Consider the following 114,043-nt stretch of genomic DNA (forward strand, 5'->3'; position numbering starts at 1 on the left):
GGGCTTCAACGGTCTGGGGCATGACGCCGTCGTCCGCTGCAACCACCAGGATGGCGATGTCGGTGACCTTCGCACCACGGGCACGCATGGCGGTGAACGCCTCGTGGCCCGGGGTATCGATGAAGGTGATCTTCCGATCGGTGCCCTCGTGGTTGTGCGTGACCTGGTAGGCACCGATGTGCTGCGTGATGCCGCCGTGTTCGCCCGCCATGACGTCGGACTTGCGGATGGCATCGAGCAGGCGGGTCTTACCGTGGTCGACGTGGCCCATGACGGTGACTACCGGAGGACGTGCCTCGAGTTCCTCGTCGCCTTCGGCTTCGAGTTCGGCGTCAAAGTCGATGTCGAAGCTGGAGAGCAGCTCGCGCTCCTCGTCTTCCGGCGAGACGACCTGGAGCTTGTAGCCCAGTTCCTCGCCGAGCAGGGCGAAGGTGTCCTCGTCCAGCGACTGGGTGGCGGTGGCCATTTCACCAAGGTGGAACAGCACGGTGACCAGTGCGGCGGGGTTTGCCTCGATCTTGTCGGCAAAGTCCGTGATGGACGAGCCGCGCCGAAGCCGGATAACAGTGTTGCCGTCGCCGCGGGGTACGCTCACGCCACCCAGCGACGGGGCGCTCATCTGCTCAAGTTCCTGGCGCTTCGCGCGCTTGGACTTGCGCTGCTTGCCACGGCCTGCGCCGCCCTTGCCGAAGGCACCCTGGGTGCCGCCGCGGCCGCGCCCGCCCTTGCCGAAGCCACCGCCGGCGGGAGCACCGCCGCCGCCACCGGGACCACCGGTTCCGGGAGCGCCACCGGGGCGTCCGGGACCGCGGCCGCCGCCGGGACGGCCTGCACCTGCGGGTGCGGGACGCTCAGTGCGGTTGGGCATCATGCCGGGAGTGGGACGGGGTCCGCCGGGACGCGGTGCACCCGGACGGGGTCCACCTGCGCCTGCTGCCGGACGGGGTCCGCCCGCGCCTGCTGCCGGACGCGGACCGCCGGGACGGGGTCCACCTGCGCCTGCTGCCGGACGGGGACCGCCGGGACGGTCGCCGTCGGTGCGGCTGCCGCCGGGACGGGGCATGCCCTGGGACGTGGCGAACGGGTTGTTGCCCGGACGCGGAGCGCGCTCGCCGTCTCCGCCACGGCCACGGGGCATGCCCTGTGAGGTGGCGAAGGGGTTGTTGCCCGGACGGGGACCGCCGGGGCGGGGGCCGGCGGACGGCGTGGAACCACCAGGACGGGCGGAAGGAGCCGGGGTCTCAGCCTTGGGGGCCGGACGGGCACCGGGCTTGGCGCCGGTGGACGGAGCACCCGAAGTTGGAGCACCTGCAGATGGAGCCGCGGGGGCGGCAGGCGCTGCCGCGGCGGGGGCTGCCGGGGCTGCTGCCTGGGCGGGGGCTGCCGGGGCCGGTGCCTGTGCCTTGGGGGCCGGAGCCTTGGGGGCAGCGGGGCCGGGGGCCGGCGCTGACGGACGTGATTCTGCTGCGGGTGCCGGCGCCTTGGGTGCGGTGGCGGGCGCTGCTGCCTTGGCAGCGGCGTCGGGGAAGGCGTTACGCAGCTTCCGCACGACGGGGGCCTCAATGGTGGAAGAGGCGGAGCGAACGAATTCGCCCAGTTCCTGCAGTTTTGTCACTGCATCTTTGGAAGTTATACCGAGCTCTTTGGCGAGCTCATGTACGCGGACCTTGGCCACATTTCTCCTGTCTCGGTCCGCACCGAGCCAGGCACGAACCGTCTACTTCTTACTGCGGACCCCGGCCGCTGTTGATGCGAAGGGGCCCATTGCAGAGCGCAACAAAGTTGTCATCGTTACGCACTCATCGCTGGGAACTCATCGGGTTTCCATCAGATTTCTGACCCGCTTTCAGGTTGGACGGTTGGTGTTGTGGCGGCTTGCGCCTCCGCAACGTTCGGACCTGACGTGATCCAGTGTTCGACGGCGGCTGTCCCGGTCGTGCCCGGAAGGGCGCGTCCGAAGGCCCGCCGCTTTGTCGCCAGAGCCAGGCACGATTCGGTGGGGTGCAGCCAGGCACCCCGGCCAGCCATCCGGCGTCGTTCATCCACCACAACAGCGGTTGAACCGCTGCCGGCGGCAACGAGCCGGAGCAACTGCGACCGCGGGCCTTTCTTGCGGCATCCGATGCAGGTGCGTTCAGGCTGATTTCCGGGGGAAAGCACTTCTGCCACGGTCATCGTCCTGACGTTCACTCTGCTGGCCACGGGCAACCCGGCTCCGCGGTGACGGAAACGAGCATGCCCAAGGCACACGACTGCCGGCCGTTAGGCGCGGTCTTATCTATTCTAGCCCCTCCGGGGCGTTCTGCCCCAACGTGCGGCTACGGCGCGGCTGTCGCTGCGCCGCAGGCCGTTACTTGTCCCGGCTGCCCGCGGCGTCCGACACAATGTCGATGCGCCAGCCGGTCAGCTTGGCGGCCAGGCGGGCGTTCTGGCCCTCCTTGCCGATGGCCAGCGACAGCTGGTAGTCCGGGACCACCACGCGGGCGGACCGGGTGGCTTCGTCGGTGATGGTGACGGAATTCACGCGCGACGGCGAGAGGGCGCTGGCGATGAAGGTTGCCGGGTCCTCGTTGAAGTCGACGATGTCGATCTTCTCGTCGTTGAGCTCGGTCATGACAGCGCGGACCCGGGAGCCCATTTCGCCGATGCAGGCACCCTTGGCATTGATGCCGGGAGCCTTGGCCTTGACCGCGATCTTGGTGCGGTGGCCGGCTTCACGCGCCAGCGCCACGATCTCCACGGAGCGGTCGGCGATTTCCGGCACTTCGAGTTCGAAGAGCTTCCGGACCAGTCCGGGGTGGGACCTGGACAGCGTGACTGACGGGCCCTTGGTGCCGCGGTGGACATCGATCACCAGGGCGCGCAGACGGTTGCCGTGGATGTACTTTTCACCCGGGACCTGCTCGGGCGGCGGCAGCAGCGCCTCCACCGAGCCGAGGTTGACCTGGACCATGTGGGGATTGTTGCCCTGCTGGATGGTGCCGGAGACCAGTTCACCTTCGCGTCCCTTGAACTCGCCCAGGACGTTGTCGTCCTCGACGTCGCGCAGGCGCTGCAGGATGATCTGGCGCGCGGTGCTGGCGGCGATGCGGCCGAACCCCTCAGGAGTGTGCTCGAATTCACCGATCGGGGCCCCGTCGTCGTCCAGCTCCACAGCCCAAATGGTGACGTGGCCGCTCTTGCGGTCCAGCTCGGCGCGCGCTTTTTCGAAGGCGCCGGGCGACTTGTGGTAGGCCACCAGGAGCGCCTGCTCGATGGTGGGGATCAGGAGGTCCAGCGGGATTTCACGCTCACGCTCCAAAAGCCTCAGTGCGCTCATGTCAATATCCATCAGGCCTCCTCAGAAGGTCCATTGTGTTCAGGTTCCAGACCGTCCTCCGAGAGGTGGCTGAATTCGATCTCGACTTTTCCGTTGCGGATCCTGTCGAAAGGAAGCTTGATGGGATCGCCCTGCCTGGGCTTCATTCCCTTTTTGACGGCAATCTCGGGGACGAGGGTCACGCCGTCGCCGTCCACCGACTGGATGCGGCCGGTGACGTTTTCGCCCTGGACGACGTTGACCTTGACCAACCGGCCCTTGGCCCGGTGCCAGTGGCGCGGCTCGGTCAGCGGGCGGGCAACGCCGGGCGAGGACACTTCGAGGTCGTATGGCCGGCTGTCGGTGCCCGGGTCGCTGTCCAGGACGTCGGAGAGCACCTTTGAGATGTCGGCGATGACGTCGAGGCTGACGCCGCCGGTCTCTTCCTGGGGCAGGTCCACCACGACGTGGACCACGCGGTGCGAGCCGGCAATGTTGATGGCGACGTCTTCGAGGTACAGGCGGTTGGCCTGGACCGCTGGTTCCAGGAGGGCCCGGAGCCGGGCGGCTTCGGGATTGTGGGCCGGCGCGGTTCCGCTCCCCGTTCCGGTGTGGTCTGGTGAAGCCGTGGCTTCTGCATTGCTCACGATGCCGGCCGCCTCCCTATAGATGATGTGGTGTTACTAGCGTAGCTATTTTACCGGGCCCGTGGTGCACCGGGTTGCCGCCGCCGTGGCACCATGGTCTGTTGTGAAAGACGACAGCCAGGCCAGCAGCCCCCGCATGCGCAGCGTCCGCTACGCCGTTGTTTCGCTGGCAGCCCTGGTTGTCCTGAGCCTCGGTTTCGCCCTTGTTCCCGCGGAAAATCCCGCCCCTGCGCAGCCGCCGTTCACCGAAGTGGCCCGCGCGGCCGCCCTGGAGGACGCCATGGACCTGCGGGCAGCGGGGATGGAACTTGCGGCCGCAGGTACCGTGGATGCCGCATCGGTGGACCCTGTTGTGACCTTGCTGACCATCCAGGCCAGGGCCCTGCTGGCCCCTGCTGCCGCGGGAGGGCAGGCGGGCATAGGGACAACCGCCCCCGCTTCGGCATCTCCTGCCGCCACCCCTGCGTCCGGGCTGCCCAAACCCACACCGACATCCGCACAGGAGGGGATGTCGGGCCTTGCCAGCGCACTCGTGGCCAGCGGCACCAAACGCATCAAGGACGCGCAGGAGGCCGACGGCGGGATGGCCAGGCTCCTCGCCGGCACGGGCACCGCGCAACTCCTGGCCGCAGCCCGGCTTGCCGCCGCGGCAGGAGCACCGGTGGCACCGGCTGATCCGGGACCAGTGGCGGCAGTTCCTGTTCCGGCGGAAACAGGTCCTTCCTGCCCGGCCGTTCCCGCAGCCGAAAGCACCGGGCCGGGAGGCACCGGGCCGGAAGGCACCGGGCAGGGAGGCACCGGGCCGGGTGCGGCGTTGGCTGCCGCCTTGGCCGCGGAGCAGCAGGCAGTCTATGGCTACCAGGCGGCCCTCCCCCGCCTCGGTGCCGCCGATGCCGGGACTGCCCTGACCTATCTGGGGCAGCACGATGACCTCCTGCAGGCAGCGGAAGCCCGGCTCCCCCTGGTCTGTGCAACAGCCGCGCCGCAGCAGCCCGGGTACGCCCTGGACGCCCGGTTCCTCGCCGCGCCGGCAGCCGGACTGGGCAGGCTTGAGGCGGCAACAATGGCGGCCTACGGCGATCTGGTGGCACTTTCGCAAGGGACAGTCCGGGCATGGGCGCTGGCGGCACTGCAGTCGGCAGCCGGGCGCGCCGCCCGCTGGGGCGCCGATCCGGGCCCTGTTCCCGGCCTTCCGCTGGATGTTGACCGGTTGCCCGGCCTTCCCTCCGGACCGGCCCAGGCTCCCTCCCCGACGGCGACGTAAGCAGCGGCCACACCGGAATAATCTTTCGGAACCCGCTGCCCGGGAGAGTGGCGACGGCCATGCTGTGATGGTTTGCTGGAGGCATGGACCCATACGAACCGGCCGGGCCTGCCGGAACCCCTGATGCCGGCAGCGGGCTGAACCGCCATCTGGACACCGAACCGCACGGGAACGACATCGCGCACCGGTTGAACTGGCTGCGTGCGGGCGTCCTGGGCGCAAATGACGGCATCGTCTCGGTCGCGGCCATTGTGGTGGGCGTGGCCGGCGCCACGGCCGACACCGGTCCCATCCTGGCCGCCGGCGTGGCAGGCGTAGTGGGCGGCGCGGTGTCCATGGCCCTGGGCGAATACGTTTCGGTCAGCAGCCAAAGCGACAGCCAGCGCGCCCTGATCGACAAGGAACGCCGGGAGCTGGCGGAGGAACCGGAAGAAGAACTGGCCGAGCTCACATCCATTTACCAGGCGAAGGGGCTGACCCCGGAGACGGCAGCCAAGGTTGCCGAAGAACTGACCGCGCACGACGCCCTGGCGGCGCATTTGTCCGCCGAACTCAATATCGATGAGACAGACATCGTCAGCCCGTGGCATGCTGCCTTCGCCTCCGCCATCGCCTTCACCATCGGCGCGGTCCTGCCGATGCTGGCGATCCTTCTTCCCCCGCCGGAGATCCGGGTTCCACTGACATTCGCCGCCGTCCTGGTGGCGCTGGCGCTGACCGGGGCGCTGGGCGCCTGGATCGGCGGCGGCTCAAGAACCAAGGCTGCGGTCCGGGTGGTGGTGGGCGGTGCCCTGGCGCTGGCGGCGACGTTCATCATCGGCAACCTGCTGGGCGCCTCGGGCGTGGTCTAAGGCGTGTTGCCCCACCCGCTGATCCCCATTCCCGCAGGCCTGGCGGCGCGGTACTCCGGCAGCAGCGCCGGACGGTCCTGGCTCTCCTTGCTTCCGGACTTGGTAGAGCGATGCCTGGACCAGTGGCGGCTCACGCCTGACCTCGCGCCCGGCAGTGTTCCGTGGCACGGCCACGGCGCCATCGTCATCCCGGTCCGGCGGGAGAACGGAAGCGCCGCGGTGCTCAAGGTTGCATTTCCCCACGACGAGGCCAAACTGGAACGCCACGCGCTGGCACTGTGGGGCGGACGGGGTGCGGTGTCACTCTTGGCAGCGGATGCCGAGGCCTGCTCCATGCTGCTGGAGCGCCTGGACGCCGGCCGGTCCGCGGCGGAGCTGCCCCTGGACGAAGCTGCGCACGTCTGGGGCGGGACGGTACGGCAACTGGGACTGGTCCCGGACCACCGGTCCGAGTGGCGGAAGTTTGGCCACATCGCCGCCCGGGCCGAGCAGTGGAGTGATGACTTTCCAGCCGAGTGGGAACAGCTGGGCCGGCCCTTCCCGCGCTGGCTGCTGGAAGCGGCGCTGGAGGTCTGCCAGACCCGCGGTGCCGTGGGACGGCGCTCAGCCCATGATGTCCTGGTGCATACCGACCTGCATTTCCTGAATATCCTGGCGCGGCCCGCGGCGCCGGTTGAGGGTGCGGCGGCAGCCGAAGCTGGGGGCGGCACGGCCGGCGGGTACGCCGCCATCGACCCGCAACCCATGATTGGCGAGCCCGAGTTCGCCGTGGCACCGCTGCTGTGGAACCGCCTCCGGGACCTGCCGGCGGACCAGCCCGACAAGGGCCTGCTGCGCCGCTGCCGCAGCTTCAGCACCGCCGCGGGCCTCGATCCGGAGGTGTCCCGGCAGTGGGCCATTGCCAGGGAGGTGGACAACGCCCTCTGGTCGGCCGCGCACGGCAAATCCGGGGACCTGGCCCGCTCGCTCTGGGTGGCCAGCACCCTCGCCGGCCGGACGTTGGAAGGCCTGCCGCACGCCCACGCGCTGCCGGAGCCCGGGGAGTAATCAGGTTCCCCGCACCGCGGCCAGCGCCGACCGGACGGCGTCCACGGCGGCGCCGACTTCCTCGCCTGCCGTGTGCCAGTTGCTCACCGAAACGCGGAGGATGTCGCGGTCCCGCCAGCGCGAGCCCGACATCCAGACCCGCCCCTCCCCGATGATCCGCTCGGTGACCGCGCGGGTGGTTGCGTCATCGCCGAAGGCGACGCACACCTGGGTGTAGCCGACGTCGTTGAGCACCTCCACACCGTCCAGGGCTGCCAGCCCTTCGGCGATCGCGGAGGCAGCGGCTGCCAGTCCCGCCACCTGGGCAGCCACCCCGTCCCTGCCGAGGCTCTTGAGGGCGGCCCACACGGGTATGCCCCGCGCCCTGCGGGACAGCTCGGGGACCTTCTCGAACGGGTCGCCGGGGCCTTCCGCCTCGTGCACCAGGTAGCTCGCGTGCAGGCTCATGGCGGCGCGCAGGGCCGACGGGTCCCGGACGACGGCGATCCCGCAGTCGTAGGGCACGTTCAGGGTCTTGTGGGCGTCGGTCCCCCACGAGTCGGCCTCCTCATACCCCTCCGTGAGGCGGCGCAGTTCGGGTGCAGCGGCGGCCCACAGCCCGAACGCCCCGTCGATATGGACCCACGCGCCGTGTTTGCGTGCGACGGCGATCGCCGCGGCAAAGGGGTCGAAGGCGCCGGAGTGCAGGTTGCCGGCCTGGAGGCACACCAGGGCGGGGCCGGAGCCGGCAGCGAGGGCGGCGTCCAGCGCGGCCGGAAGCAGGCGGCCCTGCGCGTCGGCGTCGACCTGGGTTGGCCTGCCGAGTCCCAGGTACCGGAGGCCAAGGTCGACTGTGTCGTGCCGTTCCCGGCCCACGAAGCAGCGGATTCGCGGTGCGCCGGACAGCCCGTCCCGGTCCAGGTCCCACCCGGCGTCGGCCAGGAGCCGCCAGCGGGCGGCCGCCATCCCGGTGAAGTTGGCCATGGTGGCCCCGGTGACGAAGCCGACGTCGGACCCGCCGGGCAGCCCCAGCAGTTCCAGCAGCCACTTTCCGGCGCTGTCCTCGATGGCGGCCGTGGCGGGCGTGGCATAGCGCATGGCCGCGTTCTGGTCCCAGGCGCTGACCAGCCAGTCCGAGGCGAGGGCCGCCGGCAGGGTGCCCCCGATGACCCAGCCGAAGAAGCGCCCGGAGGGCATGGCCATCAGTCCCGGTTCCGCTTCCCGGGCCAGGAAGTCGATGACGTCCGCGGCCGGCATCCCCGAGTCAGGAAGCGGGCCGCCGAACACCGCGGCGAGTTCCGATGCGTTGCTGCGGGGTCCCACTGGGCGGTCCGGAAGGCTGTGCAGCCAGGCTTCCGAATGGCGTGCCGCGGCCGCCAGGGCCCGGGCGTACTCGTCGTCGCCGTGTGACATACCTGCATGCTACGCCCGGCCGGCACATGCCACGAGGACCACCTTCCCCGGACCACGGTGGCCGGGAGGGTCAGGAGAAGTTTTCCTGCCAGACGTCGTAGCCGAGCTTGACGATCAGGGCCGCAACGACCACCAGGAAGACCACCCGGACGAACTTGCTGCCCTGCTTCACGGCGGTGCGGGCGCCGAGGTAGCCGCCGGCCATATTTGCCCCGCCAAGCAGCAGCCCGATGCCCCACAGGATGGAACCGTGCGGCAGGAAGAACATCAGGGCCCCCGCGTTGGTTGCCATGTTCACGATCTTGGCTTTGGCGCTGGCCTCCAGGAAGGCATAGCCCATGGCGGACACCAGGGCGATGACCAGGAACGAACCGGTCCCGGGGCCGATCAGGCCGTCGTAGAAGCCGATCACGGCACCGATCAGGCAGGCAACAACGTAGTGCTTGTGGCCGTCGTGCCGGAGCTCCGTCAGCTCTCCGACGCTCGGCCGGAGCGCGGTGAAAAGCGCGACGGCGACCAGGGCCACCACGATGATGGGCTTGAACACCCCGGCGGGAAGGATGGCCGCCAGGCTGGCACCGCCGAAACTTCCCGCAAGCGCTATGACCGCCATCGGAACGGCCGTGCGAAGGTCGGGGCCCACCCGCCGATAGTACGTTGCGGCGCTGGTGGCGGTCCCGAAGATGGAGCCCATCTTGTTGGTTGCCAAGGCCTGGACCGGCGCAATGCCCGGTACGAGCAGCAGGGCGGGCAGCTGGATCAATCCTCCGCCGCCCACCACGGCATCAACCCAGCCTGCAGCGAATCCGGCCACCACGATCAGGATAATGGTGGTGAGCTGGATCGATTCGAAGCCGGAGGTCACTGGTTGCGGACGGCGTTGACCACGTAGTCAACTGCCTTGTCCACCTCGATGTTCTCGGCTTGTCCGCTGCGGCGGTCCTTGATTTCCACCACGCCGTCCACCAGGCCGCGGCCGACGGCCAGGATGGTGGGCACGCCGACGAGTTCCGCGTCACCGAACTTCACGCCGGGCGAAACCTTGGGCCGGTCGTCATAGATGACGTCCAGGCCGGCCGCTTCGAGTTCCGCGGAAAGCTTTTCTGCGGCTTCGAAGATCTCCTCGCCGCGCCCGACCGCCACGACGTGCACATCGGCCGGGGCGACGGCGCGCGGCCAGACCAGGCCGCGGTCGTCGTGGTTGGCTTCGGCCAGGGCAGCGACGGCCCTGGTGACGCCGACGCCGTAGGAGCCCATGGTGACAACGACCTGCTTGCCGTTCTGGTCCAGGACCTTCAGGTCCAGCGCTTCGGCGTACTTGCGGCCAAGCTGGAAGATGTGGCCCATCTCGATGCCGCGCGCCGTTTCCAGGGGGCCGGAGCCGTCAGGTGAGGGGTCACCGGCGCGGACTTCGGTGCATTCGATCACGCCGTCCCAGCCGAAGTCGCGGCCGGCCACCAGGCCGAAGACGTGCTTTCCGGCCTCGTTGGCGCCGGTGATCCATGCGGTGCCGCGGACTACGCGGGGGTCCACCAGGTAGAGCAGGTTGGTGGCGCTTTCGGCGCCGAGGAGCGGCTCGTCCAGGGACAGGCCGGGGCCGAGGTAGCCCTTGACGATCAGCGGCTGCTTCTTGAGGTCTTCCTCGCCCGCCTGCTCCAGCCCGATTTCGCCGGCCACCGGAAGGAAAGCGCCGATGTTCGCCTCGACGCGCTTGAGGTCCACCCCGCGGTCGCCCGGCACTCCGATGACCACCAGCTGGCGCTCACCGGTGGGCAGCGTGACGGCGAGGACCACGTTCTTGAGCGTGTCCGCGGCAGTCCATGCACCGCCGTCGGCCTCTGCCCGCGGGGCAATCTGGTTGGCCGCGGCAACAAGGGTCTCGATGGTCGGCGTGTCCGGAGTGTCCAGGACCTCGGCGGCCGGGGCGTTGCTGAAGTCGATATCCGCAGGGACAACGGTGGTGACCGCTTCGACGTTGGCTGCATAGCCGCCGGCGGAGCGGACGAAGGTGTCCTCACCGATCTCGGTGGGGAAGAGGAACTCTTCGCTCTTGGAACCGCCCATGGCCCCGGCGGTGGCTGCCACGGGCACCACTTCGAGTCCGAGCCGTTCGAAAATCTTCAGGTACGCGGCGCGGTGGGCGGCGTAGCTGGCGTCCAGGCCGGCGTCGTCGACGTCGAAGGAGTAGGAATCCTTCATGATGAACTCGCGCCCGCGGAGGAGGCCGGCCCGGGGGCGCGCCTCGTCACGGTACTTGTTCTGGATCTGGTAGAGGCTCAGCGGCAGGTCCTTGTAGGACGAGTAGAGGTCCTTGACCAGGAGGGTGAACATTTCCTCATGCGTGGGGGCCAGCAGGTAATCGGCGCCCTTGCGGTCCTGGAGGCGGAAGAGTCCCTCACCGTATTCGGTCCAGCGGTTGGTGGCCTCGTAGGGTTCGCGGGGCAGCAGCGCCGGGAAGTGCACCTCCTGGGCACCGATGGCCGCCATCTCCTCGCGGATCACCTGCTCGACCTTGCGCAGGACGCTCAGACCCAGCGGGAGCCAGGTGTAGATTCCGGGGGCCGCGCGGCGGATGTAGCCGGCGCGGACGAGGAGCTTGTGGCTGGCGACCTCGGCGTCGACGGGATCTTCGCGCAGCGTGCGCAGGAAAAGCTTGGACAGGCGTAGGACCACGGGTGGTATCCGTTTCTGGGGAAGTGCTGGGTCAGCAGGGCCGGACAAAATCGTCTGGGTACTAATCTACCGGCACCGGGGCTCCGGCACGGACTGCGCGGGTGCCGCTCACGGGAGGAAGCCCGGACACAGTAGAGCCACGCCCGGAATAACAAAGCCCCTGGCCCCCCAATGAGGCTGGTCATCGCATCCGGGCGTGGCTCAACGCCGTTATCGCCTAAGTACTGGTGAGGACTGGTGAGACCGCCCACCCCACTTCCAGCGCAGCTAGATTGAACTTATGTGATCGCGCACACGTTTGACAAGTACTTTTCACAAGCCGGCCTTCAGGCGGGGACGGCGGCAGGGCAACTAGAACAGAACCGTAGCGAACGTGCCCACCTGGCGGAAGCCCACCCGCTCATAGGTGGACCGCGCCCTGGTGTTGAAGCCGTTGACGTACAGGCTCGTAATGGGGGCGATCTTTTGCGCCTGTTCCACTACGGCGGACATGTAGCCGGAGCTCAGCCCCTGGCCGCGGAAGAGCGGGTTCATCCACACGCCCTGGACCTGGGTGACGTCCGCTGTGACAGCGCCCAGCTCGGCCTTGAACACCACTTCGCGGGCGTCGTTGAGGTGGACGAGGGAGTGGCCCTGCCGGATGAGGCCTTCCACGCGGCGGCTGTAGAACTCCCTGCCGCCAAGGTACGGCGAATAGCCCACTTCCTCCTCGAACATGGCTGCGCACGCCGGGAGGATGCGGTCGAAGTCGGCCAGGTTTCCGTGGCCCAGCCCCGGGTTGGGCTGCACCCGGGGAGGTTCGTCGATGATCATCAGCGGCTGGTCGTCGCGGACCTCGTGGGCCCGGTGGCCCAGTTCCGCCAGTTCGGCGTTGATGGCGAGTACGGCCTCCGCGGGGCCGAATGCTGAGGCGTAGCGGCGGCCCGAACTGTTGGCCGCCTCCGCCACGAGGGGTGCGAGGGCCGGGTCCAGCTGGACCGGGACCAGGTTGGCCCCGGCCCAGCAGGCACCCGAAAGGATGCCGTCGTCGAAAATGCCAATGATCCCAGCGCCGCCACTGGTTGGTGCAGCGGTGCCCGTAGCCCGCAAGTGGGCAAGGATGAACACGTTGGCCACTGGGTCCTGCTGCGCCAGCAGCCTCAGCGCGCCGGTATCGTGGCCGTCGAGTGTACGGACGGAAAGGCCCGCAGGGTCCGGAACGTCCCTACGAGACGCTAACCACGGGGCTACCCTTGACAGCATCTTCGCCATCGGCCTCCCCCATCTCTTCCGCGATACGCATGGCCTCTTCGATCAGTGTCTCAACAATCGCGCTCTCAGGGACAGTCTTGATGACTTCACCCTTCACAAAGATCTGCCCCTTGCCGTTTCCGGAGGCAACACCGAGGTCGGCCTCACGGGCCTCGCCCGGCCCGTTCACGACGCAGCCCATGACCGCAACGCGCAGCGGGATCTCCATGCCTTCCAGGCCGGCGGTGACCTGCTCTGCCAGGGTGTACACGTCCACCTGGGCGCGGCCGCAGGACGGGCAGGAGACGATTTCCAGCTTGCGCGGGCGCAGGTTCAGGGACTGGAGGATCTGGTTTCCCACCTTGATCTCTTCCACCGGGGGCGCCGACAGCGAGACACGGATGGTGTCGCCGATGCCGCGGGAGAGGAGGGCGCCGAACGCAGTGGCCGACTTGATGGTGCCCTGGAACGCCGGTCCGGCCTCGGTGACGCCCAGGTGCAGCGGCCAGTCACCCTTTTCGGCCAGCATTTCGTACGCGGCCACCATGACTACGGGATCGTTGTGCTTCACCGAAATCTTGAAATCGTGGAAGCCGTGCTCCTCGAAGAGCGAGGCTTCCCACACGGCCGATTCGACCAGCGCCTCGGGTGTGGCCTTGCCGTATTTCTTGAGGATGCCCGGTTCCAGGGATCCGGCGTTAACGCCGATGCGGATGGAGGTGCCGTGGTCCTTTGCGGCGGCGGCGATCTCCTTCACCTGGTCGTCGAACTTCCGGATATTCCCCGGGTTCACACGGACGGCGGCACAGCCGGCCTCAATGGCGGCGAAAACGTACTTGGGCTGGAAGTGGATGTCAGCGATCACCGGGATCTGGGACTTCCGGGCAATGATGGGCAGCGCCTCCGCGTCATCCGCAGAGGGGCAGGCCACGCGGACAATGTCGCAGCCGGAAGCCGTCAGCTCAGCGATCTGCTGCAGGGTGGCGTTGATGTCCGTGGTGGGCGTGGTGGTCATGGACTGCACGCTGATGGGGTAATCGGACCCTACCCCCACTGAGCCGACCTTGATCTGGCGCGTCTTGCGGCGCGGGGCAAGGACGGGCGGCGGTGCTGACGGCATTCCCAGGCTGACCGAGGTCACGTGGACTCCTTGAGTTGAAGCGGTATGGAGGAGGAGGCGGCGGCTACGCGGCGAGCCCGGCGAACATGCCGATCACCGGCGACCACTCGGTGATGCGGATTCCGGCGATGACGTCTGCTGCTGCGTAGGGATCCTGCTTGAGGATCGAGTTGAGTGTGGCCTCGTCTGCCGTCTTGAAGATCAGCAGGGCGCCGGCGCCGTCACCGTAGGGGCCGCTGGCCAGGATGACGCCGTCCTGCGCCAGGTTCCCGCTCCACTCACGGTGCGCGGGGCGGATCTCGTTGCGGGTTTCGGTGGAGTTGGCGGCATAAACATACTCAACGGCAAAAACTGTCATACGGCTACCCTATCGCCATGGCTGGCTTCGCACGCAGCCGGCGGCAGGCGCCCGGCACCCGGCGGCTCAGTGCAGGAACAGGACCTTGACCGCGGCAGCCGTTCCGGCCGCCCAGAGCATCGAGGCCAGCGTCCCGATAATGAAGCGTTCAGCGGCCACAGGCGTTTCCTTGAGCTCGGCGAACCGGCCCAGGCCTTTAATGGCCACAATGTAGGCGATGGCCACGGGCTGGCCGGTGAGGATGGCCAGGCAGACTCCCAGCCGCTCCAGCACCCCGATGATGGCTCCGCCGCGCAGGATGCGCTGGCCGTGGGCAGTGGTTGCCCCGGCGGGAGTGCCCGACGCCGGCTGGCCGGCCTGCACCGTCAACTCGCTGTCCACGGACTGGTCGCCGGGGTCCTGGTGGCCTGTGTCGGCGGGGTCGCGGGAGGCGGGGCCGACGGTGACGTCCGCAGCGGGGTCTTCCGCTGCCCGGCGGGCTTCCTCGGCAGCTTTGGCGGCGTCCGCCTTGTCATCTATGGTCCTGGCCAGCTTGAACACCAGCGCGGTGACGGGCCAGCCGACAAAGCCGGCAACCACCAGGGCGGCAGCAATCCACAGTGCGTCCATTGGACTCCTCCTCCAGGGTTGTCATCCGCTCCGCCACGGAACGGCGGCCCTCATGCCCCTGCGCCGGGGATGAGGGAATCGGCATGTTCCAGCAGCATTGCGGCGGCAGGCCGTGCCGCCCATTCTTCCTGCCATCCGGAGCGGAGCACGGTACGGCTCACCGATTGCTCGGTGATTCCAAGTTCCAGTGCCACCTGCTTCTGGCTTCCGTGCCGGCCAGGGCCCTGGCGGCGCAGCGCATCGACCACCCGCCACTGGGCGTCGGTGCGTTCCTGGATGAGGCGGCCCAGCAGCCGCAGCACCGCTTCCGCGTTGGCGCATGCCTGCCCCACCTCCTCCGCCGCGGCTCCGCCCGCTCCACCGGCAATAGTGCCGGCTACCACCGACAACGGAACCTGGGACCCGGCGGCCTTGGCCAGTTCGACGGCCTTCCGGGCAGCAACGAAGGCCGTTCCCGTGCCCTCGCGGGGGCTGGCTGAAGCGGGCAGGGACACGGTGCCGACGCCGATTCCCACATACCAGCGCCCGTGCCGGAGGGCGTGCAGGGCGATGGCCACGACGGCGGCGGCATCCTGCACCACGCCCTGCACCTCATCCCCCACGGACCGTTCGAAGCGGGGCGGTTCAAAGCTGGACTGCTCGAAGCTGGACTGTTCGAAGCTGGACTGTTCCGGACGCGGCAGGTCGAGGGCGGCCAGTTCGGAGAGGAGGTGCGGAACCCTGTCCACGTCCCCGGTGCTGCCCCGCTGGTCGATGGTCATGACGAACATCCATCAACCGTATCCGGCTGATTGCGAATAATCAATCAAATTTGACTGATATCTGTAAATCAACCGTTGCGGGGTGACTATCCAAACAAATTGACGGGCTTGACGATGTCCGCGTAAATGAGCAGCACGCTCATGCCCATCAGCAGGGCTGCCACGACATAGGTGACGGGCAGGAGCTTGGCGATGTCGAAGGCCCCCGGGTCCGGCCGGCCGCGCAGCTTTGCCACCTGGCGCCGCGCGCCCTCGTAGAGTGCTCCGGCAACGTGGCCGCCGTCCAGCGGCAGCAGCGGGATCAGGTTGAACACGGCAAGCGCAAAGTTCAGGCCCGCCAGCAGGCCAACGAGGGTTGCCACCCGGGACTGCATCGGTACGGCCTCCATGGCTGCCACCTCCCCTGCCACGCGGCCCACGCCCACCACGCTGATGGGGCCGTTGGGGTCCCGCGGTTCTTCGCTGAAGGCTGCCTTCGCCACGCCCACCACGCGGGCCGGCAGGTTGAAGACAACCCCGGCCACTTGCCGGATGTTCTCCCCCGCCATGGGCAGCACGGACGACGCCGGCTGGGGTACCAGCGCGGTCTGCGCGCCGATGCCAAGGAAGCCGACCTCCTGGTACTGCAGGGTGCCGTCAGCGTTGGTGGCCTGCCGTCCGTCGGGTCCCATCACCGGCCGGGCCGAGAGCACCGGGGTCACCGTGGTGGACACCGGGTTGCCGTCCCGCTGGACCGTGATGGCCACTTCCTTGCCGGCGGAGGCGCGGATCCATTCGGTCAGCTGCGCCCAGCTGGTAACAGCCTTGTCATCGAAGGAGGTGATGGTGTCGCCGGGCTTGAGCCCTGCGGCCGCCGCGGGCGTCAGCTGGCAGTCGGCCGAATCCGGGTCGACGGTCTGGCCCGCCGCCACCTGGCACTTGGAGACGTCGGCGATGGTGGTGGTGGCCGTGGCAATGCCGAAGCCCATCAGCAGCACGGCGGTCAGGAGCAGGCCGAGGACCATGTTCATGGCCGGGCCGCCGAGCATCACGATGATCTTCTTCCAGACCGGCAGGCGGTAGAACACGCGGTTTTCGTCGCCGGGCCCCACCTCCTCGTGCGCCATGGAGCGGGCTTCGGAGGCCAGGGTCTGGAACATGCCGGTGCTGGAGGGCCGGACGGTTCCGTCGTCCTTGTTCGGCGGGTACATGCCGATCATGGAGACGTAGCCCCCCAGCGGGACGGCCTTGACGCCGTACTCCGTTTCGCCTTTCCGCCGGGACCAGAGGGTGGGCCCGAAGCCGATCATGTATTTGGTGACGCGCACCTTGAAGAGCTTGGCCGGCAACAGGTGGCCCACCTCGTGCAGCGCAATGGACACAGCGATGCCGATCGCCACGAAGACGACACCGAGGATGAAAAGTAGGACAGGGGTCATGGAGGTGCTGCTGCTTCCTAGAGACTGCTGACTGCTAAACGTTCATGGGCGCGGGCGCGTGCCCAGCTTTCGGCATCCAATACGGATTCCACCGTCAGCCCGGAGGAACCTGAATGTTCGCTGAGCACGCCCGCCACCGTATCCACGATGTCGGTGAACCTGATGCGGCCGGCGTGGAACGCCGTCACCGCTTCCTCGTTGGCCGCGTTGAAGACCGCGGGGAAGGTGCTGCCCTGCCTGGCGGCTTCCTTTGCCAGGTCCACGGCGGGGAAAGCCTTCACGTCGAGGGGCTCGAAGGTCCAGGTGGCCGCCTGGGTCCAGTCGCACGCGGGAGCGGCCTTTGCCACCCGGTGCGGCCAGCCGAGCCCGAGGGCGATGGGCAGGCGCATGTCCGGCGGGGAAGCCTGGGCTATGGTCGAGCCGTCGATGAACTGGACCATGGAGTGGACCACGGACTGGGGATGGACCACCACGTCGATCCGGTCCAGCGGAATATCGAACAGCAGGTGCGCCTCGATGACTTCCAGGCCCTTGTTCACCAGGGTGGCGGAGTTGGTGGTGACCATCACGCCCATGTCCCAGGTGGGGTGGGCCAGTGCCTCCTGCGGGGTCACTTCGTGGAGCTCGTCCCGGCTGCGGCCGCGGAAGGGGCCGCCGGACGCGGTGAGGACGAGTCTGTCCATTTCGGCGGCGGTGCCGGAGCGCAGGCACTGGGCAATCGCCGAATGCTCCGAGTCCACGGGAACGATCTGGCCGTCCCGGGCTGCGGCCTTGACCAGGCTGCCGCCCACGATCAGGGACTCCTTGTTGGCCAGGGCCAGGGTGGCCCCGGCCTGCAGGGCTGCCAGCGTGGGTGCCAGTCCGATGGAGCCGGTGATGCCGTTGAGCACCACGTCCGCCGGTACCGCGGCGATCCGGGTGGAAGCATCCGGGCCGGAAATGATCTCCGGCCGGTAGCCCCGGCGGCCTGCTTTGGTGGCCGCTTCAGCGATGAGCGATTCAAGCCGGGCTGGATCGCCACCGGCAATGCCGACGGCGGCGGCACCGGTGTGGACAGCCTGCCGGGCCAGCAGCTCCAGGTTTCCGCCGCCGGAACTGAGTGCCACCACCTCGAAAAGGTGCGGGGCGCCGTCGACGACGTCAATCGCCTGGGTGCCGATGGAACCGGTGGATCCGAGGATGACGATTCTGCGTGGCTGCATTGATTAAGTATCCCGCACCGTTCCCGGCCTGCTGCGCCGGCCCCGCTCCTTGACCACAGGGCGGCCCGGCGTAACGTGGTTTTCGTGGACTGGCTCTCCTGGTTCGACGCGCCGGAGTATGAACTGGCGCGGCAGGTGCTGCAGCGCGGGGTGGCTGCGCTGTACTTCGTCGCGTTCCTGTCCACGCTCAACCAGTTCCCCGCCCTGCTCGGCGAGCGCGGCCTTCTTCCCGTCCCGGAATTCCTGGCCGGCTTCAGCCGCTTGCGCCGTCCCACCCTGTTCCGCTGGCGGTATTCGGACGGATTGCTGCGCGCTGTCTGCGCCGTTGGCCTGGTGGTCTCGGCGCTGCTGGTGGCCGGAATCCCGCAGCTGGGGCCGCCCTGGGTCCCTTTGGCAGCGTTCCTTGCCCTGTGGCTGCTGTACATGTCCATCGTGAACGTGGGCCAGACGTTTTACGGGTTCGGCTGGGAAATGCTGCTCCTGGAAGCAGGCTTCACCGTGGGTTTCCTGGGCTCGAACCAGACTGACCCGCCGCGGACCATCCTCATCCTGGTTGTGTGGCTGGTGTTCCGGCTGGAGTTCGGGGCGGGCATGATCAAGATCCGCGGCGGCCGGGAGTGGCGGGACCTGACGGCCCTGTACTACCACCACGAGACCCAGCCCATGCCCGGGCCGCTCAGCCGCCAGGCGCACCTGCTGCCCAAGCCGCTGCACCGCATTGAAGTAGTGGGCAACCACTTCGCGCAGCTGGTGGTTCCCTTCTTCCTGTTCGCGCCCCAGCCGGTGGCCAGCGTCGCCGCCGGGGTGGTCATCGTCACCCAGTTGTGGCTGGTGGCCAGCGGCAACTTCGCCTGGCTGAACTGGATCGCGATCGTGCTGGCGTTCGCCGCGGTGAGCGATCCGGTGGCCCACGCGGTGATCCCGGCGGTTCCCGGCGACTGGCACGCGGGAACAGACCGGGACACCCCCTTGTGGTGGCTGGCCATCACGTTGGCCGCCACCCTGCTGCTGCTGGTCCTGAGCTACTGGCCGCTGCGGAACCTGTTCTCCCGCCGCCAGCTGATGAACGCCAGCTTCAACCGCTGGCAGCTGGTCAACACCTACGGCGCCTTCGGCACTGTGACGAAGCAGCGCATCGAGATCGTAGTGGAAGGCACGCTGGATGAGGATCCGGATGACTCCTCGGACTGGCGGGAGTACGGCTTCAAGGGAAAGCCCGGGGACGTGCGGCGGCTGCCACGGCAGTGGGCGCCGTACCACCTGCGGCTGGACTGGCTGATGTGGTTCCTGCCGCTGCGCAGCGTGCACGAGGAATGGTTCTACGCCTTCCTGGCCAAGCTTTTGGAAGCGGACCGGCAGGTGCTGCGGCTGCTCCGTCATGACCCGTTCGACGGCGCCGCGCCCCGTTGGGTGCGCGTGCGCAGCTTCCATTACCGCTTTGCCACGCGCAAGGAATTCCGGGAAACCGGCAACCGCTGGGTGCGCACGCTGCTGCATGAGCCGATCCCGCCGTCGTCGCTGCGCCGGTCGAAGGGGCGGTTGGGCTGAAGCGTCCTAGCCCATTCCCTGGGCCCGGCGGATGATCTCCTGGGCGTGCTTGAGGATGGGTCCGTCGATCATCTTTCCCTCGTACCGGAACACCCCTGATCCGGCCGACCCGGCAGCATCCAGGAGGGCGGCAGCAGCGGCAACCTCGGCTTCGGAGGGCGCGTAGGCCTTGCGGACCACGGCTGCCTGGCTGGGGTGGATGCATGCCTTGGAGCTGAACCCCGAGGCGACAGCGTCGGCAGCTTCCGCAGCCAGCCCGTCGAGGTCGGGGATGTTGGTGTAGACCGCGTCCACGGCCTCCTTGCCGTAGGCCCGGGCGGCAAGCAGCACGGACGAACGGGCGTGCAGCGCCACAGCCCGGTAGCCGCCGTCGTCCTTCCTGCTGGAGGTACCGCCGAGGGTTGCCAGCAGGTCCTCGGCACCCCACATCAGGCCCACCACATTGGGGGCGGCGGCGATGGCCGGGGCGTTCAGCACCCCCATTGCCGTTTCGCACAGCGCGATCACCTGGTACCCCTCCAGTGCCTTGAGTTGTTCGGCACTCTCGGCTTTGGCCAGCATCACGGTGCGGTACGGGGTGTGGGCCAGGCAGTGCAGGTCCTTCTCGAAGTCCTCGGTGCCGACCGGATTCACCCTGACGATGGTGCAGCTGGGCTCAAGCTCCGGTTCGACCCCTGTAGTCCCCAGCTGGGCGAGGATCGCGCCGCGGGCGCGCTGCTTGTCTCCGGGCGCCACCGCGTCCTCAAGGTCCAGGATCACGGCGTCCGCCCGGGCGGCGGCTTTCTGGTAGCGCTCGGGACGGTCGGCGGGGCAGAAGAGCAGGGCAGGTCCCATCACAAAAGTCATAAGGCTATTCTCCGGTGTTTTGGCCGGTGTGTGCCTCCCTGTGGGCCTCCCGGGTCCACATCAGGCAATTGCGCGTGGCCCGTGCCACCACCGTGCCGTCCTGGTTGCGCCCGGTGAGCTCCATGGTCACGATGCCCTGGCCGGGGCGGGAGGCCGATAGCCGCTTCCCGGTGACAACCGTTTCCGTGTAGAGCGTGTCGCCGTGGAAGAGGGGGTTCGGAAAGGAGACGTCGGTCAGGCCGAGCTGGGCGATGATGGTCCCCTGGGTCAGCTGGGTGACGGACTGGCCCACCATCGTGGCCAGGGTGAACATGGAGTTCATCAGCCGCTGGCCGAAGGGCTGCCCGGCGCTCCAGGCTGCGTCCAGGTGCAGGGCCTGGGTGTTCATGGTGAGGGTGGTGAACAGAACGTTGTCGGTTTCGGTCACCGTCCGGCCGGGGCGGTGCGCATAGATGACGTCCTCCTCCAGCTCGTCGAAGTACAGCCCGCGCTGCTCGATGACCCGGGGGCCGGCGTCATCCTTCCCGGCGGCCGGCCCAGCGGAAACCCCGTGCGTCATACGGTCAGTTCCTGGTCTTCCTCGAACAGATCCGCGCCGGTGGCGGCGGCGACGTCCTGCGCCGAAACATTGGGCGCCAGTTCGCGCAGGACCAGGCGCGGGCCGGACTGGTCCTGGACGACGTCGATCACGGCCAGGTCCGTGATGATCCGGTCCACGCACCCCTTGCCCGTCAGCGGCAGCGAGCATTCCCGAACGATCTTGGGGTTGCCGTTCCGGTCCACGTGCTCCATCATCACGATCACCTTCTTGGCACCGAACACCAGGTCCATGGCCCCGCCCATGCCCTTGACCATCTTGCCGGGGATCATCCAGTTGGCCAGGTCACCGTTCTGGGCCACCTCCATGGCGCCCAGGACGGCGACGTCCACATGCCCGCCGCGGATCATGCCGAAGGAGGCTGCCGAGTCGAAGAAGGCTGCGCCCTTGTTCACCGTCACCGTTTCCTTGCCCGCGTTGATCAGGTCGGGGTCGACGGCGTCATCCGCAGGGTAGGGCCCGACCCCGAGGATCCCGTTTTCGGAGTGCAGCACCACTTCGACGCCGGCGGGAATGTAATTGGGGATCAGGGTGGGCATCCCGATGCCAAGATTCACGTACTGGCCGTTGTGGAGTTCCTTGGCCACCCGGGCCGCAAGCTCGTTGCGGGTCCAGCCTTTGGTTTCCGTCGTGTCCCGCCCGTCCCCGGGGGCGTCATGCTGGGAGGCGGCGCGCCGGTATTCGGGGCGGACTGCTTCCGGCCGGGGTGCTTCAGGGCTGTTCGGATCCATGGTTACGCTCCTGCCTGGGTGAGTGCGACCGTGCGCTTTTCAATCCGCTTCTCGCCGTTCTGCGCCAGGACCACGCGCTGGACGAAGATGCCGGGGGTGTGGATGTGTTCCGGGTCCAGTTCGCCGGGTTCGACGAGTTCCTCCACCTCCGCGATGGTGATGCGTCCCGCCATGGCGCACAGCGGGTTGAAGTTCATGGCGGTGGCGTGGAAGACGAGGTTGCCGTGCCGGTCGCCTTTCCAGGCATGCACCAGCCCAAAGTCGGGAGTAAGGGATTCTTCGAGCACGTAGTCCACGCCGCCGAACGACCGGACCTCCTTCGGGGCGGAGGCAACCGCGATGCCGCCGTGCGCGTCGTACTTCTGCGGCAGGCCGCCGTCGGACACCTGGGTGCCCACCCCCGCCTTGGTGTAGAACGCCGGAATGCCGGCGCCGCCGGCCCGCAGTTTCTCCGCCAGGGTGCCCTGAGGGGTGAGCACCACCTCGAGCTCGCCGGCAAGGTACTGGCGGGCGAACTCTTTGTTTTCGCCCACGTAGGAGCTGATGGTGCGGCGGATGCGCCCGTCGCGGAGCAGGATGCCGAGGCCCCAGTCATCAACGCCGCAGTTGTTGCTGACCGTTTCCAGCCCGGAGGTGCCGGCCCGGTGCAGGGCGTCGATGAGGGCCACCGGGATTCCGCAGAGGCCAAATCCGCCCACCGCCAGGGAGGCGCCGTCCGGGATGTCCGCGACTGCCTCGTCGGCGCTGGCAACAACCTTGTCAATCATCCTTGATCCTTTCAGGCCGGCTACAGTCCTGCGTGCTGCGAACCGCTACAAGCCCAGTTCGCGGGCGATCAGCATCAGCTGGACCTCCGTGGTGCCCTCCCCCACTTCAAGGATCTTGGAGTCGCGGTAGTGGCGTGCCACGGTGAACTCGTTGATGAAGCCATAGCCGCCGAATACCTGGGTGGCATCCCGCGCGTTGTCCATGGCCGCCTCGCCTGCGACCATCTTAGCGATGGCCGCCTGCGTCTTGAACGGCTTCCCGGCGAGCATGCGCGCCGCCGCGTCGTAGTATGCCAGCCGGGCCGTGTGGGCCCTCGCTTCCATGCGCGCGATCTTGAAGGACACGGCCTGGTACTTGCCGATTTCCTGCCCGAAAGCCCGGCGCTCCCTGGCGTATTTGACGGACAGGTCCACGCAGCCCTGTGCAGCACCGGTGGCCAGGGCTGCAATGGCGATCCGGCCCTCGTCCAGGATGGACAGGAAGTTGGCATAGCCCCTTCCCCGCCCGCCCAGCAGGTTCGCCTCGGGAACGCGGACATCCTTCAGCGTCAGCGGGTGGGTGTCGGAGGCGTTCCAGCCCACCTTGTTGTACGGCTTCTCCGCCTTGAAACCGGGCGTATCGGTGGGCACGAGGATGGTGGAAATTTCCTTCTGGACAGTTCCGTCCCCGCGGTCCTTCTGCCCGGTGACGGCAGTGACGGTGACCAGCCTCGTGATGTCCGTGCCCGAGTTGGTGATGAACTCCTTGTTGCCATTGATCACCCACTGGCCGCCTTCGAGGCGCGCATGGGTCTTGGTGCCGCCGGCATCCGAGCCTGCCTCCGGTTCGGTGAGGCCGAAGCCGGCGAGCGCCTGGCCGGACGCGAGCATGGGCAGCCATTCCTGTTTCTGAGCGTCGGTGCCGAAGCGGTACACCGGCATGGCGCCCAGCGAAACCCCGGCCTCCAGCGTGATGGCCACGGACTGGTCCACGCGGCCAAGCTGCTCCAGCGCCAGCGCCAGGGCGAAGTAATCCCCGCCCATGCCGCCGTATTCCTCCGGGAACGGCAGGCCGAACAGGCCCATCTCCGCCATCTGCTTGACGACGTCGTACGGGAAGCTGTGCTCTTCGTCGTGCTTCGCGGACACCGGCGCCACCACGTTGTCCGCGAAGTCGCGGACGGTGTCGCTGAGGTCCTGGTATTCCCCGCTGAGTTCGGATCCGGTCATCGTCAGGCTCCTTCGCCGTCGTCTTCCTGTATGTCTGGTTGCGCTTCCGCGCGGGTGGGATGGATCGTGGCCAGCACCTGGTCGGCCTTCACCAGGTCCCCGGTACGTGCATTGAGGTGCACTGTCCCGGCCAGGGGTGCCACCAGGTGGTGCTCCATCTTCATGGCTTCCACGGATACCAGCACCTCCCCGGGTTCGACTGTGTCCCCGTCGCTGACCGGGACAGCCACGACTGTTCCCGGCATCGGCGAGCGCACCTCCGGGTCGGCGGAGCCTTCTTCCCGCTGGACGGCGGCGAGCACGCGTGCCAGCCTGGCCTCGCGGGTGAGGATGTCCAGCCGGCAGGACCAGCCGTCACCGCCGAGGAACAGTTGTGCGGGCATGCCGGGGCAGGCGTTGTCCCACGGTGGCGTGGCCGCTCCCGGGAGGACCGGCGCCAGCCTGTAGGTCCGCCGCCGGCCGTCGAGGTCCAGTTCGAAGCTTTGCCGGCTGGACCAGTGCAGCGACGCACTCCGCCGGGCACCGCCGTCGACGGCGACCGCGGCCTCGCCTCCCCCGTTGAAGCTGCCGCTGACCTGCACGGTGGCCACCCCGCCGTCGGGCGTTCCCAGGCTGATGCGGCGCGGCGCCGGGACTCCGAGCCGCCAGCCGTTCCTGCCCTGCCAGGGTCCGCTTTCGGGTGCCGGGTTGTTCTGCGCCTCCATGCTGAGGGCGTACAGGGCGGCGGCCACCAGCTCCGCTTCGCCCGCGCGCCGGAACTCCAGTGCCGGCAGCTTCCGCTCGATCAGGCCTGTGTCGAGGTGCCCGGCCCGGACGTCGGGGTCGTTGAGCAGCAGCCGCAGGTACTCGACGTTGGTGTCGATGCCGAGTGCCGTATAGCTGGCCAGGGCGTTGTCCAGGGCGGCGAGTGCAGCCGGGCGGTCTTCACCCCAGGCGATCACCTTGGAAATCATGGGGTCATAGTTCGCCGAAAGTTCCAGGCCTTCCACCAGGGAAGAGTCCACCCGGATGCGGCCCTCGGTACCCTGCGGCAGCTCGTCCAGCACGAGCACCGTTCCGGTGGACGGAAGGAAGTTCTTCTCCGGGACCTCGGCATAGACCCGTGCCTCCACGGCGTGGCCGGAAAGTCCGACGTCGGCCTGCCGCAGCGACAGCTCGGCACCGGCGGCGATCCGGACCTGCCATTCCACGAGGTCCAGCCCTGTGACCATCTCGGTGACCGGGTGTTCCACCTGCAGCCGGGTGTTCATCTCCATGAAAAAGAACTCGTCCGGCGCGTCATCGGAAACCAGGAACTCCACGGTTCCCGCCCCCGTGTAGTTCACGCTGCGCGCGGCATTGCAGGCCGCCTCGCCGATCCGCGTACGGACCTCGGAACCGTTCGGCAGGCTTTCCAGCAGGGGCGAGGGAGCTTCCTCGATGACCTTCTGGTGCCGGCGCTGGAGGGAGCATTCGCGCTCGCCGAGGTGGATGACGTTGCCGTGGCCGTCCGCAAGCACCTGGACTTCGATGTGCCGCGGGGTGGTGACCAGGCGTTCCAGGAAGAGGGTGTCGTCCCCGAAAGCGGCGGCCGCCACCCTGCGGGCCGTCACCAGCGCCGCCGGCAGGTCGCCCGGCCCTTCCACCACGTGCATGCCCTTTCCGCCACCACCCGCGGACGGCTTGATCAGGAGCGGAAAGCCGACGGCGGCACCCGCCTCAACCAGTTCGCTGTCCGTCATGCCGGGCCTGGCGATGCCCGGGACCACCGGGACGCCGTAGCCGGCTACGTGGTTTTTGGCGCGGATCTTGTCGCCCATGACGTTCAGGGCCTCCACGCCCGGGCCTATGAAGGTGATGCCGGCTTTTTCCAGGGCGCGGGCGAAGTCGGCGTTCTCGCTCAGGAAACCGTACCCGGGGTGCACCGCTTCGGCCCCGGTGCGCCGGCATGCCTCGAGGATCGCGTCGATGCTGAGGTAGCTGTCGGCGGCGGCGGCGGGGCCGATCCGGACGGCAGTGTCGGCTTCACGCACGTGGCGCGCGCCAGCGTCGGCATCGCTGTAGACGGCCACCGAACGTATTCCCAGATGGCGCAGGGTCCGGATGACGCGGCAGGCAATTTCGCCGCGGTTTGCCACCAGGACGGTGCTGAACAACGGCTTGCCTGAGGCGCCGGCCTGGCTGGCGGACGGGTCCGTTTGGGTCTGCGTGGTCATGGCGTGCTCACATCCGGAAGAGGCCGAAAGAGGTTTCGGGCAGGGGCGTGCGGGACACCACGTCGAGGGCAAGGCCCAGGACGGTGCGGGTGTCCGCGGGGTCGATCACGGCGTCGTCCCAGAGCCGGGCAGTGGAATAGTAGGGGCTGCCCTGGTCCTCGTACTGCTGCCGGATGGGGGCCTTGAACGCTTCCTCATCCCCGGCCGCCCATTCCTCCCCCGCGGCTTCGTACTGGTCCCGCTTCACCGTGGCCAGCACGCTGGCCGCCTGGTTCCCGCCCATCACCGAGATCCGGGCCGCCGGCCACATCCACAGGAACCGTGGCGAGTAGGCCCGCCCGCACATGGAGTAGTTGCCGGCGCCGAAGGAACCCCCGATCACCACCGTCAGCTTGGGGACGCGGGCGGTGGCAACGGCCGTCACCATCTTCGCCCCGTTCTTGGCGATGCCGCCCTGTTCGGCGTCCCTGCCCACCATGAATCCGGAGATGTTCTGCAGGAACAGCAGCGGGATGCCGCGCTGGTCGCACAATTCGATGAAGTGGGCGCCCTTGAGCGAGGACTCGCTGAAGAGCACGCCGTTGTTGGCCACGATCCCCACAGGGTGGCCGTGGATGCGGGCGAACCCGGTGACGAGGGTGCTGCCGTAGTCCTTCTTGAACTCGTGGAACCTGCTGCCGTCCACGAGCCGGGCGATGACCTCGTGCACGTCGTAGGGGGCGTTGACGTCCGTGGGCACGGCGCCATACAGCCCTTCCGGGTCCACCGCGGGTTCGACGACGGGATCCACCTGCCATGCGGGGGCGGCAAGTGGGGGCAGGGTGGCGACGATGTCCCTGATGATCTGCAGGGCGTGTTCGTCGTTTTCGGCCAGGTGGTCCGTTACTCCTGAAACCCTGGAGTGGACCTCACCGCCGCCCAGTTCCTCGGCCGTGACGATCTCCCCGATCGCTGCTTTCACCAGGGGCGGACCGCCTAGGAAAATGGTGCCCTGGTTGCGGACGATCACGGTTTCGTCGCTCATGGCGGGCACGTAGGCGCCGCCGGCGGTGCAGGAGCCCATGACGGCGGCGACCTGCGGAACCTTTGCCGCGGACAGCCGCGCCTGGTTGTAGAAGATCCGGCCGAAGTGCTCCTTGTCCGGAAACACCTCATCCTGCTTGGGCAGGAAAGCACCGCCCGAGTCCACCAGGTAGATGCAGGGCAGCCGGTTCTCCAGCGCGATCTCCTGGGCGCGGAGGTGCTTCTTGACGGTCATCGGGTAGTAGGTGCCGCCCTTGACGGTGGCGTCGTTGGAGATGACCAGGACCTGCCGGCCGTGCACCAGGCCTATCCCCGCGATGACGCCGGCGCCCGGGGCGTCATCGTTGTACATACCGTTGGCGGCCAGGGGGGCAATTTCCAGGAAGGGGCTGCCGTCATCCAGCAGCTGGTCGATCCGTTCCCGCGGGAGCAGCTTGCCGCGGGCGACGTGGCGGTCCCGCGATTTTTGCGGCCCGCCCAGGGCGGCGTCCGCCAGTTTCTTCCGCAGGTCTTCGGCCAGGGACAGCTGTGCCTCCCGGTTGGCGCGGAAGGACTCGCTTGCCGGGTCGAGCCGGCTGACCAGGGTCTCCATTGACGATCCGTTCCTGTCCGGACCGGGCTGGCTTGAAACCAACTCGGTTAGTCACTCATAACTGAAATTCAGGTTAGTCTCGATTAACTGTGATGTCCAACACCTGGCGGCCTTGCTAGAATCTGCGGGTCCGAGGAGGAGAAGTGTCCAGCAATACAGTGGAGCCGGCCCCTGCCACGCACGCCCCCACAACGCAGCGCGGCAAGGCCAAGGAGAGCCGGCGGCAGGCTTTGCTGTCTGCTGCGGCTTCCCTGTTCGCGCTCAACGGCTTCAACCGCGTGTCCCTCGAGGACCTGGGCGCGGCAGCCGGCGTGAGTGGGCCCGCCGTCTACCGCCACTTTTCCGGCAAGCAGGCAGTCCTGGCCGACCTGCTGGTGACCGTGAGCCAGGAACTGCTGGACGGCGGACGCCAGGTGGTGGCAGGCAATGCCGATCCCCTTGCCGCGCTGCGTCGCCTGGTGGAGTTCCAGGTGGACTTCGCCCTCGGCAAGCCGGACGTTATCCGGGTGCAGGACCGGGACTTCAGCAACCTCTCCGAACAGGACCAGTCCGCAGTGCGCACCCTGCAGCGCAGCTACGTGGAGGTGTGGGTGGACGTCCTGGCCAAGGTCCATCCCGGCACCGACGCCGCGGAACTCCGCATGCGGGCCCACGCCACCTTCGGCCTGATCAATTCCACCCCGCATTCGGTCCGCAGCCATGGCCGGCGGATCGCCGCAGGGGCTGCCCGCCCCCTGCTCGAGCGCATGGCGCTGGCCGCCCTGATGGTGGACAGCGCACCCACTCCCCTGGCCGGGTACACCCGGCTTGGGGAGGGTGGCGGCCGCTAGACCATGGCCAGGACCATCCCCGGCTCGGCCATGACCGCGCCGACGTCCGCCAGGAACCGCGAGCCCTGCTCCCCGTCCACCAGCCGGTGGTCGAAGGACAGGCTCATCGTGAGGACCTGGCGGAGCGCCACCTCACCGCGGTATTCCCACGGCATGGTCCGGACAGCTCCCAGTCCAAGGATGGCAGCCTCTCCCGGATTGAGGATCGGGGTGCCGGCGTCGATCCCAAACACGCCGATGTTGGTGATGGAAATGGTGCCGCCAGACAGGTCCTCGGGGGTGGTCTTGCCGGCCCGCGCCGTTTCGGCGAGTGCCGTCAGGGCCTGGGCCAGCTGCGGCAAGGACAGGGCGTCGGCATCCTTGATATTGGGGACGGTGAGCCCCCGGGGTGTAGCCGCGGCGATGCCCAGGTTCACGTAGTTGTACGTGACAATCTCCTGGTTTTCCTCGTCCCACCGCGAATTCAGGGCTGGATTGCGGCGCAGGGCGATGAGTACCGCTTTTGCCGCCAGTGTGAGCGGCGTCAGCTTGATGCCGGAGAATTCCCTGCTGCTGCGTAGCTTGTCCAACAGTTCGATGCCGGGCGTGACGTCAATGGTGAGGAATTCGGTGGCGTGGGGTGCGGTGAAGGCACTGCGCACCATGGCGGCCGCAGTGTGCTTCCGGACGCCCTTGATGGGAGTCCTGGTTTCCCGCTCCCCCGCCCGGGTTCCCCCGGGTGCTGACGTTGGCGCGGCAGCTTCCCCCGCGTGCCCGGCAAATTCATGAACGTCGTCCCGCGTGATCAGTCCGCCGGGACCCGTGCCGGTCACCTGTGCCAGGTCCAGCCCGAGGTCCTTGGCCAGCTTCCGGACCGGCGGCGTGGACCGGGGCCGTTCGGCGGGCCTGGTCTCGAGAGGTTTCGGCTCAGCCGCCGGGGCCGTCACGGTTTCCAGAGAGTCCGCCGCAGCAAAGGTCCGCGGGCGGCGCGTGGGCCGTCCGGAACTTTCGACGACGGCGCCGTAACCTACCAGGTTCGGCTCCCGCTTCGGTGTTTCCACGGCCTGCTCCCCCGCGCCGGATGAAAGGCCAGCGGACTCCGAAGGTGCAGCGCCGCCGTCGTCGGGTATTTCAAACGAGACGATCGGCTTGCCGACCTCCACGACGGAACCTGGCTGTTCGTGGAGTTCCTTGACGACCCCGGCGAACGGCGACGGAAGCTCCACCACTGCCTTGGCGGTTTCAACTTCGGCGATCACCTGGTTCAGGCTGACGGTGTCGCCCACGCCTACCTTCCAGCTGAGGATTTCGGATTCGGTGAGGCCCTCACCCAGGTCCGGGAGCCGGAATTCCTTGATCATGGTGCCGCTCATCCTTCCAGGCCGCTCAGGGAGTTGGGGCGGCCCAGGGCCCGGTCCACGCCGTCCAGGATCCGGTCAAGACCCGGAAGGTGGTGCATTTCCAGCTTGGAGTACGGGTACGGGATGTCGAATCCCGTGACCCGGACCGGCGCTGCCTCGAGGTGGTAGAAGCACCTCTCGGTGATGCTCGCCGCCACCTCCGCGCCAAGCCCGCCGGACTGCCCGGCCTCGTGCGTGACTACCAGGCGCCCGGTCTTCCGGACCGAAGCCACAACCGGTTCGTAGTCCACCGGGGCCAGCGAGCGCAGGTCGATGACCTCGATGGAGATGCCCTCATCAGCGGCGGCCGTGGCGGCGTCGAGGGCGGTCCTGACCAGGGGTCCGTAGGCCACCAGGGTGACGTCGCTGCCACTCGCCAGCACCCGGGCCTTGTCCATGGGCAGGGCGGACCCGGGGTCTGCGGCCTCGTCCACCTCGCCCTTGTCGTGGTACCGGCGCTTCGGCTCGAAGTACAGGACCGGGTCGTCGCACGCGATGGCTTGCTGGATGACCGTATAGGCGTCCTGCGGATTGGCCACCGTCACCACCCGCAGGCCGGAGGTGTGGGTGAAGTACGCTTCCGGGGATTCGGAATGATGCTCGGGCGAGCCGATGCCGCCGCCAAACGGTACCCGGATGGTGATGGGCATCTTTACTGTCCCGCGGGTGCGGTAGTGCAGCTTGGCCACCTGGCTGACAATCTGGTCGAACGCAGGGTAGATGAACCCGTCGAACTGGATTTCCACCACCGGGCGGTAGCCCCGGTAGGCCAGGCCGACGGCGGTGCCCACGATGGCGGACTCCGCCAGCGGGGTATCCACCACCCGGTGTTTGCCGAAGTCCTTCTGCAGCCCGTCCGTCACCCGGAATACGCCGCCGAGGGTGCCGATATCCTCGCCCAGGAGGACCACCTTGGAGTCATTTTCCAGGGACTTCCGCAGCCCGGCATTGATGGCTCGGGCAAAGGTCATCTGGGTCATCAGCGTGCACCTTCTTCTGAAACGGCTCCTGCGGGGTCGCCGAAGGAGGCCAGGTAACGGGCGTAGTGGTCCTGCTGGCGTTCCAGCCAGGAATTCGGGGTGCTGTAGACGTGCTTGAAGATGTCAAGCGGCTGCGGGTCCGGCATGGTGGTGCAGCCGCGGCGCAGTTCCGATGCCACGGCATCGGCCTTGTCCGCGACCTGCTGCTGCAGTGCTTCGGTCAGGAGGCCCTTCCGGTCCAGCAGTGCCTCCACACGGGTGATGGGGTCCTTCGCGGCCCAGTCCTCCAGCTCGTTGGCGTCACGGTAGCGGGTGGGGTCATCGGCGGTGGTGTGGGGGCCCATCCGGTAACTGACCGCCTCGATGAAGGTGGGCCCGCCGCCGCGGCGTGCCCTGTCCAGCGCCACCCGCGTAGCCGCCATGACGGCAAGGACGTCGTTGCCGTCCACGCGCAGGCTGGGGATGCCAAACCCGGCGGCCCGGTCCGCGAGGTGGATGTGCGACTGGAGCCGCACGGGTTCGGAGATGGCCCAATGGTTGTTCGTGCAGAAGAACACCACCGGGACCTGGAAACTCGCGGCGAACACCATGGCCTCGTTGACGTCGCCTTCACTGGTGGCACCGTCGCCGAAGTAGGTGACAGCCACGGAGTCGGCGCCGTCGTTCTGGATTCCCATGGCGTACCCCGTGGCGTGCAGGGTCTGCGCGCCGATGATGATCTGCGGCGTTGCCATGTTGACGCTGTACGGATCCCAGCCGCCGGAGGCGTTGCCGCGCCATACCCGCAGGAGGTCCGTCAGGTCCACGCCGCGGCAGTAGGCCACACCGTTCTCACGGTAGCTGGAGAAGACAAAGTCGTCCGCGCGCAGCGCCCTGCCGGAGCCGATCTGGGCTGCCTCCTGCCCCAGCAGCGGGGGCCACAGGCCCAGCTCGCCCTGGCGCTGCAGCGCCGTGGCCTCGACATCGATGCGGCGGATGACGGTCATGTCCTCGAACAGGGAACACAGCTGTTCGTCCGTGATGTCCTTGACCCAGACATCGAATTCGGGGTGGCTGATCCGTTCGCCGGCGGGAGTGATCAGCTGAAGAAGTTCATGGTCCGGTCCGGCGGATTTTCCGGAGCTGCCCGGGGCTTGTGCGCCGCCCTGGCCTGTTTGGTCTGTAGACACGATAGCCGCAACCTTCTGACGTCGTTGACCAGCGGTTTCAGGACTTTTGGTCCGTGCTTCCGCAGGCCTTCCGGGCGCCATTGCCCCGGATAATTGTGACCCTACTCACAATGTCCAGGGGGTACAACCACCGCCGCCCTTACTGAGCAAAATGCCCTACGGGCGGCTCGCGGACCGTGCTAGCGTTGCGCATTATGCAAGCTTTGGATGGCACTGACACCCGCCTGCTTTCGGCCCTGGCTGAGGACCCGCGCCGGACAGTGGTGGCGCTGGCGCAGAAGCTCGGGTTGTCCCGGAACACGGTGCAGGCGCGCATGGCCCAACTCGAGAAAAAGCACGTCTTCCTGTCTTTTGAGCGCCGCATCAACCCGGCGGCCCTGGGCTACCCGCTGATGGCGTTCATCTCCGTGCACGTCCAGCAGCAGAAACTTGCCCGGCTGGCCGGGGAACTTGCCGCCATTCCAGAGATCCTCGAGGGCTTTGGCCTGACCGGGTCCGCCGACCTGCTGCTGCGCGTGGTGGCCCGGGACGCCGAGGACCTGTTCCGCATCAACGGAAAGATCCTCGCCTGCGACGGAGTGGAAAGGGCCGACACGGCGCTGGCCATGGGTGAGCTCATTCCCTTCCGGGTGCAACCCCTGCTGGAGCGCGGGTCCGGGGGCAACTGACAACTGCACCCTCCCGGTCCGGCATGCGCACGGTCCAGCACGTGCACCGTCCACCACGCGCACCGTCCAGCACGCGGCCGGGAGCATGCAGAAGTACGACGTCGGCGGGCCGGGTTATAGGCTTGGTGCAGTTAAGTGCGGCGCCGGCAGAGCCCATGGCCGTCCCCCGGTGCCGCGCACCTTCCGAAAGGTTTCCCTTGAGCAGTTCCCAGGATTCGTACCAGCCTGGCCCGGCGGGCTCCCTGCCTCGGCAGCTGCCCCCAGTGCCGGAGCAGCCGGCACCGTTTGGTCCAGCCGTCGGCGCTGGAGGGGGATGGCCGGGCCAGGGGCAGCTGCCCGGGGAACGCACGCGCGCACGAAGCCGGCGGAAGCTGTGGATCATCCTGGGCAGCATCGGCGCGGTGCTGCTGCTGGTGGTCCTCGGCGTCGTCATCCTGGTCAACGTGGTGGGCGGCGCCGCCAGCCAGGCCAAGGGACTCGCCGACGACTTCACCAAGAAGGTGATCGCCGGCGACACCTCCGCCGCCTACGACGACTACCTGGACCCCGCGCTGCAGGAGCAGCTCTCCAAGGAGGCCTTCATGTCCGGGGTCCGAAGCCTGGGGATGGATGGTTCCTGCCGCCCCGCCTACAACGACGTCAAGGTGGCCACGAACAACGGCGTGAAATCCGCGGAAGTGGCCGGCCAGATAGCCTGCACCGGCAAGAAAGTGGACCTCGCGTACCGGTTTGAGGGCAAGGACCAGCTCCTGATGACCAGCATCAAGCTGCGGCCAGCGTCCTGACCGCCCCGCGCAATTACCAAGGGTGCTGATCTTTCACCCATCCGCCCCTTGCCTTGGGTCCGAATCGCTTCCGAGGGTCCCACCGGGGATCCGCAATCCGGCGGGAAACACCCGCCCAACCGGAAGGATTCGGGCCATGCGCACTTCACCCAACCGCCTTGTCGCCACCATCTTCGGAGCCGTCTACCTGCTGGTGGGCCTCCTGGGTTTCGCCGTCACGTCCGGCGTCGGATTTGTGGCCACGGAGGGCGCGAACCTCATCATCTTCGAAGTCAACCCGCTGCATAACGTCATCCACCTTGCCATCGGCGCCGCACTGCTCTTCGCGGGCCTCCGCGGGACGGACACGGCACGCACCGTGAACGCCTCCGTCGGCGCCGTCTACCTGCTGGTCGGCATCCTGGGGCTGTTCCTGCTGAACTCGCCGCTGAACATCATCGCGTTGAACGGTGCCGACAACGTGCTCCACCTCGCCAGCGCCGTACTCCTGCTGGGCGTGGGCCTGTCCCTGGACAAGTCTCCGGCCGCTGCACGCGCCTAGCATGGCCATGCTCCGGCCGGCACGTCCTTCAGCCCCGGCATTTCCGACAGCCAAGGCGGCACCTCCGGCCCAGGCGGAAGCCCCGGCCCCGGCAGATGCCGGCGTCCGCCTGGTCGCCGGGTTCGCGGGCTTCGGCGCGGGGTCGGTGAACCTGGCCATTTCGTCCAGCATCCTGGCCGGCGGCGCCGGATTCGGGGAACCACTGCCGTTCCTGGCCGGTGGCCTCGCCGGGATCTGGGGTGCCGTGCTGCTGGCAGCAACCGTGGCGTTCCTCGCCAGGGGCAGCCTGGCGGGGAACCGGTGGGCCCGGCCTCCGCTCGGTGCGGCAGCGGGCCTGCACGTTGCCGCCGTCGTCTTCGGAACGCCCGGCGCTCCGGGGCTTGTCCTGACCCAGCTTTCGGCACTGCTGCTGACGCTCATGGTGATCGCGTCGCTGGCGTGGCTGGGCCGTGACACTGCAAGGCGGGGAACATCGCGGACCGCGGTACCACCAGCCACACGAGGGCCGGGCCGCCTGCTCCTTGGCGCCTTCGCCGGGGCAGTCCTGGTGGCGGGAATTACGACGCCGGGACTCGCCGCATCGGCGGCCGGCCAGCATGCCGTGCCGCACGGCGGCCACGGGACCACCTTGCCAGGCAACGGGCACCACCAGCGCTAGAAAAGGCTCCGGGTGGCGCAGCGAAAGAGCCTCCGTACCGCTTCCCGCGGCACGGAGGCTCTTCCTGTTATCCTGCCGGGCGGTGCCCCTGCAGGACAGCGTCCCTAGTGGTCCACTGCCTTCTCGGCGCCGATTCCCGTCAGGGACCGGACTTCCATTTCGGCCTGCTTTGCCGGGTCCTCGCTCCTCTTGTCCAGGGTGGTGCCCAACCAGCCCAGGAAGAAGGCCAGCGGAATGGATACGATGCCGGGGTTGCTGAGCGGGAAGAGCGCAAAGTTGGCGCCGGGGATCATCGAGGTCTTCGCACCGGACACCACCGGCGAGAAGACGATCAGCAGGATCGCGGCCGCCAGCCCGCCGTACATGCTCCACACGGCGCCCTGGGTGGTGAATTTCCGCCAGAACAGCGAGTAGATGATGGTGGGCAGGTTGGCCGAAGCGGCAACGGCGAAGGCCAGCGCCACCAGGAAGGCGACGTTCTGCCCGTTGGCGAAGATGCCACCCAGGATGGCCAGCACGCCGATGACCACGACGGTGCGCCGCGCCACGCGGACCTCGGTGGCGGCGTCGGCCTTGCCCTTGGCGATGACGTTGGCGTAGATATCGTGGGCGAAGGATGCCGCCGCCGTGATGGTCAGGCCGGCAACCACCGCCAGGATGGTGGCGAAGGCGACCGCGGAGATGAAGCCGAGCAGCAGCGGCCCACCCAGGTGGAACGCCAGCAGCGGGGCGGCTGCGTTGACGCCGCCGGGTGCGGACTTGATGGTGTCCGCCCCCACCAGGGCCGCGGCGCCGTACCCCAGCACCAGGGTGAAGAGGTAGAAGAGCCCGATGAGCCAGATGGACCAGACCACGGACTTGCGCGCTTCCTTGGCCGTGGGGACGGTGTAGAAGCGCATCAGGACGTGCGGCAGTGCTGCGGTGCCAAGCACCAGCGCCAGGCCCAGGGACATGAAGTCGAGCTTGGAGGTATCGGACTTGCCGTACTGCAGGCCCGGGTTGAGCACAGCCGGGTTGTTGGCCGTCTCTACGGCGCCGCCCAGCAGGCTGGAGAGGTTGAAGCCGTAGATGGCCAGGACCCACAGGGTCATGACGGCTGCGCCGGCGATCAGGAGCATGGCCTTGATGATCTGGACCCAGGTGGTGCCCTTCATGCCGCCGATCAGGACGTACATGATCATGAGGGCGCCGACGACGATGATCACCAGCGCCTGTCCGCCCCAGTCGCTGATGCCCAGCAGCAGGGAGATCAGGCTGCCTGCGCCGGCCATCTGCGCCAGGAGGTAGAAGAAGCAGACCGCGAGGGTGGAAATGGCCGCCGCGATCCGGACGGGGCGCTGCTTCAGCCGGAAGGACAGCACGTCCGCCATGGTGAACTTGCCGGTGTTGCGCAGAAGTTCGGCAACGAGCAGCAGTGCCACCAGCCAGGCCACCAGGAAGCCGATGGAGTACATGAATCCGTCGTAGCCGTTGATGGCGATTGCACCGGTGATGCCCAGGAAGGATGCTGCCGACAGGTAGTCGCCGGCGATGGCGGTCCCGTTCTGCGAGCCGGTGAACGACCGGCCGGCGGCGTAGTAGTCGGCGGCGGTCTTGTTGTTGCGGCTCGCGCGGAACACAATCACCATGGTCACGGCCACGAACAGGCCGAAGATGCCCATGTTCAGCAGGGTGGTGTCCTTGAGCGCGGCGACGTCCACCGCTGCGGGAATTGCGATCATTTGTTGGCTCCGCCCACTCGGTTTCCGTTCTTATCGAATTCGTGCCCCTCGATCTCGTGCCGGATCTCCGAGGCGATGGGGTCCAGCTTCTTGTTGGAGTAGTGCACGTACCAGCCGGTGATGGCGAACGTGGAGACGAACTGGAGCAGGCCGAGGATCAGGCCGATGTTGATGTTGCCCCAGACCTTGGTGGACATGAATCCCACCGCGTAGTCGGCGAGCAGGACGTAGGCGAAGTACCACAGCAGGAAGGCCACTGCCATGGGGAAGACAAAGCTGCGGTGACGCTTGCGCAATTCCTGGAACTGCCCGGTCGACTGGACTTGTTCAAAGTCCACGGACGCCGCTGCGTCCGGAGTATGGGCATCGTGACCCATCGTTCCTCCTCATTGAGTTGCCGGAACACACCGGGCGGCAGGCCCTGATTCGCACAGGGGCACCGCAGATGTGACACCAATCACTTTGCCGTCCGGTTGCCATCCTGTTCCAGCACATCACCGCGGCCGTCGCTCAACGGTCGCGATGCTGCGGCAAACGGTTCCCGCGGCTACGCTGGGCACCATGCCGGACTCCCCCCTCCTGACCGCTGCGGCCGTGGCGGTGATCGCGATGTCGATTGCCGTCGTCGTCGCCGTGGGCCTGAAGGTGCTGCGCTCCTTCCGGGAGCTGGGCACCGACGCAGAACGCGCCACCTACCACACGCTCCACGCCGCGTCGCAGGCGGGGCAGCACCTGCGGCGCGGCCTCAACCCCGCAGGTGCCGCGAAGGCCAGCCGGCAACTGCGGGCCCTGCTGGGCTGCGAGGCCCTGGCCATCACGGACACCAACGGAGTCCTGGCGTGGGACGGGGCCCAGGACGACGCCGGGACGGACCTGATGGAGCTGGCCTCGAGTGTGCTGGCCTCGGGCAGGGCGGCCGTGCTCCCCGCCGGCCCGGAAGGAACGGGCGGTGCGCTGGCCGCGGTGATCTCCCCGGTGCGGGCCGGCAGCCGCGTGGCCGGCGTCGTCGCGGCGTTCGCACCCTCGGCCGGCGCGGGCCTGGTCCGGGCCACGGGAGAGGTGGCCGACTGGGTAGCCGCCCAGGTCGAACTGGCGGAACTGGACGCGTCCCGCACCCTGCTGATGGAAGCCGAGGTGCGCGCGCTCCGGGCCCAGATCAGCCCCCACTTCATCTACAACTCACTCAACGCCATCGCATCCTTCATTAATACAGACCCGGCGCGGGCTCGGGAGCTGGTGGTGGAGTTCGCGGATTTCACCCGGTACTCCTTCCGCCGGCACGGCGACTTCACCACCCTTGCCGAGGAGCTCCGCTGCATCGACCGCTACCTGCTGCTCGAACGCGCCAGGTTCGGCGAGCGCGTCCAGGTCAGCCTTCGGGTGGCCCCGGAAGTGCTGGGCACGGTCATTCCCTTCCTCAGCCTCCAGCCGCTGGTGGAGAACGCTGTCCGGCACGGGCTCGAGGCCAAGGAGGGGCCGGGGCACATCAGCATCACGGCCGAGGACGCCGGAGCCTTCGCCGAGGTGACCATCGAGGACGACGGCGTGGGCATGGACCCCGGGCACCTGCGGTCCATGCTGGCGGGCCACACCGACGGGGACCACGTGGGGCTGCGGAACGTGGATGCTCGGCTCCGCCAGGTGTACGGCAATGACCACGGACTGGTGATTGAAACCGCCCCCGGCGAAGGCACGCTGATCACCATGCGGGTGCCGAAATCCCAGCCCGGGCACGACGCGTAAAGGCAGTGCCCGCCCCTGGACGTACCCTAGGAGCATGATTAACGTCCTCGTCGTTGACGATGAGCTGCCTGCCGTGGAGGAACTGGCATTCCTGCTGGGCAGGGATGAGCGCGTTGGCAGGATCCAGCGGGCAACCTCCGGCAGCGAGGCCCTCCTTGCGCTGTCCGCGGGCGGCATCGACGCCGTCTTCCTGGACATCCACATGCCGGCGGTGTCCGGGCTGGACATAGCGGCAGCCATCGCCAGGAGCAGCAATCCGCCGGTGGTGGTTTTCGTTACCGCGGATGAGGAGCATGCCTTGGCGGCGTTTGAGCTGGCTGCCGTGGATTACCTGCTCAAGCCGGTCCGGGCCGAACGCCTGGCCCGTTCTGTGGCCCGGATCTGTGAACTGCGCGACGGCGGGGCCGCGCCGGAGATGATCACCGTGGACCAGGGCGGGACCACCAGGATGATCCGGCGGGACGACGTCACGTACGTCCAGGCGCAGGGGGACTATGCGCGGCTCCACACCGCCGACGCCAGCTACCTTATCCGCGTGCCGCTGGCAGACCTGGAGCAGCAATGGGCCGACGCGGGCTTCATCCGTACCCACCGCTCCTACCTGGTGGCCCTCAAGCATGTGTCTTCGATGAAGCTGGCCGCCGACGGGCCCCGCGTGACCGTGGCCGGCGCGGGCCTGCCGATCAGCCGTCGCCACCTGCCCACGGTGCGGGAGAGGCTGGAAGCCACCAGGATCAGGCCGCACTCATGACCCGGGTCCGGGTGACCGCCCCGCACACGGCACAGGGTATTCCGGCGCGGACACCGGGCCAGCGCATCCCGAACCAGCGCACGGCAGGGCCGCTGGAATCCCGGGAAGCCGCGCAGGACTCGGAGGTGGGCCAGGTTTTCGTCCGGTCCCTGATCAGGTCCCAGCTGCGGCTGGCCCTGGTGGTGGCCGGCGGCTTCTTGCTGATCCTCGCCGCGTTCCCGCTGGTGCTGGTCCTGGTCCCGGGCCTTGCCGAGTCGGGAATTGCCGGCATTCCCTTCGGGTGGCTGCTGCTGGGCGTCGGGACCTACCCCGTGATCGGGCTTAGTGCATGGCTGTACGTCCGGACGGCGGCGCGAAATGAGGCGCGCTACCGCGACCTGGCTGGCGAACAATGACTCGGGGAACAATCTACCGGCGTGCGGCGGGGACCGGGTGAGCGCCGGCGTCGCACTCGCCGCCATTGCCGTGGTGACCGTAGCTACCGCCGTCATCGGCTTCTACGGGCTGCGCATCTCGCGGACTACCAGCGACTTCTACGTTGCCTCACGGACGGTCCGTCCCTGGTGGAACGCCTCCGCAATCGGAGGTGAATACCTCTCCGCCGCCAGTTTCCTGGGCGTGGCAGGACTCATCCTGCTCTCGGGTACCGACGCCCTCTGGTTTCCCGTGGGATACACCGCCGGCTACCTGATGCTGCTGCTCTTCGTCGCCGCTCCGCTGCGCCGTTCCGGGGCCTACACCATCCCGGACTTCACCGAGGCCCGGCTGGCATCGCCCGCAGTCCGAAGAGTCACCAGCCTGGCCGTGGTGACTGTGGGGTGGCTGTACATCGTTCCCCAGCTGCACGGCGCGGCGCTCACCATCCGCATCGCCACCGGCCTGCCCTCATGGGTCGGCTCGGTGGCTGTCGTGGTGGTGGTCTGCCTGACGGTGGTGGCCGGCGGGATGCGGTCCATCACCTTCGTCCAGGCGTTCCAGTACTGGCTCAAGCTGACGGCCCTGGCCGTGCCCATCCTGTTCATCATCTTCGTGCTCGCCGGGAACGAGACGGAGCCGCTGGCCGCGCCCGCTGCCAACCCCACCGGTGCCCCGCCCGCCGGGCTGTACCAGAACGTGTCCCTGCTGGTGGCCCTGCTCTTCGGCACTCTCGGCCTGCCGCACGTGCTGGTCCGTTTCTATACCAATCCGGATGGGCATTCAGCGCGCCGTACCACCCTGATCGTGCTGGGACTGCTGTCCGTCTTCTACCTGTTTCCCACCGCCTACGGGCTGGTGGCCCGCGTGTTCGCGCCCGGCCTGGCCCGCGCCGGACAGCCCGACGCCATGGTGCTGCTCCTGCCGGGACAACTGTTGGGCGGGGTGGCCGGCGATCTGCTCTCCGCCCTCGTCGTGGCCGGGGCCTTCGCCGCGTTCCTGTCCACCACGTCGGGACTGGTGGTGTCCCTGGCGGGTGTCATCAGCCAGGACGTGCTGGGCGGCAGTGTCCGGGGGTTCCGGCTCGCCGCCGTCATGGCCGTCGTCGTTCCGCTGGGCTTTGCCTTCATGACCGACTCCCTGGCCCTGGCCGGAAGCGTCGGTCTGGTGTTTGCCTTCACCGCTTCCACTGTCTGCCCGGTGCTCCTCCTGGGCATCTGGTGGCGGGGCCTGACGGATGCCGGTGCCATCGCCGGCATGCTGACCGGCGGAGTGCTGTGCGGCGGGGCCATGGTCGTCGGTGCCGTCGCCGGCACCGGCCAGACACCTCCGTGGCTGGCGCAGCCCGCGGCCTGGACCGTGCCCGCGGCCTTCGCCGTCATGGTCGTTGTTTCCCGGGCCACCGCCCACCGCGTACCCGCATCGATGCCGCGGATCATGACCCGGCTGCATACCCCGGAACGGCCCCTGGCAACGGAACGGTAACCGGGAGGACAATGACGCCATGTCCATCGACGACGGCGGAACGTCACACCGGCAGGGCGAAATCCCGGCATCCGTCCGCGCGCAGCTGCTGGCCACGGAGCACTGGGGCCTGCTGGCGTCGCGGAGCACGGCGCAGGGCGAGGTGCTGACCCGGATCAGCATGTTCCTGACCTTCACCTCGGCAAGCGTGGTCAGCGTTGCCCTGGTGGGCCAGGCCACCGGGTTTTCGGATGATTTTGTCCTGCTGGCTGTGGCTGTCCTGTTCGTCGATGCCGCGGTGGGGCTCCTGACCCAGCTGCGGGTGGAAAACGTGGCGCACGAGGACCTGATGTACGTGACGGCGATGAACAGGCTGCGGGCCGCCTACGTGGAGCTGGACCCGGGCGTTGCCCCCTACCTGATGGCAGCCCACCATGACGACGAGGCCGGCTCGAAGCAAACCTACTATTTCTTCGGCAACCGGGGCACTTTCAGCCACGTGGCGGGTAGCAGCATGATCTTCATAACGACGGCGAACGCTGCCCTGCTTGCCGTCCTTGCAGGGCTGTTGCTGTCACTGGCGGGCAGTGGAACGGCGGTGTCAACTGTCGCGGGCGCCGTGTGCGGGGCTGCATTCCTGGCCGCGTCCGCCATACGCGGCTACCGGGGCTACCGGGACGTCTGGCGGCGCTTTACGCCGCTCTCCCCCACCCCGCCGGGCGCGGAGTGACAAATGTCCGGCTGGTGGCCGGTCAGTCGATGGCCGCCATCAGCTCCACAACGCGGTCCAGGAACGCGTCAACCTGCGACTCCTCGTAGCCGTCGCGGCCCACGGCCGGGCGGAAGACCGCACGGCGCACGCTGTCCACGCTCAGCGGCTTGTCCTGTTCGAGGTAGGCCACGAGTTCCCGGCACAGCCGGTCCACGTCGTCGGTGTTGTAACTGCGGGCCTTCTTCCTGGCCGGCCTGCGGAAGCGTTCGCCGTCCGGGCGGTGCAGCCGGCCCCGCAGGATGCCTGAGAGGTTTCCAATCTCCCGCAGCCAGGCGTCCTCGCCGCGGGCCGCAATCAGCTCATCCCGTTCCCGGCGGGCAAAGGCGTCCTCCAGCCGGTCCAGCGCGGCGTCGACCACGGCCGCCGAATAGCCGCCCTTGACGGGATCGAAAGAGACGGCCCTGACGTCGGAGCTGTCCACCGGTTCGGTGGCTGCCTCGGGAGTCTCGAGTGAGATGCGGGCCCGCCGCAGGAACTCATCCACCTGCTTGGCGTTGTAGCCGTACTCGCCGCGGTGTACGCGCTCAAAGGACGCAGGGATCTGCCGATGAATGTCCAATGCCACTTCGATTCCTTCAATGCTCTTCAGCCGTAGTGCTTCCGCACCAGTTTAGGGTGACGGGGCCGGCGCCGGCCGTCCGTCCCTGTTTGTGTCCCGGGCCTCCGGCGGCACCGCCTAGGGGGCCTGCAGGACGTCCGGCTGGATTACGCGCCGGCGACCAGCCCGTAGAGGACGAAGGCCACCGGCGAGCTGAACACTATCGAGTCCAGCCGGTCCATCACTCCCCCGTGCCCGGGCAGGATGCTGCTCATGTCCTTCACGCCGAGTTCCCGCTTGACCATCGACTCCGCGAGGTCACCGGCGGTGGAGGCGGCGACAGTGCCAACCGCCAGCACGACACCGACCCACCACGGCTTGTCCAGCACAAAGACCGCTGCCAGGACCCCGACCACCGTGGCACCGGCCACCGATCCGGCAAAGCCCTCCCAGGATTTCTTCGGGCTGATTTTCGGCGCCATCGGGTGCTTCCCCAAGGATGCGCCCACCAGGTAGCCGAAGGTGTCGTTCGAAACCACCAGCAGGAGCATCACGGCGATCTGCCAGGCGCCCTCGGGCACGGTCCCACCGGGCCACAGTCCCAGCGGGGTGGTGCCCCCTGCGTGCAGCGGCAGCGCGGCAAAGCTGATGAAGAAGGGTACCCACCCCAGGGTGAAGACCCCGGCGAAGATGCTGTTGGCCGACCCTGCCGCACTTTCGATGGAACGCCACAGAAGCACGGCCACGGCGCTGAGCAGCATGGCGAACAGCTGGCTTTCGATGCCGCCGAAGTACGCGGCGAAAGGCATGGCCACCGTGCCGGTCATCACCGGGATGATGGGCATCCTGGTGCCGTTGGCTTCCAAGGCCCGGTAGACCTCCCACACGCCAAAGACGGCAAACGCGGTGGTGACCGCAACAAAGCCGAGCGGCAGGAACAGCAGTCCCCCCAGCACCGCGAGCAGCATGGCCACGCCCACCACAACCGCGGCGGGCAGGTTCCGCCCGGCCTTCGGCGTCGGATTGCTCCTGGGCTGCTTCCCCCGTGTGCGCGCCCGTGCTGCCGGGGCCTGTTCTGCCTGGCCCATCAGACTTCGAGCAGCTCTGCTTCCTTGCGCTTGAGCAGCTCGTCGATGCCGTCCACGTGGGCCTTCGTCAGGCTGTCCAGTTCCTTTTCGGCCCGGCTGCCCTCGTCTTCCCCGGCTTCGCCGTCCTTGACCAGGCGGTCCAGGGTCTCCTTGGCCTTCCGGCGGATGTTGCGGATGGAGATCTTGGCCTCCTCACCCTTGGTCTTGACGATCTTGACGTACTCCTTGCGGCGTTCCTTGGTCAGTTCAGGAATGGTGATCCTGATGACGTTGCCGTCGTTGGAGGGGTTGGCGCCGACCTCGGAGTCGCTCAGGGCACGTTCGATGTCCCGCATGGCGGTTTTGTCGAACGGGGTGATGAGGATGGTGCGGGCGTCGGGGATGGCGAACGAGGCCAGCTGCTGCAGCGGGGTGGGCGAGCCGTAGTAGTCCACCAGGACCTTGTTGTACAGGCCGGGGTTGGCGCGGCCGGTGCGGATGGAAGCGAAGTCTTCCTTGGCTACCTCAACCGCCTTGTCCATCTTTTCTTCGGCCTCGAGCAAGGTTTCTTCGATCACGGTTTCTCCTGACGGTTCTGGTGCGGTCCCGGGCACCGGTCCATGCACACACGCGGTTCTCTGTTGCTGGTTCCGTCCCCGCCGGCCGGCGGGGACGGAACTGTCCTGGAATCATCCTAGCCGCAGCTAGGCGGTGACCAGTGTGCCCAGCTTCTCGCCGAGGATGGCGCGGGTGACGTTCCCCTCACCCTCCATGCCAAAGACCACCATGGACAGGTTGTTGTCCTTGCACATGGTCATGGCGGTCTGGTCCATCACCCGGATGTCGCGGCGCAGGGCGTCGTCATAGCTGAGGGTTTCGAGCCGCTCGGCGGTGGGGTCCTTCTTGGGGTCGGCGGTGTACACGGCGTCCACGCCGCTCTTGGCCATGAGGACCACGTCGGCGTGGACCTCAAGGGCGCGCTGGGCGGCCACGGTGTCCGTGGAGAAGTACGGGAGGCCGGCGCCGGCGCCGAAAATGACCACGCGGCCTTTTTCCATGTGCCGGATGGCCCGGCGCGGAATGTAGGCCTCGGCAACCTGGCCCATGGTGATGGCGCTCTGGACGCGGGTTTCCACGCCCGCCTGCTCCAGGAAGTCCTGCAGCGCCAGGCAGTTCATGACGGTGCCCAGCATGCCCATGTAGTCCGCGCGGGAGCGGTCCATGCCGCTCTGGGACAGCTCGGCGCCGCGGAAGAAGTTCCCGCCGCCCACCACGATGGCCACTTCGACTTCGGGGACGGCTGCAGCGATCTGCTTGGCGACGTCGCGGACGGTTTCGGGGTCGACACCCAGTTTCCCGCCGCCGAAGACCTCGCCGGAGAGCTTCAGGAGGACCCGGCGCCTGCTTTTGTCTGAATGGATGACAGTGTTGACGGCTTCCATGATGCCTTCCCGTTGATGAGTCTGAAAAAAGGGTATCCTGCCGGGGCCGGTGGTGGCACCGTTCCCGTTGCATGCAAAAGGGGCGGCCACCGAAGTGGCCACCCCCTCGCAGTTTCGACTAGGAGCCGACGCGGAAACGCGTGAACGCGGTTCCCTTGACACCCGCCTCTTCGAGGACCTGTGCCACGGACTTCTTGGCGTCCTTCGCGAACGCCTGGTCAACCAGGACCTCGCCCTTGTAGAAGCCCGTCACGCGGCCTTCGACAATCTTGGTGAGGGCGGCTTCGGGCTTGCCCTCGGCCTTGGCGGTCTCTTCGGCGATGCGGCGCTCGGACTCGACGAGCTCGGCCGGAACGTCCTCGCGGGTGAGGTAGTTCGGAGCCATCGCGGCGATGTGCACAGCGACGTCGTGGGCGGCGGTGGCAGCGGCTTCGCCTTCACCGTCAACAGCGAACAGCACGCCGACCTGGGCCGGGAGGTCCTTGGAGGTCTTGTGCAGGTAAGCGTCGACCGTTGCACCCTCAATGCGGGAGATGCGGCGGACAACAACCTTCTCGCCCAGGATCGCGCCCTCTTCGACGACAACCTCGGACAGCGGCTTGCCGTCAACGTCGGTGGCGAGCAGGGTCTCAAGGTCGGCAGCGCCGGACTCGACGGCGATGGCCAGGACCTTGTCCGCAAGCTGGATGAACTTGTCAGCCTTGGCGACGAAGTCGGTCTCGCAGTTGACCTCGATCATGACGCCGACGCCGTTGCTGACCTTGGCGGCCACGAGGCCTTCAGCGGTGGAGCGGCCTTCACGCTTGGTAGCGCCCTTGAGGCCCTTGATGCGGATGATTTCGATGGCCTTTTCGGCGTCACCGTTGGCTTCGTCAAGAGCCTTCTTGACGTCCATCATGCCGGCGCCGGTGCGCTCGCGCAGGGCCTTGATGTCCGCGGCAGTGTAGTTCGCCATGTGAACCCCTCTGTCTAGAAATGTGTGGTGGTGTACGGACCGACAGGACAGCAGCCCACGACGGTGGGCTGCCATCCTGTCAGCAGCTCCGGCTGCGGACAGCGCGGAGAATCCGGATTTACTTGTCTTACTTGGCGTCTTCGGCGGGAGCCTCGGCAGCCGCCGGGGCTTCAGCCTCTGCTGCCGGAGCGGCTGCAGCTTCTGCCTTGCTGCCTTCGAGGAGTTCGCGCTCCCATTCGGCCAGGGGCTCTTCCGGAGCTTCGGCTGCACCCGTGCCACGGCTGTTGCGGGCAATGAGGCCCTCGGCAACGGCGTCGGCAACAACGCGGGTCAGGAGGTTCACGGAGCGGATGGCGTCGTCGTTGCCCGGGATCGGGAAGTCGACTTCGTCGGGGTCGCAGTTGGTGTCCAGGATGGCAACCACGGGGATGTTCAGCTTCTTGGCCTCGTCAACGGCGAGGTGTTCCTTCTTGGTGTCCACGACCCAGAGCAGGGAGGGAGCCTTGGTCAGGTTGCGGATACCGCCGAGGTTGGACTCCAGCTTGGTGAGCTCGCGCTTGAGCAGCAGCAGTTCCTTCTTGGTGTAAGCGGAACCGGCGACGTCGTCGAAGTCGATCTCTTCGAGTTCCTTCATGCGCTGGATACGCTTGGCAACCGTCTGGAAGTTGGTCAGCATACCGCCGAGCCAACGCTGGTTGACGTACGGCTGGCCGACGCGGGTTGCCTGCTCGGCAATCGCTTCCTGGGCCTGCTTCTTGGTGCCGACGAACAGCACGGTGCCGCCGTGGGCAACAGTGGCCTTGACGAACTCGTAGGCGCGGTCGATGTAGGACAGCGACTGCTGAAGGTCGATGATGTAGATGCCGTTGCGCTCGGTGAAGATGAAGCGCTTCATCTTCGGGTTCCAACGGCGGGTCTGGTGTCCAAAGTGGACGCCGCTGTCAAGCAGCTGGCGCATGGTTACGACGGGCATGCCGACGCTCCTTTTCCCGGCAGGTCATTCATGAGAGAGCCCGGAGGCTTCTTACCCTGCCAAATAGTTGACGGTTGATTAGCGTGGCCCGGGTTCGGGCCGTGCTCCTGGCATCCATCGCCCTTCCCATCCGCGCCGCGTGGCACGGACCGCAGGAAGCGTGATCCTCCGTTGGACAAACGCTGGTGCGTTGGCCGCCGGAGGGCTGGATGCGCGTAGTCAGCCACTGCTCCCCCACACTCCTGAATGAGATGTGCCGACGCGATCCGGACAGGGGTAAACACCATTGGCGTTGACCACTGGTTCGGGAAGCGTAGAGGGCGCAGCAAACTGCTCCATCAAGTGTACTACAGGCACCCGCGTCCGGCGGACCGGCGGGACGGCCCGCAACCGTTGTCCACATAGCAGGAAAAAGGCCTGCCGTGGGTCCCCATTCGGGGGCATGCTGGCGGAATGAAACCCCCCATCCTCCTGGCGGCCCTCCTGTTGCTGCCCGCGTCCGTGGCCTCCGCAGGCCACCCGTCCGCAGGTTTTCCCGTCAGTGCACCTGCCAGCCTGCCTGGCAGTGCAGCTTACGTGCGGACACTGTCCGTGGGTCCGGACATAACGACGGCGGCCGGCGGGATGGTTGCGGCGCCCTCCTGGCGCTGGCCGCTGGCTCCGCGGCCGCCCGTGCTCCGCGGCTTCGATCCCCCGCCCAAACCCTGGCTCAGCGGGCACCGGGGCGTGGACCTGGGCGCCGCGGGCGCCGGAGCGCAGGTTACGTCCCCCGCCGCCGGCACGGTGGGTTTCGTGGGCGTGGTGGTGGACCGGCCCGTCATTACCATCGACCATGGCGGCGGCCTGCGGAGCAGCTTCGAGCCGGTGGACAGCGCGTTGGCGGTGGGCAGCGCGGTGGCCGCGGGCCAGGTGATCGGCACCGCCCTGCCCGGGCACTGCCCGGCCGCCAGCTGCGTCCACTGGGGTGTCCGCGACGGCGCGGAGTACGTCAATCCGCTGCAGTTCGTCATGGACCTTCGCCCGTCGGTTTTGCTGCCGCTGTCAAGTGCACCCGGGCGGCCGCATCCCGGCTAGACGATGGCAGAGATGCCCGTGATGGCCCGTCCGGTGACCAGGGTGTTGATTTCGGCCGTGCCTTCGTACGAGTAGATAGCCTCCGCGTCGGCGAAGATCTTGGCCATTTCGAAGTCGGTCACAATGCCGTTGCCACCCAGGATGCTGCGGCCGAGGGCCACGCTCTCCCGCATGCGGGCGGTGGCGAAGGCCTTGCCCAGCGCGGATTGCTCATCCTTGGCCGTCCCCTCGTCCTCCAGCTGGGAGAGCCGCACCATCATGCCCATGGAGCTGACGGCGTTGCCCAGGATCCGGACCAGCTGGTCCTGGATGAGTTGGAACGAAGCCAGGGGACGGCCGAACTGGTGGCGTTCCACGGCGTACCGCCGGGCAACGTCGAACGCCGCCAGCTGCAGGCCGACAGCCTGCCAGGCAACAGCCAGGCGCGTCACCTTCAGGACCTTGTTGACGTCGCGGAAGCTGTTGGCGTTCGCCAGCTTGAAGAAGTCCGGGACCACCACGTCTTCCAGGAGGATGTCGGCGTTCTGGACCGTCCGGAGCGAGATCTTGTTTTCGATTTTTTGCGTGCGGATGCCCGCCAGGGAAGTGTCCAGGAGGAACCCCTTGACCTGGTTGTCCGCCACGTCGCGGGCATAGACCACCACCCAGTCGGAGAAGGTGGCGTTGCCAATCCACCTCTTGGCTCCGTTGAGGACCCAGTTGCCACCGTCCTTCCGGGCTGTTGTACGGGTTCCCCCGGCGACGTCGCTGCCGCCCAGCGGCTCCGTCAGCCCGAAGGCACCGATCTTCTTCAGGGAATAGATCTCCGGCAGCCACTCGTCCTTCTGCTCTTGGGAAGCCAGCGCCTCGATGGAGCCGGTGAACAGCCCGTCATGCACGCCCAGGAAGGTGGCGATGGAGGCGTCCGCCCGCGTGACTTCCGCGTGCAGCATGCCGGCGAAGAGGTTCGAGTAGCCCTGGCGCCGGACCGGGCTTACCAGGTCCACGCCGGCAAGCTTCGGCACCAGGTCCATCGGGAATTCCGCACGGTTCCAGCAATCCACCGCAATGGGGCGGACTTCGCGTGCCAGGAAGTCCCGGACTTCGGCGAGCCGGTCCCGCTCCTTGCCGGAAAGGAGCTGCTCGAAGGCGTAGAAGTCCCCGTCGGCGTATGGAAGCTCTTGGAAGTCGGCAGCAGAGGTGGCCATGGGTACCTTCTTTGATGATCAGCGCTCACCATGCATCAGGAGCGACAGACGGTATGTTACTGACCAGTAACATACCGCAGGATGGGCCTGGCGCCAATAATTCACGGCGTTAAAGCGGAAACCGCGGCCGACGTAAGACGTCGGCCGCGGTTTTGCGACTCATTGCGTGCACGTAGGGCTACTCGGACTTGAACCGAGGACCTTAGGATTATGAGTCCCGCGCTCTAACCAGCTGAGCTATAGCCCCACTGCCCGGGGACGGCCGGCGTGGAAACGCCGCGGTCCGGCAGGGCAAAAACACTCTAGCAAACCCGGGAAAGGGTTTAGACCACTTTGTCCTCGAAGGACGCGCCGCGGTACAGGTCCTCGAAGGTCTGGAGGGTGCCCTGGATGCTGTGCGGCTCCACCATCTCGCGGCTGGCCCGGCCCATGGCGAGCTGTTCGTCCTTGGGAAGCTCCAGGACCTGGGTGATCTTCTTCGCCAGGTCGTCGCTGTCGTTCGGCGTAAAGAGGTAGCCGTTCCGGCCGTCGCGCACCAGGTGCGGCAGTGCCATGGCGTCCGCAAGCACCACCGGGGTGGAGGCGGACATGGCTTCCAGGGTGACCAGGGACTGCAGCTCCGCCGTTCCCGGCATGCAGAACAGGTCGGCCCGGATATAGGCACGGCGCAGGTCGGCATCGCTGGCGAGGCCCAGGAATTTGACCCTGTCCCCCAGGCCGAGCCGCTGCACCAGGTCCTCCAGGGACTCACGCACTTCGCCGCCGCCGACGATTTCCAGGTGCACGTTCAGCTCCCGGGGAGTCTTGCTGATGGCCCTGATCAGGACGTCCACGTGCTTTTCCTCCGCCAGCCGGCCGGCGAACAGCACGGTGGGGTGCGGGTGCGGCTCGATGTGCTCGCCGGGCAGGAGCTCGTAGGCGGTCGAGTCGATGCCGTTGGACAGGGGCAGGACCTTGCGCAGGAAGGCATGCTCATGCATGGCCTTGGCCGCCAGCGGGGTGGGCGTGGTGATCACGTCCGCCTGCCCCATCACCTTGCCCATGTCCTTCCAGGAAATCCGTCCAATGATGTCCTTGAACCACTGGGGGAATGGCAGGAACGGGTTGAGGTTTTCCGGCATGAAGTGGTTGGTGGCAACGACCCGCACGCCGCGCTTCACGGCCTCGTAGAGCACGTGCTCGCCAATCATGTAGTGGCTTTGGATGTGCACGACGTCAGGCTTCACTCGGTCGAACAGAAGGCTGATTTCCTTCTTGATTTCCCAGGGGAAGCAGATGCGGAAGGTGTCGTGGGTGGGGACGCTGTGGGAGCGGAGCCGGTGGACAGTTGCCTCGTCGCGGAATTCGGTGAAGCTCTTTCCCTTGCCGTCGCGGCAGGCGAGGACGTGGACGTTGTGCCCCCGCGCAGTCATGCCCTTGGCCAGGCGGTACCCGAACTGGGCAGCACCATTGACGTGGGGTGGGTAGGTGTCAGCGGCGATCAGGATGGTGAGGGGGCGCTGGTCGGCTGGCGTGGTCATGGAGTACTCCTGATGGTCACGGTGCGGACAGCATGGAACTGGCAGCACGGTTGGCTGCGTTGCATTGGCATGCGGCCTCGTGGGATTGCTGGGTGTTAAGCGGTTTCGGGCTAGTGGGACGGCCTGCCGGCGGCCTTCCGCGCGTCCTTCTTGCGCTTGGTGACCTCCGGGTGGTGCCGGGAAAGGGCGATAACCCCAACGATAGCAAGGCAGGCCGCCGTTCCCATTGCAATCGCCATGACCGCGTGCACATCGGGGCGCAGTTCGCCGAGGATGATGATGCCGATGGCGATACCCACCATGGGATCGATCACGGTCAGTCCGGCGATGACCAGGTCCGGCGGGCCGGTGGAGTACGCACTCTGGACAAACCATGATCCCAGGCCGCCGGCGGCGATGATGGCCAGCACCGAGTACCACTGCACGTTCAGCAGGAAGAGGCCGTTGGGGTCAAGGAGGTGCTTGCCGATGATCCGGGTCAGCACCGCCACGAAGCCGAAGAGGACGCCGGCGCCGAGGATGTAGACGAAAGAGTTCATACGGTGCCTGAACATCACCGCCAGGGTCCCGAACAGTCCCACCGCAAGGGCCAGCAGGAGCACGATGGTCAGTTCGTCCTCCGGGCTGACATGGTGGCTTTCCTGGGTGACGTTGACGGCGAGCAGCACGAAGAGCGCGGATCCCGTCACGCAGGCGGCGATCGACACTGCGGTGGCCCGGTTGATGGTGAGGTCCTGGTCCCGCGCGTTAATGATGGTGGTGATGACGAGGGCTATGGCGCCGATGGGCTGCACCACCGTGAGCGGGGCTGACACCAGCGCCACGGCATTCATGGCCATGCCGGTGCACAGCAGCAGGAGCCCGAACATCCAGCGGGGGTTGCGCAGCAGGCGGAGGAAACCGTTGGAGCTCAACGCCAGCCCGCCCGTGTCCGCTTTCACCGCACTGCCCTGGCGCTGCGCGCCAAGGGCGAGGCAGAACGCGCCCAGGACCGCCAGGCCGACGGCCACCCAAACCATCAGGCGGTCCCGCCGTCGTGCCGTTTCTGTTCCCTGCCCTTGCGCAGGATGGCCCAGAAGTAGTTGTAGGCGGCGATCCAGTGGCCCACCAGGCCCAGGCCAAGCACCACCCAGGCGGCGGCAAAGAGTTGGGCAGAGGCCCCGGTGTCCAGCCGGGAAAGGACAAGCAGCGGTGTCCCCAGCAGCAGCAGGCCGGTCCTGACCTTGCCCACTACGCTCACCGGGAGGTCGGGGTGGCCGCGGAAGAAGAAGAGCGTCAAGGCAAGCAGCACGGCGTCCGGGACCACCAGTGCGGCCAGGTACAGCCAATGCACGACGCCGGCGATCACCAGGGTGACGGCCACGGCGATCATGGCCAGGCGGTCGGCGATGGGATCCAGTACCCGGCCCAGCCTTGAAGCCTGGTCGAAGCGGCGGGCAACGTAGCCGTCAATCCAGTCGGTTCCGGCCATGACTGCCAGGACGACGACCCCGGCTCCGTATTCCCGTTGCGCAAGGACAAGCCAGATGAAGAGCGGCACGCCCATGAACCGCACGACGGTGAGCAGGTTGGGAATGGTGAACACGGCGTCGTGGTCCACCTGGGGACGGCCAGGCCGCGCGCCTGCACCGATGAACTTCACCCGTCCCCCTTTCCTTCCTGCCGCTTCCGGTCGCGCCCTGTGATGGTGCGCCTCGTCTGATGGTGCGCGCCGTGTGATGGTGCGCTGCGTGATGGCGTGCTGTGTGGTCTGTGGTGCGTGCTGCGTACCCCGGCGCTGGTGGTGGCCGGGGCTAGTAGGTGCGCAGGAGCCGCCGGAGCAGGACCACCAGGACGGTCCCGGCAGCAGCGAGGGCTGCCAGCGGCTTCCAGCGCTCCCGGAGGCTGGCGGAACCGGACAGGCCTGCCAGCTTCTGCGCGGCGGCGTCCTTGGTGCGGGCGGCGAGCACCTGGCCTTCGCGCGCCTTTTGCTGCGCGGCGGCCAGCAGGTACTGGCCCTGGGTCTTCAGGTCCAGTTCCGTACCGAGTTCATCCCGGACTTCGGTCAGGTGGTGCCGGCGCTGGTTCAGGCGGCGTGCCAGCTCGGGCTCGGAAGCGTGCGGGTACTCCTGGTCGTGCTGGGCGGCCTTGGCTTCCTTCTCGGCCTTGGCTTTGGCAGCGGCTTCGGCCTTGGCGGCCTTCGCGGCCTTGCCTTCGGGGCTTTCCGGATCCAGCACGGCGGGGTTGAACGCGGATCCTTCCTTGGCCACGCCGATGTCGTACTTGATCCCCCGGATGGTTTCCTCCGGCAGCAGGGGCATGGCTTTCTTGAACCTGCCGACGCCCACCAGGCCGCCGATGAGCGCGATCAGCAGGAAGGCCGCGGAGACCAGGAGGGCTGCCAGCCAGGCGGGCATGATGGTGGCCAGGCCCATGATGGCGGCAACGATCAGCCCTACTACCAGGAAGAGGAGGAAGACGAGGGCGACAGCGAGGAAGGCGGCGGCAACTCCGACCTGGACACCCTTGCGCTTCAGTTCGAACTTGGCGAAGGCGATCTCGTCATTGAGCTGGCGGGGCGCCAACCGGAAAAGGAGTTTTAGCGTCCCGGGCAGCGCGGTGAAGCGCAATCCCGGGCTGGTACGCCCGCTGTGACGTCCGCTCATCGGTGCCGCCTTACTGGTCTGATGGGTCGATATTGCTTCCGTTGTGCCGCGGAAATGTGCAGCCGCACAGTCCACGCCACCCAAACTACCATTCAGGTTCAGGGCGGACTTCCGGGCTTGCCGGACGGCGCGGCCTACAACGATGAAAAAACAGCCCGGCCCGGGCCTAGGATTGTTGTCCGTGACCACTCCCGCCAATCCGGGCGACCTCCTCAGCCGCCGCCGGAAGCTTCTGTACATCCTCCTTCTCGGCGCCCTTACCGCCCTTGGCCCCTTCACCATCGACCTTTACCTGCCGGCTTTCCCCGCCTTGGAGGCGAGCCTGGGGGTGACTGAGGCGCAGGTCCAGCTCACCCTGGCCGGCACCACCGTGGGGTTTGCCTTCGGCCAGCTGGTGGTGGGCCCGTTCAGCGACAAGTTCGGCCGCAGGACGCCGCTGATCCTCGCCACGGCGCTGCACATCGCGGCCTCCCTGGGTGCGGCGCTCTCCACGGACATCACCACGCTGGGGATCTTCCGGGTGCTCATGGGCGTCGGTGCTGCAGGCGGCGGCGTGGTGGCCATGGCCATGGTGCGCGACCTGTTCTCCGGATATGCGATGGTGCGGATGTTCTCGCGGATGTCCCTGGTGAACGGCCTGGCGCCCATCCTGGCCCCGGTGATCGGATCGCAGCTGCTCCTGGTGATGCCGTGGCCCGGGATTTTCGTGTTCCTGGCCACCTACGGCAGCCTGGTGATCGTGGCGGCCCTGCTGCTGGTGCGTGAAACGCTTCCGCCGGAAAAACGGGGGCACAACGGCATGACGGCGGGGCAGCGCTACAAGGCCCTCTTCAGTGACCGGATCTTCGTGGGACTGCTGATGGTTGCCGGGTTCAACTTCGGCGGCCTCTTCACCTACCTCTCCGCCTCCCCGTTCCTGTTCCAGGACGTCTTCGGGTTTTCCGCCCAGCAGTACGGGCTGCTGTTCGGGATCAATTCCCTGGGCATCGTGGCAGGCGTGCAGACCAGTTCCCGCCTGATCAGGGTTGTGCCGCCGCAATGGATCCTTGCGTTCGCCACGGCCTGGCTGTTCCTGATGGCCGTGCTGATCGTGGTGTTCGACCGCCTGGGCCTGGGGCTCTGGGGCGTGATGGTGCCCCTGTGGTTCTACATCATGGGCACCGGCTTCATGTTCCCCTGCGTCCAGGTGCTGGCCCTGGCAAGCCATGCGTCGCAGGCGGGAACGGCTGCGTCCCTGCTGGGCGCCGCAACTTTCCTGATGGCGGGCCTGATCTCCCCCGTCGTGGGCTGGCTTGGGATCACCAGCGCCCTGCCGATGGGAGCGGTGCAGGCTGCCTGCATCCTGCTCGCGATCGCCGCGTTGTGGCTGGTGGTCCGTCCCCGCACCGTCCCTTCCATCCACTAGCCGGTGCCTGCCATGAACCGCAAACCGCACCGCAATGGACGGGGACTGTTCCTCGGGGCCGTGCTCGGCGCCGTCGTCGGCTATTTTGCCGGCCGCGCCCTCGGCAACCCGGCCATCGGCTTGGTGCTGGGCCTGCTGGCGGGTGCCGCGCTGCTGTACCGGGTCAATCCGGGGCCGTGGAAACGGCGCTGATTGTTTGGCCCTGCCAGAGCCCCTTTTACCTGCCGTCCGGCTTCATCGCGCGATAAAATATGTCCGTGCCCAACTGGCAGGATAGACCGCCACTTCCGGCCACATGGCAACGGTGCGACGCCCGGATCCTGCCACTGTGGTGGGACCGGCTGTGCGCGCAGGCAGGGCAGCAGTCCGCCGCGCTGTACGCGGCAGGGCTGTTCACGGAGGACCGCCGCCGGCCCATCGCCCAATGGTTCAATCCCGCCTACGACGCCGCCCTGCTGGTGGCCCCGGAGACCTCGCCGGAATGGCCGGTGCAGCGCTTCGGCATTTTCTACGCACCGCCTGGGTCCGGCTTCGTCCGGATCCATTCGGCGGCGCATGAGTGGAACCCGCGGGAGCCGCGCAAGTCCCCCACCGAGCAGGAGGCCTTCCTGGCGGCAGTGGCCGAGGCCGAACGGTTCCTGCAGGTGGAGATGGATTTCGTCTAGAAGCCAGAAAAACCCCGTTCCTCCAGACTGGAGGAACGGGGTTTTTTCGTTGCGCTCCTCCTGCTGGACTTGAACCAGCAACCCTTCGATTAACAGTCGAATGCTCTGCCAATTGAGCTAAGGAGGAATGAAGCAGGTATGACATTAGCAAACGATTCAGGCCAAGGGAAATCGGCGGATTTCCGGGGCGGAGCGGGGACCGCCGGCCCGCGAAACGCGCTGCGGAGGCAAGAAAAAATCCCCGTTCCGGAGGCCGGAACGGGGATTGGAAGCTCCTCCTGCTGGACTTGAACCAGCAACCCTTCGATTAACAGTCGAATGCTCTGCCAATTGAGCTAAGGAGGAATGAAGCGGGTATTAGCCTAGCAAACACCTGGCGCGGAAACGAAATCGGGGCCAGCCCCTAGCTCCTCCCGCCTGCCTAGGCGTCTGCCCGCAGGGCCCGGCGTTCCATTTCCAGCATCATCAGTTCACGGTTGAGCCGCTGGTAGGTGTCCGGGTCCGCCGCCGCGTCCAGGCGCTGCAGCTGGCCCATCTTATCCGCCTTGACCCGGGTGATCTGGAGTTCAAACAGGCGGGACAGGATGTCGCGGCAGTACTTCTGCACCGCTTCCTCGGTGTGGGCCGGCAGCGGCACCACGGCAAGCTCGGACACCAGGGGCCGCAGGGGCTCGGGGACCTCGTGCATCACGTGTTCCACCCAGCGGACGGGGTCGACAGCCAGCCCGGCGCCGGTGGCCCGCATGGCGTCGTGCACGGCCTGGAAGGCGGGGGTGGCGAAGCGGGCGGCAGCGAAGCGGTCCCAGACCGCGCCGGCCAGCAGCGAGGGCTGCTGCAGTGCCACTTCCAGCGCCTGCCGTTCCATGGACGCTACCGGGTCCCGCGGGTCCGGGCGGTGGAAGGACGGCACAGCGCCCGACGGCGGCCCTTCAGCTACGCCGGGACCGCCCCCGGGTGCCCGCCCGTCGTTGCCTTGGTGCCCCCTGCCCTCGAATCCGGGGCTCCGTTGCTGCTGGCCGTGGTTGGGCGTGCCCGGCCCGGCGGAACGGCCCGTGTCCCCGCGCTTCGCTGCGTTCTTCACCTCGGCGGTGACAAGGCGGAGTACCTCGTTGGGGTCCGGCATGCCCAGCCAACCCGTCAGCGCCTGGCAGTAGCCCGTCCGGGTCGAGGCATCACGGATGGCCGCAACCACCGGCACGGACGCCTTCAGGCCCTGTACGCGGCCTTCGACGGTGTCCAGGTTGAACTGCTTCAGGGTGGTGCGGATCGCGAATTCGAACAGCGGCCGGCGGGACTGGATCAGGGCGTGCACGGCCTCGTCACCCCTGCTGAGCCTGAGGTCGCAGGGATCGGCCCCGGTGGGTTCCACCGCCACATAGGTCTGCGCGGTGAAGCGCTGGTCCTCTTCGAAGGCACGCAGGGCTGCCTTCTGCCCGGCGGCGTCGCCGTCGAAGGTGAACACAACTTCTCCCCCGGTGCCGTCATCGGACAACAGCCGCCGGGCGATCTTGATGTGCTCGGTGCCGAACGCCGTGCCGCAGGTGGCCACCGCCGTCGTGATTCCTGCGAGGTGGCAGGCCATGACGTCCGTGTACCCTTCCACCACCACCAGCTGGCGGTCCTTGGCGATGCTCTTCTTGGCCAGGTCGATGCCGTAGAGGACCTGCGACTTCTTGTAGAGGGTGGTTTCCGGGGTGTTGAGGTATTTGGGGCCCTGGTCGTCTTCATAGAGCTTGCGCGCGCCGAAGCCGATGGTGTCGCCGGCGATGTCCTTGATGGGCCAGATGAGGCGCCCGCGGAAGCGGTCGTAGATGCCCCGGTTGCCCTCGCTGAACATTCCCGTGAGCTTGAGCTCGGCGTCGGTGAAGCCGCGGCCCCGGAGGTGCTTCAGCAGGGCGTCCCATCCCTGGGGAGCGTAGCCGCAGCCGAAGTGCTCGGCAGCTGCCCTGTCGAAGCCGCGGCCGAACAGGAAGTTCCGGGCTTCGGCGGCACCGGGCGTGAGCAGCTGCGCGCGGAAGAATTCGTCGGCGATCTTGTGGGCGTCCAGCAGCCGCTGGCGGCGGCCCACTTCCTCGCGGTTGGGGCCGGTCCCCCCGTCTTCATAGCGGAGCTCGTAGCCGATGCGGGCGGCGAGCTTTTCCACTGCTTCCTGGAAGGAGCTGTGGTCCTGCTTCTGGACGAAGGCAATGACGTCGCCGTCCTCGCCGCAGCCGAAGCAGTGGTAGCGGCCCACCTGCGGGCGGACGGTGAAGGACGGCGAGCGCTCGTCGTGGAAGGGGCACAGGCCCTTGAAGGTTCCCAGCCCGGCACCCTTGAGCGTGACGTACCCGTCAACCACTTCCTTGATGTCCGTGCGCTGGCGTACTTCGTCGATATCTTCACGTTTGATCAGCCCAGCCACAGAGCAATCCTAGTCCCGCGGCATAGCAGCGACAGGCACCCTATGGCGTTCCTCACCACAGCGACGGCAGGCTCCCCACCAGCCGCTCGTACATGGCCAGGGCGGACCCGTCGGTCAATGACGCCACCTGGTCGATGACCACGCGCAGGCGGGCGGCATCGTCGTCGGCGGAACGCCAGTCCGCCGCGAACATCGGTTCCAGGTGCCGGTCGCCCGTGGCGCTCAGGGCGGTGACCAGGGCGTGCAGCACCTCGCGCTGGCGCTCGTAGATGGGCTGCCGGTGCTCGGTGGTCATCACGAAGGTGGTGGCCAGGCCCTTCATCACGGCGATCTCCATGACCGTCTCGTCCGGCACCATCAGCTGGGCGTTATACCGGGTCAGGTTCTCCGGACCGTAGACGGCCCGGGTGGTTTCGAGGGCGCTCTGGCAGAACCGGCCGATCAACTGGCTGGTCATGTTCTTCAGGGCGGCCATGGACTTGCGGCTGCCGTCCGCTTCACGGACCCAGACGTCGGTGGCCTCGAGCCGGGCGAGGGCGGCATCGATCGCGGCGGGGTCATTGTGCGGCAGGTACCACTGCTTGGCGTAGCCCACCACGCGGGCGCGGTGGTCCGGGTTGTCCATCCAACGCAGCTGGAAATGGCCGGCCACGATCGCGTCCTCCACGTCGTGCACCGAGTAGGAGATGTCATCCGCCAGGTCCATCACCTGGGCTTCCAGGCAGGACCGGCGTTCCGGGGCCCCTTCGCGGATCCAGTTGAAGATCGGCAGATCGTCCTCGTAGGCACCGAACTTGCTGGTCCGCTGGCCGTGGATCACCGGCGCTTCCAGGGCGGACCAGGGATATTTCGACGCCGCGTCAAGGCTTGCGCGGGTGAGGTTCAGACCGGCGGGCTGGCCGCCGGCCGTAAGCACCTTGGGTTCGAGCCGCGTGAGCAGGCGCAGGGTCTGGGCGTTGCCTTCGAAACCGCCGATGGCGTGCGCCACCTCGTTCAAGGCCGATTCGCCGTTGTGCCCGAAGGGCGGATGCCCCAGGTCGTGGCTCAGGCATGCCGTGTCCACCACATCCGGATCGCAGCCCAGGGCGCGGCCCAGTTCACGGCCCACCTGGGCCACCTCCAGGCTGTGGGTGAGCCGGGTCCGGACGAAGTCGTCCGTGTCCGGTGCCACCACCTGGGTCTTGGCGCCGAGCCTGCGCAGTGCGGACGAGTGGAGCACGCGGGCGCGGTCGCGCTCGAAGTCGGAGCGGTAGACGCTCTTGGGCGGCTCCTCCACCCAGCGGGCGGAGTCGTGGGCGTCGTACCCCGGGAGCACGGCCGCCGCCGTACGGGCCTCAGCCACCGGAGACGTCCAGTTCGGCAGCGGCGATGTCACGGGACTGTTCGTCGTTCAGGGCCCGGGAGTCCAGCCAGTCCTTGGGCAGCGCGGGCCTCTTGGGCGAACCCGCACGGCCCCGGGGGCCTTCGGCGTCCACTCCCGGGTAGGGCGAGTCCAGGTCCAGTTCCGCGAGGGTATCGCGCAGCACCTCAAGGCTGGTGACCAGTGCCAGCCGGGTGCGCAGCTCCCCTCCCACCACGTAGCCCTTGAAGTACCAGGCAATGTGCTTGCGGATTTCCCGCAGCGCCTTGCCCTCGTCGCCGAAGGTCTCCACCATCAGTTCGGCGTGGCGGTACACGCCCTCGGCCACCTGGCGCAGGTTGGGCCGGTGCCGGACGTCACTGCCCTCGAACGCAGCCTGCAGGTCGCCGAACAGCCAGGGCCGGCCCTGGCAGCCGCGGCCCACCACCACGCCGTCGACGCCGGTCTCCCGGACCATCCGGACGGCGTCCTCGGCAGACCAGATGTCGCCGTTGCCCAGCACCGGGATGTCCGGCAGCGCCTCGCGGAGGCGTGCGATCGCGGACCAGTCGGCCTGGCCGGAGTAGAACTGGGCGGCGGTACGGCCGTGGAGGGCGACGGCGGCGACGCCGGAATCGCGGGCGATGCGGCCGGCGTCGAGGTAGGTCAGGTGGTCGTCGTCGATCCCCTTGCGCATCTTGATGGTCAGGGGGACGTTGCCCTTGGAGGCTTCCTTGACGGCGGTCTGCACGATGGCGGTGAAGAGGTCGATCTTCCACGGCAGCGCGGACCCGCCGCCGCGCCGGGTGACCTTGGGGACGGGGCAGCCGAAATTGAGGTCGATGTGGTCGGCCCGGTCCTCCTCCACCAGCATCCGCACGGCGGCGCCCACGGTACCGGGGTCCACACCGTACAGCTGCACGGACCGGACCTTTTCGTCGTCGTCGTGGGAAATGATCCGCAGGGACTCGGGGGTCCGTTCCACCAGCGCGCGCGAGGTGACCATCTCCGCCACGTACATGCCGCCGCCGTATTCACGGCAGAGCCTGCGGAAGGCGGAATTGGTGATGCCGGCCATGGGCGCCAGGATCACCGGCGTGTCCACAGTGATGGGACCCAGCTTCAGGGGCGGGAGTTCCAGCTTGGGGGCGGGAGAAGTTGCTGCAACAGTCACCTGTCCATTGTTGCAAAGCCGGGCAAATCGGTAATTTCCGTCGAGGGCCAAAGACCCGGTGCAGGTTTGCGCCCGGCGCCGGCGTGGCGCGGGAACCGATCCCCCGGCCAGCGTCAGCCGCGGTGAGCCCGTCAGCCGCGGTCAGCCCGCCGGCCCCGCCGGGTAACCGTGTCAGCGGGAGGCTCGACGGCGGCGCGCCGGCTGCGTTCCTCAAGCGCGGCTGCGGCGAGCGCCCCGGTGTCCGCGATGTCGTCGGAATGGACGTGCCCGTCGTCGTGCCCCGCGCCGGTTGCCGCGCTCCCCGCTGGCGCTGCCCCCGTGGCCTCGATCCTCGTGGCTTTGACCACCAGCACGGCGATCAGCGTGGTGACGGGGATGGCGAGCACCAGCCCGATGGACCCCACGAGTGTCCGGATGACCTCTTCGGAGAGTTCGGCGCTGGTGAGGGTGTCCATCAGCGGCCGGTCGTACAGCATGACGATGATCAGGATGGGTAGCGCGGCCCCGGCGTAGGCGAAGGCGATGGTGTAGACGGTGGAGGCGATGTGGTCCCGGCCGATCCGCATGGCGGACGTGAACAGCTTCCGGGCGCTGCTGGCGGGAGCCAGTTCGTAGAGCTCCCACACGGCTGAGGCCTGCGTGATGGTGACGTCGTTCAGAACGCCCAGCCCGGAGATGATCAGCCCGCACAGGATCACCCCCGAAATGGAGATGTTGGCCGAGGTGTTGACCAGCGTGGCGGCGTCGTGGCTGCCCACCCCGGCCAGGTTGGCGGCGTCGGTGGCCCACGCGGCGAGCAGCGCCGTGATGCCCAGGCCAAAGATGGTGCCCAGCAGCGCGGTGGAGGTACGGGCGGAGAAACCGTGGGCGAAATACAGCACGCCGATCATGATCACGATGGAGCCCACCAAGGCCAGCAGCAGGGGCGGCTTCCCCTCGACGAGTCCGGGAAGCATGAAGCTGGCCAGCACGAAGTAGGCGCCCACCAGGCCGACCAGGGCACGCAGGCCCCGCCACCGGGCGACGGCGATGACCACCACGGCGTAGAGCACGGCGAGCAGGACGATCGGCAGGGTACGGACGAAGTCCACGAAGATGTAGGCGGGCGAGCCCTGTGAACCGGATGCGCCCTGAGCGTTCGAGAGGTTCAGATAGCGGATCTGGTCCCCGGGCTTGACGCCGTGGGAGGAGGCAACGTCCGGGTTGATGACCACCTTGACCGGGCTCCCGCCTTTGTCCGGCTCGGTAAAGGCAAAGGTGCATTCCGAGCCCTGCTGGTGCGGCTGCTGCTGGCCTGAACCCTGCTGGCCGGAACCTTGTTGGCTGGAACCCTGCTGGCTGCCCTGCATGCAGCTTTCGGTCACTACGTTCTGGATGGTTCCCGTGTCGAACGTCACCCCCGCGGCCGCGGAGTAGGGGTTCGCGAGGGAAATCCCTTCCTTGCTGCCGGACGGCCACAGCGCGGCCATCCCCGCGAGGGTGAGCAGCGCCAGCGGTATGAGTACGGCCGCCAGGATGCGGTTCGCCTTCCTGCGGGCGGCCATCGCTTGGGGGCTCGGCTCCGAATGTTCCATGGAGGCGTGGGAGTGACCGGCGCCCATCAGCAGTTGAACCTCATGTATTGAACTCTACGTGGGGCGCCATAGGGTTTGATAAATGGACCATCGGGACGGGGAGGTGACAGGCATGGGCAACCATGGAACAGGCATGCGTGGCACACAAGGCAGCGGAACACAGCGCAGTGGAACACGGGGCAGCGGTGCACAGGACCGGGGCACACAGGACAGCAGCGGAGTTGCCGCCGGGCAGGCAGCGGCAGTTCCCGCCCACCGGCCGGTGCTCAGCGTGCTCCAGGCATCGGGGCCCACCCGCGGGGTGGCGCTGGTGCTGCACGGCGGCAAGGCACACAGCCGCGAGCCGGTGGAAGCCCGCCACCTGAGCCCGGCCAGGATGGTTCCTTTTGCCAGGCGGATTCACCGGGCCGGCCGCAAGCACGGCCTGGCGGTCTGGTCGCTCCGCAACAGCGTGCGTGGCTGGAATGGCCCCGACATGTCCGCCCTGCAGGATGCGCGCTGGGCGCTGCGGCAGATCGAGGAGCAGCACCCGGGCGTGCCGGTGTTCCTGGTGGGCCACTCCATGGGCGGCCTGACCGCCGTCTGCGCCGCCGACCATCCCCAGGTAGACGCCGTGGTGGCCCTGGCTCCGTGGCTGGGCCCCGAGACCCCGGCCGCCCGCGTGGCAGGCAAGAAGGTCCTGGTGGTCCACGGCACCACTGACCATATGACCAGCCCGGCACAGTCCCTCGCCTTCGCGCGGCGCGCCTCAGCGGACGCGGCAAGCATGCAGTACGTGGCGCTCAAGGGTGTCGGCCATTTCATGCTCCGCAGGATCCGGGTGTGGGAGACGCTCACCACCGGGTTTGTCATCAAGTCCTTCGCCGAGAGTACCGGGGCGGGTGTCCGGCCGCCCCGGGCCTTCCCGCAGCTGCTGCCGGAATCGTCGGTCCACGTCACCCTGTAACCTCTATGGCCTGGCGTCCCCCGTCGAACGACCGGTTCTACCGGTCAATGGTCCGGGCTGCGGAGTTCCTGGGCTGGGCTTTCCGGGTGCGGGTGCACAGCTCGGGCACCGAACACCTTCCCCCGCCCGGAGCCCGGCAGGGCGCCTCCCGCGTGCCGATCCCCGGCTCGGGTGCCGTCTTTGCCATCACGCACTTCGGCTACGTGGACTTCGCCGTGGCGGAGCTGCTCCTGTGGAAGCACTCCGGGGCGCAGCTGCGGTTCCTGGTCCACCAGGGCGCGGCGGACCACTGGCTCGCGGGCCCGGCCATCAGCGCCAGCGGCCACATCGTTGTGGGCTATACCGACCATTCCGGCGCGTATGATGCCGCGGTGGCGAAGCTGCGGGCCGGGGAATACCTGGCGGTGTTTCCCGAGGCCGGGGTGAGCCGGAGCTTCACGGTCCGCGAGTGCCGGACCGGGGCAGTCCGGATGGCGGCGGAAGCAGGCGTCCCGCTCATCCCGGTATCCATTTGGGGCGGGCACCGGGTGCTGACGCGCGGCCACGGATTTTCGGTCCGGCGCGGCTGGCGGGCGCCAATATGCGTCCATGTGGGCGCACCCACGTTGTTCCAGCCCGACGTCGACGTGGAGGCGGCCACCGGCACACTGCGCAGGAGCCTCCAGGCAGGGATCGACAGCTGCATCGCCGGCTTCCCGCTGCATCCTGAACCGGGCGACTGGTGGATGCCGGCGCATCTCGGCGGGGGCGCACCCACGGAAGCCGAGCGGCAACTCCTGGACGCGGCGGACGCAGCCCGCATCCGCCGTCGCCATCCCCGCGAAAAGCAGCCCCCGCCCCAGGCCACATAGCTCCGGGACGGGGGCTGCTGAGGCGGTGGGCCTAGTCCGAGACCACCAGGGTTTCCGCGGCAGCAAGGCGCGCTTTACCGCTCTCCAGCAGCGGCTCGACAGCTGCACGCAGGGCCGCCATGGAGTCGTCGAGTTCCAGCATCACAGGGTGCTGATACGCGATGAGCGCCAGGATGTCGCGGACGGCCTCGGCTGCGTCGTCGGCCGGCAGCGACGGCTCGTGCCCCACGAAGACGTCAGTGGGAGCTTCCCGCCCCGAAGGCTCCGTCCCCTGGTTGTCCATATGGGGCGCGGCGTCCGGGTCCGCGGGCGCCGCATAGCTGACGGCGAACGCGCGGATCCGCCCCTTCTTGCCCGGCGCAACGCCCGCGCCGAACGCCGACTCCGGCTGGGCCCGCAGCACGATGGCACCGTGGGCTCCCGTGAGCTCGTCGAGGAACAGCTTCTGCACCTGCCCCACTGACAGCACCCCAGGCGAATCCCAGGCGTGGACTGACGTGTAGTACCGTCCCACCACGTCGGTCAGCTCGACGGAGCCGGTGGCGAGGTCCATGACGACGTCGGACCCGGCGTTTTCACCGCTGACGGGCCGGCCGCCGTAGTCCTTGTCCGGGAACACGGGAAGCTTCAGGGCGCCGGGTTCCACGACCACCAGGCGGGAGCGCTGGATGGGTTTGAGCCCAAAGGCTTCAGCGAAGGCGGCGCCGGCGGTGCCAGGCTCCACCTTGGCCCGCAGCCTGCTGACGCCCGACGGCGCGTCGGCGGCTTCGCGGCGCAGCATGGTCAGCAGCGTGGCGCCGATGCCGGTGCGGCGGTGGTCGCGCGCCACTTCGACGTAGGCCCACAGGCGTTCCGGGTGCAGGGAGGCTTCATACACGACGCCGGCGGCGACGGGAATGCCGACGCCGTCAACGACGTCCTCGGCCACGATGCAGCGGCGCCACGGGGTCCCGTTCGTCCCGTTGGAGGACGGCGCCAGGGCGCCGCGGAACTGCCGGGCCTGTGCGGTGTCCGGGTCGCCCCAGATTTCCAGGAGCGCAAGGTCGTCGCCGTCCCGCCATTCGCGGTAGTCGATGGCCATGCTCAGGCGCCGATCAGCCGTGCGGCCAGGTAGCCTTCCACCTTGTCCAGGGAGACGCGTTCCTGGCTCATGGTGTCCCGCTCGCGGATGGTCACGGCCTGGTCCTCGAGGGTGTCGAAGTCCACGGTGATGCAGAACGGCGTGCCGATTTCGTCCTGGCGGCGGTAGCGGCGGCCGATGGCGCCGGCGTCGTCGAAGTCGATGTTCCAGTTCTTCCGCAGCTGCGCGCCGAGGTCCTTGGCCTTCGGGGACAGGTCCTCGTTGCGGCTCAGCGGCAGCACGGCGGCCTTGACCGGGGCCAGGCGCGGGTCCAGCTTCAGCACGGTGCGGACGTCCACGCCGCCCTTGGCGTTGGGGGCCTCGTCCTCGGTGTACGCGTCAACCAGGAACGCCATGAAGGAGCGGGTCAGGCCGGCCGCGGGCTCGATGACGTACGGGATGTAGCGCTCGTTGGTGGCCTGGTTGAAGTAGCTCAGGTCCGTGCCGGAGGCCTTGGCGTGCGTGGAGAGGTCGAAGTCGGTGCGGTTGGCGATGCCTTCCAGCTCGCCCCACTCCGAGCCCTGGAAGCCGAAGCGGTACTCAATGTCCGTGGTGCCCTTGGAGTAGTGGCTGAGCTTTTCCTTCGGGTGCTCAAAGAAGCGCAGGTTCTCCTCGCGGATGCCCAGGCCGGTGTACCAGGCCATGCGCTCGTTCATCCAGTACTTGTGCCACTCTTCATCCGTGCCGGGCTCGACGAAGAACTCCATCTCCATCTGCTCGAACTCACGGGTGCGGAAGATGAAGTTGCCGGGCGTGATCTCGTTGCGGAAGGACTTGCCGATCTGGCCGATGCCGAACGGAGGCTTCTTCCGGGACGTGGTGAGCACGTTGTTGAAGTTCACGAAAATGCCCTGGGCGGTTTCGGGGCGCAGGTAGTGCAGGCCTTCCTCGCTGGCCACCGGGCCCAGGTAGGTCTTGAGCAGGCCGGAGAACTCCTGCGGCTCGGTCCACTGGCCGCGGGTGCCGCAGTTGGCGCAGGCAATGTCCTTCAGGCCGTTCTCCGCAGGGCGGCCCTTCTTTTCCTCGTACTCTTCCTCGAGGTGGTCCGCACGGTAGCGCTTGTGGCAGGAGAGGCACTCCACCAGGGGGTCGGAGAAGACCTCGACGTGCCCGGAGGCTTCCCATACCTGGCGCGGCAGGATCACGGAGGAGTCCAGGCCCACCACGTCCTCGCGGCCGCGGACCATGGACTGCCACCACTGGCGCTTGATGTTTTCCTTCAACTCGGCACCGAGGGGCCCGTAGTCCCAGGCAGACCGCGAACCGCCGTAGATCTCACCGGCCTGGAACACGAAGCCCCTCCGCTTGGAGAGGGAAATGACCTGGTCGAGGACGGATTTTGCTGCCATGGGGGTAACTCCAATTTCTACAGGGCCGCTGGGTGCGGTCCGCGGTTGTCAGGCCCCGGCTGCTGCCTGCCTGTGGCACAGGGGCAACGGGCGGGGCGGATCGGGGAAGATGCGTCAAAAGCTGCGTGTCCTAGCCTACCGGCCGGCGCCTCCGCAGCGCTCCCCTGGGCCAGGGCAGGGTGGCCAGGACGATGGCGCCCAGCGTCAGCAGCGTGCCGAGCACGGTGGCGGGGGCCACAACGGTGCCTGGCGCGGGCAGCGCCAGGTCCAGGGCGAGCGAGCCCAACAGCTGCCCGGCGATCATGCCCAGCCCCGTGACCAGAACACCGAGGCTGCGGACCAGCAGCGCCCCCAGGCCGATGAAGACGCAGCCCATGGGGCCCCCGAGGTAGTACCACCACTCGGCAGGCAGCGGGTTTCCGGGGCCGGCCACCGCCGTCTTCACCGCGAGCGCTGTCCAGAGCACGATGCAGCCGGCCACGAAGTTGACCAGCGTGGCGGCGATCGGAGTGCCGTAGTGCACGGTGGCTGTGCCGTTCATCGCCTGCTGGAAGCTCATGAGGAAGCCTGCCGCCACCGGCAGCAGGAGGGGAAGCAGCAGCCCGGCGGCCCCTTCCCCCGGGCCTCCACTGCTGAACCGGGGCGAGACCGCCCAGGCGACGGCGGCAATGGTCAACAGGCAGCCGATGATCCGGATGCCCGTCACGGACTTCTTCCCGGCCGGCCCGATCCCCAGCCGGTCCACCAGGAGGCCGCTCACGGTCTGCCCGGTGACCGTGGCGACGGTGAACAGGGCCACGCCGAGGATGCCCACGGTGAAGGACTGGGCAAAGACGAACAGTGCTCCGATGGCACCGGCCACCACGTAAATGCGGGGAAAGGCGCGGCTGCGCACGGCCGGGAGGATCCTTGCCAGGCCGGCCCGGCCGCGCGGCAGCACCAGGGAAATGATGATCATGACCAGCAGTCCTGTGCTGAAACTCACGGCAGCGGCGGCGATCCCGTCACCGAGCCGGGCACCAAGGGCCCCGTTAATGCGGCCCTGGACGGGGATGGCAAGGCCGGAACCCACAGCCAGGGGAAGACCTGCCAGGACCGGCAGGCGGGAAGGGGAAGTCATTGGATCCACTGTAGTTCAGGCATTATTGCTCTATGAGCAACCCCATTGACGACGTCCCCATCCGCGACAGCATGATCCGCCTGGGGCAGCTGCTGAAGCTGGCCAACCTCGTGGAGGACGGCGTGGAGGCAGCGGAGCTGATCAAGAACGGTCTGGTCAAGGTCAATGGCGGGATCGAGGACCGCCGCGGCCGCCAGCTGCACAACGGCGACACCGTCACCGTGAACGGCCAGAGCGTCCGCGTCGTCGCGCCGGAGGCTGGCTGACGTTCCCCCGAAAGCCGGCCGCCCGCCGTCGTACTTCCTACTTCTTGAGCACCTCGTGGGTGAGGAACTCCCCCACGTGCCCGATCTCCTGCTGGTTGATCCCGTGCCACATGCCGGTGTAGAGCACCTTGGTGAGCTTGACGTGCTTGCGGACCCAGCCCATGGTGTATTCGATCTTGTCCGGGGTGATGACGGGGTCCTGCTGGTCCCGGCCCCAGAACATCGGGACGGTGCCGTCCAGTTCATCGTCCCTGAATGTGGGGTCGCCCTCCGCGTCCACCACAAAGCCTGAGAGCCCGACGACGGCAGCGAAGTCCGTGGGCCGCTGGCGCAGGAGCGTGGTTGCCATGGCCATGCCCATGGAGAACCCGAGCAAAGTGACCGACGGGTGGCCGGCCCTGATGGTGTCAATCCAGTCGAGGACGTACGCGGATGCCTTCTTGACCTGCTCCAGCGAGTAGTCGATGGACGCCGTGAGCGGGAACCAGGTGAAGCCCGGCCCCATGGCGATGGGTGCGCGGACGGACGCAACGGCGAAGTCCCCCGGCAGCAGGTCCGCCAGGCTCAGGAGGTCCTGTTCGTTGGCGCCGTAGCCGTGCAGGAGCACCAGCAGCGGCTTCCCGTCGCGCTGGCCTTCCGGGTGGGACCACAGGACAACGGGGGCAGGAAATACTTGGGCTTCAGTCATGGTTTCCATTCTTACAGTTACCGGAAAGTAGCAACCTACGTTGGCGTAGCCAGCGAACCGGAAGGCAGGATAGGACCGTGACTGACGCAAGCACCCCTCCCGCCGGTTCCCACCCCTGGACCCGGTACGTGGCAATGGGCGATTCCTTTACCGAGGGCATCGGCGACCCCGAGCCCTCAAGCCCCGGCGGCTTCCGCGGCTGGGCCGACCGCGTGGCGGAGGAGCTGGGCCGGACCCAGCCGGACTTCGCGTACGCGAACCTTGCGGTGCGTGGCAGGCTGCTGCAGCAGATCGTGGACCAGCAGCTGGCCCCGGCCCTGGAACTGAAACCGGACCTGGTAACGCTGTCCGCCGGCGGCAACGACCTGATCCGGCCCGGCGGCGATCCCGACGCCCTGGCCGAGAAACTCGACTCAGTGGTGCAGATCCTGTCCATGGGCGGCGCCACCGTGGTCCTCTTCAACGGCCCCGACACGGGTTCCTCCGTGCTCGGCAGGATCCGCAGCAAGGTGGCCATCTACAACGAGAACCTGCGGACCGTCGCCGCCCGGCACGACGCCGTCATCGCCGACATGTGGTCCCTCCGGCAGCTGGGCGACCCGCAGATGTGGGACCAGGACCGGCTGCACTTCTCCCCGCTGGGCCACCACACCATAGCTGCCATGGTGCTGGATGCACTGAACATCGACCACTCCCTCGAGCCGCTCCAGCCCAAGCCCCTGCCGCCACGCACGTGGCGCGAGGCACGGAGCGGGGACCTGGTGTGGGCGCGCGAATACTTCGTCCCGTGGGTGCTGCGCCGCCTGCGCCACCAGTCCTCCGGTGACGGCATCACCGCAAAACGTCCGACGCCGGGTCCCGTCTTCGGCCCGGGTGTTCCGTTGGGTTCGGGCGAGGGTCCCGTGGGAACCTCTGAGCCCAGCCGCCGGTAGGGCCCTGCGGGGTTAGGCTGGAGGGACAACACACGAGAGGCGCGGCACCGTGAGCAGCTTGTTTTTCTGGATCATCATCCTGTCCTTCGTCGTCCCCATGGCCATGCGCATGTACCGGCGCTCCATGGCCCGGCGGGACCGGGACCAGGGCTTCCCCGGCCAGTTCCCCGGGCCGGGCGGATTCCAGGGGCCAGGCCAATTCCCGGGCTCGAACCAGTACCCGGGGCCGGAGCAGTATCCGGGCTATGGCCAGTTCCCGGGCTCGGCGGGACCGCAGAGCAAGCAGCCCCGCGACGGCTACACCCAGCAGGACTACTTCTCCGGCGGCTTCCGCCAGCCCGGCCAGTCCCGGCCGATCGATGCCCCGCAACCGCCGCCGTACCAGTACGGGCAGCCGCCAATGCCGGACCCGCAGTACGGCGTTCCCCAGGAGCCGCCGTTCCAGCAGCAGGCACCGGGCCAGCCGTCCGGACCGGCCACTCCCCCGCCGCCTGCCGCGCCGCAGGGTTTCCGGGCCCGGAAGCTCGCGGAACTTGACCAGCAGTACAGCAACGGTGAGCTGTCGATGGAGGAGTACATGAGGCGCCGCGGCGACATCATGAACGGCTAGCCACGCCGTGGACAAACGGCCAGGGGACCGGTTTCCGGTCCCCTGGCCGTTTAATCCACCTGTTCAATCAACCGGTTTCAACCAACCGGTGGCGAAGCTAGTCCACCTGCGGGAAGCCCAGGTCGATCACCGACGTGGACGGGTCGGGCCAGCGCGTGGTCACCACCTTGCCGCGGGTGTAGAACCGGATGCTGTCCGGGCCGTACATGTGGGTGTCGCCGAACAGCGAGTTCTTCCAGCCTCCGAACGAGAAGGTGCCCACCGGGACGGGGATGGGGACGTTGACGCCCACCATGCCGGCTTCGACGTCGAACTCGAACTGCCGCGCCGCCCCGCCGTCCCGGGTGAAGATGGCCGTGCCGTTGCCGAATTCGTTGTCGTTGACCAGCCGGACGGCGTCGCTGTAGGTGTCCACGCGGACCACGGACAGGACCGGGCCGAAGATCTCGTCGTCGTACACCTTCATGCCGGGCTTGACGTGGTCCACCAGGCTCACGCCAATGAAGAAGCCGTTCGAATCGAACTGCTGCGAGCGCCCGTCAACGACAACGGTGGCCCCTTCGTCCTCCGCCCCCGCGATATAGGAGGCAACGCGTTCCCGGTGCTCCGCGGTGATCAGCGGGCCCATCTGGGAGGCGGGGTCGGTTCCCGGGCCGATCGTAAGTCCGGCCATGCGGCTGGTGATCGCACTCACCAGGTCGTCCGCGATGTTGCCTACGGCCACCAGGACGCTGACGGCCATGCAGCGTTCGCCCGCCGAGCCGTAGGCGGCGGAAACCGCAGCGTCGGCTGCCATGTCCAGGTCGGCGTCGGGAAGCACCACCATGTGGTTCTTCGCGCCGCCGAGGGCCTGCACGCGCTTGCCGTGGTCCGCTGCCCGCCGGTAGATCGACTGGGCGATGGGCGTGGAGCCGACGAAGCTCACCGCCTTGACGTCGGGATGCTCCAGCAGCACGTCGACGGCTTCCTTGTCACCCTGGACCACGTTCAGCACGCCGGCGGGCAGTCCCGCATCGGCGAAAGCCTCGGCGATGAAGACGGCGGCTGACGGGTCTTTCTCGCTGGGCTTCAGCAGCACGGTGTTGCCGCAGGCCAGCGCGCTGCCGATCATCCACAGCGGCACCATGGCCGGGAAGTTGAACGGGGTGATGCAGGCCACGACGCCCACCGGCTGGCGGACCGAGTGGACGTCGATGCCGCTGGAGACCTGCTCGGAACGCTCGCCCTTGAGCATGTGGGACAGGCCGGTGGCGAAGTCGATGTTCTCCAGGCCGCGGGAGATTTCGCCTTCCGCGTCGGAGAGGACCTTGCCGTGCTCGCTGGTGAGGATCGCGGCGAGTTCGGATTTGCGCTGGGTCAGGATTTCGCGGACGCGGAAGAAGATAGTGGTGCGCTTGGCCATGCTGGTGGCCCGCCAGGCAGGGAGCGCCGCACGGGCGGCAGCGATGGCTTCCTCCGTCCGGGCGGCGGAGGCGAGGGCCACCTGCTTCTCCTGGTCGCCCGTGGCGGGGTTGTAGACGGGACCGAAGCGCTCGGCGTCGCTGACGCGTGCGCCATTGATGTAGTGGGGAATGGTTTCCAAGGGATTCTCTTTTCCTGTGGTGCTGGAGGTCTAGTTGGCGGCGGGGGTCTGCCGCGCGGGTTCGAGCGAGCCGTCCACGAGCTTGATGATCATCGAGCAGTCCTTGCCGGCCTCACCGGCGTCGATGAGTTGCTGGAACAGTTGCTGGACGTGCTTGCCGATCTCAAGGGGCGTGCCGGTGTCCTCGGCGGCGCTGATGGCCAGACCGATGTCCTTGTTGGCCAACTCAGTGGTGAAGGTGGGCGCGAAACCATTGTTTGAGGCCGCCGTGGGAACCACGCCGGGCACCGGGTACCAGGTCCGCAGCGCCCAGGAGTCACCCGAGGAGACCGAAGCGATGTCCCAGAAGACCTGCTTATCGAGGCCCAGCCGGTCGGCGAGCACGGCACCCTCGGCGGTGGAGGCAAGGTTGATGAAGAGCATCAGGTTGTTGCAGATCTTCGCCGCCTGCCCGGTGGTGGCGCCTCCGGTGGGGATGATGTTGCCGGCCATCGGTCCGATGTAGCCGCTGGCATCCGCGACGGCCCCCTCTTCACCGCCCACCATGAAGGTCAGCGTCCCGGCCTCAGCCCCGCTCATGCCGCCCGAGACCGGGGCGTCCACGAAGCGGAAGCCGGCGGCAGCAGCGGCGTCGTGCAGCGCCTGGGCCGAGGCAATATCGATGGTGGACGAGTCGATCAACAGCGTGCGGGTGTCCGCGTGGGCCAGTACGCCGTCCCCGCCGAGGTAGACCGCCCTGGCATGTTCGCCCTTTGGCAGCATGGTGAATACCGCGTCCGCACCCTGGACAACCTCGGCAATGCTGCCTGCCGGCTTGACGCCGCCCGCCTCAGCGGCCGCCAGTGCCGCCGGGTTCAGGTCGAACCCCCGGACGTCGTGCCCGGCCTTCGCCAGGTTCACGGACATGTGGCCGCCCATGTTTCCCAGGCCGATCCAACCGATGACTGCCATGCGTAAGCTCCTTTGCTTTCCATTCCGGCGTTTGCTGCCGGCAGTTCTGTGTCAACGATCACACCCTGTTAGAGTGCAATCAAGGGGAAAAATCACAGACGCCATGTGCACTGATGCACATCGAGGGAAGGGTCCCGCGTGGACACGAGACGGCTGCCAAGCCCCGACGACCTGCTGATCCTGCTCACGGTTGCCCGCCTGGGCCGGTTCAACGCCGTGGCGGAAACGCTCGGTACCACCCACACCACCATTTCGCGCCGGATCCTGGCACTGGACAGGCAGCTGGGCGGCCGGACCCTGGAACGGAGCCCGCATGGCTGGGAGCTGACCCAGCTGGGCGCTGCAGCAGTGGAGGCGGCGGAAGCGATCGAAAACACGCTGGGCTCGCTGTCCGGCATGATCAGCCAGGACCAGAGCGCTCTCGCCGGCCTGGTCCGGGTGGCCACCACGGACGGCGTCGGGGCGGTGTTCGTCACCCCTTCCCTGGTGCGGCTGCAGCAGCAGAACCCCCAGCTGAACATCGAGATGCTTAGCGCCACGCGCAAAGTCAGCCAGAACAGATCCGGCGTTGACCTGGAGATCGTGGTGGGCAGGGCCGACGTCGCTACCGCGCAGACCATCTTCCTCAGCAACTACTACCTGCGCCTCTACGCCGGCACCGGGTATGCGGCGCGGCACGGGCTGCCGGAAACGTTGGACGACGTCGGGCAGCACGGCTTTGTCTCGTACGTCGAGTCCGCGCTCCAGGTGGAGGAGCTGGGGCACCGCTGGTCCTCCCAGCTGCCCATGCCCCGGACCAGCTTCCAGGCCACAAGCGTGTTCGCGCAGGTGGAGGCGGTGCGGCAGGGCGCCGGCATCGGGCTGTTGCCGAACTTCATGGTCGCCGGCCAGTCGGACTTCGTTCCGGTGCTGGCCGGCGACTTTGAACGGCAGCTGCCTATCTGGGCCGTGGCGCGTCCGGAATCGTTGCGCTCGGCCGCGGTGCAGGCAGTGATCGCCGCCCTGAAAGAGGAAGTGAAGGACCGCGCCGCGCTGCTGGCGGGTTAGGCCTCAGGCCTGGAAAAGCCGCCGGACCACCTGCCCGGAAGCCAGCGCGTCCAGGCCCTCGTTGATCTCGGCGAGCGGCCGGGTATCAGTGTGCAGCAGCTCCACCGGCAGCCGGCCCTCCCGCCAGTAGCCGAGGTACTTCGGGATGTCGCGCGCCGGCACGGCGTCGCCCATGTAGGAGCCCAGGAGCCGCTTACCGGCACCGGCGAACTGCAGTGCCGGGACCGTCAGCTGGGCAGACGAATGGGGCAGGCCCACCGAGACCACCGCCCCGCCACGGGTCACCTGTTCCAGGCAGGAGGCGATCACCCCGGCGGAACCCACCGCTTCGACCGCAACGTCCACCCCGTCACCGGAAGCCTCCGCGATGAGGCCGGCAGCCTCCTCCGGTGTTCCCACTGCGGTGGCACCGGCGTCGCGGGCCAGCTGGTGCTTGCCGGGGTTCGGATCGATCGCGATCACGCTGGCGGCGCCGGCAATACGGGCCGCCATGACGGCGGAAAGACCCACCGCGCCCAGGCCGAAGACGGCCACCGAGTGTCCGGGACCGACGTCGGCGGTGTTCAGCACGGCACCCATCCCGGTGAGCACGGCGCATCCGAACATCGCCGCGACAGTGTCCGGGACGTCGTCGTCGATCACCACCACCGACTCCCGCGCCACCACCGCGTAGTCGGCGAAGGCCGAAACGCCGAGGTGGTGGTTGATGCGCTCCCCCGCAGGCGTCCGCAACAGTGCTTTCCCGTGCAGCAGGTCACCGGAACCGTTGACCTCCGCCGCACGGTGGCAGAGCGCGGGCCTGCCGGACCGGCATGCCCGGCAGTCACCGCAGCTGGGGACGAAAACCAGCACCACATGGTCGCCCACGGACACGTCCACCACGCCCTCGCCTACCGACACCACGCGTCCCACCGCCTCGTGGCCCAGGGCCATGGGAAGCGGGCGGACCCGGGAACCATCCACCACGGAGAGATCCGAATGGCACAGGCTGGAGTAGGTGATGGCAACGCCCAGCTCGCCGGCGCGGGGCTTGGGCGACTCCAGTTCCTCCACCACCAGCGGGCGGGCAGCCGCGTAGCCGGGCTGCCCCGTTCCTGCTCCCGGGGCGGGGGCAGGAACGGTGGAATACAGGACGGCGGCCTTCATGCGGGTCCCGCCTACTTCTTGTTGGCGGCGAGCAGGTCCGCGGTGCCCTGGGCGTCCGCCGCGTCCACGTCGCGGAGCGAGATGCCGCGGGTTTCCTTCAGGAAGAAGACGGCGACGGCGGTGACGGCACAGGCGAGGAGCAGGTAGATCGCCACGGGCAGGGAGGACTTGTAGGTGCCCAGGAGCGAGGCGGCGATGATCGGAGCCAGGGAACCGGCCACGATCGAGGTCACCTGGTAGCCCAGGGAGACCCCGGAGTAGCGCATGCGGGTGGGGAACATTTCCGCCATGATGGCCGGCTGGCCTGCGTACATGAAGGCGTGGAACACCAGCCCGATCATGATGGCGGCGAGGATGACGAAGTCGTTCTTGGTGTCCATCATGGGGAAGGCGAAGAAGCCCCAGGTGGCGGCCATGACGGCGCCGGCCAGGTAGACGGGCCTGCGGCCCAGGCGGTCAGAGAGCCTTCCGACCACCGGCACGACGGCGAAATGCAGGGCGTGCGCCAGGAGCAGCAGGAGGAGGATGCGCGTGGTGTCGGCCTGGACCACCGTCTTCAGGTACGTGATGGAGAACGTCACTACAAGGTAGTAGAGGATGTTCTCGGCGAAGCGCAGGCCCATGGCGGTGAAGACGCCCCTCGGGTAGCGCCGGAAGACTTCGGCCACGCCGTAGCCTTTGTGGCCGGCGTCGACTTCCTTGCGGGCCTCCAGGAAGATCGGGGCGTCGTTGACCTTGGTGCGGATGTAGTAGCCGATCAGGACGATAACCGCCGACAGCCAGAACGCCACGCGCCAGCCCCACCCGAGGAAGGCGTCCTGGGTCAGGGTGGAGGACAGGATGAACAGCACGGCGGTGGCGAGCAGGTTGCCCAGCGGAACGGCGGACTGCGGCCAGCTGGCCCAGAAACCGCGGGACTTGCTGGGGCTGTGCTCTGCGACGAGGAGGACGGCGCCGCCCCATTCACCACCAACGGCGAAGCCCTGGGCGAACCGGAGGATCACCAGCAGCGCGGGCGCCCAGTAGCCGATCTGCTGGAACGTGGGCAGGCAGCCCATCAGGAACGTGGAAACGCCCACCAGGATGATGCTCAGCTGCAGCAGCTGCTTCCGGCCGAACTTGTCGCCGAAATGGCCAAAGACGATGCCGCCGATGGGACGGGCCACGAAGCCCACGGCGTAGGTGAGGAAGGCGGCGATAATGCCGTCCAGTTCCGTGCCGGCATTGGGGAAGAAGGCCTTCCCGAAGACCAGCGTGGCGGCGGAGGCGTAGAGGAAGAACTCGTACCATTCCACGACCGTTCCGGCCATGGATGCCGTAACCACTTTCTTCAGGCCTGAGGCCTTGACATCGGTTTCCTCTGTGCGCCTTGCGGCGGAGCTTTCCGTACTCATGCGAACTCCTTCGGCGTCGTCGTCGACGCCACTGGGACCAGTCGATGGCAGCCGGGTGTGATGCACACCACGAATGCCGGATTTTTTGAGTATGGTCTGCCTGCGATGCAACCTCAACGCCGATTAGTGCAGAAGGCATCTGCATAATTGCACATGCGGAGCGGAAACCGGGGCTGCGCTAGACGAGGAAAGTGGTCCGCAGCTGGTGTCCGAGCTGACCGATTTCGGTCAGGAACCCGTCGTGCCCGATCGGCGCCTGGATGACGTGGACGTCAACGTCACCCGGAAGTGCCTGCGCCAGTTCCTTTGACTGGGACGGGAAGTAGAGCCGGTCCGAGTCCACGGCGGCCACGAAGAAGCGGGCGCTGGCGACGGCCAGCGTCTCGGCCAGGGTCCCGCGGCCCCGGCAGACGTCGTGGCTCATCAGCGCCTCGGTGAGCGCAATGTAGCTGTTGGCGTCAAAGCGCCGGACGAGCTTGTTGCCCTGGTGGTCCAGGTAGCTTTCCACCTGGTAGCGGCCACGCGCAGCGAGCACTTCACCCTGCAGCGGCGACTCGGGCACCTGGGCGGCACGGCCGAACCGGCCTTCCAGTTCCGCCGCTGACCGATAGGTGATGTGGGCGATGCGCCTCGCCAGCGCCAGCCCGTCTTCCGGGCAGGGACCGCCGTAGTAGTCGCCGCCGTTGAAGTTGGGGTCCTGCCGGATGGCGAGGGTCTGCGCCTGGGCGAACGCGATCTGTTCGGCCGTGCTGGCTGCGCCAACGGAGATCACTGCGCAGCGCTGCACACGCTCGGGGTAGGTCACGGCCCACTCCAGGGCGCGGGCACCGCCCATGGAACCGCCAAGGACGGCGTACCAAGTGCTGATTCCCAGCTGGTCCGCCAGCCGGGCCTCAGCCACAGTGCTGTCCCGGAGTGTCACCAGCGGGAAGCGCGAACCCCAGGGGCGCCCGTCCGGAGCAGGTGAGGACGGTCCGGTGGAGCCGTAGCAGCCGCCCACGATGTTGATGGACACCACGAAGAACTTGTCCGTATCGACCGGCGCGCCGGGTCCGGCCAGCTGCTCCCACCAGCCTTCCTCATCGGTGTCGCCGCGGGTCACGTGGGTGCTGCCGGTGAGGGCGTGTTCGATCAGGACCGCGTTGCTGCCGTCGGCGTTCAGCGTGCCCCAGGTTTCGTAGGCCAGGGTGACGTCGGGCAGGTAGCCGCCTGCTTCCAGCTCGAGCCCTCCGATGGAGGCATAGCGGACAATTCCGTGTTCGGGGATGGTGGTACGGGCGACGGTAACCGTCATGGCAGGACCTCTTCTACGCGCTTGCCCACCGTCGTCTGACCGGCAGGCCAGGTCTTCACCCGGGGCACCCCACCGCGGAAGGAGGGTTGCCGGCCAGCAAGCCGGGGCTGTCACTGGCACTCATGACCTGGTTCGAGTGTACGAAATACACCCCGCTCCGGACCAAGAGTGTGACTGGTTGTGACTTTCCCCGGCCTGCCGGCTGCACGCTTTTCACGGTGCGCGCTACACCCCTGCTGCGCCCTTGGCTGCGCGGAAGCCCGCTTCAAGGTCGGCGAGGATGTCATCGATGTGCTCCAGGCCCACGGAGAGGCGGACCAGGCCGGGGCTCACGCCGGCAACTTCCTGCTGTTCCGGCGAGAGCTGGCTGTGGGTTGTCGACGCCGGGTGGATGACGAGCGAGCGGACGTCACCGATGTTGGCCACGTGGGAGTGCAGTTCCAGGGCGTCCACGAAGCGCTTGCCGGCCTCGGCGCCGCCTGCGAGGTTGAAGGCGACGACGGCGCCGGTCCCCTTGGGACCGTACTTCCGGCCGCGCTCGTACCACGGGCTGGAGGGCAGGCCCGCGTAGGCGACGGATTCGACGTCGTCCCTTCCTTCCAGCCAGCGCGCCACTTCGGTGGCGTTGGCAACATGGCGTTCCACGCGCAGGCTCAAGGTCTCCAGTCCTTGGGAAATCAGGAAGGCGTTGAAGGGCGAAACTGCCGATCCAAGGTCGCGCAGCAGCTGGACACGGGCCTTGAGGATGTAGGAAAGGTTGGCCCCCAGCGCACCACCCTCCCCCAGGTCACGGGCGTAGACGAGGCCGTTGTAGGTGGGGTCCGGGGTGTTGAAGCCGGGGAACCGTTCCGGATCCTTGCTGAAATCGAACTTGCCCGAATCGACGATGACGCCGGCGATGGCCGCTCCGTGGCCGCCCAGGTATTTCGTGGCCGAGTGGATCACAATGTCCGCTCCCCACTCCAGGGGACGGATGAGGTACGGGGTGGACAAGGTGTTGTCCACGATCAAGGGGACGCCCGCCTGGTGCGCCACCTGCGAGATGCCTTCGATGTCCAGGACATCCTGGCGGGGGTTGGAGACCACCTCGCCGAAGAAGAGCTTGGTGTTCGGCTGGACGGCCTCGCGCCACTGGTCAAGGTTGTCCGGGTCGGCCACGAACGTCACGGAAATGCCGAACTTCTTGAGCGTGTGCGCAAACAGGTTATACGTGCCGCCGTAGAGGCTGGGGCTGGCCACGATGTGGTCACCGGCCTCGGCGATGTTCAGGACGGCGAACGTTTCGGCCGCCTGCCCGGAGCTCAGCAGCAGGGCGGCGAGGCCGCCTTCGAGGCTGGCGATCCGCTGCTCCACGGCGTCCTGGGTAGGGTTGCCGATCCTTGTGTAGATAGGCGCCAACTCGGCCAGCGCGAAACGGTTGGCAGCGCTTTCTGCCGTGGGGAAGACGAAGGACGTGGTCTGGTAGATGGGAAGCGCACGGGCGCCCGTGGCGCTGTCCGCTTCCTGCCCTGCGTGGATCTGGCGGGTTTCGAAGGACCATCCGTTGGACATTCAAGGCTCCTTTGACATGGGCCCGGCATGCTGGGAGCACCTCGGGCCGCGCTTGCTCTCCGGCCGTTGCCGGACAACCAGGTCCTCACCCGGGGCACCCCACCGCGGATGGAGGGTTGCCGGCCAGCGAGCCGGGGCTTGGTGCTGGCACTCATGACCTGGGCCCAGTGTAGGAACAGAGCCGCGGTTGGGAACAGGATTGTGACGAACATGGTCCCGCTCCGGGCCGCCGATGCGGTCTTTCCCTGCCTCCCCGGAAGTTTCGCCAAAGTTCCACAGGGAACCCGCAGGATTGACCGAGGTTCGGCTTTTGTACCCCGCCTGTCGGATAAATTCGCTGTGGGAAAGTTCCACAGCACAGTTCTCCAACGCACAAAAGGATCGGGATTCCGTTGCCCCAATTGTTCCGCCAGGCTCTCCGCACCGTCCTGCCATCTTTGGCTGTTGGCCTCGCCACCCTGGCAGGCGGGCTCGCGTCCCCGCCCACCGCGTCGGCGGCACCCGCCGCGCCCGCCCCGCCCGAAGCAAGCGACAACGGGCGCTACCTCGTACGTTTCGCGGCCGGGGCGGATGTCGCCGGCGAGGCGCGGTCCCTCCGCGCCCAGGGGATCGGCGTCGCCCGTACGTTTGAAACGGCACTGAAGGGCGCGGCCGTCCAGGCGACCGCCGCGCAGGCCGCCGCCCTGGTCCGTTCCGGGCGGGCGACCGCCGTTGAACCGGACTACGCCGTCACAGTTTCAGACACGCAGCGGAATGCGCCCTGGGGACTGGACCGCACCGACCAACTGGCCCTTCCGCTGTCCGGAACCTACACGCCCCCGGCTTCCGGGCAGGGCGTCAGCGTCTACGTGGTGGACACCGGAATCCTCGCGTCGCACGTCGACTTCGGCGGCCGGGTTGCACAAGGGTGGACCGCGAAGAATGACGGGCTGGGAACAAACGACTGCAACGGCCACGGAACGCACGTGGCAGGGACCATCGCGGGCTCTGTTTACGGTATGGCCAAATCCGCCACCCTCATTCCGGTGCGGGCACTCGCATGCGACGGCTCCGGCCTTTACTCTGATGTGATTGCGGGCCTCGACTGGGTGGCTGCCAACCACCGCGACGGAACACCGGCCGTGGTGAACCTGAGCATCGGCGGACCGGCGAGCAATACCCTCGACGCCGCGGTGCAGGCGGTCATCGGTGATGGCATTCCTGCGGTTGTTGCTGCGGGGAACAGCGCCGTCGATGCATGCACCACTTCCCCATCGCGCCTGCCGGCGGCCGTCACAGTCGCAGCGAGCGATTCCTCGGACCGGCAGGCAAGCTTCTCCAACTTCGGCAGTTGCGTGGACTTGTACGCCCCGGGCGTGGGCATAACGTCCACCTGGTACACCTCCTCAACCGCTACCGCTTCACTGAGCGGGACATCCATGGCAACCCCCCACGTGGCTGGCGCAGCAGCGCTCCTGCTGGCGAAGAACCCGTCGCTGACCCCGTCCCAGGTTGCCTCGACCCTGAACTCCTCCTCCGTCACTGGGACGATCGCCAATGCCAGTGCAGGAACACCGAACCGTTTGCTGCATGTGGTGCCGCCGGCGGCAAACAGCGCCGCCTCCGCTCCGGGCATGTTTTCGTCCCAGGCACCGTTCCGGCAACTCGACACCCGCTACGGCACCGGAGGCGTTAGCGGCCCCGTCGCACCAGGAGCAACCATCAACGTCCAGGTCACCGGCCGCGGAGGCATCCCAGCCACAGGCGTTTCCGCCATCGCTGTGAACATCACCGCCACCGAACCCACCAGCTACGGAAACATCACCATCCACGCCGGCGGCACCTCCGCCCCCGGAACCTCCAACCTGAACTTCAACCCCGGAGAAACCACACCCAACCTCGTCATCACCCCCGTCGGCAGCGACGGAACAATCGCCCTGACCAACAACTCCAGCGGCACCGTCCACCTCATCGCCGACACCTCCGGCTACTACATCGCCGGAAGCGCCATCGACCCAGGCGCCTTTTCGTCCCAGGCACCGTTCCGGCAACTCGACACCCGCTACGGCACCGGAGGCGTTAGCGGCCCCGTCGCACCAGGAGCAACCATCAAGGTCCAGGTCACCGGCCGCGGAGGCATCCCAGCCACAGGCGTTTCCGCCATCGCTGTGAACATCACCGCCACCGAACCCACCAGCTACGGAAACATCACCATCCACGCCGGCGGCACCTCCGCCCCCGGAACCTCCAACCTGAACTTCAACCCCGGAGAAACCACACCCAACCTCGTCATCACCCCCGTCGGCAGCGACGGAACAATCGCCCTGACCAACAACTCCAGCGGCACCGTCCACCTCATCGCCGACACCTCCGGCTACTACATCGCCGGAAGCGCCATCGACCCAGGCGCCTTTTCGTCCCAGGCACCGTTCCGGCAACTCGACACCCGCTACGGCACCGGAGGCGTTAGCGGCCCCGTCGCATCAGGAGCAACCATCAAGGTCCAGGTCACCGGCCGCGGAGGCATCCCAGCCACAGGCGTTTCCGCCATCGCTGTGAACATCACCGCCACCGAACCCACCAGCTACGGAAACATCACCATCCACGCCGGCGGCACCTCCGCCCCCGGAACCTCCAACCTGAACTTCAACCCCGGAGAAACCACACCCAACCTCGTCATCACCCCCGTCGGCAGCGACGGAACAATCGCCCTGACAAACAACTCCAGCGGCACCGTCGACCTCATCGCCGACACCTCCGGCTACTACATCGCCGGCTGACAACTACCAAGGGGAGCTTCCGAGTTGGATATAGCGCTTGGTCCGGGAAAGATCCCGTGGGTGGGCGGTCGGATTCCAGTAAGGGTAACCTTAGCTGAGAGCCGGATCACAAAGTGCCAAGATGTTGGCATGCGCATGGATCACGTCTCTTACGCCTGTGAACACGATGGCCTCGCGGCCACTACCGAACGAATTTCATCTGCCCTCGGCGTTGAGGCAGTGAAGGGCGGGGTCCACCCCCGGTTCGGAACCCGGAATATGATTATCCCGCTCGCCGGGCACAAGTACCTTGAAGTTGTGGAGGTCCTGGACCACCCGGCATCGGACAAAGCCCCGTTCGGACAGGCAGTGCGTGCCCGTTCGGCAGCCGGGGGCGGCTGGATGGGCTGGTGCGTCGAAGTGGACGACCTCGCCCCCTTCGAGGAGCGCCTGGGCCGCGCCGCCGTCAACGGAAACCGCAAGTTCCCTGACGGCCGCGAACTGGTCTGGAAGCAGATCGGCATTCTGGGCCTTATTGCCGATCCCCAGGTCCCCTACATGCTCAAGTGGGAGGGTGACCCGTCGCTGCACCCGTCCAACGCCTACGAGAGCAATGTCAAGATGAGCTCCCTGACCATTGCCGGTTCCGCAGAACGCGTCACCGAATGGCTGGGCGAGCCCGTGGAGCGGCCGCTGGAAGACGTCGCGGTGGACTGGGTTGCTCCGCACGGTACTCCCGGAATCCTGTCCGTGACATTCGAAACCGCCAACGGGGCAGTCACCATCTGACCCTGCCCGCCAACCCATCCCCACTTCTCTGGGTGATGGGTCACCCGGGCGTGTGCCTGGACCAGCTTCGGCCGCCATTTGGAGGTGACAACGGCGTCACCACCAAATGGCGGCCGAATTCATTTAATTCAGCGCGGTTCGTGTCCGTGTGGGCTGAACAACCCCGACACCCTTGAATGTCACACCCCCGTTGGATGATGTTCGTATGGGAATCAGCGGCGGCGCAGTGAGCGGTTCAGGGGCGGGGATGGAGGGTGTTCGTGCCTCTGTTGCTGCCCTTGACGCGCTGTTCCTGGAGGAGGCTGCGCTTTCCTCCGCTGGCGCTGCTGATGGTCACGGTGCTGGCTCCGGTGTGGATGTGTTGCAGCGGCAGTACGGGATCCGATTGGAGCGCTTGGCCGGGTATTCGAAGCTGGAGGCAATGATTGCCGCCGCTAAAGCGCAGGACGCGGCCGATTCCATCCGGATCCAGCAGGCCATGACGCCGCCGGAGGCGTCCGTGCAGGAGCGCACCTATGCGGAGATGTCCGCGGTGGAGGAGATCGCCGGGGTCCTGACCATCAGCTCGGCAGCCGCCGGTGCTTTCGTCCACCAGTCGCAGCAGGTCTGTTCGCTGCCGCCGGTCATGGACGCACTGGCCGCCGGGGCCATCTCGTGGCAGCACGCGCGCGTCGTCGTGGATGAAGCTGAGGGCCTCAGCCCTGCCGGGGCGGCCTCGTTGGTGGCGCACTTTTTCGACCCGGACGCCCCGAACCCTGCCCGCGGCGCCGTGCCCGGGAAACTTGTGCCGTCCCGGTTCCGGGCCAAGGCCCGTACCTGGCGGGAACGCCACCACCCCGAATCGATCGAGACCCGCCACACCAAAGGAGCCGCCGACCGGCGGATGGAATACCGGCCCGACCGGGACGGCATGGCCCGGGTGACGCTCTACCTCCCCGGCGACACCGCCTCCGCGATCTGGAACCGCACCACCGCCACCGCCCGCGGCCTCCAAGGCCCCGATGAACCCCGTACCCTCACCCAGCTCCGTCCCGACATCGCCGCCAGCCTGCTCCTCGGTGCCGGAACCATCAACTCCGGCGACACCGGCTCCGGCTCCGGCGATGGCAGTTCCCCGCAACCAGGAACCACGGCCCTCGGCCAGGTTCCCGTCCCGAGGGCTGATGTGCTGGTGACTGTGCCGGTGTTCTCCCTCCTCGGCCTCACCGACGAACCCGCCGAACTCGACGGCCACGGACCGATCCCCGCCTCCATAGCACGGCGGCTGGTCGCGGACGGCGCCGACTCCTTCTACCGCGTCCTCGTCGACCCCCGCGACGGCGCACCCCTGGAAATCGGCCGCAGAAGCTACCGGCTCCCCGAGACAATCAAACGCTGGATCAGGATGCGCGACGGCAAATGCACCTTCCCCGGCTGCACCAACCGATCACTGGACAACGACACAGACCACCTCACCGCCTGGCACAACGGCGGAGAAACCGGCGCCTCCAACCTGGGACAACTCTGCCCGAAACACCACCGGCTCAAACACGCCAGCGGCTGGACCCCCACCCCCGCCACCACCAACGAACCACCCGGCTGGACCTCCCCAACCGGCCGCACCTACAACCCCGAACAACACGACCCCAAACCAACCCACTGGCCTCATGGTGCACTGTCCCTTGACATCAATCCGCCACCCGAAGAACCACCCGGCGGCAACTTGCTCGACCCTGATGACCTCTGCCCCGCAGACCCGCTGTGGGAGGAGTTTTACACTCTGCCCTACGTGTTGCCACCGGACCCGCAGGCGGCCTGGTGGTCGCTCTGGGCGGAAGGGTAAAGGGCTCCGGCAGGTGGCGATTCCGGGGCTCGAATGACGCGCGACGCCCAAAGCCTTGCTTGGGTGAGGACGTACACGAGGCCGGCGGCAGGAAATTCGCAGCCGTCGACTCGCATTACCCGAGCCCCACGGCCTTGCCAAAGAGGCTGAACCCGACGAAGGCCACGATGTCCAGCAGGGCGTGGGCGATGACCAGTGGCATGACACGTTTGGTGCGGGTGTAGATCCAGGCGAAGACGACCCCCATGACTGCGTTGCCGATGAAGGGCCCGAAGCCCTGGTACAGGTGGTAGCTTCCGCGGAGCAGCGAGCTCACGGCGATGGCCAGCGGCGTGCTCCAGCCGAACTTCCCGAAACGGTCCAGGAGGTAGCCCACCACAATTACCTCCTCCACGATGCCGTGCCGGATGGCGGACAGGATCAGGACTGGGACGGTCCACCAGTAGGCATCCAGGCCGCTGGGGATGATGGCGGTGGTGATTCCCAGCGCGCGGCCGGCGGCGTACAGCCCCAAAGATGGGATGCCGATCAGCGCTGCCAGCCCCAGCCCCTGCAGAACATCCTTCCCGGGCCGTGCAAAGTTGAAACCAAGTTTCCGGAAAGCAGAGCCCGGGTTACCGGCATCGCCCGGAGCAACCTGGCGATGGTCCGTGAGGAAGTAGAGCACCAGCATGACGGGCACCAGGGCGAAAACGATGTCCAGCAGCTGGTAGGTCAGGTCGAAGTACTCCCGTGTGCTTTGCGACCGGTTCAGCGTGGACGTGCCCTGGGCCAGCGGCGCCCGGGTCATCTTGTCCAGTAACTGCACCACGGAATAAACGGCGGACTGCCCCAGGGACAGGCCCAGGACAATCCAGACTTCGAGCCGAATGCGACGGCGGGCGGGAACCAGCATGTTCCCATCTTGCCTGCAGTTTCTGGATCCGGCCTGATGGAACTGCCCACCGGTCAAACTGCCCGCCTGGTGCAACTGAGCGCCTGCAGGAACTGAGCGCCTGGTGCAACTGCGGGCAGCAGCGGACGCCGCCGGAATCAGACCGGGGCGACAATCACCTCCGTGCCATTGGCCTCGAAGGCCGCCTTGTCGCGCGGTGAAATGCCGGAGTCGGTGATCAGCCGCGTGAAGTTGTAGCCGTCCATGGTGGCGAAGGCCCGGACGCCCACTTTGGAGGAATCGGCGATGACATAGGAGATCCGGGCACGGCTTGCCAGCAGGGCGTTGACGGAGGCCTCCCCTTCCCCTGTGTTGGTGGGGCCCACCTCGGGATCGATGCCGTTCACCCCGATGAACGCGATATCCAGCACCACCTTTTGCATGATGATGTCGGTATACGGGCCTACCAGTTCATAGGACCGCGGGTTGAGGATCCCGCCAGTCACCATGACCTTGATGTTGGGCCGCACCGCCAACTGCCCGGCGATGTTGATGGCATTGGTGACCACCGTAAGGGTGGGCTGGTTGGAGGGCGCGTTGAGGTCTTCACGGGTGGCGAGGATCTGCGCGAGCGCGGTGCTGGTGGTGCCCCCACAGAGGCCGATGACAGCGCCCGGCTTGATCAGTGCCGAGGCGCACTGGGCGATCTGTTCCTTCGCTTCGGCGTGGTCATCCCTGTTGTAACGGCCAGGAAGGTCGTAGGCCAAGGCTCCGGTGGTTGCCCCGCCGCGGGTGCGGGTGAGCAGGCGGCGTTTGGCGAGGCTGTCGAGGTCGCGGCGGGCAGTGGCGGGCGAGACGTTGAGGGTGCTGACAATCTCGTCCACTTCCACCTGGCCGGTCCTGGCCAGCAGGTCGAGAATCGCCGTGAGCCGGTCGGTGCGGGTCATGCAAGGAGGCCTTTCGATAGTCCAGCCACCGCTTCCGATGACGCTTGATGATTATAACTCAATGAAAATAATCAAGAAACGTCAAAACAAGCCGCGGCTGTTATCGCGCCCTGGCTCCTGCCCGCCACACAGCGTACGTCAACGGCATCCCCGGGCGGTAAGCGAGATGGGTGGCAGAGGGCGCGTTCAGCAGGTGGAGATCGGCCCGGTGTCCCACGGCGATGGACCCCACTGCGCGTTCACCGTCGGCGTCCCGGCCGGCCTCTTTATGGAGCGCGAGTGCGCCGCCGTAGGTCGCCGCCCGGACGGCCTCGTGCACGCTCAGGTTCATTTGCAGTACCGCGGTGGTGACGCAGAAGGCCATGGAGCTGGTGTAGGACGTTCCCGGGTTGCAGTTGGAGGCCAGCGCCACCTGCACGCCCGCGTCCAGCAGGGCACGGGCGGGTGCCAGCGGCTGGCGGATGGAGAGGTCGCAGGCGGGAAGGACTGTGGCCACGGTCCCCCGCTCCCCGGCTCCGGTTGCCGGATCCCACCCCGACCAGGATCCGGCCAGGGCTTTGACATCCTGCGCGGCAAGGTAGTTGACGTGGTCAACGCTCGCGGCGCCCAGCTCCACGGCCAACTGCACGCCGGCGCCCTCCCCGAGCTGGTTGCCGTGCACCCGCAGGCCCAGCCCGGCGTCCCGGCACGCGAGGAGCACCCGACGGGACTGCTCGGCGGTGAAGGCGCCTTCCTCGCAGAAGACGTCGGCCCACTGGACGTATGGGCGGACGGCGGCGAGCATGGGTCCGCACACCAGGTCGGTGTAGTCATCGGCGTCCTGCCCGGCGGGAACCAGGTGGGCGCCGAGGAAGGTGACCTGGTCTGCAACCGTGGAGCCGATGCGGGCGCTCCGGGCCTCATGGTCCACGTCCAGGCCGTAGCCGGTTTTGGTTTCCAGATAGGTCGTACCCTGCGAGACAGCCTCGGCCACCCTGCCCAACGCCAACCGCGTGAGGTCGAAATCCGCCGTCGCCCGGGTGGCGTTCATGGTCACCGCGATACCGCCGGCCGAATAGGACTCCCCTGCCATCCGCGCCTCGAACTCCGCCGTCCGGTCACCGGCGAAAAGCAGATGGGTATGGGAGTCCACCCAACCGGGGAGCATGGCCCTCCCCCCGGCGTCGACGGCGTCATCCGCGGCGGGTGCGTCGGCTGCGGCACCGATCCACGAGATGCGTTCCCCTTCGATCACCACCGCTGCATCCTTCAGGACCCGATGCTCCAGGTCCTGCGTCATCAGCTCAGCGATATTCGTGATCAGGGTGCTCATGGAACCATTCTTCAACGCCGGATCGACCAGCGGGTGGCGGCCAGGGCCTGCGCTGTCCGGGATTCCGGACCCGCGGAGTCCGGACCAGCCATGACCGGCCCGGCGGAACCCGGGCCGCCTGAGGCTCCCTGGGCGGCCAGGATCTGCTCCGCGGCAAGCTCGGCGATGGCCGAGGACGTCTGGAACCCGTAACCGCCCTGCCCCGCGAGCCAGTAGAAGCCGGGGGCCTCGGCGTCGAACCCTGCCACCGGCACGCCGTCCGCAGCCTCCGTGCGCAAGCCGGTCCAGGCGCGGCGGATCCCGGTGATCCCCAGGCGCGTCACCGAATTCAGCCGTTCCACCAAACGCTCAACATCCCCCGGCCGGGGCCGGGCATCCTCCGGGCCGCTGGGTTCGGTTTCCGACGGTGAAATCAGCACGTCCGGTCCCTCGGGGCGGAAGTAGAAGGAGTTGTCCGCCGCGGCCACCATCGGACTGGACAGCGGGAGGGAATGCCCGACGGCGGCAATCGCCGCAGTGCGCCGGTACGGCTGCAGTCCCAGCTTCTCCACGCCGCTGAGCACCGCGAGTTCGTCCGCCCAGGCACCGGCGGCGTTAACCAGGACACCCGCCTCGAAACCCTCAGCACCCGCCCCCACCTGCCACCCGGAACCCAGCCGCTTCGCTGAGTGGACCCGGGCCCCGGTGATGATGTCCGCGCCGGCGGAGGCCGCCCGCTCCCGGTGGTCCTCCAGCAGCAAGGGCGCGTTACAGCCGAACGAGCCGGTGTCCAGCCCCGCCGCCTCGAAGGTGCCCGGCAGCAGCGCCGGGCACAACTCGACCGCCCGCTCCACGGTGATCGGCTGCATGTGGCCGCTGGCCTCCGCTGCTACATCTGCCGCTGAGCCGACGAGCATGAAGCTGCGCGGCACCAGGACAGGCCCGGGCAGCTCCTTGTCCCGGGCGGCGATCAGTTCAAGCGTCCGCATGGTGAGTTCCTGCACCACCGGCGGCCCGTAGCTGGGAATCAGCTGGCGGGCAGAACGGGAAGACGTGTGGTACGCCAGCTCCTGTTCAGCCTCCACCAACGCAACGCTGCAGCGGCCGGCAAGGGCGGACGCCAGGGACAGGCCGGCAATGCCGCCGCCCACAATCAGGACATCGTAATGAGCTGCCATCGGTCCATCCTGACAGAGTTTCGGCCTGCTGGAACCTGTCTCCTGAAAAGCCCTCTCAGCCTTCCATATCGGCACGGCTGGCGACGAAGGCACCCACGCACGCTTCGACGTCGTCCGCTGAATGCGCGGCCGAAAGCTGCACCCGGATCCGCGCGGCACCCCGCGGAACCACCGGGAAGCTGAAGGCCGTGACGAAGACGCCGTGCTGCAGCATCCGGTCGGCGATCCTGGCGGCCACGACGGCGTCGCCGAACATGACGGGAACAATGGCGTGCTCGCCGGGCAGGAGGTCGAAGCCCTCCTCCGTCATCCGGCGGCGGAACAGCGCCGCGTTCTCGAAGAGCCGGCTCCGCAGGTAGGCCGAGTTCTCCACCAGGTCCAGCGCCTTGAGGGTTGCGGCGACGATGGCGGGGGCCACCGAGTTCGAGAAGAGGTACGGCCGCGCCTTCTGCCGGAGCATGGCGACAATCTCGCTGCGGCCGGACACATACCCGCCGGACGCACCGCCCAGGGCTTTGCCGAAGGTTCCGGTGTAGATGTCCACCCGGTCCGACACGCCGGCGTGTTCCGGAGTACCCGCACCGGTGGCACCCATGAAGCCCACGGCGTGGGAGTCGTCCACCATCACCAGTGCCCCGTACTTCTCGGCGAGGTCGCAGATGGCTTCCAGCGGGGCCAGGAAGCCGTCCATGGAAAACACACCGTCGGTGACGATGATCTTCCGGCGCGCGTCCTGCGCTTCCTGCAGGCGCGCCTCCAGCTCTGCCATGTCCTGGTTGGCGTACCGGTACCGGCGGGCCTTGCACAGGCGGATGCCGTCGATGATGGACGCATGGTTGAGGGCGTCGGAAATGACGGCGTCTTCCGCGCCGAACAGGGACTCGAAGACGCCGCCGTTGGCGTCGAAGCAGCTGGAGAACAGGATGGTGTCCTCGGTGCCCAGGAACTTCGACACCCTCGCTTCCAGTTCCAGGTGCAGGTCCTGCGTGCCACAGATGAACCGGACACTGGCCATGCCGAAGCCGCGCTCATCCAGGGCGGCCTTGGCGGCGCTGATCATGTCCGGATGGTCCGCCAGGCCCAGGTAGTTGTTGGCGCAGAAGTTCAGCACGTCAGCGCCCGGGGACCCGATCCGGCCAGCTGTGATGTGGCTGGACTGCGGCGAGGTAATAGTGCGTTCGGTCTTGTAGAGCCCCGCGGTGCGGATGTCGTCCAGCTCTTCGCGCAGCTGGTCCTTGAGGGAGGTGTACATGGTGGTTCCTTACAGTCGGGTCCAGTCGAGGACAACTTTGCAGCCTCCGCCGCTGCGGGCGATATCGAAGCCCTTCTCCCACTCCGTGGCCGGAAGGGTGTCGGTGACCACGGCGGAGATTCCGGCGTGCAGCACGGGGTTGGAGGAGAGCATGGCGCTCATGGCGTACCAGGTTTCGTACATTTCCCGGCCGTAGATGCCCTTGAGCGTGAGCATGTGCGTGACCACCTTGCCCCAGTCGATGGTGATCTCCTGGCTGGGCAGCCCGAGCATGGCGATCCGCCCGCCGTGGTTCATGTTGTCGATCATTTCAGGCAGGGCCGTGGGGTGGCCGGACATTTCCATTCCGACGTCGAAGCCCTCCCGCATGCCAAGCTCACGCTGGGCGTCGCGCACCCGGGTAGTGGAGACATCGATGGCCAGGTCGGCGCCAAGCTGCCGCGCCAGTTCCAGGCGGGGCCGGGAGACATCCGTGATGGCGATCTTGCGCGCGCCTGCGTGCCGGGCCACCGCGATGGCCATCAGGCCGATGGGACCCGCGCCGGTGATCAGCACGTCCTCGCCGACAAGCGGAAAGCTCAGGGCTGTGTGGGTAGCATTGCCGAAAGGATCGAAGATCGCGCCAAGCTCGGGTGTGACGGAAGGGTCGTGGTGGACCCAGACATTGGTTTCGGGGATTACCACGTACTCGGCGAAGGCGCCGTCGCGCTGGACTCCGACGCTGACAGTGTGGATGCACATCTGCCGGCGGCCCGCGCGGCAGTTCCGGCAGATGCCGCAGACGATGTGGCCTTCGCCGGAGACCCTGTCGCCCACCTTGACGTCGCGGACCTCCCAGCCGACTTCCACCACTTCGCCGTAGAACTCATGCCCTGCGATGAGGGGAGCTTCGATCATTCCCTGCGCCCAGGAGTCCCAGGACTGGATGTGCAGGTCCGTGCCGCAGATGCCGGTGGTCATCACGCGGATCTTGACGTCCGCCGGGCCGGCCTCGGGCTCGGGCCGATCCACCATCTCGAAGCCGGCCTGCGGGCCGGGCTTGTACAGGGCCTTCATTGGCTTCCTTACTTCTTGTGCTGCGCTTTTTCTGCTTCGGCAGGGATGTTGTCCTCCTCATTAGAGCCCCACGAATCCGTTAGCACAACAGGAATCTTCTCAATCAACGATGTAGAAATTACTTACGCATAGACTGGGGTAATGGAGATTCACCAGCTCGAAATCCTGCGGGAACTGGGTGCGCTGGGCAGCGTGAAGGCCGTGGCCGATACCCTCATGGTCACGCCATCGGCGGTCTCGCAGCAACTGGCCCACCTGCAGCGCACCGTCGAGGTGCCGCTGACGCGCAAGGAGGGCCGGAACCTGGTCCTCACGGAGGCCGGCCAGGTGCTTGCGGACGCCGGCGCCGCCGTCGTCAGCGCCATGGCCGAGGCCCGCAGCGCATTGGGCACCTATCACGGGTCGCAGGCGGGGAGGGTGACGGTCAGCGGCTTCCACAGCGCGGGGCAGGCCCTGTTCGCGCCGCTGGCACGGATGCTGGACCGGCCCGGGCACCCGCGGATCGAACTGTCCGACGAGGACGTTGCCCAGCAGGACTTCCCCGCCCTGACGGCCCGGTATGACCTGGTGCTGGCCCACCGCATGGACCACAGCCCGCGCTGGCCCGCCGAACGCGTGGCCGTGATCCCCCTGGCGCACGAACCGCTGGACGTGGCTCTGCCCGCGGCGCACCAGCTGGCCGGCAAGGACACCGTAACGGCGGACGACGTCGGCGGCGAGGCGTGGGTGACCAGCCACCCCGGCTACTCCCCCGCCGATGTCCTGGCCGCCATCGCAGCCGTCTCCAGCAGGGAGCCGAACATAGTCCACCGGATCAACGACTACTCCACCGTCGCGGCCCTCGTGGCCACGGGCGGCGTGGTGGGCCTGCTGCCCCGGTACACCGCGGGGCCCGTCCTCAACCCGGACATCGTTTTGCGGCCGTTGGAAGGCATCAGCACCCGCCGCCGGATCGACCTGCTGGCCAGGCCTGAGAACCTGAAGCGGAGGTCCGTCGTCATGGTCTGTGAGGCGTTGGAGGACATCATGGCCGGGCTCGTCGACCAAGGCTGACCCAACCGAGTAGCGCCAGGTGTCGTTGTGGACGTTCACAACGACACTTGCCGCTACCTACTTGTTGTGGCCCTTGCCGAGGCCGTGTCCGTGTCCACGGCCCAGCCCAAGGCCCGGGCCGCCGCCGGAGCCCTTGACGATCCTCTTGGCCGTAGCCTTATCGCCGTCCTTGGCGCCAGCAACGCGCACGGTGTCCCCTGCGGCGATGTCGGCGATGGTTCCTTCCGTGGGCCTAAGCCGCCGGCCGTCGTCGGCGGTTGGAACCTGGAGGACTTTGGTGTCGCCGTTGACGGTGTACGTCTGGGAATATCCGTCCTCGCTCTTGACGGTGATGGCCGTGTCGCTGACGGATTCCACGGTGCCGCGCTGTTCCAGGACGGTCTGAAAGGTGCCGTCGGGGTTCTTCACCACGCCTTCGCCATGCAGGGGCTGCGGCCGCTGCGCCTTACGTTCCTGTTTGTCCTGCTGGCCCGGCGCAGTGTCCCTTCCCGGTGGGGACTGTGACGGCGACGGCGATGGAGGCGGTGTTCCGGTGGCGGACCAGGCCAGTGCAGCCCCCGTCCCGGTCAGGGCCAGGGCCACCGCCCCGGCCAGCACCGCCTTGCGCATCCCCAAAGGTTCCCTGGCCGCCATCGCTGTTCCTCCCGCCCAATACCGGGGCACCAAAGCCCGGGTGAGCTCCAGTGTAGGTCCGGCGGGGCACGCCCAGCCACGGGTACTTTTGGGCAGCCGAAGCCGAGTACCTTAAAGCCCAACTGGGTCGCAGTTGAGGTCGTTATGAGGGTTCAAAACGACATCTGCTGCGACCCAGTTGGGTGGGGTTGCTAGACGGTGACGCCGAGCTTCTCCAGGATCAGTTCGCGCACCCTGCCGGCGTCGGCCTGGCCGCGGGTGGCCTTCATGACCCCGCCCACGATCGCGCCGATGGCCTGGACCTTGCCGCCGCGGATCTTGTCCGCCACGTCGGGCTGGGCGGCGAGTGCCGCGTCGATGGCTTCCAGGAGGGGCCCGTCATCGGACACGACGGCGAGGCCGCGCTTTTCGACGATCTCCTCCGGAGTGCCTTCACCGGCGAGCACGCCGTCCAGCACCTGGGACGCCATCTTGTTGTTGATCTTGCCGGCTTCCACCATGCCGGCCAGTTCCACGATGGTGGCCGGCTGCACGCCGAGCTGGCCGGGGTCCACGTCGGCGGCCTTGGCACGGCCCACGATCTCGCCCATCCACCACTTGCGCGCTACTGAAGCTGAGGCGCCGGCAGCGATGGTTTCCTCGATCTCGTCCAGGACGCCGGCATTGACCACGTCGCGGAATTCCAGGTCGGAGTAGCCCCAGTCGGCCTTCAGTCGCTTGCGGCGCTCCGCCGGCGGCTCGGGCAGGGCGGCGCGGAGTTCCTCCACCCATTCGCGCGACGGCACCACGGGAACCAGGTCAGGTTCCGGGAAGTAGCGGTAGTCGTCGGCGTCGGACTTGGCACGGCCGGAGGTGGTGGTACGGGTGTCCTCGTGCCAGTGGCGGGTTTCCTGGACCACGGGCTCCCCTGCTTCCAGGACGGCGGCGTGGCGCTGGATCTCGTAGCGGACGGCGTGTTCAACGGCGCGCAGGGAGTTCACGTTCTTCGTCTCCGAGCGGATGCCAAAGCGTTCACGGCCGTGCGGGCGGAGCGAGACGTTGGCGTCGCAGCGGACGTTGCCGCGTTCCATCTTTGCGTCGGACACACCGAGGTTCTTCACGATCTCGCGGACGGCAGCCACGTACGCCTTGGCCAGTTCCGGAGCCCGGGAACCGGCGCCCTCGATGGGCTTGGTGACGATTTCCACCAGCGGCACACCGGCACGGTTGTAGTCCACCAGCGAGAAGTCGGCGCCCTGGATCCGGCCGGTGGCGCCACCCATGTGGGTCAGCTTGCCGGCGTCCTCCTCCATGTGGGCGCGCTCGATCTCCACCCGGAAGACGGTACCGTCGGACAGTTCGATATCCAGGTACCCGTCGTACGCGATGGGTTCGTCGTACTGGGACGTCTGGAAGTTCTTGGGGGTGTCCGGGTAGAAGTAGTTCTTCCGGGCAAAGCGGCAGGACTCGGCGATCTTGCAGTTCAGCGCCAGGCCGATCTTGATCGAGGACTCGATCGCGGCCTTGTTCACCACCGGCAGGACGCCCGGCATGCCGAGGTCCACCTCGTTGACGTTGGTGTTGGGCTCGTCGCCGAACACGTTGGGCGCGGAGGAGAACATCTTGGTCTTGGTGTTGAGCTCCACGTGGACCTCGAACCCCAGGACGGGATCGTACTTCTCCATGGCCTCTTCGAAGCTCAGGATGTGGTCAGTGCTCATTATTTTGCCTCCTGGGTTTCGAGGGGCGCCGAAGCGGCAAGGTCGGGGGCCTGGGCCAGCAGCGGCCCGCCCCACTTGGCCTCAAGCAGCGATTCAAGGACGGCGCCCACGCGGTACAGGCGGGCGTCTTCCCGGGCCGGGGCGAGCAGCTGGATGCCGACGGGCAACCCGTCCTCGTCCGCCAGCCCGCCGGGCAGGGACAGGCCGGGTACGCCGGCCAGGTTCGCGGGAATGGTCGCGACGTCGTTGAGGTACATCGCCAGGGGGTCGTCCAGCTTCTCGCCGAGCCGGAAAGCCGTGGTGGGGGCGGTCGGCGAGATCAGCACGTCGGCCACCGTGAACGCGGCGTCGAAGTCGCGCTGGACCAGGGTGCGCACCTTCTGGGCGGAGCCGTAGTAGGCGTCGTAGTAGCCGGCGGACAGGGCGTACGTGCCCAGGATGATGCGGCGCTTGACCTCGTCACCGAAGCCGGCGGCGCGGGTGGCACCCATGACGCGTTCAATCGTCATGGGCCCGTCCTCGGGGAGGACGCGCAGTCCGTACCGGACGCCGTCGAACTTGGCGAGGTTGGAGGACGCCTCGGACGGCATGATCAGGTAGTAGGCGCCCAGGGCGTACTGGAAGTTGGGGCAGGAAACCTCGACGATTTCCGCGCCGGCTTCCTTGAGCAGCTCCAGGGCGTCGTTGAACCGGTTTTCGACGCCGGCCTGGTAGCCCTCGCCGTGCAGTTCCTTGATGATGCCGATCCGCAGGCCCTCGACGTTGCCGGTCCTGGCGGCGGCCACGAGGTCGGCCAGTGGTTCGGGCAGGGAAGTGGAGTCGCGGGGATCATGCCCGCCGATGACCTGGTGCAGCAGTGCGGAGTCCAGCACGGTCCGGGTGACCGGGCCGATCTGGTCCAGCGAGGACGCCATGGCGATCGCGCCGTAGCGGGAGATGCTGCCGTAGGTGGGCTTGACGCCCACGGTCCCGGTGACCGCGCCCGGCTGGCGGATGGATCCGCCGGTGTCCGTGCCCAGGGCCAGGGGTGCCTCGAAAGCGGCAACAGCAGCGGCCGAGCCGCCGCCGGAGCCGCCGGGGATCCGGTCCAGGTCCCACGGGTTGCGGGTGGGGCCGTAGGCGGAGTGCTCGGTGGAGGAGCCCATGGCGAACTCGTCCAGGTTGGTCTTGCCGAGGATGGGCATCTTCGCCGCGCGCAGGCGCTCCACGACCGTCGCGTCGTAGGGGCTGTGCCAGCCCTCGAGGATCTTGGAGCCGGCCGTGGTGGGCTGTCCGATGGTGACAATGAGGTCCTTGACGGCGATGGGGACACCGGCCAGGACATGGAGGGCTTCGGCCTCGGCACCCCCGGCAGCGCGGATGGCGTCCACTTCGGCAGCAACGGCGAGCGCTTCCTCGGCGTTAACGTGCAGGAACGCGTTAACGCCGCGCTCACCGCCATCCACCTGGGCGATCCGGTCAAGGTAGGCCTGGGTGGCCTGGACGGAGGTGACCTCGCCGGCGGCAAGCTTCTCGGCCAGCTGCGCGGCGGACAGGCGGATCAGTTCGTCGGCCCTAAGGCCCGTGGGGTTCTGTTCAGTCATGGTTATGCCTCATCCAGGATTGCCGGGACCTTGAATCGGTTGTCATCGGAATCCGGCGCGCCGGAGAGTGCCTGTTCCGCCGTGAAGGTGTGTCCCACCACGTCCTCGCGGAAGACGTTGCTGAGCGGGATGGGGTGGGAGGTGGCCGGGACGTCGTCCCCGGCGGCCTCGCTGACGGACTTGACCGAATCGACGATGACGGCGAGTTCGCCGGCCATCCTGTCCAGCTCTTCGGCACTCATCTCGATGTGGGCGAGCCGCGCGAGATGCGCCACGTCGTCCCGGTTGATCGCAGCCATGGATCTCCCCTGCAAAGTTCGAATTGTTTTCCGATCCAGTCTAGTGGGGAAACGCAGATGCCCGTCTGACGGCCCCCAGCGGGCGTCAGACGGGCACCTTCGATGCCTGGTCCTGCCGCGGGGACAGGGAGCGCAGGCAGCTACAGACTAACCGATACCGATGGCTCCGGTCAGCATGCCGACGCCCAACATGACGAGGGAAATGACGGCGGTGCGCCACAGCACCTTCTTGTGGTGGTCGCCGAGGTCCACCTTGGCCAGCGAGACCAGCAGCAGGATGGCCGGAACCAGGGGGCTCTGCAGGTGGAACGGCTGGCCGGTGATGGAGGCGCGGGCCATGTCCGCGGCACTGACGCCGTAGTGGGCGGCGGTCTCGCTCAGGACCGGCAGGACGCCGAAGTAGAAGGCGTCGTTGCTCATGAAGAACGTCATGGGGATGCTCAGGACGCCGGTGATGACGGCCATGAACGGGCCCATGGACGACGGGATGATCTGGACCAGCCATGCGGACATTGCTTCGACCATGCCGGTGCCCTTGAGCACGCCGGTGAGGACCGCGGCGGCCATGACCATGCTGACCACGGCCACGATGGACGGTGCGTGGGCCAGCAGCTGGGTGCCCTGGTCCTTGACCTTGGGGAAGTTGACCAGCAGGGCGACGGCGGCGCCCACCATGAACACGAACGGCAGCGGGATGACGTTGGCCACGAGCACCACCATCACGGCGACGGTCAGGGCCAGGTTGAACCAGAACAGCTTGGGCCGCAGGGTGCTGCGGTTGGGGTCCAGGGCAGTGTCCGCCATGGCCGAGTCGCTCTCGTCCACCAGGATTTCGGTGCGCTCCAGTACTGCCACGCCGGCGCCGCCGGCCGGGGAGGCACCGCGTCCGGAGGCACCACCGGGCGTGCCGCCATTGCGTCCTGTTCCAGAATCCCGGATTGCGGAGGCACCTGCGGAGGTACCGCCGTCGAACTCTTCGGCAGTGTCCGGGACGCCCCAGATTTCCGGGGCGGTGCTCCGGAGCCGGTTGCGCTCCTGCAGGCCCAGCAGCCAGGCGAAGGCGAAGACGACGGCCAGGCCGGCCACCAGGGACGGGATCATGGGCACGAAGACGTCGTTGACGTCGATCTTCAGGGCGGTGGCGGCGCGGGCCGTGGGACCGCCCCAGGGCAGGATGTTCATGGTGCCGTTGGCCAGGCCGGCCACGCAGGTGAGGACCACGGGGCTCATCTTGAGCCGGAGGTAGACCGGAAGCATGGCGGCGGTGGTGAGGATGAACGTGGTGGATCCGTCACCGTCCAGCGACACGGCGGCCGCCAGGATGGCGGTACCCAGGACAACCTTGGCGGGGTCGTTGCCCAGCTTGCGGAGGATGAACTTCACCAGCGGGTCGAACAGTCCGACGTCGATCATCAGGCCGAAGTAGATGATGGCGAACATCAGCAGGGCCGCGGTGGACGTCATGGACTTCATCGAGTCCATCACCATGTCGCCGATGCCAAGGCCGGCCCCGGCGAAAAGGCCAAAAACAGTAGGGACGATGATCAACGCCAGCACTGGCGTCAACTTCTTCGTCATGATCAGCACCATGAATACCGCGATCATGGCGAATCCAAGTATTACCAGCACAGCCGGCTCCTTCTTGTGAACGGCACCACAGCGTTGTGATGCGTGCTACAGACTGTAGGGTGGCGTCCGTCACGGCAGCGCCTTTGGCTCAATTGATTGGCATACTGCTTATTGGGAGCATTTTGCTCATTGTGCTCACCGGGTTTTTCGCGCTTTTCGTACCGTAACGGCACCCTTGGAGCGCACCACAAGTGCACACCAGCCCGTCCCACACCCATCAAGGAGGATGAATGCAGCGATCCGTGTCCCGGCAGCCGCTGCGGTTCTCCACCCAGACGCTCCTGTTGCAGCTGTCGGTGGTGCTGCTGGTGGTGTTGCTCAGCGCCGCCGTGCACGCCTGGCTCACCTATGACCGGGTGGGCAGCGACGCGGAGAACCAGGCCCTGACCCTGGCCCGGACCGTGGCCTCCGACCCGGAGGTCCGGGCCAACGTGCAGGGCATCAGCGCACAGCCCGGCACTCCCCCGGCGTCCGCGCTGCTGGCCGGCCCGCTCCAGGCCTCCGCCGAGGCAGCGCGGACCAGGACCGGAGCGTTGTTCGTGGTGATCACCGATGAAACCGGGATCCGGCTGGCACACCCGGACCCCCAGCGGCTCGGCGAGAAGGTCAGCACGGACCCGTCGGAGGCGCTCTCCGGGCAGGAAGTCACCACCCGGAACACCGGCACGCTGGGCCCCTCCGCCGGGGCGAAGGTTCCGGTGTACGCGCCCGGCACCACCACGGTGGTGGGCGAGGTGAGCGTGGGCTATTCGATGGAGACGGTGGGCCAGACCGTGGCCCGCGACATTGGTCCGGTGGCCCTGACGGCCGCCGGCGCGCTGCTGGCCGGGGTGCTGGGGTCCTTCCTGCTGCGCCGCCGCCTCCAGCGGCTCACGCTTGGGTTGGAGCCGGAGGAGATCAGCACGCTGGTGCACGACCAGGTGGCCGTGCTGCAGGGCGTGGACGACGGCGTGATCGGCGTCAGTGCCGACGGCCGGGTGAGCGTCTTCAACGCAGCGGCGCAGCGGCTGCTGGGCCTGCCCGACCTGTCGGGCACGCCGTGGGAAGAGGCTCCCGTACCGGAGCAGCTGAAGGCCCTGACCCGGCCCGGCTCCGCACGTCAAGGCTCGGGGGGTCAAGAGGCCGGCACTTCTCCAGGTGCCGAAGCCCTGGAGCTTGTGGCGGGCGGCCGGGTGCTGGTGGCGAATGCCCGCAAGGCACTGCACCGCCGCGAGGACCTGGGCTGGGTGGTCATGCTCCGGGACCGCACGGAACTGCAGCAGCTCACCCGGCAGCTCGATGCGGTGGGAACCATGTCCACCGCGCTGCGCGCCCAGCGGCACGAGTTCGCCAACCAGCTGCACACCCTCGCCGGGTTCCTGGGCATAGGGCAGCACCAGGAGGCACGCGACTACCTTGCCCGGCTCGCCGCCACCGGACCGCTGAAGTTCCCGGTGGACCAGGCCGAGCTGCTCCAGGACCCGTACCTGCAGGCCTTCGTCGGCGCCAAGGGCGTGGAGGCGGACGAGCGCGGCGTGGCCCTGCGCATCGGGCCCGAAACCCTGGTCCGCGGGCACGTCACCGAAGCCCAGGACGTGACCACGGTGCTGGGCAACCTGATCGACAACGCCGTCAACGCCGCCGTCGCGGGGTCCTCGACCGACCGCTGGGTTGAGCTTGAGGTGCTGGATGAGCCCGGCGACGACGGCGGGACGCTGCACGTGGTGGTTGCGGACTCGGGTGATGGCCTGGCCGAGGGAACTGATCCGGAGGGCGTGTTTGCCGAAGGGTTCACCACTTCGTCCGGCGCGCTTTCCAGGAACACCCGTGCCGGCGGCGGGCAGGGCTTCGGACTGGCCCTGGCGCGCCAGCTGGCCCGCCGCCGCGGCGGGGATGTCAAGGTTCTGGAGCGCGGGAGCAGGGGCGGTCCGGGAGCGGTGTTCATGGCCACCCTCCCGCACACGACGGCGGGAAACCCCGCCGCCAAGATCTTGGGGGAAGGCGGAAAGGATGGGAATGGCTGAGGATTTTCGGGTCCTGATCGTGGACGACGACTTCCACGTGGCGAAACTTCACGCGGCGTATGTTGACTCGGTGGCGGGCTTCCTGGCCCTGGCCCCGGTCGGCTCGGCGTCCCTGGCACTGCAGGCCATCCATAGCCTGCGCCCGGACCTGGTGCTGCTCGACGTGTACCTGCCGGACGCGTCCGGCCTGGACCTGCTGCAGCAACTGGACGTGGACACGATCATCCTCAGCGCGGCCTCCGACGCCGCGTCGGTCCGGGCGGCTTTCCGCCGCGGCGCCCTGGGCTACCTGCTGAAGCCCTTCACCGCGGAGTCGCTGTCGCAGCAGCTGCGCTCCTACACCCGGTACCGGCGCCTCCTGGGCCAGCCGGGTGCGCTGGACCAGGAGGCGGTGGAACGGGCGAAACGTTCGCTGATCCCGGGCGATGTCACGCCGTCGTCAAAACCCCGTTCTGCAACGGAAGCGGCGGTGCTGGAGTCCCTGGCCCCCGGCGAGCAGTATTCAGCGGCCGAGGTGGCCGCCCGCGTGGGCGTCTCCCGGGCAACCGCGCAGCGCTACCTGTCTTCACTGGCGGACGACGGCGCGGTGGACATCCAGCTGCGCTACGGAACCACGGGCAGGCCGGAGCACCGCTACGGCCTGGCGGGCAAGTAGGACGAACGGGTCACAACGGGGAAAATCAGGCGCTCTTCTGGGCGACGAGCTCGATCTCGACGAGCATCTTCGGGTCCAGGAACGGCAGCACGTGCACGAGGGAGAGCGTGGGGCGGATGTCGCCGAACACTTCGCCGTGGGCCTTGCCGGCTTCCTCCCACTTGCTGATGTCCGTCAGGTACAGCTTGGACTGCACCACGTCCTCGTAGCCGAAGCCGGCGTCGGCCAGGACCTTGCCGAGCTTCTGCAGGATGTACTGCGTCTGGGTGTAGAAGTCATCACCGACGATGCCCTCATCACCGCTGGCGGCGGTGGCTGAGATGTAGAGGGTGTTGTCCACCTGGACGGCGCGGGAGTAGCCAAGGGTCTGTTCCCAGACGGAGCCGGTACCGAAGGTTTTGCGCATGGGTGGGCCTTTCAAAACTGGAATGGGTCGCCACCACTGTAGGGCTGCTACAGGTCGCGGCGGTAAACCAACAGTTTTGTGTCGGTTCCCGGTACGAACCAGTCACGGTGGGGCACCCGCTGGAAGCCCGTCTTGCGGTACAGCCCGTGTGCGCTCTCCCAGGCCTTGCCGGTGGTGAGGGACACTCCGCGGATGCCGGGAAGTGTTTTCGCGTAGCTGAGGATGGCGTCAACCATGGCCTTGCCGGCACCGCTGCGCTGGACGGCAGGGTCCACCACCAGCATGCGGAACTCGAGCTCGTCCTGCTGCGCGATGTCCGAATAGGGCTCGCCCGCAAGTGCCAGCGTTACTGAGCCGACGACGGTGCCCTGGCGTTCGGCTACCCAGATGGTGGCCTGCGCCGCGCGCTCGGCCACGTCCATGATTTTCACCATGTAGGGGTGTGCGGCGTCGTCGAAGTAGCCGGCGGAGAGGTAGGAGTCCCGGGTGATGCGGGCAATGGCTGCGAAGTCGGCCTCGGCGGCGGGACGGATCGTGATCTGCGGCTGCACCCATCAATGGTAGTGGCGGTTTCTGCCTCCACCGCGGCAAACCGCACTTTCCGTGACCGAACTATCAGAACCGGCCTGGCCCGGAGCTTCCGTTGGGCCCGTTCAGGCCGGGGTACCCGTGCACGTGCGTGACCAGATTCAGAGCGGAAACTTGCCCGAGAGTTCCAGGCTGGCGGCACACGTCCAGGCGTCCAGGCGCTCGTCGTCGGTGGGCCCTCCGTCGAGCGGACTCGTCAGGCGTGGCCGCCGCACCCAGCAGCCGGCTTCCTCGGCGATCAGCGCGCCGGCCGAGAAGTCGTGCTCGTTCAACCCCCGCTCACCGTAGGCATCGTGGGTCCCGTCAGCCACCATGCACAGGTCAAGGGCCGCCGAACCCAGCCGCCGGACATCGGCGAAACCGTCCATCAGCCCTGCCAGCACCGAGGCCTGCTCCGCCCGCACGGCCGGATCGTAACTGAACCCGGTGGCCAGGATCTGGCCCTTCCGGCCGGAAACCGGCCCTTCCAGCCGGGTCACGGTGCCGCCTTCTTCCAGCCACGCGCCCTGGCCGCGGGCAGCGTAGTACACGCGCCGCAGTGCCGGGGCGTTGACCACGCCGGCCAGCCAGACGCCGTCGGCATCCGCGACGGCCACCGACGTGGCGTAGTAGACGATGTTCCGGATGAAGTTGGTAGTGCCGTCCAAAGGGTCGATGGACCAGCGGTAGCCGGTGGGGTCCGCCGGGCGGGTGGTTCCGTGCTCCTCACCGGTGATGCTGTCCCCCGGACGGGACGCCATGATGACCTTGCGCACGGCATTTTCCGCGGCCAGGTCAAAGGCCGTGACCCAGTCCCCCGCAGCGCCCTTGTTGCTGGCGTCCAGGCCATCCGCCGTCCGGCCCGCGAGCACGTTGGCGCCCGCGGCGGCTGCCTGCTTCGCCACTTCCAGAAGTTCGGCCGGGGTGCTCATGCCGTTTCCTCAGCTGCGGCCGGGATGGCTGCCTCCTCGCTGCCGTCTTCATCCGTGTCCACATCCACCCCCTGGGCTGCCGCGTCCCCCAGGGCCGCCGGTCCGCCGTCGAGCAACTGCCGGAAGCCGTCCTCATCCAGCACGGGGATGCCCAGCTGCTCCGCCTTGTCCAGCTTGCTGCCGGCGCTTTCCCCCGCCACGACGTAGCTGGTGTTCTTCGACACCGAGCCGGCAGCCTTGCCTCCCCGGAGCAGGATGGCTTCCTTGGCCTCGTCCCGGCTGAAGTTGGGCAGCGAGCCGGTGACCACCACGGTAAGCCCTTCGAGGGTGCGCGGCATCGACTCGTCGCGTTCGTCCTCCATGCGGACTCCGGCGGCGGCCCAGCGTTCGATGATCTCCACGTGCCAGTCTTCCGCGAACCATTCCTTGAGCGCTGCGGCGATGGTGGGCCCCACCCCGTCAACGTGGGCCAGTTCCTCCTCCGACGCTGCCCGGATGCGGTCCATGCTGCCGAACGCCTGGGCCAGGGCGCGCGACGCCCGGGGCCCGACGTGCCGGATGGACAGGGCCACCAGCACACGCCAGAGCGGCTGGGTCTTGGCCTTTTCCAGTTCCTTGAACAGTTTCTGCGTGGTGGCGGTGGGCTTGGACGGCGACTTGGCGGTGCCCTTGCTGTAGAAGTAGGGCACCAGCTCGTACTCACCGGTGGGAACGCCCTTGGACTTTTTCTCGCGCCGGATGCGGACGCCGGCCAGGTCCTCCGGGGTGAGGTCGAAGAGCCCGGCTTCGGAGGTAAGCGGCGGCACCTCGGGTTCGGCCGGCTGGGTCAGGGCAATGGCCGCTTCCCACCCCAGCGCCTCGATGTCGAACGCGCCGCGGCCGGCCACATGGAACACGCGCTCCCGGAGCTGGGACGGGCAGGACCTGGAATTGGGGCAGCGGACGTCCACGTCCCCTTCCTTGGCCGGGGCAAGCGGCGTGCCGCAGGACGGACATTCGGTGGGCATCACGAAGTCCCGCACCGGCGGGTCCTGCTGGTCGCGGAGGGGAAGGACCGGGCCCACGATTTCGGGGATGACGTCCCCCGCCTTCCGCAGGATGACGATGTCGCCGATCTTGACGCCCTTGGCCTTCACTACGTCCTGGTTGTGCAGGGTGGCCATCTCCACAGTGGAACCGGCCACCTTGACCGGTTCCATGACGCCGAAGGGAGTGACCCGTCCGGTGCGGCCCACGTTGACCTGGATGTCCAGCAGCTTGGTGTGGACCTCCTCCGGCGGATACTTGTAGGCCACGGCCCAGCGAGGGACGCGGGTGGTGTAGCCCAGGGCACGCTGGGTGGCGAAATCGTCCACCTTGATGACGATGCCGTCGATCTCGTGGAGCAGCTTGTGTCGCTGGTCGCCGAACCGCTTGATAAAGCCGAGGATTTCCTCCCGGCCCTGCAGCACCTCGAAGTACGGGCTGACGGGCAGGCCCCACTCCTTGAGGAGTTCATACGTTTCGGACTGGCTGCGGGACTCGAGTCCTTCGCGGGCGCCGATTCCGTGCACGAACATCTTCAATGGCCGTTTGGCCGTCTCGGCCGGGTCCTTTTGCCGCAGCGACCCGGCCGCCGCGTTCCGGGGATTGGCCAAGGGCGCCTTGCCGGCCTCGATCAGTGCTTCGTTGAATTCCGCGAACGCCTTGGACGGGATGAAGACTTCGCCGCGCACTTCCATCTCCGCCGGAAACCCGCTGCCGCGCAGGTCCCTGGGAATCTCCTGGATGGTGAGCAGGTTGTGGGTGATGTCCTCCCCCGTGGTTCCGTCGCCGCGGGTGGCGGCGCGCACCAGTTTCCCGTCCCGGTAGAGCAGGTTGACGGCCAGGCCGTCGATCTTGAGCTCGGTCAACCATGCGGCCCTGGCGGCCCCGTCGCCCAGCTTTTCGACGCTTGCCTCGGCCCTGTTGAGCCAGGCTTCGAGCTCCTCGAGCGAGAAGACGTCCTCCAGGCTGTACATCCGCTGCAGGTGTTCCACGGGCGCGAACGCGGCGGAGGCCTCGCCGCCCACTTCCTGGGTTGGGGAATCGTTCGCCACCAGCTCGGGGTGCAGCGCCTCGATCTCTTCGAGGCGGCGGAAGAGGGTGTCGAATTCGGCATCGGACACCAGGGGCTCATCCTCCTGGTAGTACGCGAAGCGGTACTTCCGCACGAGGTCCGCAAGGTTCTCGTATTCCTCGCGGACGGACTCCGCCGGGACGGTTTCCGGCCCGTCCGGCGTTGCAGTACGGGTGTCGGTCTTTGCGGGGCCTGGTCCTGTGCTCACAAACCTATCTTGCCTTACGCCTGTGACAGTGGCCTGGCAGGCACAGCCACCTGGCCGGGCGGCCCGCCATGCACGCACAGCTCAATGCGATCGCAGCCGGTTCCGGTTGCGGTTCCACCAGGCGAAGGCGACAGCGGAAACGGCCACCAGCAGCGTTCCAAAGGCGATGGGCAGGAGCGCCGGGCCGCCGTCTTCCTGGCCACGGGCAGGGGCACCGGCGGCCATCCGGGCGGCCCCGGCGGACCGGGTCACGGGACTGTTCCAGTCCTGCCCGTTGGAGGGGCCGGTGGGCGGGCGGTAACCGGCAGCGGCTGAGGCGGTTTCCGTGGCGGAACCGTCGGGGCCTGCCGGTGCCGTGGCGCGGACTGCAGCAGGAGCGGGCTGCGGATTGTCTGCCTGCGGCTGCTGGGACTGGACAGGCTGGGCCGGAGCCTCAGCAGGTGGCGCGGGCGGCGCCGGTGGGTCCGCCGGGTCCTTGGCTTTGCGCGACCGTCCGGATTGACCGGTGTCCGGACTGCTGGCAAGGACCGGCAGGCAAAATAGCCCGCAGTCCTGCGTTGCTGTTGCCGGGGCGGGCGAGGGTGCCGGGGTGGCAGCGGGCGCCGGGCCGGCCGGGAAGAAACTGAAGGCCAGGGCCAGGGCTGCTGCTGATGCCGTCGTCGAAACAGCGCGGAGAACCGGTGCGGACGGGGTCATTGCTACCTTTCGATGCGCGCAGCCCCCCACCGCGGCTTTCTGGTGTCCCCGGTAGTCTTCTACAACGCCCTGCGGGGCCGCAAATCCCGGCAGGTTGCGGCACCGCAGGCCCGGGCTCTGGTCAGTCCCTGTTTTCGGGCGGCAGCGCCACCTGGATTTTCCGGGCTTTGCCGCGCCCCACCACGTACCCGCGGCCGGGGATGAAGTCGGGGCTGACCCGGCCCAGGGACGTGTTCAGCAGGCTGTCCCCCTCGATGTCGCCGGGGTTGAGCAGCAGGCCGCGCCGGCCGGACTTGAACGGCTGCGCAAGCTGCCATGCGGAGGACCAGGTGGAGGATTCCGACTCGCCGATGACCCACTGGTCTGCCTTCAGCGATGCCGTCACCAACTGCGCCATCCCGGACTCGGCAATGGTGTCAGTGAACTCGGTAAGCCCTTCGATGAAGAACGCCAGCGCACCGGGGTTCCCGGTGGAGTGTTCCACCAGGTCCTCCACCACCTCGGCAAAGTCGTCCGGCCCCACCACGGAGCGGCTCCAGAGGGGAAGGGATGCGACGGCGGAGCGGCGGGACCCGAGGTAGATCAGCTCCGTGCCGGGATTCGATCGGCGCAAGGCGTACGCAAGGGTCACCAGGGCCACGGTGCGTCCCGCGCCGGGCGGGCCGGCAAGGAGCAGCGGGCCCCTGGCCATGATTTCGGCAGGCTGCAGGGACTCGTCGTCCACGCCGATGACCGGCAGGTCCGGTGTGCCGGCAGGTAGGACATCCAGGTCCACCTGCTCCGGAAGGCGTTCGATTCCCGGTGCCGTGTCCAGCCCCTGGCGCCGCATCGCTTCGCTGAGCTTGTGCACTTCGCGGGCCTGCAGGGCCAGGTTCGAGTTGCCGCCCAGGACGGCCAGCTGGACCTCGAGCCCGTCGAGCAGCCCGCGGCCCGGCGGCGACGTGGCGGACAGGACGTCGCGGGGCACGTCCAGGGAGATGTAGTCGTCCTCCGAGGACAGGCGCAGGACCAGCCGGCGCTGGATCGAGGCGAGCAGCGACGCGGGGACGGCGTTGGGCCGGTCCCCGGTCACCACCAGGTGGATTCCGAGGGTGCGGCCGTCGGTGGCGAGCTGGAGGAAGATGTCCCAGAGCCCGGAGAGCTTGCTGTGCTCGTAGGCTTCCCGGAACGCGGACATGCCGTCCACCAGCACGAAGATCCGCTTCTCGTCCGGCCGGTTGGCCAGCCTGCGGTACTCCACGATGGTGGAGGCCCGTACCTCGGCGAACCGGGCGGCGCGCTGTTCAGCGACGTCGCGCAGGAGGCGCAGCAGCCGCCCGACCCGCTCGACGTCGTCGCCGTCGATGATTTCACCCACGTGCGGCAGCTCGTCCAGCATCCGCAGGCCCGCCGAGCCGCAGTCGATGCCGTACACGTGGACCGGGCCGCCGCGTGGCGTCACCGCGGCGGCAATCGCAATGCCCCGCAAGGCCGCGGACTTGCCGGAACCGCCTGTGCCGTAGATGGCCATGTTGCCGTCACGGTCCGGCTCGTAGAACACGGTGGGCTGGTCCTGGTGCACGGGGTCGTCGGCGACTCCCAGCAGCAGCTGTTCGTCCGACCGCGGGTTGGGCAGCTTGGAGAAATCGTAGGTCTTGGCCAGTTCGTCCAGCCACGGCTTCCGGGGCGGGGCGATGGCCAAAGCGTCGGCAGCCCGGACGATGTTGGTGGTCATCCTGGCGATGTCGTTGGGGCCGGCGGGTTCGGCGGCCACCGGCTTTTCCGGCGCGGGCGCTTCCCAGCTGGGTCCGGAGCCGAACGCCATTTCCACGATGTCGACCTGCGGCCGCTGCGGCTTGTCCGTGGTCCAGCCGCCGGCATAGCCGGTCTGGAAGCCCTGGATCCGGCCCGGTCCGGTCTTGGCCGCGCCGCGGCCCGGGATGGCGGGGTCGAAGTAGGCGGCGTCCGGGACGCCGAGGATGTCCGTGGCGTCGTCCTCGTCGGCCATCCGCAGCGCCACGCGCAGGTTGGTGTTGGCGCGCAGGCTGTCCTTGATGACGCCGGCGGGGCGCTGGGTTGCCAGGATGAGGTGCAGGCCCAGGGAGCGGCCGCGGGCGGCGACGTCCACCACGCCGTCCACGAATTCCGGCACCTCGTTGGCCAGGGCTGCGAACTCGTCGACGATGATGACCAGGTACGGCGGCGCGTCAGGGTCCGCCTCGCGCTGCAGCGCCAGCAGGTCCTTGGCCTTCTTCCGGTTCAGCAGCTGTTCACGGTAGTGCAGCTCTGCGCGCAGCGAGGTCAGGGCCCGGCGCACCAGGTGCGGGGAGAGGTCGGTGACCAGGCCCACGGTGTGCGGCAGGTTGATGCAGTCGGCGAAGGCCGCGCCGCCCTTGTAATCGACGAACAGGAAACTGACCCGGTCGGGACTGTAGGCGGCGGCCATGCCCATTACCCAGGACTGCAGGAACTCGGACTTGCCCGCACCGGTGGTACCGCCCACGAGGGCGTGCGGCCCTTCGTTCTTCAGGTCCAGGTACAGCGGCTCAATGCCCTTGGAGCCCACCAGGGCGCGCAGCGTGCCGTTGTCCTTGCGGTTTGCCACGGCGCTGGCGTGCACGGAGTTGTTTTCCGTCCACCGTTCGGCCACCGCCTGCGGGTTGTCCAGGAAGTCCTTGCCGATCAGGGTGGCGTAGGACACCGCGCGCGGCAGGTCGGAGTCATCATTGACCGGTTTGCCCACGTCAACCACTGGCGCCAGCATCCGGGCAAGCTGCCCGGCGAGGTCTGCGTCCACGCTTTCGCAGCTGACGGGGTAGGTGTGGCGGCCCAGGCGGACCTGGCCGGTGGTGGTGCCGTGGTCACCGTCCACCACCATGAAGTCGCGGCAGGCCGCAGGGAGGGCCTGGATGTCGGTGGCCACCCACAGGACATGCACGCCGGAATCGGGTCCGCGTTCGGCCAGCCGGGTGAGCCGGCCGCGGTCCACGGGGGCGTCGTCCTCCACGATGACCAGGACGGCCGGCAGGACCGGTTCCTCCACCTCGTGCTTGGCCGGGTCCAGGCCAGGCCGCAGCCCGGGGCCCGACCGTTTGGCAGCTGCCTCACGGGCCTCCACCAAGTCCTCGAGCCGGGCCAGCAGGGAGGAACCTCCGGCGGATCCGGCGGCGAGGTGGTCGCCGCCCAGGGGGCTGTGGCCCGAGCCGACGTGCGGCAGCCACTGCAGCCAGTTCCAGCGTCCGCGCGACTGGGCGGAGGTGATGGCAGTCAGGACCACCTCGGCCGGCGAATGCAGCCCCACCAGCTGCAGCACCACGCCGCGGGCAACGTCGTCCACCAGGCCGCGGGCCCCTGCGATGCCCAAAGCACCGGAAGTGCGCAGCTGGGAGACCACGGGGACACCTTCGATCTCGCTGAACTGCCTGAGGCAGTCCTGGATTTCGCGGCTGTACTGGACTTCGGTGTCGTTGCTGGAGGGTTCTTCGAGCGGGATCCGGGACGGCGCGGTCCCCAGCCCGAACCGCAGCCCCAGGAACGTGCTGTGCTCCGGCCGGTGGGTCCACAGCAGCGGTCCGAGCTTGTAGATGGCGTCAACGGTGTCGCTGACGGACGGCGCTTCCTGCAGCCGGACGGCCCGTTCCACCTGCTGCAGCTCGGTCAGGTCCTGCCGGAACGCCGCCATGGAGGCGCGGAACTGCTTGAGTTGTTCCTTTTGCTGGCTGCGGGTCCGCATCTTCTGGTCCACGTAGTGGCCCACGATGAACAGCGGCATCATCATCATGAACACCACCGAGAGCACGTTCTGCGTGACGGCGAAAATGACGGCACCCATCATCAGGGGCGCAATCAGCATGATGTAGGGGAAGGGGTGGTCCTCGGGGCGCTTGGGCCCGGCGGGCAGGACCCGCTTGGCCGGTTCAAACCGGGGCACCACACGCGGGGACCGGTTGAAGTTGACCAGGGGCGACGTCGGCGCTGCCGCCTGGTTGTGCCCCAGGGGAACCACGGTCACGGTCGTGTCACCCAGGGTCACCGTGTCGGAGGAGTTCAGCGTTGCCCGGGTAACGGGAAGCCCGTCCATCAGGAGCCCGTTGGCCGAGTTGGTGTCCACGATTTCGATGCCCTCGGCCACCGTGATGCGGGCGTGCCGCTTGGAGGTCAGCGGGTCCGTCAGGCGGATGTCCACGTCCCTGTCCCGGCCGATGTAGCTGGTGCCGGTGGGCAACGAAAATTCACGGCCGACGTCGGGCCCGGACAGGACCCGCAGCGTGGCGGCGGCGGGCCCCCGGCTGGCGCCCGGCTCGTGGAACTGCCCGCTGACCTGTGCCAGCGACACCACGGAACCGGGGCGCAGGCCGGACTCGAGCAGGTTGCCTTCCCGGTCCAGGACGTTGCCGCTGATGCCCGCGCCGACGAATGCCTCGTCGATGCGCAGGGAGAGGTTGTCCGGGGCCGGGGTTCCCTTGCGGTCCGGGTCCGCGGCCCACAGGATGGTGGCGATATCCGCCACGGTGGCCAGGCCGTCAACCGTGACGGCCAGGTCCTTGGCGTCGGCGGGTTCCCGGCGGAGTGTCAGCCGGATCCTCATCCTTCGTCCACGCCCCTCATCTTCTCCAGCAGGTACAGGTCATCGGCGGTCACCAGGTGGGTGGTGACGGCGTGCTCCACCAACCGGGCCCGCCGGTTGGTGGCGAGCTTGCCGCCTCCCCCGCGCAGTCCCACGACGCCCACCCGGTCCAGCTTGTCGCAGACGTTGTCCAGTTTCCGGTTGAAGCGCGTCAGCGCCCAGCCCAGGGTCTTGGCGGCCGCGGCGGAAGACGGGATGGTGCTGAAGCCGGTGCCTTCGCGGCGGAGCACCGGTTCGGCGAGCGCCACGATGAGCGCTTTCTGGGCGTCGGTGAAGACCACCGGGCCGATGGTGGTGTCACCGCTGCTGGCGCCCTCGCGCGCCTCCTGGCGGAAGGAGGGGGTCTTCAGATGCACTGCGAACTCGTACGTGGTGGGGCCGGCCGTGAAAATGATGTTGGTGTGGCTGAACACCAGGGGAATCCGGGCACCGGGCGAAAGCCAGGCCTGCATTCCGCCGGAGGCGTCGGCCACGGTGGCGGAGAGCATGCTGCCGACGTTGCTGAGCCACCAGATGCCGTCGTAGCGGGCTACCTGCAGGAACTGCCGGTGCAGGTACGGGTTGTCGTCCACTTCGAGGTCGCCCTCGCGCCCGATGTTGAAAACGTCCTCGTCTGATGGCTCGTACCATTCGCCACAGAAATCTATTGCTAGATCCCCCATGATCTGTGCCTCCTCAGGGCAGAACTGTTCCGGTAACCGGAGTGCTGGTGATGTCGTGGTGCCGGTGGACGGCTCATGGGCCGGTGCAGGCGATGGATGCCGCTTCCATCGGTGAGAACGCGCCGTCCGAGCGGACGATCATCACCTGGACGCAGGTCTGCCCGGAGGGGTTGGGTTTCACCCGCACGGGCGCCTGCGCGATGGACTGGAATTCTCCCCCGCCGCCGATGGTGTAGACCCGCCACTTGTAGCTGTCGCCGTCTTTGGGCTGCGGGTTGGTCCAGGTGAAGGTTGCGTTGCCGTCGGCGCCGATGGTGCCGGCGAGGCCTTCGACATCGGGCACCGTGCCGTTGTCCAGGGCGTCCGCCGGCGGCTTGCTCACCTGCTGCGTGGCCACTGTCTTGGGGGTGCCGGGCACGGCGTTGGCCACCACCAGGCCAACGACGGCGGCGAGCGCCAGCAGCGTGCCGCCGGCGATGGCCAGCCAGAGGTTGCGCTTGCCATGGTCCGCGCCGGGAGGAGCTTCCGCGGCAGGCTCCTCCACCCGGGCGGGACGGTGGATGGTGGTGTCCGCGGCATAGCCGTCGTTCGGCGGCTCGGTGAAGGCCGCGGCGTCCTGCTGCTTGTCCTCCTGCCCCGCGCCCTGGGGCTGCATGCCCAGGGTTCCCGGTGCGCTGCTGCGGAGCACCGTGGACTGTCCCCAGTCGCCTGGCCGGGGTGCGGGTGCCGTGGGCCCGGCGGCGGGCGGGACGGCGCGCGACGCCGGGACTTCCCGGGCGGGTCCGTTGGGGCGGGTGCGTGCCGGGAAGGTCGGGGCGCTGCCGGTGCGTTCGGGGTCGATCGCGGCGATGCTGCGGACGCGGGTTTCCTCGGTGCCGTCGTCCGGGTGGCCGTCCTCCTGCTGGGGCTCCTCCAGGACTTCGAACGGGGTGACGGAAAGGTTGAGCTCGGCCTGGATCCGCTGCAGGGCCAGGGCGAAGGCGTGCGCCGAGGAGTACCGCGACTGCGGCGACTTGGCCATGGCGGTGGCCAGCGCCAGTTCCAGGGATTCGGGCACATCGGCGCGGCCCAGGCGGGGCAGTGCCATGTTGCTGATCCTGTTGATCAGTTCACGCTGGGAGTTGTCCGCGCCCGGCATCACGAACGGCGAACGGCCGGCCAGCAGGGTGTAGAGGGTTGCGCCGAGCGCCCAGACGTCCACCATGACGCCGTCCACGCGGCCGTCCCGGAACTGTTCCGGCGGGGACCATGGAATGGACATGCCGCTGTCGTCGTCACCGTCGCCGGCCAGGGTGCCGGAGATCCCGAAGTCGGTGAGCGCCGGACGGTTGTAGTCTGTGACAAGGATGTTGGCGGGCTTGATGTCACGGTGGGCGATGCCGGCCCGGTGGGCGGTTTCGACGGCGGAGGCCACCTGGATGCCCACGGCCAGGACCTCGTCCACGCTGAAGCGCTGCCGGCGGTACCGCACGTCCAGGCTGGGCCGGGAACAGTACTCCATGGCCAGGTAGGAGTGCCCGTCGTCGGTGACTTCCGCTTCGAAGATGGTCACGATGTACGGGTGCGAGGACAGCTGGGCCATCAGGTTGGCCTCGGACTCGAAACGCCGCCGGGCGCCCTCGGTCTTCAGGTCCGAGAGCAGCACCTTGACGGCCACTTTTCGGCGCGGCCTGTCCTGCTCGTAGAGGTACACGTCGGAAAACCCGCCGGAGCCCAGCAGGCTGATGTAGGTGAACCCCGGAATGCGGGGCGGCGGAGCTACCGGCCGTTTGGAACTCAAGGAATCTCCTCAAAACGCAGTGAGATGTTGTCGCCCAGCTCGGCGATGTCGCCGTCGAGCAGGATGGCCATCTCGTTCTGGGCCAGCCGGCGCGGGGGCTGCCCTTCGCGGACCAGGACGGTGCCGTTGGTGGCCTTCAGGTCGCAGAGCATCACGTGCCAGCCTTCGAGCCGCACTTCGACATGGGACCTGGAAATATCGCCGCCGGGGCTTGCCACCTGCACCAGGCGCGGCATGACCCCGCCCTGCACCCGGGACACGGACGGTTGGCGGCCGATCACCATCGACTGGTCAAGGTCCAGCAGCTCGCCCGTGGACAGCCGCATGCGCCCCAGCCGGGGCCGGGGCACCTGCACGGCGTCAGGGAGGAGAGCGGCACCGCAGGCGCACTGGCCGGCCGTGGGCGGGTTGGGGTGGCCCTGCGCGCATACCCGTGCCAGCACGAGCGGGCCGCCGGCGGCGTCTTCGGGCACACGGGCGGCGGCCGGCCGTTGCTGTCCGGACAGGCCCGGAAGGCTGCCCTTCATGACGGTCTGGCCGTCGTGGTCGGGGTCGAAATCCAGCTCGACGCCGGACTCAACGCCTGGGCCGGGATCCGGGATCGCGGCGGAACTGCCCGTTGGCACGTCTCCGGCGGCGCCCGGTATTGGCGGCGTGCCCCGTGTTGGCGGGGCCGGGGAGGGAGACGGCGCCGGGCCGGAGCTCCCGCCGGTGCGCCAAGGAACAGAGTCGATCAGCACGCCTGCGCCAGGACGGGGAGCAGCATGGCCGGCTGCTTCCTGCGCCTCCGGACTCCCCGGGTGATCCCCATCCACCCCGGACGCGTGTGTTCCGGCGGCGGGGCCGTCAGTTCCGGCACCGGGTTCGTCCGCCTGCGGGGTTCCGTCGCCCGCCTGGTTTCCGGAGGCCGTGCCGTCCACCTGTCCCACGTCTGCCGGCTCCAGGGCAGGCAGCGGGCCGGCGGCGGGCAGCGCAACGGCCTGTCCTGACCCTGTGGCGGCATCAGCTTCGGGGTCCTCCCGGACAGCAGCATCCTCGATGTTCCGCATGACAGTGCGGTCCCAAAGGTGGTCGTAGGAGGTGGTCTGTTCGTTCACGGGAGCGGAGGTGCCGACGGTGTGGGGGCCGGACGCCGGCTCTGCAGCCGTCGGGACCCCGCCGGTTTGATGTGCGGTGGTCTCTACGGATGGTGCGGCAGCGGCTGCATGCTCCGGGGAAGTGTCCTCCTCCTCCTCTTCCCGGTCTGAGGCGGCGTCTCCTTCGCCGGGGCCGGCGTGTCCTTCCCCGCCGAAGTCCATGTCGTCGTCGAGCACGCCCACCACGGTTTCGGCGGACACTCCGTGCTCGGGCAGGAGGGTGATCTCCGGCAGGTCTTCCACCGGCTCCCTCGTGGTGGGCGCCGGCGCGCTGCCGCCGTCGGAAAATTCCGCAGTCTCCGGCCCGCCCTGAACCGCTACTGCCTCCGGAGCCGGCGACGCGGCCGGGACAGAAACTCCAGCGGGGGCGGCGCCCACGGCAGCGGGACCGGACTGCGCGTTCAGCGCCAGCGCCTGCAGCAACACCACGCCTTCGCCCAGCGGCAAGACGGGCTGGCCCGGGACCCCGGCGCCGGCGATTGCCAGGCGGCAGGCGCCCGGAACGGCAAACCGGCGCTCGTTCCAGGTAGTCACATCCCGCCCGTCGAGCTCGACCGGACCGTCGGGCGAATCGACCGTGAGCTCGAGGTCGCCACGCAGGAAGACGCGCAGCGGCCCGTCAAAGTCCAGGATCCCGAAGGGCGGGATCTTCGCGAGCGAACCGCCCGAGCTGCTGGTCACTGCGGCCAGGACCTCGTGGACCGCCGGCCGCCCGGCCAGCAGGTCCCATACCGCCCCGGCCAGTTCCGGTGGCGTGCCCGGACCCAGGAGCACAGCGGTTTGCGAACGGACGACGCCCAGCCAGGCGCCGGGAACGTAGCTAGCGGCGGTCATCGCCCAACTCCCCGTCCTCACTGGTGCTGTCGGTCCCTTCAGTGCCGGCGCCACCAGCCGTCGCCGCATGCCCGCTGGCGCCGGCGGCGTCCTGCCCGGGCAGGGGCTGCGTCACGGCGGCCTGCGGACGCGGCAGCGTGACCTCGTCTCCGTCATCGGACGCGTAGCGGGGCGCGGTGGTGCCCGATCCGTCGTCGTTCGCCACGTTCCGGGCGTCCACCACGATGGCGGTGATGTTGTCGCGGCCGCCGCTGCGGAGGGCGGCCTGGATGAGCGCATCCACCGCGTCCTGGGGCTGCGCAACAGTACTCAGGATGCCAAGGATCTCCTCGTCCCCCAGCTCCTCCGTGAGGCCGTCCGAGCAGACCAGGAGCCGGTCGCCTTCCTCGACGGGCAGGAGCCAGTAGTCCGCTTCCGTCTCATCCCCGGTCCCCAGGGCCCTGGTGACCACGTGCCGGCGGGGGTGGACCGTGGCTTCCTGGGCCGTGATCTCGCCGGCGTCCACGAGCTCCTGGACTTCGGAGTGGTCCACGCTGATCTGTTCGAACCGTCCCTG

Annotated in this window: 102 protein-coding genes, 3 tRNA genes and 2 riboswitches (2 of these 107 cut by a window edge); of the genes, 30 read left to right on the forward strand and 75 right to left on the reverse strand. The window is 67.8% G+C overall.

The window, feature by feature from the left end:
• The 4 genes from infB to rimP all read right to left on the reverse strand — a co-directional run.
• Nucleotides 1-1,675 carry the 5' portion of a translation initiation factor IF-2 gene (gene infB / locus K4G53_RS01900; RefSeq protein ID WP_221383810.1) on the reverse strand. 1,232 nt of this gene lie to the left of the window's left edge, so 1,675 of the gene's 2,907 nt are visible here — the first part of the coding sequence; it begins with the start codon at nt 1,673-1,675; its stop codon lies beyond the left edge, outside the window.
• A 152-nt stretch (nt 1,676-1,827) separates the two neighbouring features.
• A complete protein-coding gene (locus K4G53_RS01905) occupies nt 1,828-2,175 on the reverse strand; it encodes a YlxR family protein (RefSeq protein WP_221384052.1) in 348 nt (115 codons plus the stop codon).
• A gap of 175 nt (nt 2,176-2,350) precedes the next feature.
• A complete protein-coding gene (nusA, locus tag K4G53_RS01910; protein WP_221383811.1) occupies nt 2,351-3,331 on the reverse strand; it encodes a transcription termination factor NusA in 981 nt (326 codons plus the stop codon).
• A complete protein-coding gene (gene rimP, locus K4G53_RS01915) occupies nt 3,331-3,945 on the reverse strand; it encodes a ribosome maturation factor RimP (RefSeq protein ID WP_221383812.1) in 615 nt (204 codons plus the stop codon). The genes nusA and rimP overlap by 1 nt, the downstream gene beginning before the upstream one ends.
• A 103-nt stretch (nt 3,946-4,048) precedes the next feature.
• Between rimP and K4G53_RS01920 the strand changes: the two genes are divergently transcribed.
• The 3 genes from K4G53_RS01920 (at nt 4,049) to K4G53_RS01930 (ending at nt 7,107) form a co-directional block, all read left to right on the forward strand.
• The gene (locus K4G53_RS01920; RefSeq protein ID WP_308287798.1) at nt 4,049-5,209 is read left to right on the forward strand and encodes a DUF4439 domain-containing protein; all 1,161 of its coding nucleotides are present in this window, start codon (nt 4,049-4,051) and stop codon (nt 5,207-5,209) included.
• A gap of 83 nt (nt 5,210-5,292) precedes the next feature.
• Nucleotides 5,293-6,060 carry a VIT family protein gene (locus K4G53_RS01925; RefSeq protein WP_260323047.1) on the forward strand — a complete coding sequence of 256 codons (768 nt, stop codon included), beginning with the start codon at nt 5,293-5,295 and terminating at the stop codon, nt 6,058-6,060.
• A 3-nt stretch (nt 6,061-6,063) separates the two neighbouring features.
• Nucleotides 6,064-7,107, forward strand: coding sequence for an aminoglycoside phosphotransferase family protein (locus K4G53_RS01930; RefSeq protein WP_221383813.1), 1,044 nt, complete (start codon nt 6,064-6,066; stop codon nt 7,105-7,107).
• Here the strand turns inward: K4G53_RS01930 and K4G53_RS01935 are convergent, their stop codons facing one another.
• The 10 genes from K4G53_RS01935 to dxr all read right to left on the reverse strand — a co-directional run bounded on the left by K4G53_RS01935 (nt 7,108) and on the right by dxr (nt 17,870).
• On the reverse strand, nt 7,108-8,499 hold the full coding sequence (locus tag K4G53_RS01935) for a pyridoxal-dependent decarboxylase (protein ID WP_221383814.1): 1,392 nt from the start codon (nt 8,497-8,499) through the stop codon (nt 7,108-7,110). It lies immediately after the preceding gene.
• Nucleotides 8,500-8,569: 70 nt separating this feature from the next.
• The gene (locus K4G53_RS01940) at nt 8,570-9,364 is read right to left on the reverse strand and encodes a TSUP family transporter (RefSeq protein ID WP_221383815.1); all 795 of its coding nucleotides are present in this window, start codon (nt 9,362-9,364) and stop codon (nt 8,570-8,572) included.
• Entirely contained in the window at nt 9,361-11,172 is a 1,812-nt protein-coding gene (locus tag K4G53_RS01945) for a proline--tRNA ligase (RefSeq protein WP_221383816.1), read from the reverse strand. The genes K4G53_RS01940 and K4G53_RS01945 overlap by 4 nt, the downstream gene beginning before the upstream one ends.
• 351 nt (nt 11,173-11,523) lie before the next feature.
• Nucleotides 11,524-12,414 carry a GNAT family N-acetyltransferase gene (locus tag K4G53_RS01950; protein ID WP_221384055.1) on the reverse strand — a complete coding sequence of 297 codons (891 nt, stop codon included), beginning with the start codon at nt 12,412-12,414 and terminating at the stop codon, nt 11,524-11,526.
• Nucleotides 12,377-13,543, reverse strand: a complete 1,167-nt coding sequence (gene ispG, locus K4G53_RS01955; protein ID WP_142134593.1) for a flavodoxin-dependent (E)-4-hydroxy-3-methylbut-2-enyl-diphosphate synthase — start codon at nt 13,541-13,543, stop codon at nt 12,377-12,379. Before ispG ends, K4G53_RS01950 begins: the two co-directional genes overlap by 38 nt.
• A 43-nt stretch (nt 13,544-13,586) precedes the next feature.
• On the reverse strand, nt 13,587-13,880 hold the full coding sequence (locus K4G53_RS01960; RefSeq protein ID WP_221383817.1) for a YciI family protein: 294 nt from the start codon (nt 13,878-13,880) through the stop codon (nt 13,587-13,589).
• Nucleotides 13,881-13,946: 66 nt separating this feature from the next.
• A complete protein-coding gene (locus K4G53_RS01965; RefSeq protein ID WP_221383818.1) occupies nt 13,947-14,489 on the reverse strand; it encodes a hypothetical protein in 543 nt (180 codons plus the stop codon).
• A 50-nt stretch (nt 14,490-14,539) separates the two neighbouring features.
• Nucleotides 14,540-15,259, reverse strand: a complete 720-nt coding sequence (locus tag K4G53_RS01970; protein ID WP_221383819.1) for a MarR family transcriptional regulator — start codon at nt 15,257-15,259, stop codon at nt 14,540-14,542.
• A 77-nt stretch (nt 15,260-15,336) separates the two neighbouring features.
• Entirely contained in the window at nt 15,337-16,668 is a 1,332-nt protein-coding gene (locus K4G53_RS01975) for an RIP metalloprotease (RefSeq protein WP_221383820.1), read from the reverse strand.
• A gap of 17 nt (nt 16,669-16,685) precedes the next feature.
• Nucleotides 16,686-17,870: a 1-deoxy-D-xylulose-5-phosphate reductoisomerase gene (gene dxr / locus K4G53_RS01980; RefSeq protein WP_221383821.1), complete on the reverse strand. Its 1,185-nt coding sequence runs from the start codon at nt 17,868-17,870 to the stop codon at nt 16,686-16,688.
• A gap of 84 nt (nt 17,871-17,954) precedes the next feature.
• Here dxr and K4G53_RS01985 point away from each other — a divergent pair, with 84 nt between their 5' ends.
• Nucleotides 17,955-19,418 carry a lipase maturation factor family protein gene (locus tag K4G53_RS01985; RefSeq protein ID WP_221383822.1) on the forward strand — a complete coding sequence of 488 codons (1,464 nt, stop codon included), beginning with the start codon at nt 17,955-17,957 and terminating at the stop codon, nt 19,416-19,418.
• 6 nt (nt 19,419-19,424) lie between these two features.
• Here K4G53_RS01985 and K4G53_RS01990 read toward each other — a convergent pair whose 3' ends face one another.
• The 7 genes from K4G53_RS01990 to K4G53_RS02020 are packed head-to-tail and all read right to left on the reverse strand — an operon-like array spanning nt 19,425 to nt 27,379.
• Complete coding sequence (locus K4G53_RS01990) at nt 19,425-20,264, reverse strand: CoA ester lyase (protein ID WP_221383823.1); 840 nt, start codon at nt 20,262-20,264, stop codon at nt 19,425-19,427.
• A gap of 4 nt (nt 20,265-20,268) precedes the next feature.
• On the reverse strand, nt 20,269-20,823 hold the full coding sequence (locus K4G53_RS01995) for a MaoC family dehydratase (RefSeq protein WP_221383824.1): 555 nt from the start codon (nt 20,821-20,823) through the stop codon (nt 20,269-20,271).
• Nucleotides 20,820-21,593, reverse strand: a complete 774-nt coding sequence (locus K4G53_RS02000; protein ID WP_221383825.1) for a CoA transferase subunit B — start codon at nt 21,591-21,593, stop codon at nt 20,820-20,822. Before K4G53_RS02000 ends, K4G53_RS01995 begins: the two co-directional genes overlap by 4 nt.
• Before the next feature lie 2 nt (nt 21,594-21,595).
• Nucleotides 21,596-22,360 carry a CoA transferase subunit A gene (locus tag K4G53_RS02005; RefSeq protein WP_221383826.1) on the reverse strand — a complete coding sequence of 255 codons (765 nt, stop codon included), beginning with the start codon at nt 22,358-22,360 and terminating at the stop codon, nt 21,596-21,598.
• 45 nt (nt 22,361-22,405) lie between these two features.
• Nucleotides 22,406-23,569: an acyl-CoA dehydrogenase family protein gene (locus K4G53_RS02010; protein WP_221383827.1), complete on the reverse strand. Its 1,164-nt coding sequence runs from the start codon at nt 23,567-23,569 to the stop codon at nt 22,406-22,408.
• A gap of 2 nt (nt 23,570-23,571) precedes the next feature.
• Complete coding sequence (locus K4G53_RS02015; protein ID WP_221383828.1) at nt 23,572-25,764, reverse strand: biotin carboxylase N-terminal domain-containing protein; 2,193 nt, start codon at nt 25,762-25,764, stop codon at nt 23,572-23,574.
• Nucleotides 25,765-25,771: 7 nt separating this feature from the next.
• Nucleotides 25,772-27,379: a carboxyl transferase domain-containing protein gene (locus tag K4G53_RS02020; RefSeq protein WP_221383829.1), complete on the reverse strand. Its 1,608-nt coding sequence runs from the start codon at nt 27,377-27,379 to the stop codon at nt 25,772-25,774.
• Nucleotides 27,380-27,522: 143 nt separating this feature from the next.
• Between K4G53_RS02020 and K4G53_RS02025 the strand changes: the two genes are divergently transcribed.
• Entirely contained in the window at nt 27,523-28,209 is a 687-nt protein-coding gene (locus tag K4G53_RS02025) for a TetR/AcrR family transcriptional regulator (RefSeq protein ID WP_221383830.1), read from the forward strand.
• Here K4G53_RS02025 and K4G53_RS02030 read toward each other — a convergent pair.
• The 3 genes from K4G53_RS02030 to pdhA are packed head-to-tail and all read right to left on the reverse strand — an operon-like array spanning nt 28,206 to nt 31,737.
• Nucleotides 28,206-29,549, reverse strand: coding sequence for a dihydrolipoamide acetyltransferase family protein (locus K4G53_RS02030; RefSeq protein WP_221383831.1), 1,344 nt, complete (start codon nt 29,547-29,549; stop codon nt 28,206-28,208). The two genes, K4G53_RS02025 and K4G53_RS02030, sit on opposite strands and share 4 nt — an antisense overlap.
• Nucleotides 29,550-29,557: 8 nt before the next feature.
• On the reverse strand, nt 29,558-30,568 hold the full coding sequence (locus tag K4G53_RS02035; RefSeq protein ID WP_221383832.1) for an alpha-ketoacid dehydrogenase subunit beta: 1,011 nt from the start codon (nt 30,566-30,568) through the stop codon (nt 29,558-29,560).
• Complete coding sequence (pdhA, locus tag K4G53_RS02040; protein WP_221383833.1) at nt 30,568-31,737, reverse strand: pyruvate dehydrogenase (acetyl-transferring) E1 component subunit alpha; 1,170 nt, start codon at nt 31,735-31,737, stop codon at nt 30,568-30,570. The genes K4G53_RS02035 and pdhA overlap by 1 nt, the downstream gene beginning before the upstream one ends.
• Nucleotides 31,738-31,931: 194 nt before the next feature.
• Here pdhA and K4G53_RS02045 point away from each other — a divergent pair, with 194 nt between their 5' ends.
• The 4 genes from K4G53_RS02045 (at nt 31,932) to K4G53_RS02060 (ending at nt 34,389) form a co-directional block, all read left to right on the forward strand.
• Nucleotides 31,932-32,405, forward strand: a complete 474-nt coding sequence (locus K4G53_RS02045; protein WP_221383834.1) for an Lrp/AsnC family transcriptional regulator — start codon at nt 31,932-31,934, stop codon at nt 32,403-32,405.
• Nucleotides 32,406-32,602: 197 nt separating this feature from the next.
• Nucleotides 32,603-33,190 (forward strand): hypothetical protein, encoded by a 588-nt coding sequence (locus K4G53_RS02050; RefSeq protein WP_221383835.1) that lies wholly within the window; start codon nt 32,603-32,605, stop codon nt 33,188-33,190.
• A gap of 136 nt (nt 33,191-33,326) precedes the next feature.
• The gene (locus K4G53_RS02055; protein WP_221383836.1) at nt 33,327-33,731 is read left to right on the forward strand and encodes a DUF4383 domain-containing protein; all 405 of its coding nucleotides are present in this window, start codon (nt 33,327-33,329) and stop codon (nt 33,729-33,731) included.
• A 7-nt stretch (nt 33,732-33,738) separates the two neighbouring features.
• Entirely contained in the window at nt 33,739-34,389 is a 651-nt protein-coding gene (locus K4G53_RS02060) for a hypothetical protein (protein ID WP_221383837.1), read from the forward strand.
• Nucleotides 34,390-34,493: 104 nt separating this feature from the next.
• Here the strand turns inward: K4G53_RS02060 and K4G53_RS02065 are convergent, their stop codons facing one another.
• Both K4G53_RS02065 and K4G53_RS02070 read right to left on the reverse strand, forming a co-directional pair.
• Nucleotides 34,494-36,110 (reverse strand): cation acetate symporter, encoded by a 1,617-nt coding sequence (locus tag K4G53_RS02065; protein WP_221383838.1) that lies wholly within the window; start codon nt 36,108-36,110, stop codon nt 34,494-34,496.
• Nucleotides 36,107-36,487 carry a DUF485 domain-containing protein gene (locus tag K4G53_RS02070; protein ID WP_221383839.1) on the reverse strand — a complete coding sequence of 127 codons (381 nt, stop codon included), beginning with the start codon at nt 36,485-36,487 and terminating at the stop codon, nt 36,107-36,109. The genes K4G53_RS02065 and K4G53_RS02070 overlap by 4 nt, the downstream gene beginning before the upstream one ends.
• A 184-nt stretch (nt 36,488-36,671) precedes the next feature.
• On the opposite strand from K4G53_RS02070, the gene K4G53_RS02075 reads away from it, so the two are divergent.
• Genes K4G53_RS02075 through K4G53_RS02095 form a run of 5 tightly spaced genes read left to right on the forward strand, consistent with a single transcriptional unit; the run spans nt 36,672 to nt 41,212 of the window.
• Nucleotides 36,672-37,853, forward strand: a complete 1,182-nt coding sequence (locus tag K4G53_RS02075) for a sensor histidine kinase (RefSeq protein ID WP_221383840.1) — start codon at nt 36,672-36,674, stop codon at nt 37,851-37,853.
• 34 nt (nt 37,854-37,887) lie between these two features.
• Nucleotides 37,888-38,604, forward strand: coding sequence for a LytTR family DNA-binding domain-containing protein (locus K4G53_RS02080; protein ID WP_221383841.1), 717 nt, complete (start codon nt 37,888-37,890; stop codon nt 38,602-38,604).
• Complete coding sequence (locus tag K4G53_RS02085; protein WP_221383842.1) at nt 38,601-38,999, forward strand: hypothetical protein; 399 nt, start codon at nt 38,601-38,603, stop codon at nt 38,997-38,999. Before K4G53_RS02080 ends, K4G53_RS02085 begins: the two co-directional genes overlap by 4 nt.
• Before the next feature lie 37 nt (nt 39,000-39,036).
• Nucleotides 39,037-40,503 (forward strand): cation acetate symporter, encoded by a 1,467-nt coding sequence (locus K4G53_RS02090; protein WP_221384056.1) that lies wholly within the window; start codon nt 39,037-39,039, stop codon nt 40,501-40,503.
• Nucleotides 40,504-40,522: 19 nt separating this feature from the next.
• A complete protein-coding gene (locus K4G53_RS02095) occupies nt 40,523-41,212 on the forward strand; it encodes a hypothetical protein (RefSeq protein WP_221383843.1) in 690 nt (229 codons plus the stop codon).
• Nucleotides 41,213-41,234: 22 nt separating this feature from the next.
• On the opposite strand, the gene K4G53_RS02100 is transcribed toward K4G53_RS02095, so the two are convergent.
• The 6 genes from K4G53_RS02100 to rpsB form a co-directional block, all read right to left on the reverse strand.
• Nucleotides 41,235-41,819 (reverse strand): DivIVA domain-containing protein, encoded by a 585-nt coding sequence (locus tag K4G53_RS02100; RefSeq protein ID WP_221383844.1) that lies wholly within the window; start codon nt 41,817-41,819, stop codon nt 41,235-41,237.
• A gap of 140 nt (nt 41,820-41,959) precedes the next feature.
• Nucleotides 41,960-42,880, reverse strand: a complete 921-nt coding sequence (locus K4G53_RS02105; protein WP_221383845.1) for a phosphatidate cytidylyltransferase — start codon at nt 42,878-42,880, stop codon at nt 41,960-41,962.
• Nucleotides 42,880-43,437, reverse strand: a complete 558-nt coding sequence (gene frr, locus K4G53_RS02110) for a ribosome recycling factor (RefSeq protein ID WP_221383846.1) — start codon at nt 43,435-43,437, stop codon at nt 42,880-42,882. The genes K4G53_RS02105 and frr overlap by 1 nt, the downstream gene beginning before the upstream one ends.
• 126 nt (nt 43,438-43,563) lie before the next feature.
• On the reverse strand, nt 43,564-44,301 hold the full coding sequence (gene pyrH, locus K4G53_RS02115) for a UMP kinase (RefSeq protein WP_221383847.1): 738 nt from the start codon (nt 44,299-44,301) through the stop codon (nt 43,564-43,566).
• Nucleotides 44,302-44,419: 118 nt separating this feature from the next.
• Nucleotides 44,420-45,256 carry a translation elongation factor Ts gene (gene tsf / locus K4G53_RS02120; RefSeq protein WP_221383848.1) on the reverse strand — a complete coding sequence of 279 codons (837 nt, stop codon included), beginning with the start codon at nt 45,254-45,256 and terminating at the stop codon, nt 44,420-44,422.
• A gap of 127 nt (nt 45,257-45,383) precedes the next feature.
• Nucleotides 45,384-46,229 (reverse strand): 30S ribosomal protein S2, encoded by an 846-nt coding sequence (rpsB, locus tag K4G53_RS02125; RefSeq protein WP_221383849.1) that lies wholly within the window; start codon nt 46,227-46,229, stop codon nt 45,384-45,386.
• Nucleotides 46,230-46,682: 453 nt separating this feature from the next.
• Here rpsB and K4G53_RS02130 point away from each other — a divergent pair, with 453 nt between their 5' ends.
• Complete coding sequence (locus tag K4G53_RS02130) at nt 46,683-47,303, forward strand: M23 family metallopeptidase (RefSeq protein ID WP_221383850.1); 621 nt, start codon at nt 46,683-46,685, stop codon at nt 47,301-47,303.
• Here the strand turns inward: K4G53_RS02130 and K4G53_RS02135 are convergent.
• The 6 genes from K4G53_RS02135 to K4G53_RS02160 form a co-directional block, all read right to left on the reverse strand.
• Nucleotides 47,300-48,490, reverse strand: coding sequence for an acyl-CoA dehydrogenase family protein (locus K4G53_RS02135; protein WP_221383851.1), 1,191 nt, complete (start codon nt 48,488-48,490; stop codon nt 47,300-47,302). The genes K4G53_RS02130 and K4G53_RS02135 overlap by 4 nt on opposite strands.
• 173 nt (nt 48,491-48,663) lie before the next feature.
• A tRNA-Ile gene (locus tag K4G53_RS02140) sits at nt 48,664-48,737 on the reverse strand.
• 76 nt (nt 48,738-48,813) lie between these two features.
• Nucleotides 48,814-50,010, reverse strand: coding sequence for a glycosyltransferase (locus K4G53_RS02145; protein ID WP_221383852.1), 1,197 nt, complete (start codon nt 50,008-50,010; stop codon nt 48,814-48,816).
• 110 nt (nt 50,011-50,120) lie between these two features.
• A complete protein-coding gene (locus K4G53_RS02150; RefSeq protein ID WP_221383853.1) occupies nt 50,121-51,029 on the reverse strand; it encodes a DMT family transporter in 909 nt (302 codons plus the stop codon).
• On the reverse strand, nt 51,029-51,652 hold the full coding sequence (locus K4G53_RS02155) for a CDP-alcohol phosphatidyltransferase family protein (RefSeq protein WP_221383854.1): 624 nt from the start codon (nt 51,650-51,652) through the stop codon (nt 51,029-51,031). The genes K4G53_RS02150 and K4G53_RS02155 overlap by 1 nt, the downstream gene beginning before the upstream one ends.
• 151 nt (nt 51,653-51,803) lie before the next feature.
• Entirely contained in the window at nt 51,804-52,655 is an 852-nt protein-coding gene (locus K4G53_RS02160; RefSeq protein ID WP_221383855.1) for a phage holin family protein, read from the reverse strand.
• Nucleotides 52,656-52,836: 181 nt separating this feature from the next.
• On the opposite strand from K4G53_RS02160, the gene K4G53_RS02165 reads away from it, so the two are divergent.
• From K4G53_RS02165 to K4G53_RS02175, 3 genes are all read left to right on the forward strand, one after another.
• Nucleotides 52,837-54,060 carry a multidrug effflux MFS transporter gene (locus K4G53_RS02165; protein WP_308287800.1) on the forward strand — a complete coding sequence of 408 codons (1,224 nt, stop codon included), beginning with the start codon at nt 52,837-52,839 and terminating at the stop codon, nt 54,058-54,060.
• 12 nt (nt 54,061-54,072) lie between these two features.
• Nucleotides 54,073-54,252 (forward strand): hypothetical protein, encoded by a 180-nt coding sequence (locus K4G53_RS02170; RefSeq protein WP_221383857.1) that lies wholly within the window; start codon nt 54,073-54,075, stop codon nt 54,250-54,252.
• 65 nt (nt 54,253-54,317) lie between these two features.
• The gene (locus K4G53_RS02175; protein WP_221383858.1) at nt 54,318-54,725 is read left to right on the forward strand and encodes a hypothetical protein; all 408 of its coding nucleotides are present in this window, start codon (nt 54,318-54,320) and stop codon (nt 54,723-54,725) included.
• 54 nt (nt 54,726-54,779) lie between these two features.
• Here the strand turns inward: K4G53_RS02175 and K4G53_RS02180 are convergent.
• From K4G53_RS02180 to K4G53_RS02205, 6 genes are all read right to left on the reverse strand, one after another.
• Nucleotides 54,780-54,852: transfer RNA gene (locus K4G53_RS02180), tRNA-Asn, on the reverse strand.
• Between the two features lie 145 nt (nt 54,853-54,997).
• Nucleotides 54,998-55,070, reverse strand: a tRNA-Asn gene (locus K4G53_RS02185).
• Nucleotides 55,071-55,146: 76 nt separating this feature from the next.
• Nucleotides 55,147-57,126 (reverse strand): DNA primase, encoded by a 1,980-nt coding sequence (dnaG, locus tag K4G53_RS02190; RefSeq protein WP_221383859.1) that lies wholly within the window; start codon nt 57,124-57,126, stop codon nt 55,147-55,149.
• A 52-nt stretch (nt 57,127-57,178) separates the two neighbouring features.
• Nucleotides 57,179-58,468, reverse strand: a complete 1,290-nt coding sequence (locus K4G53_RS02195; RefSeq protein WP_221383860.1) for a deoxyguanosinetriphosphate triphosphohydrolase — start codon at nt 58,466-58,468, stop codon at nt 57,179-57,181.
• Nucleotides 58,461-59,639, reverse strand: a complete 1,179-nt coding sequence (gene dusB / locus K4G53_RS02200) for a tRNA dihydrouridine synthase DusB (RefSeq protein WP_221383861.1) — start codon at nt 59,637-59,639, stop codon at nt 58,461-58,463. Before dusB ends, K4G53_RS02195 begins: the two co-directional genes overlap by 8 nt.
• Nucleotides 59,640-59,770: 131 nt before the next feature.
• Nucleotides 59,771-61,240, reverse strand: coding sequence for a YibE/F family protein (locus K4G53_RS02205; protein WP_260323068.1), 1,470 nt, complete (start codon nt 61,238-61,240; stop codon nt 59,771-59,773).
• 106 nt (nt 61,241-61,346) lie between these two features.
• Between K4G53_RS02205 and K4G53_RS02210 the strand changes: the two genes are divergently transcribed.
• Nucleotides 61,347-62,159 carry an alpha/beta hydrolase gene (locus K4G53_RS02210; RefSeq protein ID WP_221383862.1) on the forward strand — a complete coding sequence of 271 codons (813 nt, stop codon included), beginning with the start codon at nt 61,347-61,349 and terminating at the stop codon, nt 62,157-62,159.
• Between the two features lie 5 nt (nt 62,160-62,164).
• A complete protein-coding gene (locus tag K4G53_RS02215) occupies nt 62,165-63,010 on the forward strand; it encodes a 1-acyl-sn-glycerol-3-phosphate acyltransferase (RefSeq protein ID WP_221383863.1) in 846 nt (281 codons plus the stop codon).
• A gap of 31 nt (nt 63,011-63,041) precedes the next feature.
• On the opposite strand, the gene K4G53_RS02220 is transcribed toward K4G53_RS02215, so the two are convergent.
• The 3 genes from K4G53_RS02220 to K4G53_RS02230 all read right to left on the reverse strand — a co-directional run bounded on the left by K4G53_RS02220 (nt 63,042) and on the right by K4G53_RS02230 (nt 66,599).
• Complete coding sequence (locus K4G53_RS02220) at nt 63,042-64,091, reverse strand: GNAT family N-acetyltransferase (protein ID WP_221383864.1); 1,050 nt, start codon at nt 64,089-64,091, stop codon at nt 63,042-63,044.
• Between the two features lie 2 nt (nt 64,092-64,093).
• Complete coding sequence (locus K4G53_RS02225) at nt 64,094-65,479, reverse strand: glycine--tRNA ligase (RefSeq protein WP_221383865.1); 1,386 nt, start codon at nt 65,477-65,479, stop codon at nt 64,094-64,096.
• A 130-nt stretch (nt 65,480-65,609) separates the two neighbouring features.
• Nucleotides 65,610-66,599, reverse strand: coding sequence for a DMT family transporter (locus K4G53_RS02230; RefSeq protein WP_221383866.1), 990 nt, complete (start codon nt 66,597-66,599; stop codon nt 65,610-65,612).
• Nucleotides 66,600-66,631: 32 nt separating this feature from the next.
• Between K4G53_RS02230 and K4G53_RS02235 the strand changes: the two genes are divergently transcribed.
• Nucleotides 66,632-66,865, forward strand: a complete 234-nt coding sequence (locus K4G53_RS02235; RefSeq protein WP_221383867.1) for an RNA-binding S4 domain-containing protein — start codon at nt 66,632-66,634, stop codon at nt 66,863-66,865.
• Between the two features lie 37 nt (nt 66,866-66,902).
• Here the strand turns inward: K4G53_RS02235 and K4G53_RS02240 are convergent, their stop codons facing one another.
• Entirely contained in the window at nt 66,903-67,553 is a 651-nt protein-coding gene (locus tag K4G53_RS02240) for an alpha/beta hydrolase (protein ID WP_221383868.1), read from the reverse strand.
• 134 nt (nt 67,554-67,687) lie between these two features.
• Here K4G53_RS02240 and K4G53_RS02245 point away from each other — a divergent pair, with 134 nt between their 5' ends.
• Together K4G53_RS02245 and K4G53_RS02250 are read left to right on the forward strand one after the other, a co-directional pair.
• Nucleotides 67,688-68,485 carry an SGNH/GDSL hydrolase family protein gene (locus tag K4G53_RS02245; RefSeq protein ID WP_260323120.1) on the forward strand — a complete coding sequence of 266 codons (798 nt, stop codon included), beginning with the start codon at nt 67,688-67,690 and terminating at the stop codon, nt 68,483-68,485.
• 49 nt (nt 68,486-68,534) lie between these two features.
• Complete coding sequence (locus K4G53_RS02250; protein ID WP_221383870.1) at nt 68,535-69,095, forward strand: hypothetical protein; 561 nt, start codon at nt 68,535-68,537, stop codon at nt 69,093-69,095.
• Nucleotides 69,096-69,192: 97 nt separating this feature from the next.
• On the opposite strand, the gene K4G53_RS02255 is transcribed toward K4G53_RS02250, so the two are convergent.
• Complete coding sequence (locus K4G53_RS02255) at nt 69,193-70,677, reverse strand: CoA-acylating methylmalonate-semialdehyde dehydrogenase (protein ID WP_221383871.1); 1,485 nt, start codon at nt 70,675-70,677, stop codon at nt 69,193-69,195.
• A gap of 30 nt (nt 70,678-70,707) precedes the next feature.
• Complete coding sequence (gene mmsB / locus K4G53_RS02260; protein ID WP_221383872.1) at nt 70,708-71,628, reverse strand: 3-hydroxyisobutyrate dehydrogenase; 921 nt, start codon at nt 71,626-71,628, stop codon at nt 70,708-70,710.
• A 138-nt stretch (nt 71,629-71,766) separates the two neighbouring features.
• Between mmsB and K4G53_RS02265 the strand changes: the two genes are divergently transcribed.
• Nucleotides 71,767-72,675, forward strand: coding sequence for a LysR family transcriptional regulator (locus tag K4G53_RS02265; RefSeq protein ID WP_308287801.1), 909 nt, complete (start codon nt 71,767-71,769; stop codon nt 72,673-72,675).
• Between the two features lie 3 nt (nt 72,676-72,678).
• Here K4G53_RS02265 and K4G53_RS02270 read toward each other — a convergent pair whose 3' ends face one another.
• The 4 genes from K4G53_RS02270 to K4G53_RS02285 all read right to left on the reverse strand — a co-directional run bounded on the left by K4G53_RS02270 (nt 72,679) and on the right by K4G53_RS02285 (nt 78,060).
• Entirely contained in the window at nt 72,679-73,821 is a 1,143-nt protein-coding gene (locus K4G53_RS02270; RefSeq protein WP_221383873.1) for a zinc-binding dehydrogenase, read from the reverse strand.
• 11 nt (nt 73,822-73,832) lie between these two features.
• Complete coding sequence (locus tag K4G53_RS02275) at nt 73,833-75,215, reverse strand: MFS transporter (protein ID WP_221383874.1); 1,383 nt, start codon at nt 75,213-75,215, stop codon at nt 73,833-73,835.
• Between the two features lie 178 nt (nt 75,216-75,393).
• Nucleotides 75,394-76,509 carry a homoserine O-acetyltransferase gene (locus K4G53_RS02280; RefSeq protein ID WP_221383875.1) on the reverse strand — a complete coding sequence of 372 codons (1,116 nt, stop codon included), beginning with the start codon at nt 76,507-76,509 and terminating at the stop codon, nt 75,394-75,396.
• A 12-nt stretch (nt 76,510-76,521) separates the two neighbouring features.
• Nucleotides 76,522-76,637, reverse strand: a riboswitch (SAM riboswitch).
• 97 nt (nt 76,638-76,734) lie between these two features.
• On the reverse strand, nt 76,735-78,060 hold the full coding sequence (locus K4G53_RS02285) for a bifunctional o-acetylhomoserine/o-acetylserine sulfhydrylase (RefSeq protein ID WP_221383876.1): 1,326 nt from the start codon (nt 78,058-78,060) through the stop codon (nt 76,735-76,737).
• 43 nt (nt 78,061-78,103) lie between these two features.
• Nucleotides 78,104-78,219: riboswitch (SAM riboswitch) on the reverse strand.
• 233 nt (nt 78,220-78,452) lie between these two features.
• Here K4G53_RS02285 and K4G53_RS02290 point away from each other — a divergent pair.
• The 3 genes from K4G53_RS02290 to K4G53_RS02300 all read left to right on the forward strand — a co-directional run bounded on the left by K4G53_RS02290 (nt 78,453) and on the right by K4G53_RS02300 (nt 83,409).
• Nucleotides 78,453-80,819 (forward strand): S8 family peptidase, encoded by a 2,367-nt coding sequence (locus K4G53_RS02290; RefSeq protein WP_260323069.1) that lies wholly within the window; start codon nt 78,453-78,455, stop codon nt 80,817-80,819.
• A gap of 129 nt (nt 80,820-80,948) precedes the next feature.
• Entirely contained in the window at nt 80,949-81,587 is a 639-nt protein-coding gene (locus K4G53_RS02295) for a VOC family protein (protein ID WP_221383877.1), read from the forward strand.
• 205 nt (nt 81,588-81,792) lie between these two features.
• Nucleotides 81,793-83,409, forward strand: a complete 1,617-nt coding sequence (locus K4G53_RS02300) for an HNH endonuclease signature motif containing protein (protein WP_260323070.1) — start codon at nt 81,793-81,795, stop codon at nt 83,407-83,409.
• 115 nt (nt 83,410-83,524) lie between these two features.
• On the opposite strand, the gene K4G53_RS02305 is transcribed toward K4G53_RS02300, so the two are convergent.
• The 6 genes from K4G53_RS02305 to tdh all read right to left on the reverse strand — a co-directional run bounded on the left by K4G53_RS02305 (nt 83,525) and on the right by tdh (nt 90,007).
• On the reverse strand, nt 83,525-84,304 hold the full coding sequence (locus K4G53_RS02305; protein ID WP_221383878.1) for a CPBP family intramembrane glutamic endopeptidase: 780 nt from the start codon (nt 84,302-84,304) through the stop codon (nt 83,525-83,527).
• A 137-nt stretch (nt 84,305-84,441) separates the two neighbouring features.
• A complete protein-coding gene (locus K4G53_RS02310; protein WP_221383879.1) occupies nt 84,442-85,230 on the reverse strand; it encodes a DeoR/GlpR family DNA-binding transcription regulator in 789 nt (262 codons plus the stop codon).
• 100 nt (nt 85,231-85,330) lie between these two features.
• Nucleotides 85,331-86,542: an imidazolonepropionase gene (gene hutI / locus K4G53_RS02315; RefSeq protein ID WP_221383880.1), complete on the reverse strand. Its 1,212-nt coding sequence runs from the start codon at nt 86,540-86,542 to the stop codon at nt 85,331-85,333.
• 11 nt (nt 86,543-86,553) lie between these two features.
• Entirely contained in the window at nt 86,554-87,699 is a 1,146-nt protein-coding gene (locus tag K4G53_RS02320; RefSeq protein WP_221383881.1) for an FAD-binding oxidoreductase, read from the reverse strand.
• Nucleotides 87,700-87,754: 55 nt separating this feature from the next.
• Entirely contained in the window at nt 87,755-88,951 is a 1,197-nt protein-coding gene (locus K4G53_RS02325; RefSeq protein WP_221383882.1) for a glycine C-acetyltransferase, read from the reverse strand.
• Nucleotides 88,952-88,960: 9 nt separating this feature from the next.
• Nucleotides 88,961-90,007 (reverse strand): L-threonine 3-dehydrogenase, encoded by a 1,047-nt coding sequence (gene tdh, locus K4G53_RS02330; RefSeq protein WP_221383883.1) that lies wholly within the window; start codon nt 90,005-90,007, stop codon nt 88,961-88,963.
• A gap of 141 nt (nt 90,008-90,148) precedes the next feature.
• Between tdh and K4G53_RS02335 the strand changes: the two genes are divergently transcribed.
• On the forward strand, nt 90,149-91,060 hold the full coding sequence (locus K4G53_RS02335; protein ID WP_221383884.1) for a LysR family transcriptional regulator: 912 nt from the start codon (nt 90,149-90,151) through the stop codon (nt 91,058-91,060).
• A gap of 57 nt (nt 91,061-91,117) precedes the next feature.
• Here K4G53_RS02335 and K4G53_RS02340 read toward each other — a convergent pair whose 3' ends face one another.
• The 5 genes from K4G53_RS02340 to K4G53_RS02360 form a co-directional block, all read right to left on the reverse strand.
• Complete coding sequence (locus K4G53_RS02340) at nt 91,118-91,693, reverse strand: DUF5666 domain-containing protein (protein ID WP_221383885.1); 576 nt, start codon at nt 91,691-91,693, stop codon at nt 91,118-91,120.
• Between the two features lie 191 nt (nt 91,694-91,884).
• The gene (gene gatB / locus K4G53_RS02345) at nt 91,885-93,393 is read right to left on the reverse strand and encodes an Asp-tRNA(Asn)/Glu-tRNA(Gln) amidotransferase subunit GatB (protein ID WP_221383886.1); all 1,509 of its coding nucleotides are present in this window, start codon (nt 93,391-93,393) and stop codon (nt 91,885-91,887) included.
• On the reverse strand, nt 93,393-94,976 hold the full coding sequence (gatA, locus tag K4G53_RS02350; RefSeq protein ID WP_221383887.1) for an Asp-tRNA(Asn)/Glu-tRNA(Gln) amidotransferase subunit GatA: 1,584 nt from the start codon (nt 94,974-94,976) through the stop codon (nt 93,393-93,395). The genes gatB and gatA overlap by 1 nt, the downstream gene beginning before the upstream one ends.
• A 2-nt stretch (nt 94,977-94,978) precedes the next feature.
• Nucleotides 94,979-95,275, reverse strand: a complete 297-nt coding sequence (gene gatC / locus K4G53_RS02355; RefSeq protein WP_108598482.1) for an Asp-tRNA(Asn)/Glu-tRNA(Gln) amidotransferase subunit GatC — start codon at nt 95,273-95,275, stop codon at nt 94,979-94,981.
• Nucleotides 95,276-95,422: 147 nt separating this feature from the next.
• Complete coding sequence (locus K4G53_RS02360; protein WP_221383888.1) at nt 95,423-96,904, reverse strand: CitMHS family transporter; 1,482 nt, start codon at nt 96,902-96,904, stop codon at nt 95,423-95,425.
• 230 nt (nt 96,905-97,134) lie between these two features.
• On the opposite strand from K4G53_RS02360, the gene K4G53_RS02365 reads away from it, so the two are divergent.
• On the forward strand, nt 97,135-98,907 hold the full coding sequence (locus K4G53_RS02365; protein ID WP_221383889.1) for a sensor histidine kinase: 1,773 nt from the start codon (nt 97,135-97,137) through the stop codon (nt 98,905-98,907).
• Nucleotides 98,900-99,562 (forward strand): response regulator, encoded by a 663-nt coding sequence (locus K4G53_RS02370; protein ID WP_221383890.1) that lies wholly within the window; start codon nt 98,900-98,902, stop codon nt 99,560-99,562. The genes K4G53_RS02365 and K4G53_RS02370 overlap by 8 nt, the downstream gene beginning before the upstream one ends.
• Before the next feature lie 25 nt (nt 99,563-99,587).
• Here K4G53_RS02370 and K4G53_RS02375 read toward each other — a convergent pair whose 3' ends face one another.
• The 10 genes from K4G53_RS02375 to K4G53_RS02420 form a co-directional block, all read right to left on the reverse strand.
• Nucleotides 99,588-99,968, reverse strand: coding sequence for a RidA family protein (locus tag K4G53_RS02375; RefSeq protein ID WP_221383891.1), 381 nt, complete (start codon nt 99,966-99,968; stop codon nt 99,588-99,590).
• A 47-nt stretch (nt 99,969-100,015) separates the two neighbouring features.
• On the reverse strand, nt 100,016-100,519 hold the full coding sequence (locus K4G53_RS02380) for a GNAT family N-acetyltransferase (protein ID WP_221383892.1): 504 nt from the start codon (nt 100,517-100,519) through the stop codon (nt 100,016-100,018).
• A 138-nt stretch (nt 100,520-100,657) separates the two neighbouring features.
• Nucleotides 100,658-101,467 carry an inositol monophosphatase family protein gene (locus K4G53_RS02385; RefSeq protein WP_221383893.1) on the reverse strand — a complete coding sequence of 270 codons (810 nt, stop codon included), beginning with the start codon at nt 101,465-101,467 and terminating at the stop codon, nt 100,658-100,660.
• Nucleotides 101,464-103,773, reverse strand: a complete 2,310-nt coding sequence (ligA, locus tag K4G53_RS02390) for an NAD-dependent DNA ligase LigA (RefSeq protein ID WP_221383894.1) — start codon at nt 103,771-103,773, stop codon at nt 101,464-101,466. The genes K4G53_RS02385 and ligA overlap by 4 nt, the downstream gene beginning before the upstream one ends.
• Nucleotides 103,774-103,854: 81 nt before the next feature.
• Nucleotides 103,855-104,469, reverse strand: a complete 615-nt coding sequence (locus K4G53_RS02395) for a hypothetical protein (protein ID WP_221383895.1) — start codon at nt 104,467-104,469, stop codon at nt 103,855-103,857.
• A gap of 121 nt (nt 104,470-104,590) precedes the next feature.
• Complete coding sequence (locus K4G53_RS02400) at nt 104,591-109,036, reverse strand: FtsK/SpoIIIE domain-containing protein (RefSeq protein ID WP_221383896.1); 4,446 nt, start codon at nt 109,034-109,036, stop codon at nt 104,591-104,593.
• The gene (locus K4G53_RS02405) at nt 109,033-109,737 is read right to left on the reverse strand and encodes a hypothetical protein (protein ID WP_221383897.1); all 705 of its coding nucleotides are present in this window, start codon (nt 109,735-109,737) and stop codon (nt 109,033-109,035) included. Before K4G53_RS02405 ends, K4G53_RS02400 begins: the two co-directional genes overlap by 4 nt.
• A gap of 73 nt (nt 109,738-109,810) precedes the next feature.
• Nucleotides 109,811-111,517: a serine/threonine-protein kinase gene (locus K4G53_RS02410; protein WP_221383898.1), complete on the reverse strand. Its 1,707-nt coding sequence runs from the start codon at nt 111,515-111,517 to the stop codon at nt 109,811-109,813.
• Nucleotides 111,514-113,487, reverse strand: a complete 1,974-nt coding sequence (locus K4G53_RS02415; RefSeq protein WP_221383899.1) for an FHA domain-containing protein — start codon at nt 113,485-113,487, stop codon at nt 111,514-111,516. Before K4G53_RS02415 ends, K4G53_RS02410 begins: the two co-directional genes overlap by 4 nt.
• Nucleotides 113,474-114,043 carry the 3' portion of a PP2C family serine/threonine-protein phosphatase gene (locus K4G53_RS02420; protein WP_260323071.1) on the reverse strand. The gene runs 414 nt beyond the window's last position, so 570 of the gene's 984 nt are visible here — the last part of the coding sequence; the start codon falls outside the window, past its right edge; its stop codon occupies nt 113,474-113,476. Before K4G53_RS02420 ends, K4G53_RS02415 begins: the two co-directional genes overlap by 14 nt.

This window comes from Arthrobacter sp. MAHUQ-56, from assembly GCF_019710585.1.
Classification (GTDB): Bacteria; Actinomycetota; Actinomycetes; order Actinomycetales; family Micrococcaceae; genus Arthrobacter.

Bases quoted from the DNA above. Each gene is read 5' to 3' on its own strand.
- K4G53_RS01905 (WP_221384052.1), bottom strand. From the start codon at position 2,175: ATGACCGTGGCAGAAGTGCTTTCCCCCGGAAATCAGCCTGAACGCACC.
- nusA (WP_221383811.1), bottom strand. From the start codon at position 3,331: ATGGATATTGACATGAGCGCACTGAGGCTTTTGGAGCGTGAGCGTGAA.
- K4G53_RS01925 (WP_260323047.1), top strand. From the start codon at position 5,293: ATGGACCCATACGAACCGGCCGGGCCTGCCGGAACCCCTGATGCCGGC.
- K4G53_RS01935 (WP_221383814.1), bottom strand. From the start codon at position 8,499: ATGTCACACGGCGACGACGAGTACGCCCGGGCCCTGGCGGCCGCGGCA.
- K4G53_RS01950 (WP_221384055.1), bottom strand. From the start codon at position 12,414: ATGCTGTCAAGGGTAGCCCCGTGGTTAGCGTCTCGTAGGGACGTTCCG.
- K4G53_RS01960 (WP_221383817.1), bottom strand. From the start codon at position 13,880: ATGACAGTTTTTGCCGTTGAGTATGTTTATGCCGCCAACTCCACCGAA.
- K4G53_RS01965 (WP_221383818.1), bottom strand. From the start codon at position 14,489: ATGGACGCACTGTGGATTGCTGCCGCCCTGGTGGTTGCCGGCTTTGTC.
- K4G53_RS01970 (WP_221383819.1), bottom strand. From the start codon at position 15,259: ATGTTCGTCATGACCATCGACCAGCGGGGCAGCACCGGGGACGTGGAC.
- K4G53_RS01975 (WP_221383820.1), bottom strand. From the start codon at position 16,668: ATGACCCCTGTCCTACTTTTCATCCTCGGTGTCGTCTTCGTGGCGATC.
- dxr (WP_221383821.1), bottom strand. From the start codon at position 17,870: ATGCAGCCACGCAGAATCGTCATCCTCGGATCCACCGGTTCCATCGGC.
- K4G53_RS01990 (WP_221383823.1), bottom strand. From the start codon at position 20,264: ATGACTTTTGTGATGGGACCTGCCCTGCTCTTCTGCCCCGCCGACCGT.
- K4G53_RS01995 (WP_221383824.1), bottom strand. From the start codon at position 20,823: ATGACGCACGGGGTTTCCGCTGGGCCGGCCGCCGGGAAGGATGACGCC.
- K4G53_RS02000 (WP_221383825.1), bottom strand. From the start codon at position 21,593: ATGGATCCGAACAGCCCTGAAGCACCCCGGCCGGAAGCAGTCCGCCCC.
- K4G53_RS02005 (WP_221383826.1), bottom strand. From the start codon at position 22,360: ATGATTGACAAGGTTGTTGCCAGCGCCGACGAGGCAGTCGCGGACATC.
- K4G53_RS02010 (WP_221383827.1), bottom strand. From the start codon at position 23,569: ATGACCGGATCCGAACTCAGCGGGGAATACCAGGACCTCAGCGACACC.
- K4G53_RS02015 (WP_221383828.1), bottom strand. From the start codon at position 25,764: ATGACCACGCAGACCCAAACGGACCCGTCCGCCAGCCAGGCCGGCGCC.
- K4G53_RS02020 (WP_221383829.1), bottom strand. From the start codon at position 27,379: ATGGAGACCCTGGTCAGCCGGCTCGACCCGGCAAGCGAGTCCTTCCGC.
- K4G53_RS02030 (WP_221383831.1), bottom strand. From the start codon at position 29,549: ATGATCAAGGAATTCCGGCTCCCGGACCTGGGTGAGGGCCTCACCGAA.
- K4G53_RS02035 (WP_221383832.1), bottom strand. From the start codon at position 30,568: ATGACCCAGATGACCTTTGCCCGAGCCATCAATGCCGGGCTGCGGAAG.
- K4G53_RS02045 (WP_221383834.1), top strand. From the start codon at position 31,932: ATGCAAGCTTTGGATGGCACTGACACCCGCCTGCTTTCGGCCCTGGCT.
- K4G53_RS02055 (WP_221383836.1), top strand. From the start codon at position 33,327: ATGCGCACTTCACCCAACCGCCTTGTCGCCACCATCTTCGGAGCCGTC.
- K4G53_RS02060 (WP_221383837.1), top strand. From the start codon at position 33,739: ATGCTCCGGCCGGCACGTCCTTCAGCCCCGGCATTTCCGACAGCCAAG.
- K4G53_RS02065 (WP_221383838.1), bottom strand. From the start codon at position 36,110: ATGATCGCAATTCCCGCAGCGGTGGACGTCGCCGCGCTCAAGGACACC.
- K4G53_RS02070 (WP_221383839.1), bottom strand. From the start codon at position 36,487: ATGGGTCACGATGCCCATACTCCGGACGCAGCGGCGTCCGTGGACTTT.
- K4G53_RS02075 (WP_221383840.1), top strand. From the start codon at position 36,672: ATGCCGGACTCCCCCCTCCTGACCGCTGCGGCCGTGGCGGTGATCGCG.
- K4G53_RS02080 (WP_221383841.1), top strand. From the start codon at position 37,888: ATGATTAACGTCCTCGTCGTTGACGATGAGCTGCCTGCCGTGGAGGAA.
- K4G53_RS02085 (WP_221383842.1), top strand. From the start codon at position 38,601: ATGACCCGGGTCCGGGTGACCGCCCCGCACACGGCACAGGGTATTCCG.
- K4G53_RS02095 (WP_221383843.1), top strand. From the start codon at position 40,523: ATGTCCATCGACGACGGCGGAACGTCACACCGGCAGGGCGAAATCCCG.
- K4G53_RS02105 (WP_221383845.1), bottom strand. From the start codon at position 42,880: ATGGGCCAGGCAGAACAGGCCCCGGCAGCACGGGCGCGCACACGGGGG.
- pyrH (WP_221383847.1), bottom strand. From the start codon at position 44,301: ATGGAAGCCGTCAACACTGTCATCCATTCAGACAAAAGCAGGCGCCGG.
- tsf (WP_221383848.1), bottom strand. From the start codon at position 45,256: ATGGCGAACTACACTGCCGCGGACATCAAGGCCCTGCGCGAGCGCACC.
- rpsB (WP_221383849.1), bottom strand. From the start codon at position 46,229: ATGCCCGTCGTAACCATGCGCCAGCTGCTTGACAGCGGCGTCCACTTT.
- K4G53_RS02130 (WP_221383850.1), top strand. From the start codon at position 46,683: ATGAAACCCCCCATCCTCCTGGCGGCCCTCCTGTTGCTGCCCGCGTCC.
- K4G53_RS02135 (WP_221383851.1), bottom strand. From the start codon at position 48,490: ATGGCCACCTCTGCTGCCGACTTCCAAGAGCTTCCATACGCCGACGGG.
- K4G53_RS02145 (WP_221383852.1), bottom strand. From the start codon at position 50,010: ATGACCACGCCAGCCGACCAGCGCCCCCTCACCATCCTGATCGCCGCT.
- K4G53_RS02150 (WP_221383853.1), bottom strand. From the start codon at position 51,029: ATGGTTTGGGTGGCCGTCGGCCTGGCGGTCCTGGGCGCGTTCTGCCTC.
- K4G53_RS02160 (WP_221383855.1), bottom strand. From the start codon at position 52,655: ATGAGCGGACGTCACAGCGGGCGTACCAGCCCGGGATTGCGCTTCACC.
- K4G53_RS02170 (WP_221383857.1), top strand. From the start codon at position 54,073: ATGAACCGCAAACCGCACCGCAATGGACGGGGACTGTTCCTCGGGGCC.
- K4G53_RS02205 (WP_260323068.1), bottom strand. From the start codon at position 61,240: ATGGGCGCCGGTCACTCCCACGCCTCCATGGAACATTCGGAGCCGAGC.
- K4G53_RS02210 (WP_221383862.1), top strand. From the start codon at position 61,347: ATGCGTGGCACACAAGGCAGCGGAACACAGCGCAGTGGAACACGGGGC.
- K4G53_RS02215 (WP_221383863.1), top strand. From the start codon at position 62,165: ATGGCCTGGCGTCCCCCGTCGAACGACCGGTTCTACCGGTCAATGGTC.
- K4G53_RS02220 (WP_221383864.1), bottom strand. From the start codon at position 64,091: ATGGCCATCGACTACCGCGAATGGCGGGACGGCGACGACCTTGCGCTC.
- K4G53_RS02225 (WP_221383865.1), bottom strand. From the start codon at position 65,479: ATGGCAGCAAAATCCGTCCTCGACCAGGTCATTTCCCTCTCCAAGCGG.
- K4G53_RS02230 (WP_221383866.1), bottom strand. From the start codon at position 66,599: ATGACTTCCCCTTCCCGCCTGCCGGTCCTGGCAGGTCTTCCCCTGGCT.
- K4G53_RS02235 (WP_221383867.1), top strand. From the start codon at position 66,632: ATGAGCAACCCCATTGACGACGTCCCCATCCGCGACAGCATGATCCGC.
- K4G53_RS02240 (WP_221383868.1), bottom strand. From the start codon at position 67,553: ATGACTGAAGCCCAAGTATTTCCTGCCCCCGTTGTCCTGTGGTCCCAC.
- K4G53_RS02245 (WP_260323120.1), top strand. From the start codon at position 67,688: ATGGGCGATTCCTTTACCGAGGGCATCGGCGACCCCGAGCCCTCAAGC.
- mmsB (WP_221383872.1), bottom strand. From the start codon at position 71,628: ATGGCAGTCATCGGTTGGATCGGCCTGGGAAACATGGGCGGCCACATG.
- K4G53_RS02270 (WP_221383873.1), bottom strand. From the start codon at position 73,821: ATGAAGGCCGCCGTCCTGTATTCCACCGTTCCTGCCCCCGCCCCGGGA.
- K4G53_RS02275 (WP_221383874.1), bottom strand. From the start codon at position 75,215: ATGAGTACGGAAAGCTCCGCCGCAAGGCGCACAGAGGAAACCGATGTC.
- K4G53_RS02280 (WP_221383875.1), bottom strand. From the start codon at position 76,509: ATGACGGTTACCGTCGCCCGTACCACCATCCCCGAACACGGAATTGTC.
- K4G53_RS02285 (WP_221383876.1), bottom strand. From the start codon at position 78,060: ATGTCCAACGGATGGTCCTTCGAAACCCGCCAGATCCACGCAGGGCAG.
- K4G53_RS02295 (WP_221383877.1), top strand. From the start codon at position 80,949: ATGCGCATGGATCACGTCTCTTACGCCTGTGAACACGATGGCCTCGCG.
- K4G53_RS02300 (WP_260323070.1), top strand. From the start codon at position 81,793: ATGGGAATCAGCGGCGGCGCAGTGAGCGGTTCAGGGGCGGGGATGGAG.
- K4G53_RS02305 (WP_221383878.1), bottom strand. From the start codon at position 84,304: ATGCTGGTTCCCGCCCGCCGTCGCATTCGGCTCGAAGTCTGGATTGTC.
- K4G53_RS02310 (WP_221383879.1), bottom strand. From the start codon at position 85,230: ATGACCCGCACCGACCGGCTCACGGCGATTCTCGACCTGCTGGCCAGG.
- hutI (WP_221383880.1), bottom strand. From the start codon at position 86,542: ATGAGCACCCTGATCACGAATATCGCTGAGCTGATGACGCAGGACCTG.
- K4G53_RS02320 (WP_221383881.1), bottom strand. From the start codon at position 87,699: ATGGCAGCTCATTACGATGTCCTGATTGTGGGCGGCGGCATTGCCGGC.
- K4G53_RS02325 (WP_221383882.1), bottom strand. From the start codon at position 88,951: ATGTACACCTCCCTCAAGGACCAGCTGCGCGAAGAGCTGGACGACATC.
- tdh (WP_221383883.1), bottom strand. From the start codon at position 90,007: ATGAAGGCCCTGTACAAGCCCGGCCCGCAGGCCGGCTTCGAGATGGTG.
- K4G53_RS02335 (WP_221383884.1), top strand. From the start codon at position 90,149: ATGGAGATTCACCAGCTCGAAATCCTGCGGGAACTGGGTGCGCTGGGC.
- K4G53_RS02340 (WP_221383885.1), bottom strand. From the start codon at position 91,693: ATGGCGGCCAGGGAACCTTTGGGGATGCGCAAGGCGGTGCTGGCCGGG.
- gatB (WP_221383886.1), bottom strand. From the start codon at position 93,393: ATGAGCACTGACCACATCCTGAGCTTCGAAGAGGCCATGGAGAAGTAC.
- gatA (WP_221383887.1), bottom strand. From the start codon at position 94,976: ATGACTGAACAGAACCCCACGGGCCTTAGGGCCGACGAACTGATCCGC.
- gatC (WP_108598482.1), bottom strand. From the start codon at position 95,275: ATGGCTGCGATCAACCGGGACGACGTGGCGCATCTCGCGCGGCTCGCC.
- K4G53_RS02365 (WP_221383889.1), top strand. From the start codon at position 97,135: ATGCAGCGATCCGTGTCCCGGCAGCCGCTGCGGTTCTCCACCCAGACG.
- K4G53_RS02370 (WP_221383890.1), top strand. From the start codon at position 98,900: ATGGCTGAGGATTTTCGGGTCCTGATCGTGGACGACGACTTCCACGTG.
- K4G53_RS02375 (WP_221383891.1), bottom strand. From the start codon at position 99,968: ATGCGCAAAACCTTCGGTACCGGCTCCGTCTGGGAACAGACCCTTGGC.
- K4G53_RS02385 (WP_221383893.1), bottom strand. From the start codon at position 101,467: ATGAGCACCCCGGCCGAACTTCTGGAAGTGGCGAAGCAGGCAGCCGCC.
- K4G53_RS02395 (WP_221383895.1), bottom strand. From the start codon at position 104,469: ATGACCCCGTCCGCACCGGTTCTCCGCGCTGTTTCGACGACGGCATCA.
- K4G53_RS02400 (WP_221383896.1), bottom strand. From the start codon at position 109,036: ATGAGGATCCGGCTGACACTCCGCCGGGAACCCGCCGACGCCAAGGAC.
- K4G53_RS02405 (WP_221383897.1), bottom strand. From the start codon at position 109,737: ATGGGGGATCTAGCAATAGATTTCTGTGGCGAATGGTACGAGCCATCA.
- K4G53_RS02415 (WP_221383899.1), bottom strand. From the start codon at position 113,487: ATGACCGCCGCTAGCTACGTTCCCGGCGCCTGGCTGGGCGTCGTCCGT.